Origin of the sequence: Streptomyces sp. NPDC092370 (assembly GCF_044755265.1) — a bacterium.
GTDB lineage: Bacteria > Actinomycetota > Actinomycetes > Streptomycetales > Streptomycetaceae > Streptomyces.
This window is the reverse complement of sequence record NZ_JBIVQO010000002.1, coordinates 950,536-1,063,690: the sequence shown is the minus strand read 5'-3', so window position 1 is coordinate 1,063,690 and position 113,155 is coordinate 950,536. Positions and strand designations below refer to the sequence as shown.

Sequence of the window (113,155 nt, the reverse complement as noted above, 5' to 3'; positions counted from 1 at the left end):
GTCGGCAACGTCCTCGACGTCACCGCCCCGCTCGCCGCGCAGGCGGGTCCCGGACACTGGAACGACCCCGACATGCTGGTCGTCGGCCGCCCCGGCCTGTCACTGACCGAGTCCCGCTCCCACTTCGCCCTGTGGGCACTCATGAGTGCCCCGCTCATGGCCGGCAACGACATCCGCACCATGTCCGCCGACGTGAGCGCCATCCTGCGCAACCCGCGCCTGCTCGCGGTCAACCAGGACTCGCTGGGCGCGGGCGGACGCCGAGTCCGCGACGACGGCGACACCGAGGTGTTCGCCAAGCCCCTGTCCGACGGCTCCGTCGCGGTCGGCCTGTTCAACCGAGGCGGCAACACCGCGACCGTCACCACCACGGCCGCGCAAGTCGGCCTGTCCGGCGGCTCGTTCACCCTCACCGACCTGTGGACCGGCGGCACGTCGACTACCTCCGGGCAGATATCGGCCAGCGTCCCCGCGCACGGTGTCGCCGTGTTCAAGGTGACCGGCGGCAACCCCCTGGCCTCCACCACCGCACGCCTGCGCGGTACCGGCTCCGGCCGCTGCCTGGACGTGGACGGTGCCACCACGGCTGCCGGCTCCAAGACGCTGATCTGGGACTGCCACACGGCCGCCAACCAGCTGTGGACCACCTGGGCCGGCGGCGAGATCCGCGTCTACGGCGACAAGTGCCTGGACGCCTCCAACCAGGGCACCACCAATGGCACGCCGGTCGTCATCTGGCCCTGCAACGGCCAGAACAACCAGAAGTGGACCATCGGCTCCGACGGGTCGATCCGCAACGTCCACGCCGGGCTGTGCCTCGACGTCAACGGGGCCGGGACCGCCAACGGGACCCCGGTCATCCTGTGGACCTGCAACGGCCAGAACAACCAGAAGTGGACCAGGCTCCCGTAACAGGCAGACGTCCGGCCGGAAGAGCGCACTCCCACGACAGCGGACCAAGCTGCGGGACTGCCCCCTCCTGCACCGGGAGCGGGACTTCGAGCGCGCACGGCAGACCGTAGACCGTGGAGGAATCGGGCCTCTCCACGGTCTGCGCTGCGCCCCGGAAAGAGAACGGCCCTTACGGGGGCAAACAGGGCGCGTCAATACATCCGGATGGGGGCTGAGCATCCTGCCCGTGCATTGCGTGCCCAAGGGGAGGGCGCGCGGGGTGTCCGATACGGAGCAGCGCGAGCCTGACTTCTCGACGGCGGGAAGACGCTCCGGATATCTGTGTGAAAAGTGTTGACGGAGAGGGGTGCGGAACTTACTTTCTGGCCGAAGCCACGAACGACGTTCGATATGTCGACCATGATGTGAAGAGGCGTCCGCCGCACCACCAGTACCAGCACCAGAGGGAGTACTCCGTGAGACCTGCGCTCACCCGTCGAACGGTCCTCGGCATGATCGCCGGCTCGGCCGCCGCCACCGTCACCGGCGTCTCGACCGGTACCGCCCACGCCGCCGTCCCCACCTCCCCCGGTGTGACGTACACGAACAGCATCGCCGAGCAGCGGGCCGACCCGCACATCTTCAAACACACCGACGGTCTCTACTACTTCACCGCCACCGTCCCGGCGTACGACCGCATCGTGCTCCGCCGCGCCACCACGATCCAAGGGCTCACGTCTGCCGCCGAGACGACCATCTGGACGAAGCACTCCACCGGTGAGATGGGCGCCCACATCTGGGCTCCGGAGATCCACTTCATCGACGGCAAGTGGTACATCTACTTCGCTGCCGGTGCCGCCAACGACATCTGGCGGATCCGGCCCTATGTCCTGGAGTGCACGGCCGCGAACCCGATCACCGGCACCTGGACGGAGAAGGGCCGTATCGCCCTGCCGCTGGACACTTTCTCCCTGGACGCGACGACCTTCGTCGTCAACGGCACCCGCTACCTCGCCTGGGCGCAGAACGACCCGGCCGTCGGCCGCGGCACCAACATCTACGTGGCGCGGATGTCCAGCCCGTGGACCATCACCGGCACGCCGGTCATGATCAGCCGGCCGACCGCCTCGTGGGAGACCGCCGGAGGGGAGACGGTCAACGAGGGCCCGGCCGTGATCCAGCGGGGCGGCAAGGTCTTCATGACCTTCTCGGCCAGTGCCACCGACGCCAACTACTGCATGGGCATGCTGACCGCGTCCGCCTCGGCCGACCTGCTCAGCGCCTCGTCGTGGACCAAGAGCGCCGGCCCGGTCTTCGCCAGCTTCGCCGCCACCAGCCAGTACGGTCCCGGGCACAACCAGTTCACGGTGTCCGAGGACGGCAAGTCGGACATCCTCGTCTACCACGACCGCAGTTACAAGGACATCAGCGGTTCCCCGCTCAACGACCCCAACCGCCGCACCCGCGTGCAGAAGATCTACTGGAAGGCCGACGGCACGCCCGACTTCGGCATCCCGGTCGCCGACGGCGTCACCCCGGTCCGGCTCTCCTCCTACAACTTCCCCGACCGGTTCATCCGGCACTGGGAGTACCGAGCGAAGATCGAGGCGAACGTCGCGCCGCTGGCCGACTCGCAGTTCCGTGTGGTCACCGGTCTCGCCGGCAGCGGCACCGTCTCCTTGGAGTCGGCGAACTTCCCCGGCTACTTCCTGCGTCACAAGAACTCCGAGGCGTGGGTGGAAAAGAACGACGGGACGGCGCAGTTCGCGTCCGATGCCTCCTACACCGCCCGTGCCGGCCTCGCGGACTCCGCCGGAGTCTCGTACGAGTCGTACAACCTCCCGGGCCGCTACATCCGCCACTACAACTACCTGCTGTACGTCCAGGCTCTCAGTACGGCGACCGACCGGGCCGACGCCACCTTCTACACCCAGTGAGCAGGCAGCGCCCGCCCGTCACTTCCGCTCTGTCGTCCGGAGGGGGAAAGGCTCGACCGAGCGCAGGCGCTCCCTCAGCCACTGCTCGGTGTCGCTCACGTTCAGCAGTGCGGCGGCCTGGCTGAGGGCGGCATCCCGGGCGGACAGCGCGTTGGAGATCGCCTCATGCTCGGCCAGGGTGAGGCCGGCGGCCTTGTCGTCGACCAGACCGCGCCAGATGCGGGCGCGCAGAGTGCGGCCGAAGAGCCCTTTCAGGAGAGTGAGGAGGGATCTCGTTGCCCGTGGCCGAGACGACGGCGCGGTGGAAGGCGGCCTCATGGGCGTTGAGCCGGTCCACGTCGTCGCGGGCCGCACGCATGGCGTCCAGGTGCCGTTTCACTTCGGCGAGCTGACGTCGGAGATCCGGGTGGCGCACATCGCGCAGGGTCGTCGCCAGTGCGTTCGCCTCGGGCAGCAGGCCGACCACCTCGGTGAGCGCGTCCTCCACCTCGTCGTCCCCGACGCGTGTCTGCCCCGGGTGCGTCCCCGCCAGGCCGAGGGCGCCCACCACGCCGTCAGCGTGCCGGGGGAGCCGTAGGTCGGCCTGGCGGGCCGCCTCCGCGCCGCCCCGGACGGCCCACGGGCTGGGGCGGTAGTCGGGGTCGTAGGAGACGGTGGCGCCACGGCGGGGGGGGGGGGGCGCGCCCCCCCCCCCCCCCCCCCCCCCCCCCCCCCCCCCCCCCCCCCCCGGGGGGGGGCGGGGGGGGCGGGGGGGTGGCGCGGGGGTGTGGGGGGTGGGGGGGGGGGGGGGGGGGGGGGGGGGGGGGGGGGGGGGGGCGGGGGGGGGGGCGGGCCGCCCCCCCCCCCCCCCCCCGCCGTCCACCGTGGCGCGAGCCCGGATCAGTGTGCGGGGCGCTATGGGCCGGATGGTGACCACGTGCGGGTTGTGTGCGGAGCGGCCCGGTTCGGCGGAGACCTCGTCCAGGGATCTGGCGTAGCGGTCGGGCTCTCGCAGGCTGGCGGAGGAGAATCTGACGAGTGCCGCGTCGACGGCTCGGCACAGCGCCGGGAACCGGCTGCCCAGGGGCGTGTCGACCGGGACGAGGGCACTGCCGGCGATATGGGCCACCGCCTCGCGGGCGAGGTGGTTTGCCGATGGGGCATCACGGTGTTGAACACGCAGGTGCCGATGCGGAAGTGCTCGGCGAGCGTGCGCGCGTATGCGGCTTGCAGGGCGGCGGCCGCGGATGTCCGGTACTGCTTCGCCAGGCGCGGGCCTCGGTGCCGACGGCCGGGTCACGGAACGGCAGGTCGGTGGTGGGCGGCTCGGGGGATGGGGCGGCGGTACTCCTGAGAAGTCCCTTGCGGGAGGTCGACGGAGAAGGCGTGGGAAGCGTGGGCGACTGCGGAGCCGTGCGGCATACGGCTTCCGTCGAGCGCACGGTCAGGGAGTCGAAGCGCTTCGACGTTGCCTCGACGTCGAGTCATGCGTCGATCACAAGTCGCCCAGGCGTGGGGAGCCGCTCCTCCGGCGTCGGCGTCCCTCTCTGAGAGTTCGCCCAGAAGGCCAGTTCACAAGGGGTAAAGTCGCATGAAAGGCGGTGCGTACCCTCTCGCCCGGCTGCGCCGGTTATCGAAAATTGACCTTGGCGGTCCATTGTCACCCCCGGCAACACGGCCGTAGTCTCACCAGAGCGTCGAAGCGCATCGACTCAGGGGCTGCCGCCCTCCGGACACGAGACCGTCCGCCTGGGCGCCGGCACCTGGGACATCTACGAGTACACCTGGAGCAACGTCGGCCACACCCTCAGCTTCCTGGACAGGGGCAAGTCCGGCTGTGGTCCGGCAGCTTCACCCCGTTCTTCAACTACGCCCCGAAAAGGGGCTTCCACCAACGACCACTGCCTCAACAGCGTCATGGGCGGCTGGGAATTCGGGCCGGGCGACTACGGCTCGCTCCTGGGCGCCGCGGGCTTCTGGCGCCGCGCTGCCCTTGACCGTCACCGCGCCGCACACCACCCCGTCGAGTGCGCCGGCGAACACGGCCTGAACCGAGACACCGGCCCCACAGCCCACGAACTGCCGCCCGGGGGCCGCGCGGTCCCGTGCAGCCACCGACCTGGAAAGGACATCATGGAGAACGAACAGCGGAGCTTCTGCTGGGGTCACGACGCCCTGCATCTCGAGTTCGTCCTCGGCGACGACGGCAGCGTCCGCCTGACGCATCTCGGACTGCCCAACGAAGCGGGCAGCGCCCCCGGTGCGTCCCTGCCGCTGGTTGAGGTAACAGCCGCGGGACACGGCCGTGACTGGTCGGCCAGCCGTCTGATCGGGACCGCTCTCGGCGGGCGACTGCGCCACCGGGCCCACCGCGCGGCCCGCGACGGCGACTGGCACACGCTGACCGTGCATCTCCACGACCCGGAAACCGGGTTGGCGGCGGAGGTGAGCTACCGGTCGCCGGACGGCATCCCCGTGCTCCGCAGCGAAGTGATCCTGCGCAACGAAGGACAGACCACACTGCACCTGGAGTCGGTCAGCTCACTCACGGTGGGCTGCCTCACCCCGCAAGACCCGGCGGCCGTCGACGCCGCCGACCTGTTGTGGGCGGACAACGACTGGCTCGCCGAGTGCCGCTGGCAGCGGCAGCCGATGCGCCGGACCACACCCGGCGTCAGCGGACGCGTGCCATACGGGCACGGCAAGGCCGGCTTCGCCCTGAACGGTCAGGGCACCTGGTCCAGTTGCGGACACCTGCCCATGGGCGGACTGACGGACCGGAGTACCGGCCGCAGCTGGGTGTGGCAGATCGAGCACAACGGAGGGGGCTGGCGCTGGGAGTGCCAAGAACACGAACGGGCGGCCTACGCGGCACTGTTCGGGCCCACCGACGCCCACCACGGCTGGCGCCACCCCCTGGAACCCGGCGCCGCTTTCCGCACCGTACCCGCCGCCCTGTCCTTCAGCGCCGACGGCGGCCCCGACGCCGCGTTCGCCGCGCTGACCCGCTACCGCCGCGCCCACCGTCGCCCGCACGCCGACCACCGGCGTCTGCCCGTCATCTTCAACGACTACATGAACTGCCTGATGGGCGACCCCACCACCGACAAACTGCTGCCGCTGATCGACGCGGCGGCCGAGGCCGGCGCCGAGTACTTCGTCATCGACGCGGGCTGGTACGACGGTGACAACGGCGGCTGGTGGACCACCGTCGGTGCCTGGGAACCGGCCGCCTCCCGCTTCCCCGGCGAGAAGGGGATCCACGAGGTACTGGACCGCATCCGGGAGCGCGGCATGGTCCCCGGCCTGTGGCTGGAGCCCGAAGTCGTCGGCGTCGACAGCCCCATGGCCACGTCCCTGCCCGACGAGGCGTTCTTCCGCCGCGACGGCGTCCGCCTCACGGAGACCGGCCGGCACCACCTGGACCTGCGCCACCCGGCCGCCCGCGCCCACCTGGACCGGGTCGTGGACCGCCTGGTCGGCGAATGGGGCGTCGGCTATCTCAAGCTCGACCACAACATCGACCCCGGCTCCGGCACCAGCGCCCACCCCGGCGAGACCCCGGGCGCCGGTCTGCTCGGCCACAACCGGGCGCACCTCGACTGGCTCGACGGCATCCTGGACCGTCATCCGCACCTGGTAGTGGAGAACTGCGCCTCGGGCGGCATGCGTTGGGACCACGCCCTGCTGTCGCGGCTGCAACTGCAGTCCACCAGCGACCAACAGAACCTACAGCTCTACGCGCCCATCGCGGCCTCCGCACCCACCGCCGTCACCCCCGAGCAAGGCGCTGTGTGGGCCTATCCGCAGCCGGAGGACTCCCTCGACGAGGTCGCCTTCACCATGGCCGGCGCCCTCCTCGGCCGCATGCACCTCTCCGGCCACCTGCCGGAACTGGGGCCCGAGGCATACGCCCTGGTCAACGAGGCGGTCGCCGTGTACAAAGCCGTCCGCGCCGACCTGCCGGGGGCCGTGCCGTCCTGGCCGCTCGGCCTTCCCGGCTGGGACGACCCCTGGATCGCCCTGGCCCTGCACACTCCCGCCACCACGTACCTCACTGTCTGGCGCCGACCGGGCGGTCCGGCCACCACCACCCTCCGGCTGCCCGAACAGGCGGGCGGCCCGGCCCGAGCCGAGGTGCTGTACCCCGCCGCAGGTCAGGCCGTTGCCGTCTGGAACCCGGACACCGCCGACCTCACCGTGACCCTGCCCACCGCGCCCTCCGCGGCGCTGCTGCGCATCACCCGCACGGAGCCGGACGCTCCCTGAGCGGCGCCGTCCCTGCTGCCCACCCGACGAAAGGGCGACCAGGGTGCCGCCCGGAACCGGCCCGCCCGCTCCCCATGCGTCAGCTCCTTCGCCGACAACGACAGGACCATCTCGTCCACCCCGCCCGGTCCCGCGGCACAGCGATCTCGACCGGCCCCGACTTTGTGATCACCGTGTTGGAGCGGTGCCCGTTGCGGTAGTTCTCCCGGCCGCCCCGGGCCCGCTCACCGGGCTCGCGCCCCGGGTGATCGGTGAGTTCGCCACTCCAGGGCGGACTCCAGTACCCGTCTGGTCAGCCGCTGCAGCAGGCCGCCCCCGGTGAACTTCACCCCACGGGCCTGGGTCCGGGCCACCAGCTCGGCGACCGGCCGTCATCCACGGCGCTCGTCACACACACAACGGTCTCCCCGGCCTCGGTGTCACTCGGCATGTCAGTCGGCAACTGTCGCTTTTGGTCGGCGAGTTACAGCGCTCACCGTACAGACCACCAGCTGGGCGGAGGCGTCGAGATGCTCTTGTGGATCAAGTGTCCGGGTGAGGCCGACGGCAACTGCGGCGTGGGAGCCGGCTCCTCGGCCGGCCAGTTCCCCCCGGAGGTCACCTGCAAGGTGACCTCCGGCTACTGACCCGGGGCCGCTCGGGCGCGGTTCCGACGCCGGGTCAGGGGCGAGAGGAGCAGACCGCCAACTCCCGGAACTGCGTTGCCCAGAGGGTGATCAGTGCCTACCGCGCCACGAGGTGATCTGAAAAGAGTTCCCGGCTCGCGGCAACCTGTGCGGAACCTGTGACGACAAGGAAGCGGATCCGGCCAGTTCCGGGTCGGGATCCTGCCTTCCCCTGTTGAACAGTTTGCAAGGAGAACGCCTCCCCATGAACAACCCCACGAACGGCGGGCGCCGCGGGCGTCACCGCCGCGGCTGGACCGCGACCGGTCTGCTGCTCGGCGTGCCCGCCGTTCTCGTGCCGTATCTTCTGTTCGCGCAGGAGGACTCGCAGGCCGCGACGGTCGACGGCGATGCCTACTACCGGCTGGTTTCCGTGCGCAGTGGCAAGGTGCTGGATGTCAACAGCTTCTCCACCGCCGACGGCACCCGTATCCAGCAGTGGACCGACCAGAACACCGCCAACCAGCAGTGGAAGCTGAAGCCCAGCGGGGACGGCTACTACGAGCTGGTGAACCGCAACAGCGGCAAAGTGCTGGGTATAGCGGGCAATTCCCCCGCGCAGGGAGCTACGGCCGAGCAGCAGACCAACAGTTCCGCTACCTCGCAGGAGTGGCGGATCAGCAACGTGAGCGGTTCCGACGCCGTCACCTTCACCTCCCGCAGGAGCGGCCTGGTCCTGGACGTCTCCGGGGGTTCCTCGGCCCAGGGGGCGACGGTCGTGCAGTATCCGAGCCGGGGCACCACCAACCAGCAGTGGAAGCTGGTGAAGGTGGGCGCGACCCGGGCGGCCGGGGCCGGCAGCGGGCAGACCACGGCCGCGGCCGGACCGTATGTGTGGAAGAACGCCCAGGTGGTGGGCGGCGGTTACGTCACCGGGCTGGTGTTCAACCCGCGCGAGAAGGGTTTGCTGTACGCGCGTACCGACATGGGCGGCGCCTACCGGTGGGACACCGGGGCCGAGCAGTGGATCCCGCTGACCGACTGGATCGGCGAGAAGGACTGGAACCTGCTGGGCATCGACTCGGTGGCCACCGACCCCGTCGACCCCAAGCGGCTCTACCTCGGGGCGGGCACCTACACCAACGAGTGGGCGGGCAACGGCGCGATCCTGCGCTCCACCGACCGGGGCCGCACCTTCAAACGCACCGATCTGCCCTTCAAGGTGGGCGCCAACGAGGACGGCCGCGGCGCGGGCGAACGGCTCGCGATCAACCCCGCCGACAACGGCACCCTGCTGCTGGGCACCCGCAAGAACGGCCTGTGGCGCAGTGACGACCACGGCGTGACATGGCGGCAGGTCTCCTCGTTCCCCGTCAAGGACGGCGCGAGCAGTGGCGCCGGCGTCTCCTTCGTGACGTACGGCCCGGCCGGCAGCAAGACGATCTACGTCGGCGTCGCCGACAGGTCCACCTCCCTGTACCGGTCCACCGACGGCGGCGGCAGCTGGCAGGCCGTCTCCGGGCAGCCCACCGGCGAGCTGCCGCAGCACGGCGTGCTCTCCGGTGACGGCTCGCTGTACCTGACGTACACCAACAACCTCGGACCCAACGGCGTGACGGCGGGCTCGGTGTGGAAGTACACGCCGGACCGCGGGGCGTGGAAGAACATCTCCCCGTCCAAGGGCGACTACGGGTTCTCCGGTCTGGCCGTCGACCCGCGCAAGCCCTCCACGGTGATGGTCACCACCCTCGGCCGCTGGTGGCCTGAGGACGAGGTCTACCGCAGCACCGACGGCGGCACGACCTGGAAGGCGCTGGCCGACAAGTCGGTGCGCAGCGCCGCCGCCGCTCCCTACGTCGGCACCCACACCGGGCACTGGATGACGGCCCTGGCCATCGATCCCTTCAACTCCGGGCACGTGCTCTACGGCACCGGCAACGGCATCCTGCGAAGCAAGGACGCAGGCGCCTCCGACAGTGGCGGCACCAGCCACTGGAGCATGGGCGCCAGAGGGCTGGAGGAGACAGCGCTGCTGGACGCGATCGCCCCTCCCGGGGGCGCCACCGTCATCACCGCCATGGGCGACCAGGGCGGCTTCCGGCACGATTCCCTGACCAAGGTGCCCTCCGGGCGGCTGAAGAACCCGCTGATGACCAACAGCACCGACATCGACTTCGCCCAGTCCAAGCCCTCGATGATGGTCCGTGTCGGCCGTGGCGGCGCGCAGGACGGCGCCTACTCCACCGACGGCGGCAGCAGCTGGAACGGCTTCAAGGCGGAGCCGGTGGCCAGTGCCCAGGACGGGCATGTCGCGCTCGCGGCGGACGGCTCCACCATCGTCTGGACCCAGGCCGGTCAGGTCCCGTACCGCTCGACCGACAAGGGGGCAAGCTGGTCGAAGGTCAGCGGCCTGGGCAACGGCGCCGTGGTCGTCGCCGACCGCTCCTCCGCCAGGACTTTCTACTCGCTGTCCGGCGGCACGCTCTACGCCAGCACCGACGGCGGCGCGACCTTCACCGCCCGCGCCGGCAACCTGCCCGACGGCCGGCTCAAAGCCGTCCCCGGCATCGCCGGAGACCTGTGGATCGCCGGCAACACCAAGGGTCTCCTGCACTCCACCGACGGCGGCCGCACCTTCACCACGCTCAGGTCGGTGCAGTCCGCCTCCGCCCTCGGCTTCGGCAAGGCCAAGCCGGGCACCAGCTACCAGGCCCTGTACCTGATCGGCACCGTCAAGGACGTCACCGGCGTCTTCCGCTCCACCGACAAGGGCGCCACCTGGCTCCGCGTCAACGACGACGCCCACCAGTGGGGCGCCATCGGCGGCGTCGGCGTCATCACCGGCGACCCCGACACCTACGGCCGCGTCTACGTCGGCACCAACGGGCGCGGCCTCCAGTACGGCGACCCGTCCTGACCCACACACCCGAGCGGGGCCGCGGCCGTCATCGGCCGGCGGCCCCGCCACGGCGGAGGGACGTGGTCCGAGACGCAGTCCAGGAGTGCTTCGCGGCCGTCGACTTCTTCGAACAGCGCGGCCTCGGCTTCATCGTCGCGGTGCCGCGTCGCCTCACCCTGGCAGGGCGTGTCCAGCACCTTGCCCGAGTGCTGTGCCTTCAGCCGGTGGCAGCCGCCGCCCCGGGCCACGAACGGGAGCCGGAGGTTGGCCCCGTCGTGGCGGGCCCACTGATGGACGGCCGTCCCGTCGACGGTGCTCGCGCCGGACACGTCGAGCGCCTTGCCGCTGCGTTATATACATGCCCTTCATTCGTCGCACCATATGGTCGAAGCGCTTCGAATGTCACCGGGCTCCGCAATCTCTTTCTCGAGACGGTCTGCACGAGGGTGAGACAGATAAACGCAGGGAGTTCTGTCGAAGCGTTCACCTGCCTCAAAGATGAAGGCCGTCCTCCACCTTCTCGAAGAAGAACTCGTGCTTCAGGAAGGAGACGTCGTACTCGTGACCGGGCTGCGGGGGCAGCAGCTGGGAGGCCTGGAACAGACGCCACCCGTCCCGCAACGCGCCAAGCCCGGTGGAATAGGGCGGCTCGTCGCTGTCACCGGTCGTCGGACGGGTCCGGCCGGTCCCGTCGTAGCGTGACCAGCCCACGACGGGGGAGTCCAGCGCCGACGTCGCGAGATAGAGGACCAGGACCTGCTGCCTCATGCGTGACTCCTCAGGGCCGGCCGGTTGCTGACGCGCGTGACCCAGTAGTCGACGTCGAACGAGTCGTCTCCGGTCAGGGCCCGCCACAGCAGGACCCGGTTGTAGATCTCCAGTCGGGCCGTGGCCCACTCGTACCAGGGGAAGTGCGTGTTGAGTTCCGCGGTCACCGCAGGGTCGTGCAGGTCGGAGACGTCCCACAGACGTACCTGCGGCACGGTCGGGTTGAGGCGGAGTTTGTACATGTAGCGCCGGCCCGCGGTGTCGTTGCGGCGGCCACTGTGCCAGATGCCGTGATGCACGATGACGACCGTGCCCGCCGGGCAGGTCAGACGGGTCTGCCCCCGGAGGTTCTGGACGCGGCCGACGTCCGTCTCGTTGATCCTGCGCAGATGGCTACCGGGCACACTGAGGGTGCCGCCCATCTCGGCGGTCACCTCGTGCGGGTAGTACATGAGCTGGATGTCGAACGCATCGGGCCGCACGTCGATGATCGCGTCCCCGTGGAGCGGCTGCGCCTGTCCCTCGTGCGGCTCGCGCACATGCACCGCATGGTGGTCGACGGTCGGCTCGGGGCCTACCAGGCTCTCGACAGCGCCCGCGACGACCGGCAGCGCGAGCAGCTCGTGGACGAAGGTGTCCTGCGCGAACGCCCCGCGCAGCGGAGTGCCGTAGGGCACCGCAGGCAGGCCCTCGGTCAAGGCCGCGATGGCCCGTTCATTGATCTCCTGCGGCACCACCCCGTCCAGGCGCAGGAATCCCTGCCCGACGAAGCGCGCCACCTGAACAGATGTCAGGAGTTGCTTGCTGGTTGCCATGCGACGAAGGTAGGTGCCCAGTCCGGCTCGGTCGTGGGCTGAAATCGTCCAGTGCTGGTAATTTTCCGTCCTCGTGAAACACGTAACGCTGCGGCTCGACGAGGCGCCCACCGTGGTTGATGCCGGCATCGGGGTACACGGCGTCTCCACCGCCCACGATGTCTTCCGGCTGCCTGATCTGTGGCAGCTGCACCTCTACCACTACGACGGAGTTCTGTCTCTCGGGCAGTCGGTCCACCCCATACGTCCCGGTCACGTCAGCCTCGTGCCGCCGAACACGGAGGTGCACTTTCACTACCGGGGCAGGTCGGAACACTTCTACGTCCACCTGCGGCTGCACGAGGGCGGAACCACGCGGGTGGTGCCGGTGATGCAGGACGCCGCGGCCGAGAGCACCCACCTGGCCGACCTGCTCCGACGCGCTGTGACGGCCATGCCGATCTCTCCTCCACGAGCCACGGCCGAGGTCTGGACCGCTCTGTGGCGCGTCGCCGAGCTGCCGAAGGGCGAGGGAGCCGGGCGGCGCCACCCCTTCGTGGCCGCAGCCCAGGCCTACGTCGAGGAACACCTGGCAGGTCCGCTGTCCGTACCGGACGTCGCTCGCGCCGTCGGAATCTCCCACACACACCTGACACGCGTGTTCCGTGCGGAAACCGGCCTCACGGTCGTGTCGTACATCCGGCACCGACGCCTTCAGCGCGCCCGTCACCTTCTGCTGTCCTCCACCCTGCCCATCACCGCCGTCGCCGCGGCTGTGGGCATCGCCGACCTCCAGGCCTTCAACAAGGCCTGCCGCCGTGAACTCGGCGCGAGCCCGCGCGACGTACGTGCGGCTGCCGCGGTGGGGCTGGACGGCCGAGGCCCGCACCAGAGCCCCATCGAGACGGCACGTCGGTGCCGCTGACGGGGCCTCATGGCTCGGTGTGACCCAGCAGGTCCGTGTTGAAGCGCTTCACCAGACAACTCGAGTGAATGAGAATTCTCTGCTGAAACAGAGGAATGAAGGCGACCTTACCTTGCTTACCACCAGGCATTGACACCACGCCTAGGACAATGGAACCGTCGAAGCGCTTCACCAGCCGGTCATGTCCCGATCGCGCCGGATTCCAGGAAGGACACCTTCATGTCCCGGAAGTCCAAGAAGAGAAGCGTCACAGATGCACTGGTAGCCCTGCTGATGGCGATCTCGCCGCTGATCGCGGCGCTCGTCCTGACCGGCGCCTCGGCCACCACCGCGTCGGCCGCGTCACTGACCGAGGTGAGCAACTTCGGCAGCAACCCCGGCAACCTGCGGATGTACGTCTACAAGCCCGACAGCGCTCCGGCACGACCGGCGGTGGTGGTGGCGGTGCACTACTGCACCGGCACGGGGCCCACGTTCCACGCCAACACGGAGTTCGCCCGCCTGGCCGACCAGCACGGGTTCATCGTCGTCTACCCGGACGCGAACGTCAGCGGGCAGTGCTTCGACGTCTCCTCGCCCCAGGCGCTCAAGCACGACGGGGGCAGTGACCCCACGAGCATCGCCCAGATGGTCCGGTACACCCTGCAGAACATGAACGCCGACCCCGGCCGGGTCTACGTCACCGGCGCCTCGTCGGGCGCGATGACGACCAATGTCATGCTCGGCTCCTACCCCGACCTGTTCAAGGCCGGTGCGGCGTTCTCGGGCGTGCCGTTCGGCTGCTTCGCCACCACCAACGGCTCCGGCTGGAACACCGACTGCGCCACCGGCAAGATCAGCAAGACCCCGCAGGAGTGGGGCGACCTCGTCCGGAACGCCTACCCGGGGTACACCGGCCCGCGGCCGCGGATGCAGCTGTGGCACGGCACCGAGGACGACGCGCTGTACTACGCGAACTTCGGTGAAGAGATCAAGCAGTGGACCAATGTGCTGGGAGTGAGCCAGACCCCGGTCTTCACCGACTCCCCGCAGTCCAACTGGACCCGCACCCGCTACGGCTCCTCCGGCACGCAGGCACCGGTCGAGGCGAACAGCTTCCAGGGGGTCGGGCACTCCCTGCCCGAAAGCGGCATGGCGGCCCGGGCCATCGCCTTCTTCGGACTCGACGGCGGGAGTGGCGGGACCACCACAGGTCCGGTCCGCGGTTCCGGCAAGTGCCTGGACGTGCCCGGCTTTTCGCAGACCAACGGCACCCAGACGCACATCTGGGACTGTCACGGCGGCACCAACCAGACCTGGACCAGCACGTCGACCAAGCAGCTCACCGTCTACGGCGGCGCGAAGTGCCTCGACGCGACCGGCGCCACGGCCGGCGCCAATGTCGCGATATGGGACTGCAACGGCGGCACCAACCAGCAGTGGAACCGCAACTCCAACGGCACCGTCACCAGCGTCCAGTCAGGCCTGTGCCTGGACGTGACCGGTGGTTCCACCGCCAACGGCGCACTGGTCCAACTGTGGGACTGCAACGGCGGCAGCAACCAGCAGTGGCGCCTCGGCTGACACCCCCGCCCAGGACTGAGAGGGCTGCTGCCCTCCCTTCCCCGCCCGCGCACCGCGTGCAGACGCAGGCGCTTCGACGAACGGGTGCCGCCCCGGACCCGTCGACTACGCGCACGTCCCCGCCGTTCCCTCCCGATGGTTTTCTGAAGGCTGGAGATGTCATGCAATTGTCACGCCGTGGCGTTCTGATCCTGGGCGCAGCCGGCGCGGCCCTCGCCGGAGGCCTTCCCACGGGCTCGGCCCGGGCCGCCGAGGCCGAGACGGCCGACGGAACGGACGCCTCCACGCGCACCGAGCGCCTGTTCCTGTCCGGTGAGGACGCCGACAACCCGGTCGACTGGGACTTCCTGTGCACCAGCGGGCGGCGCAGCGGCAGTTGGGGCAGCATCCCGGTTCCGTCCAACTGGGAGTTCCACGGATACGGCACGTACAACTACGGGTGGAATCTGCGCCCGGAGGAGAAGGGCCGTTACCGACGCACCTTCACGCCGCCCGCCCACTGGCGTGACAGACGCGTCTTCCTCGTCTTCGAGGGGTCGATGACCGAGACCGAGGCGTGGATCAACGGCGAGCCGGCCGGGCCCGTCCACCGCGGCGGCTTCTACCGGTTCCGGCACGAGGTGACCGGAAAGCTGCGTCCGGGGCAGGACAACCTCCTGGAGGTGACCGTCAGCAAGGAGTCCACCGACGACTCCGTCAACCGGGCCGAACGCCTCGGGGACTACTGGAACTTCGGCGGCATCTACCGCCCCGTCCATCTCGAGGCGTTCCCACTCCAGCACATCGAACGCATCGCCGTCGACGCCCGCGCCGACGGCACGCTGCGAATCGACGCCCATCTGTCGGGCACCGGTTCCGCCGACCGTCTCGTCGCCCGGGTCACCGACCTCTCCGGGCGCCCGGTCGGCGCCCCGTTCACCGCGGCCGTCGCTCCCGGCGCCACGACGGTGACCCTCAGGACCACTGTCGACTCCCCCCGGCAGTGGACGGCTGAGACCCCGCACCTCTACCGCGTCGAGGTCGCGCTCCGCTCCGGCGACCGCCGCACCGTCCACCGCGTCGACGAGCGATTCGGCTTCCGCACCGTCGAGGTGCGCCCCGGCGACGGCGTGTACGTCAACGGCGTCAGGATCCTCCTCAAAGGAGCCAACCGGCACACCATCTGGCCCACGTCCGGCCGGGCGACCAGCGCCCGCATCAGCCGCAAGGACATCCTCCTGATGCGGGAGATGAACATGAACGCGGTCCGGATGGCCCACTACCCGCCGGACCCGCACTTCCTCGACCTCGCCGACGAACTCGGGCTGTACGTGCTCGACGAGCTGGCCGGCTGGCAGAAGTCCTACGACGAGGCGGCGGGCAGGCCCCTCGTCGCCTCGATGGTCACCCGTGACGTCAACCACCCGTCGATCCTGTTCTGGTGCAACGGCAACGAGGGCGGCTGGAACACCGCCCTCGACGACGACTACGCCCGCCACGACCCCCAGCAACGCACCGTTCTCCACCCCTGGGCGAACTTCGGCGGCATCAACACCGACCACTACGAGACGTACGCCAGCACACGCCGCATCCTCCAGGAACAGGGCGACGTCTTCATGCCCACCGAGTTCCTCCACGGCCTCTACGACGGCGGCGCCGGCGCGGGGCTCGACGACTACTGGAAGCTGATGGGCCGCGAACGGCTCTCGGCCGGAGGCTTCCTGTGGTCTTTGGTCGACGAGGGCATCGTGCGGGACGACCTCGGCGGCGCCATCGATGTGGCGGGCAACGCCGCGCCCGACGGCATCCTCGGCCCCTTCCGCGAGAAGGAGGCCAGCTTCTACACGATCAGAGACATCTGGTCTCCCGTACAACTCGCCGAGCCGGAGCGGTTCACCTCCGGCCTGCCGGACGACTTCGGCGGACGGATCGGCCTCACCAACCACTACGCCTTCACCAACACCCGCACCTGCCGGTTCACTTGGCGGCTCCTGGACTTCCGCACCCCGGCCCAGCGGCGGGACGGCCACACGGTGCGGGCCCAGGGCACTGCCTCCGCTCCCGACATCGAGCCCGGCGCGCAAGGAACGCTGCGGCTGCCCCTGCCGTCCGGCTGGCGACGCGCCGACGCCATGGCGCTCATCGTCACCGATGCCGACGGCCGCGAGATCCGCCGCTGGACATGGACCATCGCCTCCGCCGCCGACCAGGCCCGACGACTGGTACGGACGGGCCCGGGACCGGCCGTACGCGGCCGGCTCGCGGACGACAGGCTCACCCTCGCGTCCCGCCACACCACGGTCACGCTCGACGCCACGACGGGCATGCTGGCCGGCGTCACCCACCGAGGGACGGACTTCGCGCTGTCCCGCGGCCCGCTGCCCACCACCGGAACGGCCGACCTCACCCGCCTGACACACGGGCCCGGCAGCTACGCCTACACGGTGCGGGCCGAGTACTCCGGCGTACTGCGCCACGTCCGGTGGCGTCTGTACCCCAGCGGCTGGCTGCGGTTGGACTACCGCTACCACCTCACCGGCGAGCACGACCTCTTCGGCGTGGGCTTCGACCATCCCGAATCGCAGGTGACCGGCGTGACATGGCTCGGCCACGGACCCCACAGGGTGTGGAAGAACCGGCTGCGCGGCGTCGCGACGGACGTCTGGACGAAGCAGTACAACGACACCGCGACCGGTGCCGACGGCTGGGTGTACCCGGAGTTCAAGGGCTACCACGCGGACGTCCGCTGGGCGTCCCTGCACACCACCGCCGGACGCATCACCATGGTCTGCGAGGATGAGAACCTCTACCTTCGCCTCTTCACCCCCCGGTTCGGCCCCGACCCCCGCCATACCGCGCCCCCCTCCCCGAAGGGAGACCTGTCGTTCCTCGACGCCATCCCGGCGATCGGCACCAAGTTCGACGCACCGTCCGCGCTCGGCCCCAGCGGCGGCCCCACCACGGCAACGGGAGACTACGGTCGAACCCTGTACTTCTCGTTCTCCCAGTAGCGCCTCCACCCCCTCGCCGACGCCGCCCCATGCGGCCGCCCCCTGCCGACCGGCGCTGCACACGGGCCCTGGCCCGGACTTTTCCGGGACTCGCTGAGGCCGACCTCTCAGGCGCTCGACCGGCTCCACTCGGCGGGACGCGATCCACCTGGCCGTTGTGGTTTCACCTGCCGACAAGCGGTCCCGGCGCCTCACCAACCCACCGCTGGGCGGGCGCTTCTAAGACCTGGTTAGATCGGTCGGGCGAACGGGGGATGAGGACGTGACGGCCGCCCGGGCGTGAGAGAGGGAGACAGGAATGAGCATGGCCGCGAGGACGGACAGGACGTCGAGCGCGCCGCGTCGTATCGCCGACAGCCACGACATGATCCGCGTGCAGGGCGCGCGGGTGAACAACCTCAAGGACGTCAGCGTCCAGATCCCGAAGCGGCGGCTGACGGTGCTGACCGGCGTCTCCGGATCCGGTAAGAGTTCGCTGGTGTTCGACACGATCGCCGCGGAGTCGCAGCGGCTGATCAACGAGACGTACAGCGCCTTCTTACAGACCTTCATGCCGACGCTGGCGCGGCCTGAGGTCGACGTGCTGGAAGGGCTGACCACGGCGATCATCGTCGACCAGGAGCGGTTGGGCGCCAATGTCCGCTCCACCGTCGGCACCGCGACCGACGCCAACGCCGTGCTGCGGATCCTCTTCAGCCGGCTCGGCGAGCCGAGCGCCGGGCCTGCGTTCCACTACAGCTTCAACCAGCCTGCCGGCGCGTGCCCCCGGTGCGAGGGCACGGGCCATGTGACCGACCTCGATCTGACGCAGTTCTACGACGACAGCAAGTCGCTCAACGAGGGCGCGATCACCGTCCCCGGCTACAAGGTGGGCAGCTGGTTCGTGCGGATCTTCGCCGGGTCGGGTTTCGTCGACCCCGACAAGCCGGTCCGCGACTACACCGAGACGGAACTGCACGACTTCCTGCACCGCGAGCCGACCAAGGTGAAGGTCGACGGCATCAACGTCACCTACGAGGGACTGATCCCCAAGGTGCGCAGGTCGGTGCTGGCCAAGGACAAGGACGGGTTGCAGCCGCACGTCCGGGCGTTCGTGGAGCGGGCCGTCACATTCGTCATCTGCCCCGACTGCGACGGGACCCGGCTGGGCGAGGCGGCCCGGGCGTCCAGGATCAAGGGGATCAGCATCGCCGACGCGTGCGCGATGGAGGTCCGGGACCTGACCGCGTGGGTGCGCGGGCTGGACGAACCGTCAGTCGCACCCCTGCTGGCGACACTGCGGCAGACCCTCGACTCGTTCGTCGAGATCGGGCTCGGCTATCTGTCGCTGGAGCGGCCCGCGGGCACACTGTCGGGCGGTGAGGCGCAGCGCGTGAAGATGGTGCGCCATCTCGGTTCCTCGCTCACCGACGTCACCTATGTCTTCGACGAGCCCAGCACGGGTCTGCACCCCCATGACATCCAGCGGATGAACGGCCTGCTGCTGCGGCTGCGGGACAAGGGCAACACCGTGCTCGTGGTGGAGCACAAGCCCGAAGTCGTCGCCATCGCCGACCATGTGATCGACCTGGGACCCGGCGCCGGGACGGCCGGTGGCTCCGTCTGCTTCGAGGGCACCGTCGAAGGGCTGCGGACCAGCGGGACGCTGACCGGCCGTCACTTCGGCGACCGGACGTCGCTGAAGGAGTCGGTGCGCAAGCCGGACGGTGCGCTGGAGATCCGCGGGGCGCGGGCGAACAACCTCCAGGGTGTCGACGTCGACGTCCCGCTCGGGGTGCTGACCGTGGTGACCGGGGTCGCCGGGTCCGGAAAGAGTTCGCTGCTGCACGGGTCGATCCCGGCGGGCGCGGGCGTGGTGTCGGTCGACCAGGCGCCCATCCGCGGCTCGCGGCGCAGCAACCCGGCCACCTACACCGGTCTGCTGGAGCCGATCCGCAAGGCCTTCGCCAAGGCCAACGGCGTCAAGCCCGCCCTGTTCAGCGCCAACTCCGAGGGCGCCTGCCCCACCTGCAACGGCGCCGGGGTGATCTACACCGACCTGGCGATGATGGCCGGAGTCGCCACCACCTGCGAGGAGTGCGGGGGCAGGCGGTTTCAGGCCGCGGTGCTGGAGTACCGGCTCGGCGGGCGGGACATCAGCGAGGTGCTGGCGATGCCAGTCAAAGAAGCGGAGGAGTTCTTCCGCGCCGGTGAGGCGCGCGTCCCCGCCGCCCATGCCATCCTCGGCCGGCTCGCGGACGTCGGGCTCGGCTATCTGACCCTGGGCCAGCCGCTCACCACGCTCTCCGGCGGTGAGCGGCAGCGGCTGAAACTGGCCACGCACATGGCGGACAAGGGCGGGATCTATGTCCTGGACGAGCCGACCACGGGTCTGCACCTCGCCGACGTCGAGCAGTTGCTCGGGCTGCTGGACCGGCTGGTCGACTCCGGCAAGTCGGTCATCGTCATCGAGCACCACCAGGCGGTGATGGCGCACGCGGACTGGATCATCGACCTCGGCCCCGGCGCCGGCCACGACGGCGGCCGTATCGTCTTCGAGGGCACCCCGGCCGACCTCGTCGCCGCCCGCTCCACCCTCACCGGCGAGCACCTGGCCGCCTTCGGCGCCTGATACGGCGGCGCCCCGTGCGTGCCGCCGTCGGCATCAGCGACGGTCCGCCGTGGGGGAGGGGGCGAGGTGTCTGCGCAGGATCTCGCACACGCGGTCCCGCTGGGTGTCCAGGAAGAAGTGGTCGCCGGGCAGTTCGTGGAACGCGAAGTCGTGGCGGGTGAGGCGGGACCAGGCGGCCGCCTCCGAGGGCCGTACGTTCGGGTCGCCGGTACCGGTGAGGGTCACGATCGGGCAGTCGAGGGTGGGCTCGTCGCTCCGTCGGTACGTCTCGATGGCCCGGTAGTCGGCCCGAATCGCGGGCAGCAGGACGCCGAGCAGTTCACGGTCGGCGAGGATGGCCGGATCCGTCGCGCCCAGGCGCTCCAGTTCCGCGGCCAGCAGGTCGTCGGGCAGGGAATGGACTCCGCGGTCGCGGCGGGCCGCGGGAGTGCTCTGGCCGGAGACGAAGAAGGTCCGCAGCCGGTGGCCGCGGGTCTGGAGCCGGAGCGCCACCTCGTAGGCCACGGCGGCTCCCATGCTGTGCCCGAAGAAGGACAGGGGCTGGTACAGGAGCGGACGCACCGCGTCGGCCACACGGTCGGCCAGCTCGCCGACCGTGTCGACGAGCCGCTCCCGGAAGCGTTCTTGTCGGCCCGGGTACTGCACGGCGAGGATGTCGACGTCCGGAGCGAGCGCCGCCGCCAGCGGACGGTAGTAGGCCGCGGTGCCGCCGGCGTGAGGGAAGCACAGGAGTCGCGCGGGCGCGGCAGGCGCGAGACCGAAGCCGCGGATCCAGGAATCGACCGGGAAGAGCACGTGTTCTCCGAGGTGTTTCGGGGCATGGTGGGCATCGCATTTACATGATTGCGGCCGGGGCATTCCGTGTCCCGCCGGCGGGACACTCGACTGAATTTCCGCTCGCCAGGCCGGGGGCGTGCCCGGCCGCGCCTCCCTTGATGCGTCTTTCCGCCCGCCGATATGGTTTCGCGAGCCAATAAGTCGGTGCAGGGCACGTCGGCGAACGCCTGCGCTCATTTCTTGATGGTGCCGTCGGAGGGGAAATCGACGATAATGTCAATCGATGTGTTGGCAGTCGACGTGGGGAAAGCCCTCGACAGCGTCGACGAATGGCTGAATTCCTATATCACCCAGCCCCATGAGCAACTCGGCCGGCCCGGCGCGGTGTGTCCGTTCGTGGCGCCCGCCCGGCGGGTTCACGCCGTCGAGACGGCGGTGCGGCTGGTGGGTCCCGTCGCCAGTCTGTCGTTGATCAAAGAGGTCATCCGCTGCGGTCTGGACGAGTTCGAGCAGTTCGACTGGCGGACGTCGAACCCGACCCTGCGGTCGCTGCTCATCGTGCTGCCGGATCTGCCGCCCGATGCGTTCGTGCTGCTCGACGAGGCGCACGCGCAGGTCAAGACCGAGAGCGTGGAACGCGGCCTGATGATCGGCCAGTTCCATCCGGACTGTGACGAACCAGCGGCCCGCAACCCGGCCTTCAAGGTCAGCCGGTCACCCGTCCCGCTGGTCGCGGTGCGGGCGATGGCGGTGCACGACATCCTGTTCCTCGGTGAGCGGGCGGACTGGTTCGCCGAGTACCACCGCCGCTTCGGCGAGCGGTACCGGTCCCGGCCGCACGGCATCGCCCCCCTGCTGACGACGCTGTACCACAAGGCCCTGACCCTGCACGGACCCGGAGGGACGCCGGATGACCGCCGCGCGACCGGGTGACGGGCAGGACGGCGCGGTGGTGACGGGCTGCCCCTACGGCGGGGCGGCTGACGCGCCCCCGACGGCGTACGCCGAGTACGCGGAGATGGACGCACTCCTCGCGTTGCAGCATCCCCGCACGGCGGCGGCCACGGAGCCCGGCTTCATCATCATGAGCCAGGTCATGGAACTCCTCTTCAAGCTGCTGCACATCGAATTCACGACGGCCCGGGACCGGCTGGCCGACGACGACGTGGACGCCGCGTTGTGGGCGTTGCGCCGGGCCGCTCGGGTGCAGCAGGTGGCCTTGTCGTCGTGGGATTTCTTCAGCGCGATGACGCCCGGGGAATTCGCCGAGTTCCGCGAGGTGCTGGGCACGGCCTCGGGCTTCCAGTCCGCCTCGTACCGGCGGCTGGAATTCCTGCTCGGGAACAAGAATCCGCGCATGGTGCTGCCGCACCGAGACGCATCGAGCCATGAGGCGGTGTCCCGGCAACTGCACGAGCCGAGCCTCTACGACAGCGCGCTGGCCCTGCTGCACCGCCGCGGCCTTCCGGTCGCGGACGCCGTGCTGGCGCGCCCGTACGAGGCGCCGTACGAACCCCACGACAGTGTCGAGCGGGCCTGGCGCGAGGTGTACGAGAACAGCGCCGCCAACCGGCCGTTGTTCCTCCTCGCAGAAGCGCTGACCGATGTCGCCGACTCCTTCGCCCGATGGCGCTACACCCACCTGACGGTGGTCCAGCGCGTACTCGGGGGCAAACCCGGCACGGGCGGCACGGACGGTGTGTCGTGGCTGGAGCGGATCAGTGGGCACCGGTTCTTCCCGGAGCTGTGGTCCGTGCGGTCGCTCCTGTAGGCGGGCTGCCCGCCACATCCTGCTGTCACCCATCGATCACCGACCCCACGAGGGAGCCCATATGGCCAAGGCCGGCCCCGTCGACCACGAAGACCTGACCCGGATCCTCTTCGGCGCCTCCGCCTTCCACCTGCTGCACGCCGGCTGCGAACTCGGCCTGTTCACCCGGCTGTACGAGGAGGGGCCGCTGACCGCGGAGCAGGTGTGCGCCACGCTGAAGCTGGAACCACGGGCGGCGCAGATCCTGCTGCTGGGCACGACCTCGCTCGGTCTGACCGTCCGCCACAATCGCCGCTATCACAACGCCGAGCTGATCGACTCGATGCTCTCCGACGACACCTGGAGCATCATCGAGGACATCGTGCGATTCGAGGACCGGATCGCGATGCCGGCCGCCGCCGACCTGGTGGAGGCGCTGCGGCAGAACACCAACGTCGGCCTGCGCCGCATCCCGGGCGAGGGCGGCGACCTGTACCACCGGCTGGCGTCCCAGCCGGAACTGGAGGCGCTGTTCTACCGCTGCATGCGCTCGTGGTCGCGCCTGTCCAACCCGGTCCTGGTGGACCGGGCCGATCTGAGCGGGGTGTCCCGGGTGCTGGACGTCGGCGGTGGCGACGGGGTGAACGCGATCGCCCTGGCGGAGGCGAACCCGGAGACCTCCTTCACGGTGGTCGACATGCCCGGCGCGCTCGACATCGCGAGCCGGAAAATCGCCGAGCACGGTCTGGACGGCCGTATCTCCGTACGGGCGGGGGACATCTTCGCCGACGAATTCCCGTCGGGGCACGACTGCGTGTTGTTCGCCAACCAGCTCGTCATCTGGTCGCCCGAGCAGAACGCGGCCCTGCTGCGCAAGGCGTTCGACTGCCTGCCGCCGGGCGGGCAGGTGCTCATCTTCAACGCGTTCTCCGACGACACAGAGGACGGGCCGCTGTACGCCGCGCTCGACAACGTCTACTTCGCCACGCTGCCGGCGCCGGACAGCACCCTTTACCACTGGGGGCAGTACGAGGAGTGGCTGCGCGGAGCCGGGTTCCAGCAGGTCGAACGGCTGCCGGGCGAGACGTGGACGCCGCACGGAGTGCTGCGCGCCTGGAAGTAGGGCACACGAGGGCGGGGAGACAGGCGGGCGCCTGCCTCCCCGCCCTGGCGGGTGTCACCCGGGAAGGCTGGCCAGCGCTGCCTCGTCGAGAGCCCGGAGCACCCACTGCTCGAACTTGTCACCGGAGAGTTCGGCAGCCTTGCGCCACCGCTGCACCCGCTCGGCCGGGGCGCTGAGCTTGGGCAGGTAGTCCTTCGGCGGTTCGCCCTTGCCGTCGCTCTGCCGATGGGAGCGGATGTTGCGGCGCAGTTCGTTGCGTGACCAGTTGAACTCGTCAGCCAGGTCGAGCCACTTGTCCTGCTCGCAGGGCGGCAGCGAACTCACCTCGGCGTGGTGCTGGAAGCTCAGCGTCTCACGCCGGCGGCTCAGTTCGAACTTGCGGGCGACCCACGCGTAGTTGCGCAGCGTCTGGTAGTCGAGGCCGCAGGCCTCGATCGCCCGTAGATACCGGTCGGAGAACTCCTCCTGCCCGTACACCAGCCAGTCGCCGAGGCACCAGGACGAGGAGTCGACGATGCGTGAGATCTGTGAACCGGCATGCTGCCAGCGTTCGAATGTGAGGGCGGCGGGGATCTTCAGTCCGACGCGTGTCGTGAGGACGTCCATGCCTTGCTGTCCTCTGTCGGTTCCGTACCTCCGAAGGGGCGCGCTGGTACGCGGGCGGTTTCGCTGAGCGCGGTCCACGGAGTGCTGCATACGAACCTCTCTTCCGGCGTCGGTGATGCCTCTGGGCGTGCAGAGGCCGCATGGTTGAGGTGATTCGGCGACGGGCGCGGCGAAGCGCTGGTGGGCGGATGCCGACCGCGACCGTGCGCTGGAGCGGCCGAGCGCTGAACAGCGGTCGGCGTTTTCGGTGAGTTTTCGCGATGGCAGCTGTAAAGGGGGCGTGGAGAGGTCGAAGCCCGCCCGCTGCGAAACGCGCGCTAAAGCGCGCGATATGTTGGATGGGTCTGATTGCCCGCGATGATCAACATCAAAGGAAACACCCCCGTTGAAATAGCGGCGAGCCGAGAACCCGCGTCGCCGCCCGGCCGGCGCCGCCAACTGGCTTTGCCACGCACATATTATCGGATCAATGCCGACGATGGGGGTGAGCGTAGCAAGAAGTTCCGCTCTCCCGCAGGGGGCGTTGATCGGTTGGCTTGATAGTGATTCACGGTCTTGACCGCGCCGGCAAACGAACGACCGGGACGCGCCGGCGGACGGCGCGTCCCGGTCGGGGAACGGCGGGTCAGGAGGCCTGGGCCTGCGCCTCCGCGAGGCGCTCCTGCGCCTCCGCGAGGTCCTCCGCGGTAGGGGCGTCGTCCTGGGTGAGCTTCAGGCGCCAGTAGCCGGAGAACTCGATCCGGCTCTTCGGCATGCCGCGGTCGTCCACCAGGTGCCGCCGCATCCGGCGCACCAGACCGGCTTCGCCGGCGATCCAGGCGAACCCCTCGCCGTCGGGCAGCGCGGCCTCCCGCAGCGCGTCGGCCAGCGCCTCGCTGTGTCCCGGCTCGGTCGTGCCGCGGTGCAGCCACGTCGTGGTCAGATCGGCCTCGGTACGCAGCGGCTGCTCGTCGGCCGAGTCCTGGACCTCGACGAACGCCAGCGCCCGCTTGCCGGGCGGCAGGCTCTCGACGATCGTCGCCATCCCGGGGACGGCGGCGTCGTCACCGGCCAGCAGCACCCAGTCGGCTTCCGCGAGTGACGCGGACAGCGGCTTGGGGCGCGCGAAGTAGTCGCTGGGCCCGAACACGCCGAGGCAGTCGCCCTCCGCGGCGTCCATCGCCCACCGTGTGGCCGGTCCGGCGTGCCGGTGCAGGACGAAGTCGAACGTGAGGGAGTTCGTCGCCGGGTCGTGCGCGCGGATCGTGTAGCTGCGCATCCACGGCCGCTCGTCCTCCGGGATGGTGCTGAACGCCTGGTACCACGTCGTGAGGTCGGTGGTCTCGGTGACCTCGGGCAGAACCGGCCGGGGCTGGCCGGGGCGGGGAAAGTAGAGCTTGACCTGTTGGTCGGGTTCGGTGAGGGAAAAGCCCCGGACATCGTCGCCGGTGAGAGTGATGCGTGCCATGTGTGGGGTGATCTGCTCTGTCCGGCTGACGTGCAGGAGCCAGATCGGCAAGCTGTTCATGGATTCCTTCGCGCGATAGGGGCGGATGGCGAGGGGGCGTCGCCCGGCCGGTGCCGCCGCCCCGGCCGTGACATCTCCCGCGACCCTCTTGCCGCAATACTTTACGGCATAAGGAGCTTTCGGTGCAGGGCGGCGAGGTGGCACCGGTCACCCCTGGCCATCGGTGTACGCGGCGAGTTTCTCCCCGACCAGCCGGCCGATCGCCTCCAGCGAGGCCTCCCGGTTCAGCAGGGTGCCGTGCTCGCCCGGCAGGGCGTGCCGCTCGATGCGCCCCTCCACGTACGGCGTCCACGCGCGGTGGGTCCGCGACGGCTCCTGCTGGTCGTCGGCGGTCAGCAGCAGCAGGTCGGCGGCCAGACGCTCGGGGCGGTAATCGATGAGCAGCCGGGTGTTGTTGGCGGAGATCTCCATGATCGCCCGCAGCTGCTCCTCCCCGAGGTTCGCCAGCGCACTGCCCCGCCGCCGCAGGATCTCCTTGGTGCGCTCGAACGTCAGCCGTTCCCCCTCGCCCAGTGCGAACGACTCGTCGACCAGCCCCACGAGGTAGGTGAGATGCTCGTGCAGATCCTCCTCGTCCAGTTCGGGGACGTCGTCATGGGTCAGCCCCTTCCAGCCCGGACAGGCGTCCACGACGGCGAGCACCCCTACGCGCTCCCCGCGGCGCCGCAGCTCCACGGCAACCGCGTAGGCCGCCACCCCGCCGAACGACCAACCGAGCAGGTGGTAGGGGCCCGCGGGCTGGACCCGCTGGATCTCGTCGGCGTAGTCGGCCGCCATCGCCTCCAGCGTGTCCGGGCGGGGTCCGGGCTTGCCCAGACCGCGCGCCTGGAGCCCGTAGACCGGCCGCTCCGGGTCGAGATGCTTCAGCAGACCGGCGTAGGACCAGCTGATGCCGCCGCCGGGATGCACACAGAACAGCGCCTCGCGCTCACCCCGCGGGCGCAGCGGCAGCATCACCTCGTAGCCGTCGCCCGTATCGGCGGTCCGAAGGCGTCCGGCCATGCCGGACGGGGTCGGCGTCTCGAACAGTGCGCGCAGTCCCACGTCCACGCCGAAGGCCGCGCGGATCCGGGCCTTGAGCCGGGCCGCCAGCAGCGAGTGGCCGCCCAACTGGAAGAAGTCGTCGTCGACCTGGACCCGGGGCAGGCCGAGCACCTCGGCGAACAGCTCGCACATCAGCTCTTCCTGCGGCAGCCGCGGAGCACGGCCGTCCAGGCCGGAGTCGAGCTCGAGGGCGGGCAGCGCCGACCGGTCCAGCTTGCCGTTGCGGGTCAGCGGCAGCCCGCTGAGCGGCACCACCGCGCTGGGCATCATGTACTCCGGCAGCTGCCGCCGGGCGTGCTCGAGCACACTGCCCACGAGCGCGCCGGCCGCCCGCGCGGTCAGCGGCGCCCGTACCCAGCGGGTCAGCGGCGTGCCGGCGGCCAGCGGGGACCGCGGCCGGTACAGGTCGACCACCGGATACGCGGGATCCGGCTCGGTGAACACCACGTCCAGGCGGCAGGGGTCGGCCGACCAGGTCACGTGCGCGGCGAGGTGGAGCCGGGCGGCCAGCTCGTCCACCGCCGCGAGCGGCGGAGCGTCCTCCGGCACCTCCGGGTCGTGTTCGTGGATCGCCGCCTCGACGGCCGCGTCCTCGGCCAGGCGCTCGTTCGGCACCCCCGTGACCCGCAGCGGCGAGCGCGCTCGGCGGAGCGCCTCGTCCAGCCCTGCCAGTCCGGTCGCGTCGTCCCACCCGACGACGGGCATCTCGCGCGCCGAGGTGAGCGGCGTACCGCCGTCCTTGAAGAGGGTGACGTCGTAGCGGTACCGCGTCAGCTCGTTGGCGAAGGTGCCCCGCTTCACCTCGACCCGGGCACCCGCGAGGCCTTCGACGTGCTCGCCCAGAACGGTGAACAGCTCGGGTGCGACCAGCAGTTCCTTCTCCATCACCAAGGCGCGCTCGACGGCCTGCCGCAAACTCGCGCGGTCGTGCCGGTCGTGCACCTTGCGGGCCAGCGCCGCGGAGGTGAGCATGCGGTGCAGACGCAGATCGCGTACGTCGCCGAGGAACAGGGCACCACCCGGAGCCAGCAGCCGCATGGCCGACTCGATCACCCGCAGCAGATACTCGGCGCTCGGGAAGTACTGCACGATCGAGTTGAGCACCACGGTGTCGAAGTGACCCTCCGGCAGATCCCCGGTCTCGTGGGCGGCCAGGACCCGCAGCCGCACCCGCTCGCGCAGCTGCGGATCGCACGCCACGTGAGCGCGCAGCGTCTCGACGACCGCCGGGGAGAAGTCCGTGGCCCAGTACTCCTGGGCGTCCCGGGCGAGCCGCGACAGCAGCAGACCCGTACCGGCGCCGATCTCCAGCACCCGGCGCGGCCGCAGCCGTCGGACGCGGGCCACCGTCTCGCGACGCCACTCGCGCATCTCCTCCAGGGGGATGGGCGCGGAGTCGTAGCTGCTGTTCCAGCCGGAGAAGTCCTCGCCGAACGCGGCCGTCGGCGCGGCGTACAAGGACTCGTAAATTCCCTGCCAGGCCTGCACCTGGTCCTGCTCGGCCGTCTCGTCGTGCCCCGCGGCCTCCGGGTCGGCGACCACGTACGCCACCAGGCGCGGATCACCAGGCCGGTCCTCGCGGACCAGCACCGCCGCCTGCCCCACGGCCGGGTGGCGCAGCAGCACGCTCTCCACCTCTCCCGGCTCGATACGGAAGCCGCGCAGCTTGACCTGGTCGTCGCCGCGCCCGACGTAGTCCAGGGCGCCGTCCGCCGTCCACCGCACCAGGTCCCCGGTCCGGTACATGCGCGTGCCCGGCTTGCCGAACGGGTCGGCGACGAAACGCTGCGCGGTCAGACCGGCCCGGCCCGGATACCCCCGGGCGAGTCCGGTACCGGCGATGTACAGCTCGCCGACCACCCCGGGCGGGGCCGGGCGCAGGTCCGGATCCAGCACGTACAGCCGGGTGTTGGCCATCGGGCGCCCGATCGGCACCGACGTGGCGTCGGCGGGCAGCACGTCGACCGGCCAGCTCGCGGCGAAGGTGGTCGTCTCGGTCGGCCCGTACCCGTTGACGACGAGCAGGCCGGGGCAGGCCGCCAGCACGGTGCGCACCGCCTGCGGTGACACCGCCTCACCGCCCGTCCACACCTGCCGGACCGCGGACAGGCACGCGGGCATGCTCTCGGCGACCAGCGTGAACAGCGAACTGGTCAGCCACAGGCCGGTGACCCGCTGCCGCACGATCGTGTCGGCGAGCGCGTGCAGGTCGAGATCCCCGTCCGGGCCGATCACCACGGTGCCACCGGTGAGCAGTGGCACCCACAGCTCGTACGTCGACGCGTCGAACGCAGGTGACGAGTGCAGCAGCACCCGCCGCTGGGCGTCGGTGCGCCAGCGCGGGTCGGCCGCCAGCTCGGCCACGTTGCGGTGGGTGACCCCGATGCCCTTGGGACTGCCTGTGGAGCCGGAGGTGTACATGATGTACGCCAGATCGTCCGGACCCGGCCGCTCGGCCGGGGCGGGGCCGCACGTGCCCTTCCCCGAGAGGAGGCCGTCACCGAGGTCGGTGCCGACGAGGACGACCGTGGTGCCCTCCGGGAGCGACTCCGGCGCCGGTGCCCGGTCGGTGATCAGCACCCGGGCCCCCGTCTCGGCCAGTACCGTCCGCGTCCGGGCCGCCGGGTAGCGCGGGTCCAGCGGCACGTAGGCGGCGCCCGCCTTGAGGATGCCGAGGACCGCGGCGACCATGCCGGGGGAGCGCGGCATGAGCAGCGCCACCGTGCCCGCCCGGCGCACACCGCGGCGCGCCAGCACCGCCGCGACGTGCTCGGCGGCGTCGCGCAGTGCCCGGTAGCCGATCTCGCGGTCGCCGTGCACCAGGGCCGGCGCGTCGGGACGCTCGGCCACCTGGGCGTCGAACAGCTCCGGCAGACCGGCCTCGACCGCGGGCCGGTCGGTGTCGTTGTGCCGCTCCAGCAGCAGGCTCTCCCGCGCGGTGAGCAGGTCGGCCGAACCGATCGGCCGGTGCGGCGCCGTGACCAAGGACGTCAGCAGCCGCACCCAGCGGTCGAACAGGTCGGTGACCGTGCCGGCGTCGTACAGGTCGCTCGCGTACTCGACCACACCGGTGATGCCCTGCGCGCCGCCCGTGTCGTCGAGGTGTTCCGACAGGCTGAAGAACAGGTCGAACTTGGCCGAGCCGGTGCGCCCCGGCTCGATGTCGACGCGCAGCCCGGGCAGCTGGAAGGAGCCGGCCGGCGCGTTCTGGAGCGCCAGCATCGTCTGGAACAGCGGATGCCGGCCGAGCGAACGCGGCGGGTTCAGCTTCTCCACCAGGTACTCGAACGGCACGTCCTGATGGGCGTACGCGCCCAGCGCGGTATCGCGCACCCGGGCGATCAGCTGGCGGAAGCTGGGCCTCCCAGAGGTGTCGGTGCGCAGTACCAGCGTGTTGACGAAGAAGCCCACCAGGTCGTCGAGTTCCTGGTCGGTGCGGCCGGCGATCGGACTGCCGACGGGGATGTCCGTGCTGCCGCTCAGCCGGGACAGCAGCGCCGCCAGCCCCGCCTGGAGCACCATGAACACCGTCGCGCCGGACTCCCGGGCCAGCTCCGCGATCCGCCGGTGCAGCTCCGCGTCGATGCCGACCCTGACGTAGTCGCCCCGGTAGGAGGCCACCGCCGGTCGCGGGCGGTCGGTGGGCAGCCGCAGTTCCTCCGGCAGGTCGCGCAGCCGCCGCACCCAGTAGTCGAGCTGCGTGGCGAAGAGGCTGTCCGCGTTGCCCTGGTCGCCCAGCAGGTCGTTCTGCCACAGCGTGTAGTCGGCGTACTGCACCGGCAGCGCCGCCCAGGACGGGGCCTCGCCCCGGCACCGCGCCTCGTACGCCCGGGCCAGGTCGCGGGCCAGCGGGCTCAGCGACCAGCCGTCACCGGCGATGTGGTGCACCACCAGCAGCAGCACGTGCTCCTCGGCGGACAGCCCGAACAGACGTACCCGCAGCGGCGGTTCGGCGGCCAGGTGGAAGCCCTGGCGGGCGGCGGCGTCCAGCCGCGCGGACAGGCCCTCCTGGTCCGTGGCCACCACATCCACCGCCGGGATCGCCTCCGCGGGATCCAGCACCCGCTGCCACGGCACCCCGCCGCTCTCCGGGAAGACCGTGCGCAGGCTCTCGTGGCGCGTCACCACGTCGGCGAGGGCCGCCCGCAGCGCCTCCTGGTCCAAGGACCCGGTCAGGCGCAGCGCGAGCGGGATGTTGTACGTCGGGCTGGGCCCCTCCAGCTTGTGGATGAACCACAGCCTGCGCTGGGCGAACGACAACGGCAGCCGCTCGGGCCGGTCCCGGCGCGCGAGCCGCAGCCGGCTCGGCGCGGCGCTGTCGAGTCGCGCGGCCACCGCCGCCGGGGTGGCGTCCTCGAACAGCGCCCGCAGGGCCAGCTCGACGCCGAACGTGGCGCGGATCGCGGCGATCAGCCGGGTGGCGAGCAGCGAGTGCCCGCCCAGCTCGAAGAAGCTGTCGTCGGCACCGACCCGGGGCAGGCCCAGGACCTGTGCGAACAGATCGCACACGATCTGCTCCTGCGGGGTGCGCGGTTCGCGTCCGGTGCCGCCCGCGGTCAGCATCGGCGCGGGCAGCGCGGCCCGGTTCAGCTTGCCGTTGGCGGTCAGCGGCAGTGCGCTGAGGGGCACGAAGGCGCTGGGCACCATGGAGGCCGGCAGGGTCCGCTCCACGTGCCGGCGCAGCCGCGCCATCAGCGTGCCGCTGGTCCGCGGCACCATCGGGTCGCTGGTGAGGGCCGACAGCCCGGTGCGTGGACCGGACGCGGACGCCGACGGGCAGGTGCCGGTGAGCGGGGCGTCCCCGCGGGCCAGCACGAAGTCGACCAGGCCGGGATCCGGCGACCAGGCCGCCGCCGTGCGGTAGCCCAGCTCCGCACCCAGCCGGTGCAGGTCCGCCAGGTCCACGGTGGGCGCGGGCACCACCTGGCTGTCCCCGGTCCGGACAGCCTCGGCCAATGCCAGTTCGGCCGCGACCCGGTCGTTCGGGACACCGGTCAGCCGCAGCCGCTCCGGGCGCCGCTCGGCCAGATGCGCGCGGACCGCCGCCAGGTCGCCGAGGTCTTCCCAGGGCTCCGCGGGGGCGTCCCGGACGTCGGTCGTGCGCGCGCCCCGGTGGTGCAACGTCACGTCGTAGCGGTAGCGGCTCAGCTCGTTGTCGTAGGCACCCTCCTTCAGTGACACGCCCACCGCGCCGATGTCCGGAAGGCGCTCGGCGAGCGCGGTGAAGAAGTCCGGGTCGACGAGGAGTTCCTTCTCCGTCATCAGGTCGTGCTCGATCTCCCGGCGCAGCGCGGCGAGGTCCGGCGGCCCGGACATCCGGTGCGCGTGGACACCGGCCTTCAGCGCCCGCAGCAGCCGCACGTTGCGCACGTCGCCGACGAACAGCGTGCCGCCGGGCGCCAGCAGGCGGGTCGCGGCGGCGAGGACCTCGGTCAGGTAGTCGGCGCTGGGGAAGTACTGGACGACGGAGTTCAGCACGATCGTGTCGAAGTGCCCGGCGGGCAGCCCGCTCGGATCGTGCGCCGCCTGCACCCGCAGCGTGACCCGCTCGCTCAGCGCCGCGTCGGCCGCCACGTGCCGGCCCAGCTCCCCGATGACGTGCTCGGAGAAGTCAGTGCCCCAGTACTCCGCGCAGTGCGGCGCGACCCGGGACAGCAGCAGGCCCGTGCCCACACCGAGCTCCAGGACGCGGCGAGGCCGCAGGTCCAGGATCCGCCGCACCGTGTGCGCCCGCCACTCCCGCATCTCGGGCAGCGGGATGGGCTCGCCGGTGTAACTGCTGTTCCAGCTGGCGAAGTCCTCGCCGAACGGCGCCTTCGCGGCCCCCGCGTACACCGAGTCGTACAGCAGCCGCCAGTCCTCCAGCTGGTGCCGCTCCGCGCCTTCTTCCGGCGCGTCCGGCGTGGCACCGGGCACGACGTACGCCACCAGCCGCCGGTCGCCGGGCCGGTCCTCGCGCACGGTGACGGCGGCCTGCCGCACCCCGGGCTGCCCGTCGAGGACGCGTTCGATCTCGCCGAGCTCGATCCGGAAGCCGCGCAGCTTGACCTGGTCGTCGGCGCGGCCGGCGAACTCCAGCTGCCCGTCGCCGGTCCAGCGGGCCAGGTCCCCGGTGCGGTACATCCGCTCACCGGGCGCCCCGTGCCGGCAGGCCACGAAACGGGAGGCCGTCAGGCCCGCCCGGCGCAGATAGCCCTGGGCCAGTCCGGTCCCGGCGAGATACAGGTCCCCGACGACACCGGGCGGTACCGGTCGCAGACGCGCGTCGAGCACATACGCCCGGGTGTTGCCGATCGGCGTGCCGATCAGCGGGGGCCGCGTCCCCGGCTCCCGGCTTGCGGTCGACCAGATCGTCGTCTCGGTCGGCCCGTACAGGTTCAGCACCTCGCCCAGCCCGGCCAGGTCCGCCGCCAGCCGCTCGGGCAGCGCCTCGCCGCCGGTCAGCACCCGCAGCCCGCGCAGCGGCGCCGGGTCGTGCGCCACCAGCGTCCGCCACAGGGAGGGGGTCGCCTGCATGACGGTGACCCCTTGCGTGGACACCCACTCCAGCAGTGCCGACGGCTGCCGCACCACGTCCCGGGGAGCCAGGACGACCCGGGCGCCCCGCAGCAGCGGCAGCCAGATCTCCAGGGCGGCGATGTCGAACGAGATCGTGGTGACGGCCAGCAGCCGGTCCTGCGGGGTGAGCGGTACCAATCGCCCCATCGCGTGCAGGAAGTTCGTCAGCGCCTCGTGTGGTACGACCACGCCCTTGGGGGTGCCGGTCGACCCCGAGGTGTAGAGGACGTACGCCGACTGCCGCGGCGCGATCCGGATCGGCGGTGGGGTGTCCGGGCGGGCCGACAGGGCCTCCACCGTCCCCGGGTCGTCCAGCGTGATCCGCGCCAGGTCCTCGACGTCGGGCACCAGCTTGCCGGTGGCCTGGGTGGTCAGCAGCACCGCGGGCCGGGCGTCGCGCAGCATGAAGTCCAGCCGGGACGCCGGGTACTCGGTGTCGAGCGGCAGATAGGCCGCGCCGGTCCGCAGGACCGCCAGCAGCGCGACGGGCAGCACCTCCGTGCGCGGCAGCGCCAGGGCGACCACCGTGCCCGGCCCGCCGCCGTGCGCCAGGATCTCCCCGGCCAGCCGGTTCGCCCGCTCGTCCAGCTCGCGGTACGTCAGCGTGGCGCCGTCGGCCACCACGGCGACGGCGTCGGGCGTCGCCGCCGCCCGCTCTGTCAGCAGCGTCGGCAGCGGCTGCGGCGCGACCGGCACCGCGGTGTCGTTCCACGCGCGCAAGACCTGCTCGCGCTCGGCGGCCGTCAGCACGTCGACGTCCGCGATCGGCCGGTCCGGGGCGTCGGCGACGGCGGCCAGCAGCCGCTGCCAGCGGGTGAACAGGGCGCGGACCGTGGCCGGTTCGTACAGGTCGCCGGAGTACTCCACCGCGCCTTCGATGCCGTCCGGCGCCCCGTCGTCCCTCGTGCGTTCCACCAGGCTGAAGAACAGGTCGAACTTGGCGGTGCCGGTGCGCGCCTGGGAGACCGTGACCTCCACACCGGGCAGCTCGAACCGGCCCTCCGGCGCGTTCTGCAACGCCAGCATCACCTGGAACAGCGGGTGATGGGCCAGCGAGCGGGCCGGATTGAGCACCTCCACCAGATACTCGAACGGCACGTCCTGATGGGCGTAGGCGTTCAGCGCCGTGTCCCGCACCCGCCGCAGCAGCTGGGTGAACGTCGGGTTGCCGGAGGTGTCGGTGCGCAGCACCAGGGTGTTGACGAAGAACCCGATCAGATCGTCCATGGCCTGGTCGGTGCGCCCGGCGATCGGGCTGCCGATCGGGATGTCCGTGCCGCAGCCCATACGCGTCATCAGCGCGGCCAGACCGGCCTGGAGCACCATGAACACCGTGGTGCCGTTGCGCCGGGCCAGCCCGGCGAGGGCGCGGTGCAGGTCCGCGTCCAGCCCCACCTCGACATAGTCGCCGGCGTACGAGGCGGCCGCCGGACGCGGCCGGTCGCCCGGCAGTGTCACCTGCTCGGGCAGGCCCTCCAGCGTGGCCCGCCAGTAGGCGACCTGCCGGGCGAGCAGGCTGTCGTCGTTGTCGTGCTCGCCGAGCAGGTCGTTCTGCCACAGCGTGTAGTCGGCGTACTGGACGGGCAGCGGCGGCCAGGCGGGTTCGGTCCCCTCGGCGCGCGCGGCGTAGGCGCGGGTGAGGTCGGCCGCCAGCGGACTCAGCGACCAGCCGTCGCCGGCGATGTGGTGCAGGACCAGCAGCAGGACGTGCTCGTCGGGCGCGAGCGCGAACAGCTCCGCCCGCACCGGGCATTCGGAGTCCAGCAGGAACGCGTGCCGGGCCGCCGCGGTGAGCAGGTCCGGCAGGGTCTGCGCGGTGGCCGGGGTGACGGGCAGCGGCGGGACGGCCCGCTCGGGGGCGAGGACGCGCTGGGTGGGGACGCCGCCGGTCTGCGGGAAGACGGTGCGCAGGCTCTCGTGGCGGGCGACGACGTCACCGAGAGCGGCTCGGAGCGCGGCGTGGTCGAGAGCGCCGGTGAAGCGCAGCGCGAGCGGGATGTTGTACGTCGCGCTCGGCCCCTCCAACTGGTGCAGGAACCACAGCCGCCGCTGGGCGAACGACAGCGGCAGCACCTCCGGGCGCGCCCGCCGGGTCAGCGTCGGGCGGGCCGGGCCGCTGTCGTCCAGCCGCCGCGCCAGCGCGGCCGGGGTGCGAGCCTCGAAGACGGCGCGCACCCCGGTCTCGGCGCCGAAGGTGGCGCGGATCCGGGCGGCGAGCCGGGTGGCGAGCAGGGAGTGGCCGCCCAGGTCGAAGAAGTCGTCGTCGGCACCGACCCGGGGCAGGCCCAGGATGTGCGCGAACAGATCGCACAGGATCTGCTCCTGCGGGGTGTGCGGGTCCCGGCCGGTGCCGCCCCGGGTGAGGTCGGGTGCGGGCAGGGCGGCGCGGTCGAGCTTGCCGTTGGGGGTGAGGGGGAGGGCGGGGAGGGGTACGACGGCCGCGGGGACCATGTAGTCGGGCAGCCGGTCCCGCAGGAAGCCGCGCAGGACGTGCGGGTCTGGCGCGCGGTCCGCGACGGGCACCACGTACGCAACCAGCTGCTGATCGCCGGGCTGGTCCCGGCGCACCAGGACGGTGGCCTGCGCCACCTCTGCGTGCTCGGTCAGCGCCGCCTCGATCTCGCCGGGCTCGATGCGGAAGCCGCGGACCTTGAGCTGGTCGTCGGCGCGGCCCAGGAATTCCACCTGCCCGTCCGGCGTCCAGCGGGCGAGGTCGCCGGTGCGGTACATGCGGTCGCCGGGCCGGCCATAGGGGTCGGCGACGAACCGCTGGGCCGTCAGCGCGGGCCGGTCGAGGTAGCCGCGGGCCAGGCCGACCGTGTTGGTGTACAGCTCGCCGGTCGCGCCGGGCGGCACTGGGCGCAGGGCGTCGTCCAGGAGGTAGACGCGCACGTTGTCGATGGGCCGGCCCAGGGGCGCGACGGCGGGCCATTCGGCCGGGTCGGCGGGCAGGGTGTGGGCGGTCAGGACCTGGGCCTCGGTGGGCCCGTAGTGGTTGTGCAGGTGGCGCGGAGTGTGCTCGTGGAAGGCACGCAGCTGCCGGCTCAGCGTGAGCGCCTCACCGGCCTGGGCGATCTGCCCCAGTGACGGGATGCGCAGGCCCGCCTCGGTGGCGGCCTCGGCGAGGGACTCGAGGACGGTGCTGGGGGCGAAGATCTCGTCCACCCGGTGCTCGGTGAGCCAGGCGGCGAAGCGCCGCGGATCGCGGCGGGTGTCCTCGTCGGGCACCACCAGCGTCTTGCCGAACAGCAGCGCGGAGAGCACCTCCTGCACGGACACGTCGAAGCTGATCGCGGTGAACTGCGCGGTGCGGGTGCCGGGGCCGCCGCCGAGCTGGTCGTGGTGCCAGCGCAGCATGTTCGCCACGCCCAGCCCGGTCATCTGCACCGCCTTCGGCCGGCCCGTCGACCCCGAGGTGTAGATGACGTACGCCGGGCTCGCGAGCGTCAGCGGCCGCGGCCGCTCGGCGGGGGAGGGGTCGGTGTCCGGGCAGTCGCCGATCCGGGCGGCGGTGCGCGGATCGTCCACGACCAGCAGGGGAGTGGAGCCGTCGTCCGGTATCGCGGCCCGGGTCCCGACGCCGGTGAGCAGGACGGCCGGGCGGGCGTCCGCGAGCATGTACCGGATGCGCGCGGCCGGATGGTCCGGGTCGAGCGGCAGGTGCGCGGCGCCGGCCTTGACGACGGCCAGCAGGGCGACGATGTGTGCGGACGAGCGGGGCAGGGCGAGCGCGACGATGCTCTCCGGTCCGACCCCGCGCCGGATCAGGGCGTGCGCGAGCCGGTTGGCGCGCCGGTTCAGGTCCGCGTACGACAGGGTCTCGTCGCCGAAGCGGACGGCGGGCGCGTCCGGTGTGGCGGCGACCTGGACCTGGAACCAGTCCGGCAGCAGCGGCAGTTCCCCCTCGCGCCGGGTGGCGTTCCAGGTATCCAGCAGCAGACGGCGCTCCTCGGGGCTGGTCACGTCGACCCGCCCGGTGAGCGTGCCGGGGTCCTCGGCCACGGCGGTGAGGACCAGGAGCAGCCGGTCCAGCAGAGCCTGCGCGGTCGCCCGGTCGAAGAGGTCGTCGCGGTAGTCCAGCCGCAGGTACAACCGCCGGCCCGGGGCGGCGACGAGGGTCAGCGGAAAGTGGGTGGCGTCCCGGCCCCGCTCCAGGGCCGGAGCCACCCGCACCTCGGTGCCCAGACCGGTGGCGACGTCCTGTGCGGGCCCGTCCCACGGGTAGTTCTCGAACACCATCATCGTGTCGAACAGCTCCGGCACACCCGCCGCCCGCTGGATGTCCGACAACCCCAGATGGTGGTGCGAGGTCAGTGCGGACTGGCCGCGCTGCACCTCGCCGATCAGCTCCGACAGCGACTGCTCCGGCGCGACCCGCACCCGCACGGGGACGATGTTGATGAACAGGCCCACCATCGACTCGACGCCGGGCAACTGCGGGGTACGGCCGGAGACGATGGCGCCGAACACCACGTCCCGGTGCCCGGTCGTACGGCTCAGCACCAGCCCCCACGCGGCCTGGAGCAGGGTGTTCACCGTCACCCCGAGTCCCTGCGCCCGCGCTCGCAGCGCCGCGGTCAGCTCCTCCGGCGCCTCGGTCACCACCCGCTCGGGCAACCGGGGAACGCGCGCCGGATCGGCCGGGGCCAGCCGGGTGGCCTGGTCCACCCCGGCCAGCTCCCGCCGCCACGCCTCCTCGGCAGCCGCCCGGTCCTGCCGGCCCAGCCAGGCCAGATAGTCCCGGAACGGCGTCACCCTCGGCAGGGCGCCGGCGTCCCCGTCACCGGCGTACAGGGTGAACAGCTCCCGCACCACGATCGGCGTCGACCAGCCGTCCAGCAGGATGTGATGGCTGGTCAGCATCAGGCAGTGCCGCTCCGCCTCGAGCCGGAGCAGCGTGAACCGCAGCAGCGGGGGCCGCGCCAGGTCGAAGCGGCGCCGGTGGTCCTCCCGGCCCAGCCGGTCCAGCTCCTCACGCGCCTCCGCCTCCGGCAGCCCGCTCAGGTCCACCTCGGTCCACGGCACGGTCACCTCGGCCGGGATCACCTGTACCGGCTGACCGTCCGTCACCTGCGGAAAGGCCGCGCGCAGATTGGGATGCCGGGCCACCAGCGCCTGCGCCGCGGCGCGCAGCCGCCTCGGGTCCAGCGGACCCGTGAGGTCGAAGACCTGCTGCACCATGTACACATCGGGGCCGTCCACGTCGTACAGGGAGTGGAAGAGCATGCCCTCCTGCATGGGTGTCAGCGGGAGGATGTCGACCAGATTGCCGCGGGTCATTACCGAGTCCTCCACATGTCCTCGAGCTGTTCGACATCGTGCTGAGCGAGTCCGACGAGCGGGAAGTCGGACGGGGTGAAGCCGCCGCCCCCCGGTTCGGAGCCGTTGCGTGCCAGGCCGCGCAGGGCCTGGAACCAGTACTCCGCGACCGTCCGTGCGTCCGTCTCGGGCCACATCCCGGACGCCCACCGCCACGTGGCCGTCAGGCGCGGCCCGTCCGGGTGGTCGCGCACCGCCGCGTCGACCTCCAGGCCGTGCGCCAGGGGGAGGGCGGCGTCGCTGCCGCCGACCAGCCCGATCTCTTCCGCCACCCGCCAGTCGGGGTGCTCCCGGACGATGGCGGTGCCGGGCGCCGGAAACCGGCCCACGTAGTTGAAGCCGACCTGCGGGACGGCTGCCGTGGCCAGCTCGGCCGCGGTGCCGGGATTCAGGTAGCGCAGCAGGCCGAAGCCCCGGCCGTGCGCGGGGACGGCGCGCATCTGCTCCTTGACCCGTTTGACCGCGGCCGCGGTGCCGGGCGCACCGGCGGTCACGTCCTCCCACGCGTGCGCGCCGGGGTCCAGCCGGACCGGGTACAGGCTGGTGAACCAGCCCACCGTTCGGGAGAGATCGATCCCGCTGCCGTCCTCGTCGCGGCCGTGCCCCTCCACGTCGATCAGGACGGCGCTGCCCTCGTCCCGACCCCGCTCGCGGCGGAAGTGGCCGAGCGCCAGGGACAGTGCGGCCAGCAGCACGTCCTGGACCCCGGCGTGGAACGCGGCCGGCACGCTGGTGAGCAGGGGTTCGGTGACGTCGGGCGGCAGGGTGGTGGTGAACTGGGCGGCGGTGCCGGTGAGGTCCCGTGCCGGGTCCAGTGCGCGTGCGGTCAGCAGGGGGTCCGGCTCGCGCACGATCCGGGCCCACCACGCCAGTTCGCCGACCGTCTCGGGCTGCCGGGCCCGGGCGTGCAGGCTCCGCGACCAGGTGCGCACGGAGGCACCGACCGGGGGCGGCGGGGTCCCGTCCAGCGCGGCCAGCAGGTCGGGCACCAGGACGCGCCAGGAGACCCCGTCGACCGCGAGGTGGTGGATCACCATCAGCAGCCTGCTCTCCCGGCCGGGCCCGGCGTCCAGCCAGACGAACTGGGCCATCCGTCCCTCCTGGGGGGAGAGCCGGTCCGTCGCGGCCTCGGCCTCCCGCTCGACGGCCGCCCGCAGGACGTCCGCGGACCGCTCCGGCCCGCCGCCCGCGTGGCCGGCCCCGGCGGACGGCAGCTCCGCCACATGGACCAGATCGGCCGGGTCGACGGCGTCCGCGGGGCGGATGTCCAGGGCCCAGCGGTCCCCGTCCGGCTCCCGCGTCAGGCGGGCGCGCAGGGCGGCGTGACGGTCGGTCAGGGCGGCCACGGCGGCGGTGAGCCGGTCCCCGTCCAAACGGTGGGGTGCCCGCAGCAACAGGGACTGGGAGAACCGGTCGATCGGGCCGCCGCGGTCCTGGAGCCAGCACATGATCGGGCTGGGCGGGACGAGTCCGTCGCCGGATCCGGAGTCCTCGGCCGGCGTCGACGCCGTCACGTCGCCGACGGCCTCCGCCAGACGGGCGGCCGTACGGTGCTCGAAGACGTCCCGTACGCCGGCGTCCAGGCCGGCGGCGCGGGCCTGGGAGACCAGCCGGATCGAGAGGATGCTGTCGCCGCCGAGGACGAAGAAGTCGTCGTCGGCACCGACCGGGTCCCGGCCGAGCACCTGGGAGAACAGCTCACACAGCAGCTTCTCCCGGGGCGTGCGGGGCTCCCGGTGGTCCGTCACGGGCAGGGCCGGTTCCGGCAGGGCGGCCCGGTCGACCTTGCCGTTGGGGGTCAGGGGGAGTGCGGGCAGTGGGACGAAGGCGGCGGGGACCATGTAGTCGGGCAGCCGCTCGGCGGCGTACGCCCGCAGCGCGGCGGGGTCGGCCGTCGTACCCAGATAGGCGACCAGCCGCGCACCGCCGGTGTGGTCCGGGCGGGCGAGCACGGCGGCGCGCACAACGTCCGGATGCCCGGTGAGCACCGCCTCGACCTCGCCCGGCTCGATCCGGAACCCGCGGATCTTGACCTGGTCGTCCGAGCGCCCCGCGAACTCCAGCACCCCCGCGCCGCTCCAGCGCACCAGGTCGCCGGTGCGGTACATGCGGGCGCCGGGCGGGCCGAACGGGTCGGCGACGAACCGCTGGGCGGTCAGCGCCGGCTGCCCGAGGTAGCCGCGGGCCGGCCCCGAACCGGCGATGTACAGCTCGCCGACGACGCCCTCGGGCACCGGGTGCAGACCGGCGTCCAGGACGTAGGTCCGGGTCCCGGCCAGCGGCCGGCCGATCGGCACGGCCGGGGCGTCGGGCACGAGGTCGCGCACGGCGTGGCTGGTGGCGAAGGTGGTGGTCTCCGTGGGGCCGTAGCCGTTGACCACCACCGTCCCGGGGCAGGCGGCCAGCACCCGGCCGACCGCGGCCGGGGACAACGCCTCGCCGCCGGCCCACACCTGCCGGACAGCGGTGAAGCAGCCCGGGTCGTGCTCGGCCATCACGTCGAACAGCGCGGCGGTCAGCCACAGACCGGTGACCCCCGACTCCGTGATCAGCCCGGCCAGCGTGGGCACGTCCAGGTCGCCGGGCGGCGCCACCACCACCTGGCCACCGCGCAGCAGCGGCACCCACAGTTCGTAGGTGGACGCGTCGAACGCCAGCGGCGAGTGGAGCAGCACCCGGTCGTGCGCGCCGTCCGACCAGCAGGGATCCGAGGCGAGCGCGGCGACGTTCGCGTGGGTGACGGTGATCCCCTTGGGCCGGCCCGTCGAACCGGAGGTGTACATGACGTAAGCGGCGTCGGCGGGTGACGCCGGGAGGCGGAGGTCCGCCGCCGGCTCGGCGGCCGTGGCCGGATCGTCGAGCTCGAAGCGGGGGACGCCGTCGAGCGGGGGCGCGCCTCGCGTGGTGAGCAGCAGGGCGGGCCGGGTGTCGCGCAGGATCAGCTCGGTCCGCGCCGCGGGCTGCCGGGGGTCGAGGGGCACGTAGGTGCCGCCCGCCTTCAGTACCGCCAGGATCGCCACGACCGCGTCGACGGACCGCTCCAGGCGCAGGAGGACCGCGTCGCCCCGCCGGACACCGCGGGCCCGCAGCGCGCGGGCGAGCCGGTTGGCCCGGGCGTTCACATCGGAGCGGGTCAGCCGGGTGTCCCCGGCGACCAGCGCCACCGCGTCCGGATCGGCCGCGGCACGCGCCTCGAACAGCGCGGGCAAGGGGAGGTCCGGGGCCGGCTGGTCGGGGCCGGTGCCGTGGCGGAGGATGCGCTCCCGCTGCGCCGGGGTGAGCAGATCGATACCGGCGACGGGGGCGCCGGGGTCGGTGACCGCGGCGTCGAGCAGCCGCACCCAGCGGTCCCACAGCGTCAGCACCGACTCCGGGTCGAACAGGTCGTCGGCGTACTCGACGAGCCCGTGGATCCCGGCGGGCCGCCCGTCGCCGTCGTACTCCTCGCTGAGGCTGAGGAACAGGTCGAACTTGGCGGTGCCGGTGCGGCCCAGCTCCGAGCGCACCTGGAGGCCGGGCAGGTCGAAGGAGGCGTCCGCGGCGTTCTGGAGGGCCAGCACGACCTGGAAGAGCGGATGGTGGGCCAGGGAGCGCGACGGGCTGAGAACGTCGACCAGATGCTCGAACGGCACGTCCTGGTGGGCGTGGGCGGCCAGCGCCGTCTCCCGCACCCTGGCCACCAGCTCGGTGAACGACGGAGTGCCCGAGGTGTCGGTGCGGATCACTTGGGTGTTGACGAAGAGGCCCACCAGGTCGTCGAGCGCCTGGTCGGTGCGCCCGGCGATCGGTGTGCCGACGGGGATGTCGGTGCCGGCGCCGAGCCGGGTCAGCAGGGCCGCGAGGCCCGCCATGAGCACCATGAACAGACTGGCGTTCGCGGCCCGTGCCGTCTCCAGCAGCCGCCGGTGCAGGTCCGCGTCGATCTCGGCGGCGAGGTAATCCCCGCGGTGCGAGGCGACGGCGGGCCGCGGTCGGTCGGTGGGCAGGTCCAGGCACTCCGGCAGTCCCGCCAACTGCCGTCGCCAATAGTCGACCTGAGCGGCGAACACGCTGTCGGCGTCCTCCGGGTCGCCGAGCAGGTCGCGCTGCCACAGGGTGTAGTCGGCGTACTGCGCCGGCAGGTCGGGCAGCTCGGGCCGCTCCCCCCGGCTGCGGGCGCCGTAGGCGGTCGCCAGGTCGCGGGAGAGCGGGCCGATCGACCAACCGTCCGCGGCGATGTGGTGCAGGACGAGCAGCAGGACGTGCTCGTCGGCCGAGAGACTGACCAGCTCGGCCCGCAGCGGCGGCTCGGCGGCTAGGTCGAACCGGCGCCGGGCCGCCTCGGCCATCCGGCCGGACAGCTCCGCCGGGTCGCTGTCCCGCGTGGTGAACGGCGTCTTCACGCCCGGCAGCACGACCTGGTACGGGACGCCGTCCCGCTCGCGGATCACGGTGCGCAGGCTCTCGTGCCGGGCCACGACGTCATCGAGGGCGGCGCGCAGCGCGGCCCGGTCCACCGGGCCGGACAGCCGCAGCACGAACGGGGTGTTGTAGGTGGCGTCCGGCCCGTCCAGCCGGTGCAGGAACCACAGCCGCTGCTGCGCGAACGACAGCGGCAGCACCTGCGGACGGTCCCGCCGGGTCAGCGCCGGGCGGGCCGGTGCCGCGTCGTCCAGCAGCCGGGCCAGCGCGGCCGGTGTCGCCGCCTCGAACAGGGAGCGCAGGCTCAGCTCGACGCCGTACGCCGTGCGCAGCCGCGCGGTCAGCCGGGTCGCCAGGACCGAGTGACCGCCGAGGTCGAAGAAGTTGTCGTCCGCCCCGACCCGGTCCACGCCGAGGACCTCGGCGAACAGATCACACACGGCCTGCTCGCGCGGCGTCCGGGCGGGCTGGTGCGGGCCGCGCGCCGACGCCCGGTCCGGGGCGGGCAGCGCGGCCCGGTCCAGCTTGCCATTGGGGGTGAGGGGGAGCCGGCCGAGCAGGACCACCGCGGCCGGCACCATGTGCTCCGGCAACCGGTCACGGGCGAACGCGCGCAGCTCCTGCGGCCGCACCACGGCTCCGGCGGCGGGCACCACGTAGGCGACCAGCCGGTCGTCGTCGAGTCGGCCCCGCCGGACCAGGACGGCGACCTGGGCGACGCCCTCGTGCTCGGCGAGGGCCGCCTCGATCTCACCGGGTTCGATGCGGAACCCGCGGACCTTCACCTGGTCGTCGGACCGGCCCAGATACTCCAGCAGCCCGTCGGCGGTCCAGCGGGCCACGTCCCCGGTGCGGTACATCCGCGTGCCGGGCGGCCCGTAGGGGTCGGCGACGAACCGCTGCGCGGTCAGCTCCGGACGGCCCAGATAGCCGCGGGCCAGTCCGGCCCCGGCGACATGGAGTTCGCCGGGGACGCCGGGCGGCACGGGGCGCAGCCCCGGGTCCAGGACGTAGGTGCGCAGGTCGCTCAGGCCCGTGCCGATCACGCTCGTCTCGGCGGCGGCCACCTGGCCGCGGTCCAGGTCGAGCCGGGTGACGTGGACGGTGGTCTCGGTGATGCCGTACATGTTGACCAGGGCCGGCGCGGTGTCCGGGTGGCGCTCGTACCAGGGGCGCAGCCGGTCCGGGCGCAGCGCCTCACCACCGAAGACGACCGTGCGCAGCGCGAGGCGGTCGCCGTGCGCGGGCTCCTCACGGTCGGCCTGCATCAGCTGGTAGAAGGCGGACGGCGTCTGGTTGAGCACCGTCACGCCCTCGTCGGCCAGCAGCCGCAGCAAGCGCGCGGGGGTACGGCTCACGTCGTACGGCACGACGACCAGGCGGCCCCCGTGCAGCAGCGCACCCCAGATCTCCCAGGTGGAGAAGTCGAACGCCGCGGAGTGGAACAGGGTCCACACGTCCCGCTCGTCGAAGGCGAACCGCTCCCGGGTGGCGTCGAACAGGCGGACCACGTTGTGGTGGGTGACGAGGACGCCCTTGGGCCGGCCGGTGGAGCCGGAGGTGTAGATGACGTAGGCGGGATGGTCCGGCGTCAGCGGGCGGGTCCGGTCGCCGTCGGCGGGGTCGGTCGCCGGCTGCGCGTCGAGCAGACGGGCGGTGGCGCCCTCGTCCATGACGAGCGCGGGCGCGCCGGACGGCAGCGACGGCGCGGTGTCCCGGTCGGTGACCACCAGCACCGGGGCGGCGTCCGTCAGCATGAACTCCAGCCGGGAGCGCGGATAGGCCGGGTCCAGCGGCAGATAGGCCGCGCCCGTCTTGGTGACGGCGAGCAGGGCGACGATCAGTTCGACGCCCCGGGGCAGCGCGACCGCGACGATCTTCTCCGGCCCGGCGCCGTGGGCGATCAGCAGGCGCGCGAGCCGGTTGGCCCGGGTGTTCAGCTGCGCGTAGGACAGCCGGATGCCGCCGAGGGAGACGGCGGGCGCGTCCGGGGAGGCCTGGGCCCGCGCCTGGAACAGCCCCGGCAGGGTGGCGCGGCGCGCGGGGGCCACGGCGGCCGGGGCCGGCAGGAGCCGGCGGCGTTCCGCCGCGGTCAGCAGGTCGATCCGGCCGATCGGGGAGTCCGGGTCGGCCTCGGTGACCGCGTTCAGCAGGGCCACGAACCGGTTCTGATGGTCTGTCAGCGTCTGCCGGTCGCAGACCTCGGGGTGGGCGGTGAGGTCGATCTGGAGGCCGGATCCGTCCCGCCGGTCCCACACGGCGATCGCCAGGTCGCCGACCAGGCCGGAGGAGAGGTTGTGCACGGTCGCGGGGTGTTCGCCGAACCGCAGGTCGTAGTCGAACGACATGACGTTGACCAGCGGCGCGTACCGGGCGGCGGCCGTGTCCCGCAGCGCGATGTCCCGGTGCAGGTCCTCACCCCGGTACCGCTGGTGGGCCACCACGTCACGGACCCGGTCGCTCACCTCACGCAGCAGCCCGGCGACGCTCAGCTCCGGCCGTACCGGCACCCGCAGCGGCAGAACGTTGGAGGTCATGCCCGGGGTCTGGCGCACCACGACGTCCGTGCGCGCCGCTACGGGCAGGCCGACCACCACGTCGTCGGCGCCCGTCATCCGGTGCACGTACGCCGCGGCCGCCGTGATCGCCAACTGCGACCAGGGCACCCGGGCCCGGCGGGTGATCTCGCGGATGCGCTCCAGACGGTCCTGGCCGAGTCGGGTGGTGCTGCGCAGCAGTTCCGCCGGCGTGGTCCGTGACGGCACCACGAGCCGGGGCGTCGGCGGCCGGTCGGCGAACAGGCCGGTCCAGAACGCCCGGTCCCGGGCGAACTGTTCGGAGGAGCGGTAGGCGGTGTCGCTGTGGACCAGCCGGCGCAGGGACCCGAACGGCGACGCCTCGCACGGCCGTCCCTCGGCGAGCGCGGTGTACACCGCCGCCACCCGCCGGGCGATGAGCTGGGCGCCGAACGCGTCCATGACGATGTGGTGGTAACTGTGGTACCAGATGTGGCAGTCGTCCCCGAGGCCGATCAGCGCGTGCCGGAACAGCGGCCCGCGGGCGAGGTCCATCGGCCTGCGGAGGTCCCGCTCCATCCACGCGGTCGCCGCCGCGGACGGGTCCGGCCGGTCGCCGACGTCCACGTACGGCAGCGGCCAGTCGGCCACCTGCCGTACGGACTGCCGGGCGTCGTCGCCGGACTCGGCGAACCGGACGTGCAGCGCGTCGGCTTCACCGACCGTCTGCCGCAGCGCCCGTTCGAACAGCGCGGTGTCGAGCGGGCCGTCGATCCGCACGTACTCCCCGACCCGGTAGACGCTGTTCGCCGATTCCAGGCGCTGTTCCGCGAACCAGATCTCACGCTGTGCGGCCGACAGGGGCAGAATCGCACCCTCGGGCTCACGACCAGACAATCTTCAGCCTCCGGTTGCGTAGCGCCGCCTGATTTCAATATGTCGGCGGGAAGAATGCAAGCGGTTGTTGTGCGAGCCGGTTTCCCGTTGTCCGGGCACCGCCCGAACCTAACACGGCGGTTCGCGGAGTCAATGTCGTGAGCAGGCCCGCGGGCAGCGTCGGTTGTCCCGCCGGCGGGACAGTGAATTTCCGTCTGGTGCACCCATAATCACCCTGTTGACTTCCCGATTCTTCCAGCCGGTGAGGGAGAGGCATGGCAATCGCGTCCTGGTGGGGTGAATCATTGCTGGACGCCGGTGCGGACCGGCAGCCCTGGGCAATTTCACGCACTGCGGAATCCAGATCCGAACTGCGTTCCGCGGTGGCCGAACTCAGTCGTGCCTTCCGCGAACAGGGAATAGGTGAGAACAGTACCGTTCTGCTCCGGATGAGGCCGAGTCTCAGCTATGTGCGGGTGCTGCTCGCCCTGTGGAGCCGGGGCGCGCAGGTCCTCCTGGTCGACTTCCGGGCGACACCCGCCGAGTACGAGCCACTGGCCGAACTGCTCCGGCCCCAGTACGTGATCGACTCCGACGGGCATCCGGGACCGGCGACCGGATTCGAGGAGGAGGTCGCCTTCCGCGTCGGCACCAGGCCGTCCGGGCGCCCCGCCGCGTCCGACGCCTGCCTCGTCCAGTTCAGCTCCGGCTCGACCGGCCGGCCCAAGGTGATCGGCCGCACCCCCGCGTCGCTCCTCGCCGAACTCGACCGTCACGCCGCCCTGCCGGAACTGCCCGGCGCCGGCGACCGCCTGGTGCTGCTCAACTCCCTCGTGCACACGATGGGCCTGGTCACCGGCGTGCTGCACGCCCTGCGGCAGGGCGCGACGGTGGTGCTGCCGCCCCTGCCGACGCCGGCCGAGGTGCTGCGGACCGCCCGGGAGACCGGGGCGATGGCGATCTACGGGGTGCCGGCTCACTTCGAACTGCTGACCAAGACACCGCAGGTGCCCCCGCTGCCCGCGCTGCGGCTGGCCGTCACCGGCGGCGAACGGCTGCCCGTCGAGGTGTACGAGGAGTTCCACCGCAGGTACGGGGTCCGGGTGAGCCAGGTGTACGGCGTGACCGAGACCGGCCTGCTCGCGGCCGGGCTGCACGGGCCGCGGCCGCCGGTGCTGGGCAGCGCGGTGCCCGGGGTCGAGACGAAGATCGTCGATCAGGAGCTGTACGTACGCCTGGACCGGTCGCCGTATCCGCTCGACGACCAGCCGGACCGCTACGTCGACGGGTGGCTGCGCACCTTCGACCGTTTCGCCGCGGATGACGTCACCGGCGAGCTGAGCATCCTCGGCCGGCTGGACTCGCTCGTCACCATCGGCGGCCTCAAGGTCGACCTCGTCGAGGTGGAGACCGTGCTGCGGGCGCACCCCGCGGTCGCCGAGGCGGTGGTCCTCCACCACGAGGTGATCGAGGCGTACGTCGGGGGTGAGCCGGCACCGGAGGCGGGCGAGTTGATCGCCTGGTGCCGGGAACGGCTGAGCGCCGTGAAGGTCCCCAAGCGGTTCTTCGTCGCCCGCGCCCTGCCCCGCAACAAGACCGGAAAGCTCGTCCGTGACCGGAACGCGATCCGCGCCGGCCTGTGACCCCACCCGGAGGGAAAACGTCAGTGATCAGCAAGGATGAGATCAGGGAGATCCTCTCCCAGAGCCGCTCGTTGGCGCTGTCCGCCGATGTCGGCGACGACGCGGAGTTCGTCATGGACTCCTTCACCATGGTCACCCTCCAGGCCTCTCTGGAGGACCGGTACGGCATCCGTCTCGACCCCCGGTTCGAAGAGCTCCAGACGCTGAACTCGGTCAACGACATCCACGCGTACCTGCTCGACCGCTTCCCCGGACAGGTGGCCGGCTGAGGCGGCCGGCCGCGCCCCTCTTCCCTCCTCCCCGGTCCCGGCGCGGCGCCGGTGCCGGGGAGGGGTGCGTGCTAACGTTTTACGCTGTAATGAGATAGCGGAAGGAGGGGGAGTGGCATGAGTGCGGACACGGCGGCAGAGCCCGCCATCGAGGTCATCGACCTGCGCATGAGCTACGGATCCACGAGCGTCCTGCACGGGGTGACCTTCCGGGTCGCCAGGGGTGAGGTCGTCGCACTGCTCGGCCCCAACGGCGCCGGGAAGACGACGACGATCGAGATCCTCGAGGGCTTCCGGATGCGCTCCGCCGGCGAGGTGCGGGTGCTCGGCATCGATCCGGCGCACGGCGACGAAAGCTGGCGGGCCCGCCTCGGTGTGGTCCTCCAGTCCTGGCGGGACCACGCCAAGTGGCCCGTCCGCGAGTTCCTGGCGCACTATGGCTCCCTGTACGCGCCCTACTCCACCGAGCGGATCACCCGCCCGCGTGACGTGGACGAACTCCTGGAGGCCGTCGGGCTCACCGAGCAGGCCGGCCGGCGCGTCGGACAGCTCTCCGGCGGCCAGCGGCGGCGGCTGGACGTGGCGATCGGCATCGTCGGCCGCCCCGAGGTGCTCTTCCTCGACGAGCCGACCGTGGGCTTCGACCCGGAGGCCCGCCAGGAGTTCCACGCGCTGGTGCGCCGGCTCGCCGAGGTCGAGGACACCACGATCCTGCTGACCACCCACGATCTGGACGAGGCCGAGAGGCTGGCCGACCGCATCGTGATCCTGGCCAGGGGGCGGATCGTGGCCGATGCCACCCCCGAGGAACTGGCCCGGCAGGTGGAGACCGGCGCCGAGGTGCGCTGGATCCGCGACGGCGAACGGTTCACCACCTCGACCCGGACCCCGACCCGGTTCGTGCGTGAGCTGTTCGCCGCGCACGGCGCCGACGTCGACAAGCTCGAGGTCCGCCGGGCCACCCTGGAGGACACCTACCTGGCCATGGTGCACGCCGCCGAGTCCGGCCGGGACGGCGCCGGGCTCCCGGAGCTGGGCGCACCCCGGGCGGCCGTCGAGCGGGTGGCGGAGGTGTCGTCATGAGCGTGAGCGCGACCGCGACCGCCGTCCGCAGCGGCCTGGCGGCGGGCCGGATCGAGACCCGCCAGTCGCTCTCCAGCGTCCAGGACGTCCTCGGCATGCTGTTCATCCCGGTCGTCCTGCTCGTTGTCGCCCTGCTGCGGCGCGGCTCCGACATCGGCGGCACCGGCTTCTCGCTCGGTTCCACCACCTTGGCCGGCCTGCTGGGTCTGACGCTCGCCTTCAACGGCTTCCAGGCCGTGGCCTTCAACCTGCTGATGGAACGGGAGGACGGCACGCTGCTGCGGGCGAAGGCCGCCCCGAACGGCATGGTCGCCTATCTGATCGGCAAGATCATCCACTCGGCGGTGTCGACCCTGATCACCACCGCCCTGTTGCTGGTGCCCGGCGTCCTCCTCTTCGACGGGGTGCGCCTGGACAGCGTCGGCGCCTGGTTCACGCTGGCCTGGGTGCTCGTGCTCGGGATGCTCGCGACGATGCCGATCGGCGCCGTCCTGGGGTCGGTGCTCACCAGCCCGCGCAACATCGGCGTCGTCATGTTCCCGCTGCTGGCGCTCTTCGGCGTCTCGGGCATTTTCTTCCCGGTCACCGAGGCGCCGGAATGGCTCCAGTGGATCGCCCAGGTATTCCCCGTCTACTGGCTCGGTCTCGGAATGCGTTCCGCCTTGCTGCCGGACGAGTTCGCCGCCGTGGAGATCGGCGATTCCTGGCGATATGTCGAAACATTCTGCGCACTCGGTGCGTGGTCCGTCCTCGGTCTTTTGCTGGCACCCGTGGTACTGCGGCGAATGGCGCGCAAGGAATCCGGCTCGGCCGTCGAAGAGCGCCGGAAAGCGGCCATGCAGTGAAAGCCGTCGCGGGGCCGTCACGCGTTTTCGCGGCCCCGCACGAAGGACAGCCGTCGAGTGGCCGTGCGGTAAGGTAATGACCGTCCAGTCCGGCACCAGTCAAGGGGATGTGGTGGTGGTATTCGCCGGCCAGGGGGATTTCCGTCGTTCCTTGGCCCTGCTGTGGCGCACCCCCGGTGAGGCGGCCCCCCGGAGCGGTCCGGGACCCCGGCCCGGGCTGACCGTGGACGCGATCGTGGACGCCGGGATCGCCATCGCCGACGCCTCTGGGATCTCCGCGGTCTCCATGCGCGAGGTGGGCAAGCGTGTCGGGCGGACCGGAATGGCGCTGTACACCTACGTGCCCAGCAAGGACGAGCTGGTCGACCTCATGTACGATCGCGCCCTCGCCGAACTGCCCACCGGCTACGACCTCACGGACGGCTGGCGCGCGGCGCTCTCGGCCTGGACGCACGACTACTGGGCGTTCTGCCTGCGCCACCCCTGGACCCTCCAGGTCTCCCAGGCGCGTCCCGTGCTCGGGCCGAACGAGAACGCCATGCTGGAGAGCGTCCTGCGCATTCTCTTCGCGACCGGGCTCAGCGCGCAGGTGCTGCGGCGGGTCGTCGGCACACTGATCAACCACGTCCGGGGCGCCGCGCAGACGGTGGTCGACTCCCGGCAGGCCGCCGCCGCGACGGGCGTGTCCGACGAGGACTGGTGGGCCGCCCGCTCCGCGGCCTTCGAGGAGGTCGTGCCCGACTTCGCCGAGCGTTTCCCGACGGTCGTCCGGCTCGCCGAGGAGGCCGCCACGGCTCCGCCCGAACCGGAACTGCCGTATCTGGAACGGGAGGCGACCGAGACCTTCGACGCCGGACTGGCGGTGCTGCTGGACGGGATCGAGGCCATCGTCCGCCGCAGCGCGCAGGACGTGCCGGACGCCCGGGGCGCGCGGGCGGCGGAGGGCGCACAGGGCCCGCCGTCCGGATCGCGCCGGTGCAGCGGGCCCTGACACGGGGTGCCCCGGTTCCTTCCAGGGGTCAGCCGGACGTCTTCGCCAGTCCGGCCTCGGCCAGGATGGAGGTCGTGTGGTACCACGGGTTGCCGGCGGACTCGGAGATCAGATCGCGGGACTTGGTGTCGTAGAGGCGGCCCAGCTGCAGCGCCGTGTGCTGGACGAACTCCAGCGCGGTGAAGTACTTGCGCATGAACGTCGGCTGGTCGAGCGCGAACTCGGTCACCGTGATGTTCCGGTTCTGCGGGATGTCGCGGGTGAGCAGACGGACGAGGTTGTCCATCTTCTGTCGCGTGTAGGCGTCGTCGTCGCTGTCCCGGAACAGCAGGACGCTGTGCGGGCGGTCCGGGTCGGAGAGCGTGGCGACCTCGCTGTGGCAGAACTCGTGGAAGAAGTTCCGGGTCGCCGGTGCCATCGCCATCTCGTTGAAGTGCATCTTGGCCAGCTTCAGCAGGCTCATGTACCACTTCGGCGACGCCAGCATGATGATGTTCGCGTCCTTCGAGCGCAGCGCGGTCGCGCGGGCCAGCTCCTCCAGCTCCGGTGTGAAGTCCGTGGCCAGATGGCCCGCCAGCGCGGCGACCTCCGCGCGGTGGTCCTCCTTGATCAGCCCCAGCCGCGGGAACATGTCGAGCAGGATCGCGAAGTACTGGCCGACGTGGAAGAGCGGGTACTCCCGGTCCGGCTCGCTCAGTTCCCATCGGGCCACCGACACCCCGGCCTGCCGGCCCAGCTCGGCCAGCCTGCCGCCGGAGGTCAGCAGCAGCGTGCGGTGGTAGCGACCCGCGAGCTGGTGGAAGACCCGGACCGGCTCCTCGGAGTGGCCGCTGTAGGAGCTGATGACGAACAGTGTCCCCTCGTCGTCGACCACCGACCGCGGGACGAGGTAGGGGAAGTCGTAGTCGTTGAAGACAAGGACCTCCACTCCCGCACCTGAGGCGTTGAGGAACGCCCCGATCACATCGGAGACGATGGCGGAGCAGCCCATCCCGGAGAAGACGATGCGGTGGAACTGCCCGCTCTCGATGCGCTCGCGCAGTTCGGGAGTGACCTCGGCGAGGGAGTACTCGCCGGACTTGAGGAAGTCGGAGCGATACCTGATCTTGAGGAAATCGGCATACCGGTCGAGGCGTGCGAACATGAAAAGGCTCTTCTCTCTCGGACAGGGCGGTGACCGCTACCACATGAACTGGCCACCGTCGACGATGAGTTTCTGGCCGGTGATGTAGCGGGCCCCGTCGCCGACCAGGAACTGAAGGGCGTCCGCCATCTCCTCGGGCGAGCCGATCCGCCCCTGCGGAATCTCGGCGAGCAGCTCGGCGCGCGCCGTCGGATCGGCGACCCGGTACCGGGTGCGCATCTCCTCGGTGTCGATCATTCCGGGAATCAGGCAGTTGACCCGGACGGCCGGGGCCAGCTCCAGCGCGAGGCACTTGGTCAGATGCAGCAGTCCCGCCTTGCTCGCGCAGTAGTTGACGCCGTTCAGCCGAGGCCGGATCGCGGTCGTCGCCCCGACGTTGACGACGCTGGCGCCGCCCTCCAGACCGAGCATGGCCGGGGCGAATGCCTTGGTCAGATAGAACGGCCCGGACAGGTTGGCGTCCAGCACCTGCCGCCAGTCGTCGTCCGCCATCTCCAGGAACGGCCCGTCGATGTTGCGGCCGGCGTTGTTGACCAGCACCTGGGGCGCGCCGTGCGCGGAGAGCACCCGCTCGGCGAAGGCGGTCACCGCCTCCGGGTCGGCGACGTCCAGCCGGACCGTCTCGACCCGGTCGCCGAGTTCCTCGCTCAACACGTCCGCGGCGGCCTTGTCGGCGCGGTACACCGCGACGACGTGATACCCGAGCCGGGCCAGCCGCCGGCTGAGCGCGACCCCGATCCCCTTGGTTCCTCCGGTGACGACAGCGGTGCGGTTCGGCATGGTCCTCTCACGTGTCCTCGGCGCGTCGGCGGACAGTCGGGCATACGGACGCCCCGCCCCGGTTCATCCGAGGACGACCGGCAGTTCGCGGAAGCGGGTCCACAGCGGCATCGGCTCCAGGGCCAGTTCGTCACGGCCGACGGCGAGCGATAGGCCGGGGTGCCGCTCGAACAGCACCTGGAGCGCCACCCGGGCCTCCATCCGGGCCAGGTTGGCGCCGAGACAGAAGTGCACACCGTGGCCGAAACCGAGGTGCGGGTTGGGGGAGCGGGTGACGTCGAAGCGCTCCGGCTCCTCGAACACCTCCGGGTCCCGGTTGGCAGCCGCGAGCAACGGCAGCACCGAAGCCCCCGCGGGCACGGTCTGCCCGTGCCATTCGATGTCCTCGACCGCGGTGGCCGGCCGGGTTCCGGTGATCGGCGGCAGATAGCGCGCCACCTCGTCGACCGCCGACCGCCACAGCGCCTCGTCGTCCGGCGCCGCACGCAGCAGGTCCAGCTGGTCCGGGTGGTCCAGGAGGGCGGCCACAGCGTTCGTGATCAGGTTGTACGTCGTCTCGTAGCCCGCCGTCACCAGGCTGAACACCATGGCCACCAGCTCGGTGTCGTCCAGCCGGTCACCCGCCTCCTCGGCCTCGATCAGGCCGGTGACGAGGTCGTCCGCGGGCTCGGCCCGCTTGCGGGCGACCAGGTCGCGGGTGACGTCGACGAGGTCGCGCACGTGCGCCTCCCAGTCCTCCCGGGAGCCGCTGAACCCGCTCATCAGCGCCGTGACGCCCTGCTGGAAGCGGACGCGGTCCTGCTCGCCGACGCCGACGAGGTCGGCGATGACGGTGTAGGTCACGGGGAGCGCGAAGTCCTGCCGCAGGTCGATCGGGCCGCTGTCGCCGCCGAGCGCGTCCAGGCGGCGTTCGGCGAGCACCCGGACCTGCTCGCCGAGATGGTCGATGCGCTTCGGTGTGAAGGGAGCGGCCACCAGGGAGCGCAGCCTGCGGTGCTCGTCCTTGTCCTTCATGTCCAGGGTGGAGCTGACCAGGCGGATGTGCTCGGGGATCTCGACGCCCGGCGGAGGCCCGTACGGGGAGCGCAGCAGGCGGGGGTCGGTGAGCATCGCCTTGCAGTCCGCGTAGCGGGAGACCACCCAGACGTCCTGGGCGAACGCGCCGAAGTCCAGCCGGACCTGCCCCAGCGGGGAGTTCTCCCTCAGCCAGGTGTAGTGGGCGGGCGGATCGGCGGCGAACTCCGCGCCCCCCATGACGATCGGCAGGGTGACGGAGCTTGGGGTGACGGTCATGCGGGTGCCCTCCTCCAGGCAGGGGTGCGCGGCACAGGCCGGCTGGAGGCGCACCCGCGAGGGGCACTCCTTCAGTCGGCCGGGGGTGCGGGGGTCCGACTCAGCCCAGGAACTCGGCGATCGGTGTGCCGCGCAGCGACTCACGCAGGATCTTGTTGTGGCCGGTGTCGTCCTCACCGCTGACGAGGACCGCGCCCCACTTGTCGAGCGGGATGCTCCCGCCGTACTCCTCGACCCGGTCGGTGTCCGGGTAGACCCGCACGCTGGTCGGGACGTAGCGGGTGGCGAAGCCCATCCGGTGGCTCTTCGCCGTGATGTTGGGCAGCGACGCGTGCATCAGGGTGGACCAGAAGATCACGCACTGGCCGCGCCGCATCACCAGGTCGAAGGCGTCCTCCTCGGTCGGCTTCCAGTCCGGGTCGATCTGGAGCTCGCGGTAGTCGTAACCGAAGAAGCCGCGCGGAACGCCGTCCTTGACCTTGGAGTTGATCTGCGAGGTGTCGTAGGTCATCCGCTTGGTCTCGTCGTAGTTCATCCGGTGGTGCGAGCCGGGGATGACCTGGAGACAGCCGTTGTCCCGGGTGGCGTCGGTGAACGCCGTCCACACGGTGAGGGTGCCCTTGCCGAACTCGGTGTCGGTCTCGCCGGGCCACAGGATCTGTGGTTTGCCGCTGGCGTTGGCGAAAGTGTCCGCCTGATGCCAGTCGGTGCCCTCGTCGCCCGGGTACTTCGGGAAGAACTCCGTGCGCCAGCACAGGACGTTGGGCCCCAGGATGGACGCGACCCGTTCAGTGATCTTCCGGTTGCACACGTGCTGCATGAGCAGGTCGACGTCGAGGTGACGGTCGTAGTTCGCGATGTTGGTCGCGCCCGACATCGCCTCGTCGACCGGGTAGGCGGCGTGCGAGCGGTCCATGACCTCACGACGGGCCCGGCGCCACAGCGCGTCCATCTCCTCCGGGGTGTAAATCGTCAGCGGCCCGATATAACCGTTCTCCCGGAAGAAGTCGAGCTCGGTATCCGAGAGCTGCCACTGCTGGGTGTCAAGTGTCATGCTGGATTCTCTCCGGGTGCGTCCTCGAATTTCTGGCGGACGAATGCGGGACGCGTCGGTCAAAACCGTGGGGGAGGGTGCAGGAGTTTCGACGTCCCGGGTGTGCTCGGTGTTTCGGTGTGATCGGAACCTAGCCGAGCGATCGAGTCATTGTCGACGCGTCGGCCGACCGGCAAGAGCGTCGTGGTGTCCCGCCGGCGGGACACCGCAGTCCGCCTCGGGCACCCCGTATGACCTGCCTGTCGGCGTCCGATGCGGTCGGCCGCCGCCCATTCCTGTGCGCGATCGCCGGGCTTGTACCGGGCCCGATGCGCCGTTACGTTCGGCCGGAGCGAATTCGCTGTACCGATTGTTCATTCCCCGGCCCGCCCGTACCGGCTTTACGCGCCGGCTGATTCGGTTCCCGGGTGGTTCCGCGCTTCCAGTAGGAAATCTCGGAGGTCGTCGATCTTGTTGAACGCCGACACAATGCTGCCCCTGCTGGCAGCGCAGCGTGAGATCTGGTTCGCCGAACAGCGGCTGAGCGACGGCAATTCGGTGTATCAGGTCGGCGAGTACGTCGATGTGCAGGGCGAGTTCGACACGGAGATCTTCGAGCGCGCGTTGCGGTCGGTCGTCGCCGGCCTGGACACCGTGCACAGCCGCTTCCACCAGGACCGCGGCCGGGTGGCGCAGAGCATCGACCCGGACCGGCCGTGGGAGCTGCGCGCCGTCGACCTGTCCGGTGCCGACGATCCGCAGGCCGAGGCCGACGCGTGGATGCGCCGGGAGCTGTCCCGGCCGACCGATCTGACGGACGGTCCGCTGTTCCGTTTCGCGGTGCTCCGCCTCAGCCCCGAGCGGCATTTGTGGTACCAGAACTACCACCACATCGCCATGGACGCCTACGGCTCCTCCCTGGTCTCCCGCCGGGTCGCCGAGGTCTACACGGCGCTCACCGAGGGGCGCGACCCCGGCCCCAACCCGTTCGGCTCGCTGCGCGAACTCGCCGACGAGGACGCCGCGTACCGCTGCGCGCCGGACTTCCGGCAGGACCGGGACTTCTGGCTCGGGCAGCTGGGCGGCCGGCCGGCGCCCTCCCCGCTCGTCAGCCGGTCCCGGGGGGCGGCCGCCACGTTCCGCAGCGTGACGCGATGGCTGCCCGAGGAGCGGTTCGACGCCGTGCGCGGGACCGCCCGCAGCGTCCGGGTGCCCTGGCCGGTGGTCGTCACGGCCGCCGTGGCGCTGCACGTCCAGCGGCGGACCGGGGACGAGAACGTCCTCCTCGCCTTCCCGCTCTCCGCCCGCGCGAGCCAGCTCGCCCGGCAGACCCCGGCGAACCTCGCCAACGTCCTGCCGCTGCCACTCACCGTCCGCCCGGACATGACCGTCACCGCCCTGCTGGAGCACGTGGCCGAGCAGATGGCCGCGGCCGTGGCACACCAGCGCTACCGGGGCGTGGACCTCCAGCGGGACCTCGGGATGGCTCATGCCACGTCCCTGCTGCCGGTCGTCAACGTCATATCGCACCCCTACGACCTGCGGTTCGGCGCGGCACGCGGCACGATGCGCAACCTGTCCTCAGGTCTGGTGGGCAACCTGCTGTTCATGCTCTGGGACCGCCAGGACGGGCAGGGTCTCCAGGTCGACGTCAACGGCCGTGATGACCTGGGACTGGCCGACCACCGCGACGCGTTCACCGCTACGCTGGAGGCGCTCACCGCCACGGACACCTCACAGCCGGTGAGTTGCGTCGGTGGCCCGACTCCGGCGCCCGCCGACCCGGCTCCCCCGACCGCGGCGGTCACCGCCGTCCCCGGTGCTGCCACCCTCCCCGAGCTGTTCGCCGCGCAGGCCGCCGCCACCCCGGACGCCCCCGCGCTCACGGCGGACGGCACCACCTGGTCGTACCGGGAACTCGACGAGCGGTCGAACCGGCTGGCCCGCGCCCTCATCGCCCGCGGCATCGGCCCGGAGGACGTCGTCGCCGTCGCGCTGTCCCGCTCCGCGGACCTTGTCCTCGCCCTGCTCGGCGTGCTCAAGTCCGGCGCGGCCTATGTCGCCGTCGACCCCGACTACCCGCCCGCCCGTATCGCGTACATGCTCCAGGACGCGGCGCCCGAGCTGCTGGTCACCTCCTCGGCGGCCCGGATCACCACCGACCGGGACCACCTGCTCATCGACGCCCCGGAGTTCCGCGCCGACGTCGACGGCCGCGACCCTCGGCCGGTGACCGCGGACGAACGGGTCCGGCCGCTGCGGCCCGGCTGCCGCGCCTACCTGACCTACACCTCCGGGTCCACGGGCCGCCCCAAGGGCGTGATCACCTCCCACGAGAACGTCGTCCGCCTCTTCACCACCACCCGCGAGCCGCTCGGCTACGGCCCCGGCGACGTGTGGACGCTCTTCCACTCGGCCGCCTTCGACTTCTCCGTGTGGGAGATCTGGGGCGCCCTGCTGCACGGCGGCCGGCTGGTCGTCGTCCCCTTCGAGGTGAGCCGCTCGCCGCAGCGGTTCCTGCGGCTGCTCGCCGACGAGCGGGTGACCGTCCTCAGCCAGACGCCGTCGGCGTTCTACCAGCTCATGACCGCCGACCAGGAACTGCCCGAGGTGAGCCGACGACTGCGGCTGCGCACCGTGGTCTTCGGCGGCGAGGCGCTCCAGCCCGCCCGCCTCGCCGACTGGCGCCGCCGCCACGGCGGCACCGGAGCGGCGCTGGTGAACATGTACGGCATCACCGAGACCACGGTCCACGTCACCCACGTCGAGCTGGGCCCCGAGCAGGGCCCGGACAGCGTGATCGGCGTCCCGCTCGCCGACCTGACGGTCCGGCTCCTCGACGAACGGCTGCGGCCGGTGCCGGTCGGCGCGATCGGCGAGATGTACGTCTCCGGGCCCGGCCTGGCCCGTGGCTACCTCGGCCGCCCGGGCTTCACCGCGCAGCGGTTCGTCGCCGACCCACACGGGCGGCCCGGCGAGCGCATGTACCGCACCGGCGACCTGGCCCGCCGTGACCCGGCCGGCCGGCTCACCTTCGTCGGGCGCTCGGACGACCAACTGAAGGTCCGCGGCTTCCGGATCGAGCCCGGCGAGATCGAGGCCGCGCTCGCCGAGTGCCCCGGCGTGGCGCTCGCCGCGGTCGCCCTGACCGAGGAGCGGGAGGACGACCGGCGCCTGGTCGCCTTCGTCGTCGCCGACGACGGAGCCGACCCCGCGCCCGAGGAGATCAAGGAGGCGGTCCGCGCCCGGCTGCCCGAGTACATGGTGCCCGGCCGGATCGTCCGCACCGACGCGCTGCCGCTCACCGCCAACGGCAAGCTCGACCGTGCCGCCCTGACCACCGCCACGCATCCCGCGCACGCCCCGGCCGGCGGCGGGCTCTCCTCCCGGCTCGACATCATGTGCGCGCTCTTCGCGCTCGTGCTCGACGAACCCGAGGTCGGCCCCGACGACGACTTCTTCGACCTCGGCGGCCACTCCGTGCTCGCCACCACACTGATCACCCGCATCCGGTCGACGTTCTCCGTCGAGGTGGACCTGCGCGTCCTGTTCGACGACCCCACCCCGCGCGCGGTCACCGCCGCCCTGGACGACGCCGGACTGGCCCGCCCGCCCCTGGTGCGGCAGGAGCGGACCACCGAGCTGGAGGCCTCCTACGCGCAGCGCCGGATGTGGTTCCTCCAGCAGATGGACGGCCCCGGCGGCGCCTACAACATCCCCTCGGTGCTGCGCATCGACGGCCCCCTGGACGTCGCCGCCCTCCGCGCCGCCCTCGGGGACGTCCTAGCCCGACACGAGAGCCTGCGCACCGTCCTGCCGTACGTCGACGGCCGTCTCCTCCAGCAGGTGCTGCCGCCCACCGCGCCCGCCCTGGCCGCAATGTCCGTCACCGAGGCCGAACTCGACGAACGCCTCGCCGCGGGCGCCCGCCGCCCCTTCGACCTCGCCGTCGAACCGCCGCTGCGCGCCGAGCTGTTCAGCACCGGAGCCGACGCACACGTCCTGCTGCTCGTCCTGCACCACTGCGCCTGCGACGCGCTGTCGATGCGGCTGATCGCCCGCGATCTCGACCGCGCCTACGCCGCCCGCGCCGCCGGCCGCGCCGCCCGGCTCGATCCGGCACCGGTGCGCTACAGCGACTACACGCTCTGGCAGAACGAACTGCTCGCCGCGGACGGCACCGGCGGCGGCCTGCTGGAGACGCAGGTGGCGTACTGGCGCGAACAGTTGGCCGGACTGCCCGAGCAGATCGAGCTGCCCACGGACCGGCCGCGGCCCGCCGTCGCCTCCTACACCGGCGACCACATCAGCGTCCGCCTCGACGCCGAACTGCACCGTCGCCTCGTCGACCTGGGCCGGGCCTCGGGAGCCAGCCTGTTCATGGTGCTGCACGCCGGCCTCGCGGCTCTGCTGTCCCGCCTCGGCGCCGGTGACGACATCGCCGTCGGCAGCCCGGTCGCGGGCCGGCTCGACCAGGCGCTGGACGACGTGGTCGGCGCCTTCGTGAACACCCTCGTGCTGCGCACCGACGTGTCCGGCCGCCCGGCCTTCACCGATCTGCTCCAGCGGGTCCGCGAGACGGCCCTGGCCGCCTACGCCCACCAGGACGTGCCCTTCGAGTACCTCACGGACGCCCTCGCGCCCGAGCGGTCGCTGGCCCGCCACCCCCTGTTCCAGGTGATGCTGGGTCTCCAGGACACCGCTCCCGCCGGTGAGTTCACCCTGCCCGGCCTCACCGTCTCCACCGAGCTGGGCCGCACCGGGACCGCCAAGTTCGACCTCTTCCTCAGCCTGGTCGAACGGCGCACGGCCGACGGCGACCCGGCCGGCCTCGACGGCTACGTCGAGTACGCCTCCGATCTGTTCGAACCGGAGACCGTGCGTACCCTGTTCGACCGGTTCGCGCGGCTGCTCGCCGGGGTCGCCGCCGACCCCGGCCGCCCCGTCGACCGGATCGACCTGCTCACGGCCGACGAGCGCGCCCGTCTGCTGACCGCGGGGGCCCCCGGCGCGGCGGACCTGCCCGAGGCGACCGTCACCGGCCTCTTCGCCCGGCAGACCGCCGCCACCCCGGCCGCGATCGCGGTCTCGGCGGACGGCCGCGACCTCACCTACGCCGACCTCGACGCGCGCGCCGAGCGGTGGGCCCGCGCCCTGGCCGGGCACGGCGTCCGCGCCGGGGACACGGTCGCCGTGGCGCTGCCGCGCTCACCGGAGTTCGTGGTCGCGCTGCTCGCCGTACTGAAGGCCGGCGCCGCCTACGTACCGATCGACCCCCGCTATCCGGCCGCCCAGGTCGCGTCGATGCTCGGCGAGACCCGGCCGAAGGCCGTGCTCACCTCCCGCGACACCGACGTCCGCCACCTGCCGGACACCGCGGCGCCCCGCCTGCTGCCGGACGACCTGGACGCGGCACCGGAACCAGCGGGACGGGACGCGGCCCCGCCGCACCCGCTCTCCGCCGCCTACGTCATGTACACCTCTGGCTCCACGGGGCAGCCCAAGGGCATCGTGGTGACCCACCGCGACATCGCCACCCTGGCCACCGACCCGCGCTTCGGCGACGGAGTCTGCGCCGGCGTCCTCGTGCACTCGCCCGCCGCCTTCGACGCATCGACGTTCGAGATCTGGGCCCCGCTGCTCAGGGGCGGCCGGCTGATCCTCGCCCCCGCGGACGCACTGGGCGCCGAGGAGTACGCGGACCTGATCGTCCGTCACCGGCCGAGCGCGCTGTGGCTCACCGCCGCGCTGTTCGCCGTCGTCGCCGAGTACCGGCCCGAGTGCTTCGCGGGTGTCCGCCAGGTGTGGGCGGGCGGCGAGGAGATCGCGCCGTCGATGGTGCGGCGGGTGCTGGCCGCCTGCCCGGACACGGTCGTGGTCAACGGCTACGGCCCGACGGAGACCACCACCTTCGCCACCAGCCATGCCGTACGCGACCTCGCACCCGAGGCCCGCAACGTGCCCATCGGCCGCCCGCTCGCCGGCATGCGCGCCTACGTCCTGGACGCCGGTCTGCAACCGCTGCCCCCGGGCGCCACGGGCGAGCTGTACCTGGCCGGCGCCGGGGTCGCCCGCGGCTACCTCGGCCGGCCCGCGCAGACCGCGGAGCGGTTCGTCGCCGACCCGTACGGTCCGGCCGGGGAGCGCATGTACCGCACCGGCGACCTCGCCCGCTGGACCCCGGACGGCGTCCTCGAGTACCGGGGGCGCACCGACCGGCAGGTCAAGCTCCGCGGCTTCCGCGTCGAACCCGGCCACGTCGAGGCGGTCCTGCGGGAGCACCCCGCCGTCGCCCAAGCCGTGGCCGAGGTCCGCCGCGAGGGCGACGGGGAGCCCCGGCTGGTCGCCTACGTCGTACCGGCGGACGGCGGACGGCCCACCCGTGACGCGCTGCGCGCCTTCGCCGGGCGCCACGTGCCGCAGTACCTGGTGCCGCACGAGATCGTCGTCCTCGACGCCCTGCCGGTGACCGCGCACGGCAAGCTGGACCGCGCGGCCCTGCCCGCGACCGACGGACGGCCGGGCGGACGCACCCCCGCCGGCCAGGCCGAGCACCTGCTGTGCACGCTCATGGCCCGGGTGCTCGGGCGCGACACGGTCGGTGCCGACGACGACTTCTTCGGTCTCGGCGGTGACAGCATCTGCGCGATCCGGCTGGTGAGCGCCGCCCGTGCCGAAGGGCTCGCGTTCACCGTGCGGGACGTGTTCGCGCACCGGACCGCGGCGGAGCTGAGCCGGAGCGCCGGCGCACCGGACGCCACCGCGGACGGCGAGGCCGACGACACCGGCACCGGCCCGGTCCCGGCCACCCCCATCGTCCACTGGCTGCGCGAACGCGGCGCCCCGGTGCATCGCTTCGCCCAGTCCCTGCTGCTGTCCTGCCCGCCCGGCCTCTCCGAGGACGCGCTGCGGGCCGCCGTCCGCGCGGTGACCGACACCCACGACGCGCTCCGCCTGAAGCTGGTCGACCAGGACGGCTCCTGGACCCTGGAGGTCCAGCCGCCCGGACGGACTCCCGACGCCGGCCTCGTGCGCCGCGTCGACGCCACCGGCCTGAGCGAGGACACCCTCGCCGACCGGGCCCGCGCCGAGGTGTCGGCCGCGGCCGACCGGCTCGACCCGTACGCCGGGCGGATCGCGCGGCTCGTCTGGTTCGACCGCGGGCCCGAGACGCCCGGCCGGCTCCTCCTCGTCGTCCACCACCTGGCCGTCGACGGGGTCTCCTGGCGCATCCTCACCGACGACCTGATCCAGGCGTACAGCCGGACGGCCGCCGGTCGCACGCCGGACCTGTCGCCGGTCGGCACCTCGCTGCGCCACTGGGCGCGGCGCCTCACCGCGCAGGCCACCCAGCCCGACCGGCTCGCCGAACTGCCCCGCTGGATGGACGTCCTCGACGCCCCCGACCCGCTGCTGACGCCGAAGCCGGCCGACCCCCGGCTCGACCTCGCCGCCGACACCGTCGACACCGTCGACACGCTCCCGGAGGACGTCGTCGGCCCCCTGCTGACGACCGTCCCGGCCGCCTTCCACTGCGGCGTCGAGGACGTGCTGCTGACGGCGCTCGGACTGGCCGTGGCCGCCTGGCGCCGCGACCGGGGGGACGACACGGCCGACGGCGTGCTCGTCGACGTCGAGGGCCACGGCCGAGAGGACGTGGTCCCGGGCGCCGACGTGTCGCGGACGCTCGGCTGGTTCACCACCCTGCACCCGGTCAGGATCGACCCCGGTCGGATCGCCTGGGCCGACGTGACCTCGGGCGCTCCGCGCCTGGGCGACGCGGTCAAGCGGGTCAAGGAGCAGGCGTGCGCGGCGCCGGACGGCGGCATCGGATTCGGGCTGCTGCGCCACCTCGCCCCCGGCTGCCGCGAGGTGCTCGCCCGCCTCGGCACCCCGCAGATCGGGTTCAACTACCTCGGGCGGTTCGCGGCCCCGGGCGCCCCGCTGGGCGGTGAACCGGGCTGGGGCATGGCCCCCGAGGCGGTCATGGTGACGACCACCGACCCCGCCCTGCCCGTCGCACACGGCCTCGAAGTGCACGCCGTCGTGCACGACGCGGCCACCGGGCCCCGGCTGACCGTCACCTGGACCGGAGCGCGGCGGCTGTGGTCCGACGCCGACCTCACCGACCTCGGCGAGCGGTGGACGGCGGCCCTCGAAGGCATCGTCCGGCATGCCCTCTCCCCGGACGCGGGCGGCCACAGCCCGTCCGACTTCCCGCTGGCCGACCTGACCCAGAACGACATCGACGACGTCGAAGCCGCGTGGTGACCATGGTGAAGCCGTCCCGCCTGGAAGACATTCTGCCGCTCAGCCCGATGCAGGAAGGGCTGCTGTTCCAGACCGAGTACGACCGGTCCGGACCGGACGTGTACGCCGTGCAGCACACGATCGACGTCGAGGGCCCCCTCGACGCCTCGCTGCTGCGCGGTTGCGCCGGGGCCCTGGTCGACCGGCACGCCGTCCTGCGCACCGGCTTCCGCCGGGCCCGTTCGGGCCGCTCGCTCCAGGTCGTGGCGCGTACCGTGCCGCTGCCGTGGACCGAGTCCGACCTCGGCGGCCTGCCGGCCGCGCGGGCGGAGGCGGAGGGCGAGCGTCTGGCGGCGGCGGACTTCGCCGAGCGGTTCGACCTGTCGAAGCCGCCGCTGATCCGCTTCCGCCTGCTGCGATACGGCCCCGCGCGCCACCGCCTCGTCGTGACCAGCCACCACATCGTCCTCGACGGCTGGTCCACCCCGGTTCTGCTGCGCGAGTTGTTCACGCTGTACGGCGGCGGCGGTGACCCGCGCACCCTGCCGCCCGTGACGCCGTACAAGGAGTACCTCGACTGGCTGGGACGCCAGGACCGGCGGGCCGCCGAGCGGGCGTGGCGGGCGGCGCTCGCCGGGATCGACACGGCGACCCGGATCTCCGCGGCCGACCCCCGCTCCCCGCTGCTCCCGGACCGCATCGTCCAGCCCGCCGACGCCCGGCTCACCGCGGCCCTCAAGGACACCGCCCGCGGCCTCGGCGTCACCCTCAACACCGTCGTGCAGGCCGCCTGGGGCCTGGTGCTGGCCCGGGCGACCGGCCGTCAGGACGTCGTCTTCGGTGCGATCGCCTCCGGCCGGCCCCCGCATCTGCCCGGGGTCGAGTCGATGGTCGGTCTGTTCATCGCGATGCTCCCCGTGCGGGTGCGGTGGGCGCCGGCCGAGTCGCTGCGCGACCTGCTGACCCGGTTGCAGGCCGAGCAGTCCGCGCTCGCCGACCACCACCACATCGGACTGACCGGCATCCAGCGCGAGGCACCGGTCGCCGACCTCTTCGACACGGCCGTGGTGTTCGAGAACTACCCCTTCGCCGACCGGGCCACCGACGCAGGGGACGTCCGGTTCCGGCTGGTCCTCGGCGCGAGCCGCGACGCCACCCACTACCCGCTCACCCTGCTCGCCGCCCCGGGCGAACGGCTGTACCTGCGTCTCGACCACCGCCCCGACGCGGTCGGCCGGGCGGCCGCGCAGACCTTGATGGACCGGCTGCACCAGGTGCTGCGTACCCTCGCCGACCACCCCGAGCGCCCGGTCCGCGCTGTCGACGGGCTGCTGGGCTCCGAGCGACAGCGCGTCCTGGACCGGTGGAACGCGCCGGGTGAGGCGGAGGAGGGTGCGTCGGACGGCACCGGCGAGCCGGAGGGCCTCGCGAACCACCTCCCCGAGCTGTTCGAACGGCAGGCCGCCGCCCACCCGGACGCCGTCGCGGTGACCGGCGACGGGCAACAGCTCAGCTACGCGGGGCTGAACGCCTCGGCCAACCGTCTGGCCCGCGAACTCGTCGCCCACGGCGTCGGCCCGGAGACCGTCGTCGCGCTCGTCATGCCCCGCTCGCCGGAGCTGGTGACCGCGGTGCTGGCCGTGCTCAAGGCGGGCGCCGCCTACCTTCCTGTCGACCCCGAACTCCCGCCCGCGCGCAGGGAGTTCCTCCTGAGTGACGCCGTTCCACACCTGGTGCTCACCCACACGCGCCTCGCCGGCGACCTGCCCACGGGACTGCCACAGCTCCTCCTCGACGCCCCGGACACCCGCGCACGCGTCGCCGCCCGGGCGCCCGGCGACCTGTCCACCGCCGATCGCACCGCCCCGCTGACCGCGGACCACCCGGTCTACGTCATGTACACCTCGGGCTCCACGGGCACGCCGAAGGCCGTCGTCATGCCCGGGACGCCCCTGATGAACCTGATGCGCTGGCATCACCGCCGTATCGGGGGAGGAGTGGGCACCCGGGTCGCGCAGTTCACCGCGATCGGCTTCGACGTGTCCGCTCAGGAGATCCTGTCGGCGCTGCTCGCCGGGAAGACGCTGGTGGTGCCGGACGACGAGACGCGGCGGGACGCCGCGCGCCTGGCCGCCTGGCTCGACGTCATGGAGATCACCGAGCTGTACGCGCCGAACCTCGTCCTCGACGCGGTCGCCCAAGCCGCCCTGGAGCAGCGCCTGGACCTGCCGTGGCTGCGCCATGTGGCCCAGGCCGGTGAGGCGCTGACCCCGTCGGCCGCGCTGCGCGCGTTCTTCGCCCGCGTCCCCGGCCGCCGCCTGCACAACCACTACGGGCCCACCGAGACCCACGTCGTCACCGGTACGACGCTGCCCGCCGAGCCCGCCGACTGGCCGACGGCACCCCTGCTCGGCCGCCCGGTCGCGCACACACGGTGCTACGTCCTCACCGCCGACCTGCGGCCGGCCCCGCCCGGCGTACCGGGCGAGCTGTACCTCGGCGGCGCGGCCCCGGCCCGCGGATACCTGCGCCGGCCGGGGATGACGGCCGGGCGGTTCGTCGCCGACCCGTTCGGCGAGCCCGGCGCGCGCATGTACCGCACGGGTGACCTCGCCCGGTGGACGGGGCAGGGCGAGCTGGAGTACCTGGGCCGCGCGGACCACCAGGTCAAGATCCGCGGATTCCGAGTCGAACCGGGTGAGATCGAGGCGGTCCTCGCCCGCCATCCCGGCGTCGGCGGCGTGGCCGTCGTACCCCGCACGGACGGTGGCCACCAGCGCCTCGTCGGCTACGTCGTACCGGCCCCCGGAGCCACCGTGCCGGTGGAGGAGCTGCGCCGCCTCGCGCAGGACCAGCTCCCGGAGTTCATGGTGCCGTCGGCGTTCGTGCTGCTGGACGCGCTGCCGCTGACCCCGAACGGCAAGCTCGACCGCGCCGCCCTGCCCGCACCCGAACGGACCGCCGCCCTGGCGCGGTCCGGACGCACACCGCAGGAGCAGATCGTCTGCGAGCTGTTCGCCCAGGTTCTTGCACTGCCCCGGGTCGGCGTGAGCGAGAGCTTCTTCGACCTCGGCGGGCACTCGCTGACCGCCACCCGGCTGGCCGCCCGCCTGCGCCACACCTTCGGTGTCGAACTGGGCCTGCGCGACCTGTTCGAGTCGTCCACCCCCGAGGCGGTCGCCGCCCTGCTCGGCACGGCGGGCCCGGCCCGGCCCGCCCTGGCGCGCCGCCCGCGCCCCGAGGCGCTGCCGCTGTCCTACGCTCAGCGCCGACTGTGGTTCCTGCACAAGATGGAGGGACCCAGCCCCACCTACAACATCCCGATGCAGCTGCGGCTGACCGGGGACCTCGACCAGGCGGCCCTGGAGCAGGCGCTCGGCGACCTGGTGACCCGGCACGAGAGCCTGCGGACCGTGTTCCCGGAGGCGGGGGGCGTCCCCTGCCAGCGGATCCTGCCGCCGCACGAGGCGGCACCCCGGCTGGTCACGACAGCCGTCGGCGACGACGAACTGCCCGAGGCGCTGCGCCGCGGCGCCCGTTGCGCCATCGACCTGATGACCGAACCGCCGCTGCGGGCCCACCTGTTCCGCACCGGACCGCGTGACCACGTGCTCCAGCTGGTGGTCCACCACATCGCCGGGGACGGCTGGTCGCTCGCCCCGGTCGCCACCGACCTGGCCCGCGCCTACGCCGCCCGTACCGCCGGTGCGGCGCCCGACTGGGACGAACTGCCGGTCCAGTACGCCGACTACACGCTGTGGCAGAACGAGATCCTCGGCGAGCAGCACGACCCCGGCAGCCTCCTCGCCCAGCAGGTCTCCCACTGGTCCGGCCGGCTGTCCGGGCTGCCCGACGAGCTGGCGCTGCCCACCGACCGGCCGCGCCCCGAGGTGGCCTCCTACCGGGGCGACTACCTGACGGTGGAGTGGGACGCCGACCTGCACCGCGCGCTGGACGCCCTGGCCCGGCGCTGCGGCGCCACCCTCTTCATGGTGCTCCAGGCGGGCCTGGCGGCCCTGCTCTCCCGGCTCGGCGCGGGCCACGACATCCCGATCGGCAGCCCGATCGCCGGCCGTGCCGACCAGGCGCTCGACGACCTGGCGGGCTTCTTCGTCAACACCCTGGTGCTGCGCACCGACACCTCCGGCGAGCCGACCTTCGAGGAACTGGTCCGCCGGGTCCGCGACACCGCCCTGGACGCCTACGCCCACCAGGACGTGCCGTTCGAATATCTGGTGGAGGTGCTGAACCCGCCCCGCTCCCTGGGCCGCCACCCCCTGTTTCAGGTGATGTTCGCCCTCCAGAACGCGCCCGAGGCCCGCTTCCGGCTGCCCGGTCTGGAGGTCGAGGTGTCGTCCGGCCGGACCGGCACCGCCAAGTTCGACCTGTTCTTCAGCATGGCCGAGCACCGGGACGCCACCGGCGCGCCGTCCGGCATCGAGGGCGCCGTCGAGTACGCCACCGACCTGTACGACCCGGACACCGTGCGCGGCCTGTTCCGCCGGTGGACCCGGCTCCTCACCCAGGTCACCGCCGACCCCTCGCAGCGGCTCGGCCAGATCGACGTGCTCGACGCGACCGAGCGGCGCACGCTGCTCCACGACCGCAACGCGACCCGAGCCGAGGGCGAACAACCGCTCTACACCGAGCTGTTCGACCGGCAGGCCGAACGGACGCCGCACGCCGTGGCGGTCATCGCCGATGACGCGGAACTGACCTACGGCGCGCTGCGGGAGCGGTCGAGCCGGCTGGCCCGGGTGCTCGCCCGGCACGGCGCCGGGCCGGGCCGGCTGGTCGCCGTCGCGCTGCCACGCTCGGCCGACCTGGTCGTCGCGCTGCTGGCGATCGCCAGGACCGGCGCCGCCCACGTCCCCCTCGACCCGGCCCACCCGGCCGCGCGGATCGGGCTGATCCTGCGGGAGGCGCGCCCCGCGCTGGTCGTGGGTACCAAGGCGACCCTGGCGGATCTGCCCGACGAGGGCGGGGCATCGCTGGCCCTCGACGACCCCCGGGTGCGGGCCGCCGTCGCCGAGGGACCCGACGAGGCCCCAGACGTACGGCCCGGACCCCGGGACGCGGCGTACGTCATCTTCACCTCCGGGTCCACCGGCCGCCCCAAGGGCGTCGTCGTGGAGCACGGCGCGCTGACCAACCTCCTGCTCGGCATGCGCGACCTCGTGCCGACGGGCCCCGAGGACGCGCTGCTCGCGGTGACGACGATCGCCTTCGACATCGCCGCTCTGGAGATCTTCCTGCCGCTGACCGGCGGGGCACGCGTGGTGCTCGCGGCCGAGGAGACGGCCGCCCGGCCCGCCGCCCTCGTCGAACTGATCCGGCGGACCGGGGTGACCGTCGTCCAGGCGACCCCGTCCTGGTGGCAGATGGTCGCCGCGCACGACCTCGACGCGCTGCGCGGACTGCGCATGCTCGTCGGCGGCGAGGCGCTGCCGGCGCCGCTCGCCGCCCGCCTGCGTGAGACCGGCCGCGAGGTGCTCAACGTCTACGGCCCGACCGAGACGACGATCTGGTCCACCGCCGCCGCCCTGTCCGGCCGTACCGACACGGTCATCGGCCGCCCGATCCGCAACACCCGCGTCTATGTGCTGGACGCGTCACTGCGCCCGGTGCCCCCCGGCACGCTCGGCGAGCTGTACCTCGCCGGCGATGGACTGGCCCGCGGCTATCTCGGCAGGCCGTCCCTGACCGCCGGACGCTTCACCGCGGACCCCCACGGCCCCGCCGGAACCCGCATGTACCGCACCGGCGACCTGGTCCGCTGGACCGCCGACGGCCACCTGGAGTTCGCGGGCCGGGTCGACCACCAGGTCAAGCTCCGCGGCTTCCGCATCGAACTGGGCGAGGTGGAGTCGGTACTCGCCGCCCACCCGGAGGTCGCCCAGGCGGCGGCCGTCGTCCGCGAGGACCGGCCGGGTGACCGGCGCCTGGTGGCCTACGTCGTGCCGGACGCCGGCGGCGCCTCGCCGGACACCGGCCGTGACCGGGAGCACGACCAGCTCGACGCCTGGCGGGATCTCTACGACACGGTCTACGCCGCCTCCGCCCCGGTGCCCTTCGGCGAGGACTTCGCCAGCTGGAACAGCAGTTACGACGGCCGTCCCCTGCCGCTCGACGAGATGCGCGAGTGGCGCGACCGCACGGTGGAACGCATCCGCGAACTGCGGCCCCGGCGCGTACTGGAGATCGGCGTCGGCACCGGCCTGCTGCTGTCCCGGCTCGCCGCCGACTGCGAGACATACTGGGGCACGGACATCTCCCCGTCGGTGATCGAGACCCTGCGCGGCCAGGTGGCCGCCGACCCGGAACTCGCCGAGCGGGTCCGTCTGCTGGTGCGCCCGGCGCACGACATCGAGCACCTCCCCGAGGAGCACTTCGACGTCGTCGTCCTCAACTCGGTGATCCAGTACTTCCCGCACGCCGACTACCTCGAGCGGGTGATCGGGGGCGCGCTGCGGCTGCTCGCACCGGGCGGCGCCGTCTTCCTCGGCGACGTACGCGACCTGCGCCTGCAACGCACCTTCGTCACCGGTGTGCAGGCCGCCCGCGGGCGCACCGGCGACAACCCCGACGAACTGCGCCGGGCCGTCGAGCACGGTGTGATCCTGGAGAAGGAACTCCTGGTCGACCCCGGCTTCTTCACCGTGCTCCAGCACCGGATGCCCGCACTGACCGCGCACACCGTCCAGGTCAAGCGGGGCCGGGCGCACAACGAGATGACGCGCTATCGGTACGACGTCGTCCTGCGCAAGCAGGGCGCCCCGGCCCACCGGATCACGGAGACCGCACAGCGGCCCTGGCCCGCCGACGGCACGGCCGGGCTGGCCGCGCTGCTCACCGGCGAACACCCCGCGGCCGTGCGCGTCACCGGCATCCCGAACGGACGTATCGCCGCCGAGGCGGCCCTCGCGCAGGCAGTGCGGGACGGCACCCGGCCGCACGCCGCAGCGACCGGTGACGGAGTCGAACCGGAGGACCTGTACGACCTGGCGGCCGCCCACGGCTACCGGGTGTGGGTCACCTGGTCGGCATCCGACCCGAACGCCCTGGAGGCCGTCTTCGCCGATCCCGCGGCCGTCCCGGCCGCGCACCCGGCCGCCGGGCCGCCGGCCGGTCTGTACCGGCCAGCCGTCTCCCCGTCCTCCCAGGCCGGCCTGTCGTCGTTCACCAACAACCCGCTGACCGCACGCGACACCGCCGCCCTCATCGCCCGGCTGCGCGAGCACCTGCGCGAACGGCTCCCCGACTACATGGTGCCTTCGGCGTTCGTCCCGCTGAACGCCCTGCCGCTGACCCCCAACCGCAAGCTGGACCGCACGGCGCTGCCCGCGCCGGACGTCGTCGTCAGCGGTTCCTCGCGCGAGGCGCGCACCCCGCAGGAGCACATCGTGTGCGACCTGTTCGCCCAGGTGCTCGGTCTCGCGCGGGTCGGAGTGCACGACGGGTTCTTCGACCTCGGCGGCCACTCGCTGCTCGCCACCCAGCTCATCGCCCGGCTGCGCGCCATGTTCGGCGTCGAACTGCCGCTGCGGGTGCTGTTCGAGGCCTCCACCCCGGCCGGGGTGGCCGCCCGGCTCGACGAGGGCGGCGCGGCCCGCCCGGCCCTCGAACGCCGGCCACGCCCGGAGGTGCTGCCGCTGTCGTACGCCCAGCGCCGCCTGTGGTTCCTCCACCAGATGGAAGGCCTGGGCGGGATGTACAACATCCCCCTCGGTCTCAGGCTGACCGGCACGCTGGACCGCCAGGCTCTTCAGACCGCGCTGACCGACGTCGTCGCCCGCCACGAGAGCCTGCGCACGGTCTTCCCTGACGACGGGGGAGTGCCCCGTCAGATGATCCTCGCCCCCGAGTCGGCGAAGCTGGTCCTGCACGAGCGGGCGGTTACCGATCGGGAACTGCCGACCGCGCTGGAGGGGGCCGCGCGCTACCCGTTCGACCTCGCGACGGAGCCCCCGGTGCGCGCCGACCTGTTCCGGCTGGCCCCCGACGAGCACGTCCTGCTCCTGGTGGTGCATCACATCGCCGGGGACGGCTGGTCTCTCGGCCCGCTCGCCGCAGACCTGGGCCGCGCCTACGCCGCCCGTACCGCCGGGGCGGAACCCGACTGGGCGCAACTGCCGGTCCAGTACGCCGACTACACGCTGTGGCAGAACGAGCTGCTCGGCGACCACGACGACGCCGACAGCCTGCTCGCCCGCCAGCTCGCCTACTGGACACGCCAGCTGACCGGTGCCCCGGCGGCGCTGGAGCTGCCCACGGACCGCCCCCGGCCTCCGGTGGCCTCCTACCGGGGTGACTACGTCACCGTACGGATCCCGGCCGCGCTCCACGAGCGGCTGGCCGACCTCGCCCGGCAGACCGGCGCGACCCTGTTCATGGTGCTCCAGGCGGGCCTGTCCGCCCTGCTGCACCGGCTCGGCGCGGGCACCGACATCGTCACCGGCAGTCCGATCGCCGGACGCACCGACCAGACCCTGGACGAGCTGATCGGCTTCTTCGTCAACACGCTGGTGCTGCGCACCGACCTGTCCGACGACCCCACCTTCGAGGAACTGGTGGCCCGGGTCCGGGAGACCGCGCTGGCCGCCTACGCGCACCAGGACGTGCCGTTCGAGTACCTGGTGGAGAAGCTGAACCCGCCGCGCTCGCTGGGCCGGCACCCGTTCTTCGGCGTGATGTTCGCCCTCCAGAACGCCTCCGAGGGAGCCTTCCAGCTCCCCGGCCTGACCGTGGAGATCGCCCACGGACGCACCGGCACCGCCAAGTTCGACCTGTTCTTCAGCCTCGCCGAGCAACGCGGTGCGCAGGGCGCGGCCGACGGGATCTCCGGTGTCGTCGAATTCGCCGACGACCTCTACGACGCCGCGACCGTACGCGCCCTCTTCGCCCGCTGGGTGCGGCTGCTGGAGTCGGCGGTGGCCGGGCCGAGCAGGCGGGTCAGCGGGCTGGACCTGCTGGCCGCGCACGAACGGCACGAGATGCTCGCCGTCGCGTCCGGACCGGCCCTGCCCACCCGCTCGGCCGGACTCCCCGGACTCTTCGCCGCCCAGGCCGCGGCCACCCCGGACGCCGTCGCGGTGTCCGACGACGACACCGCCCTCACCTACGCCGAACTCGACGCCTGGTCCGCGCGACTGGCCGCGGTGCTGGCCGAACGGGGCGTCACCCGGGGCAGCGCGGTCGCCCTGCTCATGCAGCGCTCGCCCGCCCTGGTCGCCGCCATCCTCGCGGTGCTGCGCGCGGGGGCGGCCTACGTCCCGCTCGACTCCCGCTACCCCGCCTCCCGCCAGCGTCTCGTCCTGGCGGAGACCGGCAGCGTGCTGCTCCTGACGGACCCTGCCTCCGCGGCGGGCCTGGACGACTTCGGGACCCCGCTGCTCGTGCTCGACGCGCGGCCGGACCACCGCACGCCGCCCGCACCGCCCGTGGTGGAGACGGACGGCGACGACGCGGCGTACGTCATGTACACCTCCGGATCGACGGGCCGCCCGAAGGGCGTGGTCGTCACCCACCGCAACATCGCCGACTTCGTCGCCGACCCCTGCTGGCACGGTGGCGCCCAGCGCCGGGTGCTGCTGCACTCACCGCTCGCCTTCGACCTGTCGACGTACGAACTGTGGGTGCCGCTGCTCACCGGTGGCCGCATCGAGCTGGCGCCGCCCGGCGAACTCGACGCCCACACCCTCGCCGACGTCGTCACGCGGCGGCGGATCACCTCGCTGTGGCTGACCAGTTCCCTGTTCAACCTGATGGCCGACCTGGAGCCGGGCTGCTTCGCCGGCGTCGAGCAGGTGTGGGCCGGCGGTGAACCGGTGTCCGTCGCCTCAGTGCGGCGCCTGCTGGAGGCCCATCCGCGGCTGCTGGTGGTCGACGGCTACGGCCCCACCGAGGCGACCACCTTCGCCAGCTACCATCCCGTGCCCGCCGCCGACGCCGCCGCACTCGGCACGTCGGTGCCGATCGGACGGCCGATGGCGAACATGGGCACCTATGTGCTCGACGCCGCGCTGCGGCCCGTCCCGCCGGGCGTGGTCGGTGAGCTGTACCTGGCCGGGACCGGCGTCGCCCGCGGCTACCTGGAGCGCCCCGCGCTGACCGCCGAACGGTTCGTCGCCTGCCCCTTCGGGCCGCCCGGGCTGCGCATGTACCGCACCGGCGACCTCGCCCGCTGGACCCCCGACCACGTCCTGGAGTACGCCGGCCGCGTCGACCAGCAGGTCAAGCTCCGCGGCTTCCGCATCGAGCCCGGCGAGGTCGAGGCCGTCCTGCTCGACCACCCCGGCGTCACGCAGGCCGCGGCGGTGCTGCGCCGCGACCTCGCCGAAGAGGCGCAGCTGGTCGCCTACGTCGTACCCGGCACCGCCGAACGTGACCGGCAGGCGGAGACCGAACAGGTCGGCGAGTGGCTTCAGGTCCACGACTCCCTGTACGGATCCGGGCCGGACGAGCGGGACGTGGCCCTCGGTGAGGACTTCACCGGCTGGGTCAGCAGCTATGACGGACAGCCCATCGCCGGCCACGCCATGCGCGAGTGGCGCGAGCGCACCGTCGAACGCATCCGCGAGCTGAACCCCGGCCGGGTCCTGGAGATCGGTGTCGGCACCGGCCTGTTGCTCGCCCGCCTGGCCCCCGACGCCCAGGAGTACGTGGCCACCGACTTCTCGCCGACGGTCGTGGAGGCGCTGCGGCGGCGGGTGGCGGCCGACCCCGCCCTGGCCGGCCGCGTCCACCTGCGGACCCAGGCCGCGCACGAACTCGCCGGCCTGCCCGAGGGGCACTTCGACACGGTCGTCGTCAACTCGGTGGTGCAGTACTTCCCGAACGCCGACTACCTGACCGACGTCCTCGCCACGGCCCTGCGGCTGCTCGCCCCCGGCGGCTCCGTCTTCGTCGGTGACGTGCGCAACCTGCGGCTGCTCGACGCGTTCGCCGCCGGGGTCCAGGCCGCCCGGACGGGCACCCACGACCTGTCCGCGCTGCGCGACGCCGTCACCCAGACCACCCGGCTGGAGAACGAACTCCTCGTCGACCCGGACTACTTCGCGGCCCTGCGGGACCGCCTCCCGGACCTGGGAGCGGTGTCCGTACGCCTCAAGCGCGGTCGGCACGACACCGAACTCACCCGCTTCCGCTACGACGTGGTCCTGCGCAAGCGGGGCGGCCCCTCCGGCCCGGACCTCGCCCCGCAGACCGCGGAGTGGACGGCTGTGGCCGGGCGGTCCGCGGTGGAGGAGCGGCTCGCGTCCACCCGGCCCGCGGCCCTGGTCGTCAAGGACGTGCCCAACCCCCGGGTCGCCGCCGACGTGGCCCTCGCGGGCGCCCTGCGCACCGGCGAGCCGGCCCCCGCCCCCGACGCCGACGCCGACGCCGACGTCGAGGACTGGTACGAGCTGGGGGAGCGGCTGTCGTACCGGGTCGCCGTCACCTGGTCGGACACCGCCCGCGAGCGGGTCGACGTGGTCTTCGCCGACGCCGCCGCCCTGCCCGACGCCCCGGATCCGCTGCCGGCCGTGCTCGGTTGCGCACCGCCCGCGCCCGGTGCACCGGAGCCGGCGGCGCGCTTCACCAACGACCCGACCGCGGCCCGCGGCGACGCCGCCCTGGTGACGTCGCTGCGCGCGTTCGCACAGGAGCGGCTGCCCGCCTTCATGGTCCCGTCGATGTTCGTCCCCCTGGAGGCGCTGCCGCTGACCCCGAACGGGAAGCTCGACCGGGCCGCCCTGCCCCGGCACGACCCGCGCATCGGCGCCTCGGCCCGCGCCCCGCGCACCCCGCACGAGCAGGTGGTGTGCGAACTCTTCGCCGAACTCCTCGGCGTCCCCTCCGTCGGGCTCGACGACAACTTCTTCGACCTCGGCGGGCACTCCCTGCTCGCCACCCGGCTCATCGCCCGGATCAAGTCGGCGTTCGGCGTGGACGTCGGCCTGCGCACCCTGTTCGAGTCGCCGACCCCGGCCGGGATCGCCGCCCGGATGGACATGGACGACGCCGACAGCGGCTACGACGTCATCCTGCCGCTGCGCGCCACCGGCAACGAACCGCCGCTGTTCTGCGTGCACCCCGGTGGCGGCATCGGCTGGTCGTACATGGGCCTGATCCGCCATCTCGATCCGGATGTCCCCGTCTACGCGGTGCAGGCCCGGGGCCTGGCCCGGCCGGAGGACGAACTCCCGGCCGATATGGCGGAGATGGCCGCCGACTACGCGGACCACCTGGAGGCCACCTTCCCCGAGGGGCCGTACCGCCTCCTGGGCTGGTCGTTCGGCGGACTCGCGGCGCACGCCCTCGCCACCGAGCTGCAAGGGCGCGGGCGGACGGTGCAGTCGCTGACCGTCGTCGACGTCCACCCCGGCTGGCTGGGCCTGACCCACGACGACGTGCCACCGCTGGACGACCGGAACATGCGCCCCCACCTGGAGTACCTGATGCGGCTCGTCGGTCTCGACCCCGACCTGTTCGACGCGGAGGTGTTCGTCTTCGACGAGGTCATGAAACTGCTGCGCGAGCGCGGCAGCGCCCTGGGAGCCCTGGACGAGGAACGGTTGCGCGCGATCACGGCGATCTCCGCCAACAACAACCACCTGATGATCGACTACCGGCCCGCGGTGTTCGACGGGGACATCCTGCTCCTCGCCGCCACCGACCAGCAGAAACCCGAGGCCACCGCCGCCGCCTGGCGTCCGTACCTCACCGGAGAGGTCCGCACCCACGTCGTCCCCGGCGACCACGGGACCCTGCTGTCGCGCCCCGGCTCGCTCACCCGGGTCGGCGCCCTCCTCTCCGCGGCCCTGCGCGGAACGGGCGTCTCATGATCGCGCCCGCACCCCTGACCGGGGCCCGGCTGGACCGCGCGTACTCGCCGAGCCACCTGGTGCCGAGCCTGCGGCACTACCTCGACGAGTACGCCGCCCTCAGCGCGCGGGCCCGCCGCGCCTCCGGCGTCCGCACCGGACTGCGCTACGGCCCGGGATCCGCCGAGAAGCTCGACTTCTGGCCCGCGCGTTCGGCACCCGCTCCGGTCCAGATCTTCGTGCACGGCGGCAACTGGCAGGAACTCACCGAGCGCAGCTCGGCGTTCGCGGCGCTCGCCTTCCGCCGCGCCGGCGCGGCGTTCGCCGCCGTCGGCTACGGGCTCGCCCCGGCCACCCCACTGGACGAGATCGTGGCCGCCGTGCGCCGGTGTGTCCGCTGGATCCACGAGAACGCCGACGACCTCGGCGTCGACCCGCGCCGCATACACCTCAGCGGCACCTCTGCCGGCGCCCACCTCGCCGCGATGGCCCTCGTCCCGGCCGGACCGGGCGAGCCCGCGGCGGTCGGGCTGCTCGCCGGTGCCACCCTGCTCAGCGGGATCTACGACCTCGAACCGGTCAGCCGCTCCTACGTCAACGAGGCGCTGCGGCTGGACACCGACGCGGTCCGCCGCAACAGCCCGCCCGATCTGCTGCCGGACGAGTTGCCCCCGGTCGTCCTGGCCCGTGGCGGCGTGGAGACCGAGGAGTACGTGCGCCAGCACGACCTGATGGCCGAGGCGCTGCTCCGCCGCGGCGCGCTCGCGGCGAACGTCGTGGAAGCGCATCGCAACCACTTCGACCTGCCGTACGACCTCGCGGACCGAGCGACGCCGCTCGGCCGCGCGGTCCTGGCACAGATGCGGCTCCCCGACGGCCGGGACGACCGCACCGACCCCTGCGCGAAGGTGACCGCATGACGACCGACATCCTCCCCTCGCCGCTCAGCCGCTTCGATGGCACCCGCGAGGAAGCGGAACGGTACGACCAGGCGGACCCGCTCGGCTTCCTGCGCGACCGGTTCGTGCACGCCGAACCCGACCTGCTCTACCTGGACGGCAACTCGCTGGGGAGACTGCCCGCCGACACCCCGGACTTCGTCGCCGACGTGATCCGGGACGGCTGGGGCCGCGGCCTGATCCGCTCCTGGCACGACTGGATCGACTGGAACCGGCGGATCGGCGACCGGCTCGCCGAGCACGTCCTCGGCGCCCGCCCGGGCGAGGTGGTGCTCTCCGACTCGACCACCGTCAACCTGTACAAGCTGGCCTGGGCCGCGCTCGACCACGCCCCCGGCCGGCGCGCCCTCGTGGTGGACGCCGACGACTTCCCCACCAACCGGTACGTCGTCCAGGGCCTGGCCCGCCAGCGCGGCCTCGACCTGCGCCTCGTGCACTCCGACCCGGACCGGGGCCTGGACCCGGAGCGACTGCGGGCCGCACTCGACGACCAGGTGGCGCTGGTCGTCCTGTCGTCCGTGGCCTACCGCAGCGGGGCGCTGGCCGACATGGCCGCGGTCAACGCCCTGGCCCGGGAGGCCGGGGCACTGGTGCTGTGGGACCTCTCGCACGCCGCCGGGGCGGTCCCGGTCCGGCTCACCGAGGACGGCGCGGACCTCGCCGTCGGCTGCACCTACAAGTACCTCAACGGCGGCCCCGGCTCGCCCGCCTTCCTCTATGTGCGCAGCTCGCTCCAGCGGCGGCTGCGGCAACCGATCCAGGGCTGGTTCGGACAGCGTGACCAGTTCGCCATGACGGCCGACTTCGACCCCGTCGAGACGGTCGACCGTTTCCTGACAGGCACGCCGCCGATGCTCTCCACCGCCGCGCTCGTGCCCGCGCTCGCCCTGGTCGAGGAGGCGGGCGTCGAACGGCTGCGGGCCAAGGGGCGGCTGCTCGGCGAACTGGCCGTGGACCTCGCGGCCCGCTGGCTCGCACCGCTCGGTTTCCGTCTGGCATCACCCGAGGACCCGGACCGGCGCGGCTCGCACGTCACCCTGTGGCACCCCGACGCCTGGCGGATCTGCCGCGCCCTCGCCGACGAAGCGGGTGTCGTCTGCGACTACCGGGAACCGGACCGGCTGCGCATCGGACCGTCCCCCGCGTACACCCGTTTCACCGACGTGTGGGACGCCCTGGACCGCACCAGGCACCTGGTGGAGAGCGCCCGGTACACCCGGCTGCCGCGTGCGAAGACACGCATCACCTGACGCCGCATCCGTCCGCCCGCACACGGCATGACGACTGACGACCGCAGATCACCGAACCGCGTCATCGGGAGCGTACGGCTATGAGTACCCATCAGATGACCATGCTCTTCCTCGCCTTGGCCGCGATCTCGCTCCTGGCCTTCGCGGCCGGCGCCCTGGCACGGCGGTTACGGCAGCCTCCCGTCATCGGCGAGGTGCTCCTCGGCGTGCTGCTGGGGCCGACACTGCTGAACGGCACCGTCTCCGACGCTTTGTTCCCCGAGGACATCCGGCCCTTCCTCGCCGCCCTCGCCAACATCGGCGTGGCCCTGTTCATGTTCGCGGTCGGCGCCGAGCTGGACGCGGGCCTGATGCGCGGACGCCGGTTCGTGGCGGGCACCGTCGCCGTCGGCTCCATCATCCTGCCGTTCCTGCTCGGCGCCCTGCTCGCCCTCTACCTGTTCGGCAACCACCCGACCGACGACCGGACGGGATTCGTGCTGTTCATGGGAGCGGCGATGTCCGTGACCGCGTTCCCGGTGCTGGCCCGGATCCTCACCGACCGCGGCATGCAGCGCACCTGGCTGGGAACGGTCGCGCTGGCCTGCGCGGCGATCGACGACGTCCTGGCCTGGACCCTGCTGGCGGTGGTGGTGGCGATGAGCGGGGCGGGCACCGGCTCGCAGTGGCTCCTGCTGCTGTTCGTGCCGTACGTCGTGCTGATGTTCACCGTCGTGCGGCCCGGGCTGCGCCGCCTCCTGGAGCACCGGCGGCTCACCGGGCCCGGCAATCCGGCCGCGATGGTCCTCACCCTCAGCGGCCTGCTGCTGTCGGCCGCCTTCACCGAGTGGATCGGCCTGCACTTCATCTTCGGCGCCTTCGTCTTCGGCGCGGTCATGCCGCGACGCACCACCCGGGGCGAACCGTCGGCTGTCACCGGCCAGGTGCGTGAGCGCATCTCCTCCCTCAACGACTTCCTGCTGCTGCCGATGTTCTTCATCGTCGCGGGCCTGAAGGTGGACCTGTCCGGCATGAACGGCACGGACCTGCTGGAACTCGGCCTCATCCTGGCCGTCGCGGTGGGCGGCAAGTTCGTCGGCGCCTTCGCCGCGGCGCGCGCCACCGGTATGCAGAACCGTCCGGCGACCGCGCTCGCCGTACTGATCAACACGCGGGGCCTGACGGAACTCATCATCCTCACCGTCGGACTGCAACTGGGCGCGCTCGACGGCGAGCTGTACTCCATCATGGTCGTGATGGCCCTCGTCACCACGGCGATGGCCGGTCCCCTGCTCCAGCTGATCTACCCCGTACGCCCGGTGCCCCAGGGCACCGGCCCGGCTGTCCCGCCGGCGGGACGGACCGGTGGGGGACAAGAGACCTTCCTCACCGGCCCGGCGCCGGATAATGTGAATTCCGAGAACGCGCCGATCAGGGAATGATTGGCGCCCTGCGAACGTCATTTCCGTCGCCGCGATATTCCGCGCGAGAAATGCGTGTGTCCGCCGCCCTACTGAGGGAGCAGAGAATGTCCAATCCTTTCGACGACCCCGATGGCACGTTTCTCGTGCTCGTCAACGAAGAAGGCCAGCATTCGCTGTGGCCGGCCTTCGCCGAGGTGCCGGCGGGCTGGAACGTGGCCCTCACGGAGACCGACCGGCAATCGTGCCTGGACTACGTCGAGGAGAACTGGACCGATATGCGCCCGCTCAGCCTCGTACGTCAGATGGGAGAAGCGTGATGGGCGACACCGTGGAGCAGTTCCTGCTGACCGAGGACGACCTCGAGGAGTCGTTCTTCGGCGAGGAGCCCAGCGTCGCGTACGACCCCGTCTTCCTCTCCGGTGACGAGTCCGGCCGGGTCCTCATCGATCTGATCAACACGCTCACGCACGGCTCCCACCCGGAGGCGGTGGACCACGCCGCCGGGCTCTACACCAACGTCGTCGGCTCGGTGGTCTTCCACCACGTCGCGCGGTTCCGCGGTGCCGCCGCCCAGCGGATCCTCCAGGAGTTCGCGGAAGCCCTGCACAAGTGCGACAGCTACCGGATGCAGCTGAACGACGGCATGCAGTTCGACGTGACCAAGGCTGCCGTCGAACCGCTCGAGAACAGTGCCGGCGAGGGCCTCGTCACCCGGTGGGTGACGACCTCCGACGGCTATCGGATCGAGGGCTCCTGGGCGGTTGCCGTCAGCGGCGACATCCTCTCGTTCGTCAACGTGCGCCTTCCCGACCCGGCCGGGATCCACCGGCTGGCCCGCATCGCCCTGGAGCGCGTCGGGGCCGGGACCGCCTCCTCCTGACCGGCGCGCACAGTTCCACCGGCAGCGACCGGGCCTCGGCGCCTCGGTCGCGGACACACGAGGCGGCGGGCCCCGAACCGGGCCCGCCGCCTCGGCGTTTCCGCGCGCTACGTCGGGTAGCCGTACGCCTGGGCCGCCCGCCGGTAGTGCTCCACCCGGAACCGGTCCTCGGTCTCCATCGCCTGCGGGGTGTAGAACTGCCCGAACTTCTCCCGGTACTTCTCGAACCAGTGCCGGTGCTCGGCCAGGAAGAAGATGTCGTGCAGGGCGATCGCGCGGATCGCCAGGACCGGGACCGGCGCCTTGCTCACCGCGAAGTCGGGGTTGCGGGCCGCCGGGACCTCACAGTTCTCGTGGAACTGTCCCACCATGAGGCCCTGCGCGACGAAGTCGTCCTTCACGCGCAGCTGCGCCTCGTCGAGCAGCTTCGTGTCCTCGGAGCGCAGGTCGGGCAGGGCGACGACCATCGCCCGCAGCATGGGGTTGCGGCCCTGCCAGGAGATGAGCCCGTACTCGCGCAGACTGCTGCGCGCGATCTCCTCGATGAGTTCGAGCGTGGGCGACTGACCGACGAACCGCATTCGTATCTCCATCGTCCGGTTCTTGCGCGAAGGCGCCACGAACGGGCAGATGGGGCCGATGCGGCCGATCTCCGGATGGCGGGCCGAAATGTATTCGGTCAGCCACGAGTCGATGGCGGCGAGCGTGGAGTCAATGCTGACGGCACTTTCACCGGAACTCATGAAATGCAGCCTCTCAATCAGCGCCGGCGGGCATGAATTGTCGGCGGCTTGTCCCGCTGGCGGGACAAGCCGGATGGGCCCGGGGTGAGTCACGGACCAGCTTGCCCGATCGAAACTCCCTGCACTAGCGTCGACCGCACGGTGCCGATATCGATGAGACGGCAAAATTCGTGCCCCTGCCCTCCAGAGAATTCAGAGGAGCCGCACACGTGCGCATCAGCATCGATCGAGACGGCTGTATCGGCAGCGGCCAATGCACGCTGACCGCCCCCGCCCTGTTCGCCCAGGACGACATGGGAATCGTCTACGTGCTGCCCGACGGCGCGGAAGGCACGGAGGACCCATCGGTCCGTGAGGCCGAACTGGCCTGCCCCGTGCAGGCCATCACCGTCGCCGAGGACTGACGTCACGAGGAGAAGCCGAAGCGCATGTCCACGTCTCCCCCCGTTCCGCAGAACGAGCTCGACGCCGAACCGCACGCGATGCACCCGGACCTGATGGCCGATCCGTTCGGTGGCTATGGACGCCTGCGGGAGCGGGCGCCCGTCGTGCACGGACGGTACCTCGACGGCACACCGGCCTGGTTCGTCACCCGCCACGACGACGTCCGCGCGCTGCTGCACGACCGCCGCCTGGTGAACACCCCGGCCTCGGTGCCCGGTGCGACGGGCGACGACCCGCGGCTGAAGATGATGGACATGCTCGCCATCCCCGAGGAGCTGCGTCCCTACCTGCTCGGTTCGATGCTCGACACCGACCCGCCCGAGCACACCCGGCTGCGCAAGCGGGTGCTGCGCGAGTTCACGGCCCGCCGGGTCATGGACATGCGGCCCCGGATCGAGGAGATCGCCGGCCGGCTGCTGGACGCCCTGCCGCGGCACGCCGTCGACGGTGCCACCGACCTCCTCGCGCACTACGCCTATCCGCTGTCGATCCAGGTCATCTGCAAGCTGGTGGGCGTCCCGGAGGCGGACAGCGACAAGTGGCAGCAGTGGGGCGAGGACCTGATCGCCATGCGGCCGGAACGCCTTGCCACCTCGTTCCCCGCGATGATCGAACACACCCACCGGCTGATCGAGAAACGCCGTGCCGACCTCGGCGACGACCTGCTCAGCGGACTCATCCGGGGCCAGGACGCGGCGGAGGCCGGCATCAGCGACATCGAGCTGGTCACCTTCGTGGTGACCCTGGTCCTCGCCGGCCACGAGACGACGGCCCACCTCATCAGCAACGGCACTGCCGCCCTGCTCTCCCACCCCGACCAGCTCGCCCACCTGCGCTCCCACCCCGAAGGGATGCCCGGCGCGGTGCACGAGCTGATGCGCTGGTGCGGGCCGGTCCAGACGAGCAGACTGCGCTACGCCGCCGAGGACCTGGAGATCGCCGGCACCCGGATCCCGCGCGGCGACGCCGTGCTCCTGGTCTTCGTCTCGGCCAACTTCGATCCGCGCCGTTACCCCGACCCGGACCGCCTCGACCTGCTCCGGCACCCCTCCGGCCAGGCCGAGAACCACCTCGGCTTCGGTCACGGGATCCACTACTGCCTGGGCGCCTCCCTCGCAAGGCTCGAAGCCGAGATCGCCTTCGGCTCACTGTTCGACCGCTACCCGGACGTCCGCCTCGCCCTGGAACCGGCCGAACTGGAACGGCGCGAGCGCATGCAGCTGCCCGGGCAATGGCGCCTGACCCGGCTGCCGGTGGTTCTCCGGCCCGACCGTCCCTGAGCCCGGCGACGACGTGGGACTTCGGCCACAGTCCCACCGGAGCCGGTCCTCGGCCGAGGAGGGACGCCGGACGGCTTGGGGAAAAGCGGCTTGCGCACCGGACTGCGCGGGGGAGAACTCTCCGGCTGCACCGCCACCGCGTCGACCGCCGGCCATTCGCGCCCGTCGAGCGGCGTGCCGGGGCTGCTCTTTCGACTCGGGCCGCACGTCCGTCACGCGGCTGCCCGCGCGCAGGACGCGAGCTGGGGGGAAACGTCTTCCGTACGGCGAGCACGGTGCGACCGACGAGGGTACGCAGCACCGGCCGCACCCGCAGGAGCAGGTCCTCGTCGGGGTAGCGGGGCAGGTCGTCGTCCACAGGCACCCGCACCGCTTCCCGCTGCCGACCCCCGTCCGAGCCTCCAAAGGCAGCGGACGGCGAGGGCGGCTGTCATCGGTGATCGACGTGCTGATCGAGGACAGCCAGGATGTCGTCGACCGGACCGAAGGTGATCATGCCGGTCGTTCCGCCGGCGACCTCGCCGCGCAGGGAGGAGAGGGCCCCGCGCGCTTGCGCGGCCAGTGAGGTGTCTTGGAGCAGGGTCGCGCTATGCGCGTTGACGGCCCACAGCGAGTCGTACATGTGGTCGGCAGGAGGTGGGGGCAGGGTGCCGGCGGCGTGGCGAGCCGCCGTGAGGTCGCCCCGCGCGAGGTGCACCAGGGGCTGGGCCCAGGGACGGTACGGGCCCCAGTCGAGACCGGGGTCCGTCGGCGCGGGACGTCCGTGACGCAGGCGGAGTGAGAGCAGCGCAAGCGGGAGGAGGCCGGTTTCCACCCCGGGCATGCCGGCGCCGGCGAGGTCGGTGGCCAGGGCGCGGTAGGCGTGAGCGACCTCGACGGGGTCGTTCGATTCTTCTGCCAGCCGCATGGTCCGGAAAGCGGTGGTGAGGACGTGGACGAGCGGGGTCTCGTGGACGACGGCGAGCTGCTCGGCCGCCATGACGTGGCGTTGTGCGGCCTCGCTCCGGCCGCGGGCCGCGCAGACCTGGATCCTGATCAGATGTCCGAGGATCTCGAACATCGGGAGATCGTGCCGCGCGGAGAGGTCGATGAGTTCGTCGGCGATCAGGTCGCGCTCGCCGGTGCGCCCGGGGCGCTGGAAGGACTGCACGAACCGGGCGTTGAGCGCGAGTGCCAGTACGCCCGGGTCGTGGAGGTCACGGGCCAGTCGTTCGGCTTCGGCGGCGGCTTCGGCGGCCCAGTGGTCTCGGGTTCCGCGATGCTCCGTCCCGAGGGTGGCGAGGAGCCGTGCCCGAAGCGCGGGTGGGGCCCCTGGCCCCAGTCGGTGCAGAGTGCGTCGGGTGGTCGCGACCAGGGCCTGGGATCGTCTGGGATCGTCGGCGCGCGTCCAGATGGTGGGGACGTCGTACGCCGCGATCACACGGGCGGTCAGGGCGGCGTCTCCGGTCCGTTCCGCTTCCGCGGCCGCCGCGGCGCGTTGCTCTTGGGCAAGGACCAGGTTGGTGCCGCCTGTGACCGCGGCGGCCCTGGCCACGGTGCTCATCGAGCGGAGCCGGGTGTAGGTCCCCGTCGCTTCCGTGCGCGTGAGCAGGCGTAGCCGGTCCTCGTCCCGGGGCGTGGGCGCGAGGTGCGGAGCGTGCTGAAGGATGTCACGTTCGAGGTGGTCGAGGCTGCCCGCCGACTCCAGTCCGAACTGACTCAGAAGCCTGGTCCGTGCGTCGCGCAGTGAGGCTAGCGACTCGACCTGGCGGCCGGCTTGGTAGAGAGCACGGGACAGCAGTGCCCAGGCGTGCTCGCGCCAAGGGTGTGTGGTCGCGAACGCTTCCAGCTCCGGAACGAGGGGCGCGCCGCGTCCGAGGTCGAGCACCGCCCGGGCGCGCGACTCGACGGCTCGCCGGTGCAATTCGGTCAGGCGGGCGCGCTCCGGCGCCAGCCAGGATGAGGCGCCGAGGTCTGCGTACGGCTCGCCCCGCCACCACGAGAGTGCGTCGCTCAGCGCGTCGGCCACCTGGGTGCCGGGTGCGTCGCCGGCGGCCCGAAGGGTGTCCTCGAATCGGTGCGCGTCGACCTGTGCCCGGGCAATCCGCAGGGCGTAGCCGGTACCGACGGTCTCGATGACCTGCGAGCGGGTTCGCGGGAGACGGTCCGGTTCCAGGGCGCGGCGCAGCTCGGCGACGAAGGTGCGGACCGTCCCGGCCGCTGTCGGCGGGGGGTCCTCCCAGAGATCATCGATCAGGACGGGAAGCGGGACGGCCCGGCCGTCGGCCGCGACCAGCCGTCCCAGCACCTCGCGGCGGCGTCGGCTGCCAATCGCTACAGGGCGGCCCTCGGTATCCGTGACCTCGATCGGCCCGAGCACGCTGACGAGGATCTCCATGCCCTCATTGTCATCCCGCACCCACTTCGGGCTGCCGCTGCTGATCCCCTGCTGATCCGGCTGCCCGATCCTCCTCTCGTTCGCCGTCCACCCGTGAGCGGCAGACGCTCACGGGTTCGAGCACGAGGAGACGTAGATGAGCATCACCATTCCGGGGTTCACGACCAGGCCGATCGGTGTGACCGACGGCATCGAACTGAACGCGGCGGTCGGTGGGGAAGGACCGGCGCTCGTGCTGCTCCACGGCTTTCCCGAGACCCACCTGATGTGGCGGCATGTCGCTCCCGTCCTGGCCGAGCACCACACCGTGATCTGCCCCGATCTTCGCGGCTACGGCGCCAGCAGCAAGCCGGAAGCAGTCGCCGACGACACTTACTCGAAGCGGACGATGGCCGCGGACATCGTCGCCCTGGCCGGCGCACTCGGGTTCGGCCGGTTCGCGCTGGTCGGGCACGACCGTGGCGCGCACGTTGCCTTCCGGACCGGCCTGGACCACCCGAACCGGGTCACCCACCTGGGGATCCTGGACATCGTTCCCACACTGGACACCTGGAAGGTCCTGCACGGAGTCAGCGCGGCGGTGGGCTTCCACCTCTATCTGATGGCCCAGCCGCCCGGCCTGCCGGAGCAGATGATCGCGGGCAGCGCCGACGCGTTCTTCGGCCACTTCCTCGACACCTGGTCCACCGGTTCCGACGCGATCCCGGCGGACGTGCGCGCCGAATACCTTCGTGCGTGCCGGAATGCCGTTGCGTCGATCGTCGCCGACTTTCGCGCCACCGCGACCGTCGACATCGAACATGACCAGGCCGACCACGACGCCGGTAACCGGCTCACCATGCCGGTGACGGTCGTCCAGCAGGACTGGGGCCGGCAATTGGGGTTCGACGCCGCGGCGACCTGGCGGCCGTGGGCCACCGACCTCCGGCACTTCACCACCCGGGCGGGGCACTTCATGGCCGAGGAGGCTCCGGAGGACGTCGCCACGCTGATCCTGAATCTGCTGAAGCGATGAGATGCGGCAGACGGGCGGTGTCGGCCGAGTAGCCGGATGACCCCTGTTCGCGCTCATGCTCCGCTTCCCACGGCACCGTCACCACCAGCGGTGCTCGCCGCGCACCCCTGACCGCGCGTCTTGCCGTGACGGTGCCGTGGGACGCCGGACGGCTCAGCCGAACAGGGCGTTGTCCACGTCGCTCTGCCAGTAGGTGACGTAGTTGGAACTGTTGAAGTACACGCCCCCGTTGGGCAGCTTCAGCGTCTTGCCCTCACCGATCGAGCCGTTCAGCTGCCTGTTGGAGAACGACACGCCCAGGGTCTTGGCGGTGTGGCCCTCGTAGCCGTCGGGCGTGTACGTCCCGATGCCGGCGTACGCGGACTCTCCGGGAGCCAGCGTCACCACGGCCTGAGGCCGGCTGGACTCCAGCCACGGGACGGCGGCCTGGGCCCCGGCGCCGGCGGCCAGGAAGGGCGCGCCGTAGGCGTTGCAGGGCTTGGTGCCGGTGTTGGTGGCCGTGAGCAACAGGTGGTTTATGGGGCGGGGGACATCTTTGACCGTCAGCTTCGTGTTCTCCGTCGTGCAGTCGACGATCGAAGCGGCCTTCTTCGGGGTGGCGGCGGAGGCCGTCTGGCCCGCGGTCTGGACAGCGGCGAGCGAGAGGGCTGCGGCCACGACCATGGACGAGGCGGCCGCGCGGCCGGTGAAGCGGTTGGCGATACGCATGAGAAGACTGCTTTCTGTGATGTTCCGAAAAGTGAACTTCTGGTCCTGGCCGACGGTCGGTCGTGCCGTGGTGCGCCATGCCGGCCGGCGGTGCCGCTGCCCGGCCGGACGCCGGGACGCTGCCGTGCGACGGCCCCGTCCCAAGGCCGACTTCGTGCCAATTCCAGAGGACTCCACAGCGCCGTCGCCGGGTGACCGGGACGGCGTGCTTGGATGATCAAAGCCTGGACCACGCTCCGTCCCATCCGCCATTGCGGACGGGCACTTCGGCACACTGGGATGTGGGAACTGGCTGTGACCTGGGGGAACGTTCCCTTCGTGGGATGCCGAACGAGATGGAGGACTGGTGGGGGCGGCTGAGGAGACAGCTGATTTCGCGGCACTGCTGCGGGAGTTGAAGCAACGTTCCGGGCTGAGCTACGAAGCACTGGCGAAGCGGGCGCACATGAGTACCTCGACCCTGCACCGCTACTGCCGGGGGGAAGGGGTGCCGGCCGACTACGCGTCCCTCTCGCGTTTCGCTCGGGTGTGCAAGGCGACTCCGGAGGAAGTGGTCGAGCTGCACCGGCGTTGGGTCATCGCGGATGCGGCGCGGGAACACGCCCGGCGAACCGCGGCGGCGGTGGCCGCCGTTCAGGATCGTGTGCCCGAACCCGGCTCTGCATCTGCCGCACCCCCCGCGGAGCCTGAGCGTGCGCCGGAAACCGCGGCCGAACCCGCAGCGGGACCGCCGGCCGGCCCCGAGCCGGCTGTCGTGCCCGCGACCGAGCCCGTGCCCGGGGGCCTGTCCGAACCCGGTTCCGAGTTACCACCGCACGCAGGGGCGCGCGCCCGGCGACCGATGTCGCATCGCCTCGGCTTCCGCAAGCGGCCGGCCCTGGTCGCCGCGAGCTCCCTGGCCGTCGTCACCCTGTCGGCGGTGCTCGTCGTGAACCTGGGAGGTGGCGACTTTCCGGACGACCGGCCGTCGGGCGCCTCGCACACCCGGTCCGCCGCGTCCCGGGCGTCGCACGGGCCTGCAGTTGCGTCCCCGTCGTCGTCCCCCTCCGCACGGCCAAGTCGCTCCTCCGCCTCGCAGACGCCGAAAGCGCGGCCGTCGACGTCGGTGAGCGGCGGTGCCACGGTGGCCCCGGACCGGGCCGAGAACACCACCCCGGACCGCGGACCCGCGCCACTGACGGTGAGCGTCCGCGCCCACGCCTGGAAGAGCCCTTGCGACGCTTCCTACCTGGTCGACCGGCCCCCCACCGAGGTTCCGCAGCCGCCGCTGGCGCAGGACGCCCAGGGCTGGGCGGGCGAAGTCGGCGCCGTCCCGGCCGGCGAGCAGCGCGTGGCGTTGACCGTCCAGGGCACCGGGGAGCAGGCCGTGGTCATCGAGTCGCTGTACGTCCGGGTGGTCGACTCCGAAGCGCCGTTGGCCTGGAACGCGTACGACATGGGCGATGGCTGCGGCGGAGGTGTGGCGACAAGGCCGTTCGGGGTGGACCTCGACGCCGCACGGCCCACCGTGGTCCCGAGGAAAGGCCAGCGCGGCTTCCCCTACAGCGTCAGCCGATCCGACCCCGAAGTGCTCTCCATCACCGCTCACACCGGCTCCCGCTACGTGAGGTGGTATCTGGAGCTGCAATGGTCCAGCGGCGGCCGCCAGGGAACGATGCAGATAAGCGACCAGAGCGAGCCCTTCCGTACCAGCGCCATGACCGGCCGCCCGCGCTACGGATACCCGATCGGCGGCACCGCGTGGTTCAAACGGGAGGAATGAACCCTACGGCGGCATGAGCACCCGTGCCGGATGTCGCGACCGAGCAGTCGCGGGAACCGACAGCATCGCCCTGCGGCTTCCCGGGTTCGGTGAGCCGGTGCCGTCGCGATGCGCCCGCCGCACGGAGGACTACCTCGCGTGGCTGGCCGGCACACTGCGGCAACCGCCCGGTCCCGTCGACCTGGTGGGACATGACCGGGGTGCTCTGCTGACCTGCCGGATCGTCACGGCTTACGACGTTTCGCTGCGCGGCTGGATCACCGGCTGCGCGAGCAGCCTCCACCCGGGCCATGTCTGGCACGACGTCGCACGGACCTGGCAGACACCTGGTGAGGGAGAGGCGTTCAACGAGACTCGGCCTGGTTCACCGGTTCCTGACGTGCCCCGGACGTCCCGACCGTGCCGGCCCGAACCCGTCGTCACCGGCCCACGGGATCACCGTCGGCACCGTCGCCGCGGCTGCGCAGTGTCATGTGGCCGCCGTGGTGCAGCGGAGTACCCGGCCGCAGACGGGTCACCTCGCGCCCCGTCTCCGCGTCGACGAGGTGCACCTCGCCGTGGCCGCCCCGGCTGACGGCGATCCAGTCGGAGCCCGGTGAGGCGGCCACCGCCCGGCGCTGGACGCCCTCCCAGGGGGTGCCGCCGCGACGCGGAGCGCCCTCCATGGCCGGCAGGGGAATCCGGCGGACGGCGCCGTCGGTGCCCAGGAGGACCAGTTCGTCGCCGTCGGGGTGGATGCGGGTGAAGGCGGTGTGGCGCCGGGCGAGGGCCAGCCGGAAGACGAGTCCGGGGCCGAGTTCCGTGTGGAGCGTGCGGCCGGTCTCCAGGTCGTGCTGCCAGGCCTGGTTGGTCCATTCCGGCCAGCGCAGCGGGTCCGGGTCGCCGCCGCGCAGCGTGCTCCACAGCGCCCTCCGGCGGGTATCGAGCCGGAGGTACCAGCCGCGGCCGGGCGACTCCCAGGGGATGACGTCCTCGTCGACGAGGACGTCACCCTTCCTCCGGGCCCGGTGAACTCCCTCGCCCGTGGCCGCGAACACGTCTCCCGTGCCGGGGACTTGCGCGTCCCCGTGCCCGTCGTCCGGCAGCGGCAGGACCGCGTGCGGTGTGACCGGGGGACAGCCGGGCGGAGCCGCGAGGAGGCCGGCGAACCGGTGGACGGCCAGCTCCCCGGGCTCTCGGTGCCGGAGCACGACCAGCGGATCGTCGCCGCCCAGCACCGTCACGCCCGGTTCGCCGACGCGGGTGCGCACCCGCGCCATGTCTCCGGTGCCCAGGTCGAGCACGGTCAGCAGGTCCGACCACGGTTCGGCGTTCTCGCCCAGTCCGGTGGTGACGGCCAGGCGGCGACCGGACGGGTCGCAGGCGAGGTGCTCGGCCGGCACGGCGACCGGGACCGCGCGTTCCACGAGCTTCTCGGCGAACGGATCGAGTACCAGCAGCTCCCCTCGACGGTCGTCGACGCAGGCCACCCGCCCGCCCGGCAGCGCCAGGAACCCGGCGTGCTCGGAGAGGTGACGGCCGGTCAGGCTTCCCACGACGGCGCCGTCCGGCACGGTCAGCACATGGACGGATCCGTCCACGTGGTCGGAGACGAGCAGCACGGGTGTGTCAGCGGGCATGGGTCCTCCAGAAACCGGCCTGGTGAAAACGATTATCATGTATCTTCGGTGTGTTCCCGGTATCTGCGAAAGAGCGAGGGCATCGATGCTGCGCGCACCGTCGAGATTCGTCCGTGGTTGGATCACCGCAGCGGTGGTGGGTTCCGTTCTGGCCGGCTGCGGCTCGTCGTCCGGAGAACCCGCGAGTGGCAAGGCCAGGCCGGCGGCGAAGACGGACGTCACCGTCGAACCCATCAAGGCGTCCACGGAGTTGACCGACACCAAGGGCGTCAAGGTCTCTCTGAAGAAGGAACCCGAGCGGATCGTCTGCCTGTTCGCACTCTGCGACGACATCCTGACCGAACTGGGCATCGTCCCGACGGCCACCAACAGCGCGTTGCTCGCCCACCCGGACTTCCTGGGGGAGGAGAAGGCCAAGCAGGTCGACGTCATTCCCGGCGGATTCATCGCCCCGGAGGTGGAGGCGATCCTCTCCCACAAGCCCGACCTCGTGATCGGCCTGGGAGACACGCACGGCAAGCTCGCCCCGGCGCTCAAGGGCGCCACGACGTTCTGGGCCATGCAGCCCGAGTCGTGGGAGGACAGTGTGGGGTACCTGCGTGACCTCGCCGCGCTCACCGGGCGCACCGCCGAGGGCGAGAAGGCCGAGAAGACCTTCCGGACCAAACTCGCCGCAGCCGAGAAGGCTCCCAGCGACAAGACCGCTCTCATCATCTACGGCAGTGACGAGAACTTCGGCGTCGCGACCCCGGAGACCGACGTGGCCGCCGGACTCTTCCCCAAGATCGCCGATTACCCGTGGAAGTCCCGTGGTGTGGAGGGCAGTTACAGCCTCGAAGAGATCCTCGCCCAGGACGTCGATGTGCTGTTCGTCGAGACGCTCGGCTTCGGCGACGCGGACGGCAGGCTGTCGGAGAAGCTGGCCGAGAACCCCCTCTGGGGCAAGATCCCGGCGGTGAAGAACGGCGACGTCCACGAGGTGAACTCGGAAGTGTGGGCCAAGGGCCGCGGCACCCGCTCACTCGGCATCGTCCTCGACGAGGCCACGGCCGCCCTGCGGTGAGGGCGCCCCTGTCGGCACCCGTCACGTCGGGCGGACAACGGGCGCCGCGCGCCGCGCGGAGGGGGCAGCCCCTCCTGGTGGTCGTCCTGCTGGCCGTCTCCTCGGTCTGCGCGCTCAGTCTCGGCACCCCCTACGTCCCACCGCACCGGCTGGTCGCCGCGGTGCTGGACGGGGACACCACGCTCGCCGGGATCGTCGTCACCGAACTCCGCGTGCCCCGCCTGGTGCTGGCGCTCGTCGCCGGAGCCTGTCTGGGTGCGGCCGGGCTGGTGCTCCAGGAGGCGCTGCGCAATCCCCTGGCGGTGCCCGAGATGCTGGGCGTGTCGTCCGGTGCCGCGCTGGGAGTGGCCGCGCCGCTGGTGCTGAGCCTGTCGCTGCCCGCCGCCGTCCAGCCGATGCTGGCCATCGGCGGGGCCGCGCTCGGCGGCGGGCTCACGCTCCTGGCCGCCGGGCTCGGCCGCAGTCCGTCCGCCGTGCTGCTGACCGGCGCCGCGGTGGCAGCCGCGTTGCAGGCCGCGCTGCTCGTCCTGATGGTCATGGCCGACCAGTTGGACCTCCAGCTCATCTACCGTTACCTGCTCGGCTCCCTGTCCGCCCGGACCTGGGACGACGTGGCGGGTCTGTGGCCGTGGCTGCTGGTCGCGGCCCCCGCGCTCGTGCTGTGCGCGCCGGTGCTGTCGGTGATGCGGCTGGGCGACGAGGACGCCGAGGCGCTGGGTGTGCGCGCGCAGCGCGCCCGGCTGGCGGCACTGGCCATCGCGGTGGTGCTGATCGCCCCGGTGACGGCCGTGTGCGGGCCTGTCGCGTGGGTGGGCTTCCTCGCCCCGCACCTGGCCCGGTGGTTCGACCCCGCGGCGGGGGCGGTGCGCCGGCTTCCGTGGTCCGCCGCCTGGGGTGCGGCCGTCGTGACGGTCGCCGATGTCCCGGCCCGGCTGGCGCTGGCGCCCGTGGAGACGCCGGCCGGTGCGTGGACGGCCCTGCTGGGGGTGCCGGCCGGGGTCGCGCTGATGCGGTCGGGCGGTCGCGGCCGGGCGGCCCGGCGCCGGTCTGCCGCCTCGGCCGCGGTGCGCGAGCCGCTGCCCGGACCGAGGAAGGCGGCTTCCGGTGCCGAGGACGACATCCCTCGTGCCGGCACGTCGCACGACGTCGGCGCAGACGCGCCCGGGCACGACGGGTTCGACGACGGCCGCCCGCCCCCTTCCGGGGCGACCAGAACGGAGGACGTACGGTGACCCGGCGATTCACGGCTCTCGCGGCACTGGCCATCGTGTGCGCCGGCGTGGAACTGGTGGCCGGGCGCGGCATGTCCCCGGGCGTGGCCTGGGACGTCCTGAACGGCGGCGGTGACGCGACGGAGCGTCACATCCTGTTCCAACTGCGCCTGCCCAGGCTGCTGGTGGCGCTCGTCGCCGGTGCCTGTCTCGCCGTCGCGGGGCTGGTCCTGCAGTCCGCCCTGCGCAATCCCCTCGCCGGGCCGGAGGTGACGGGCGTGACCCCGGGGGCGGTGCTCGGAGCCGTCACCGCTACCGCCCTGGGTCTCGCCGGGTGGGACTCGCCCCTGGCCGTGGTCCTCGCCGCGTGCGCGGGCGGGTGCGCCGGAGCCGCGCTGCTGTGGCTGCTCGCCGGCCGCGGACACGGTGACCCCGCGCAGACCGCCGTGCACGGGGTGCTGGTGTCGGCGGTGCTCGGCGGACTCACCGCCATGGTGCTCCTCGTGGAGCCGGGCGAACTCGGCAGTGTCGTGCAGTGGTTGGTGGGCACCACGGAGGGCCGGGTGTGGCAGCACTGGCACCTGCTGTGGCCGTGGGCCCTCGTCTGGGGGGTCGCGGCCTGGTTGCTGGCCGGGCCGTTGACCCTGCTGCGTTGCGGGGACGACATCGCCTTGGCGGCCGGCCTCTCGGCCCGCCCGGCCCGGACCCTGGCCCTGCTGTGCGCGGTGGCGCTGACGGCGGGCGCGGTGGCCGCCGTCGGGGCGCTGGGCTTCGTGGGACTGCTCGTTCCGCACCTGGCCGTGGCCGTCTTCGGTGCGGACCTGCGGGTGAGCCTGCCCGGCGCCGCCCTGGTGGGCGCGGTGGTGGTGTGCGGGGCGGACGCGGCGGCGCAGCTGTCCTCGCGGCTGCTGGCGGGGGCGCTGGACTCCGGACGGCTCACGCTGCCGGTCGGGGCGCTCACCGCCTGCCTCGGCGCCGTGTTGCTGCTGGTCGTCGTGCGCCGCACGCCGAGCCGTACGTTCTGACGTCGAATCGAGGACAGAGCATGACCGAGTCCGTGGGGATCCACGTCGAGGGGGTCCACTTCGGCTATCCCGGGCGACCTGTACTGCGGGGCGTCGACCTGACCGTCCGGGCGGGTGAACTGACCGCCCTCATCGGGCTGAACGGGTGCGGTAAGTCGACCCTGCTGCAGCTGGCCGCCGGGCTGCTGCAACCGGACGAAGGGCGCGTTCGCCTCGGAGGGGACGACCTCGCCCGGCTGTCCCGGCGCGCCACGGCCCGGAGGGTGGCCCTGCTGCACCAGTCCGCTCCGGCCGTCCCGGGCATGACGGTGCGTCACCTCGTCCGCCAGGGGCGGTACGCGGCGCGCGGACCGCTGGGCATGCTGCGCGAGGGCGACGACCCCGTCGTGCACCGGGCGCTGCGGGACGTCGGGGTGGAGGAGTGGGCCGACCGTGACGTCGACGCGCTGTCCGGAGGCGAGCGGCAGCGGGTCCGGCTCGCGATGGCGCTCGCCCAGGACACGCGCGTCCTGCTGCTCGACGAGCCGACCACCTACCTGGATCTGCACCACCAGCTCGACGTGCTGCAGACGGTGGTCCGCCTGCGCCGCGAGCGTGGGCTCACCGTGGTGATGGTGCTGCACGACCTGGCCCACGCGGCCCGGTTCGCCGAACGCGTCGTCGCCCTGCGCGACGGCCGTGTGGTGGCCGACGGAGCACCGGGCGAGGTGGTGACCCCGGGTTTGCTGGCGGACGTGCTGAAGGTGGCGGGACGGGTCGGCCGGGACCCCGAGGGAGGCTGGCCGGTGTGTTACCCAGATCACCCCCTCCCAGCTCTAGAATATGAAAATCGAATTCATTAACGTGGCGTCACGGCGCTCGCACGAACGCCGTAACTCCCGGATGTACAAGGAGAGTTCATGGACAACGAGCAGATCTTCACGCCGATCGCCGACCAGGGTCAGCTGGCCCACGCCTCGGCCTCCCACTCCAACGCGCTCGTCGAGAACCCCTTCGACGACAACGAGGAGTAAGCGAGGGTCCAGCCACCCTCGACCGTGGGCCCGCCCGTTGCCTTCCGGGCGGGCCCACGCCCATCCCCACCTCTCGTCAGGAGGATCGCCGTGTCCCGCAGCCGACTCGTCCCCGGTGTCGAGGTCGTCGCCGTGCCCGGGCGAGGGCTCGCCGTCCGGACCCAGGAAGGGGAGTTCTTCAGTGTCAGGACAGGGAGTGCCGACGAGGACGCTCTGCTCTCCCGGCTCACCGGCGGGACAACCGGCCCGGTGGGCGGGGGACTCGACCGTGTGGTGCGGGCGTTCGAGGAGGCAGGCTATCTGGGGGAAGGGCCGCAGGACTCACAGTGGCCCGCCGCTCGCCGGGACATCCGGATCCTCGGCGACCCGGCACTGACCGAACCGCTCGCCGCGCAGCTGGCCGCCCTGGGCGCCCGGCCTCTCACGCCCGAGGCCGTCACCGCCTCGGGCGGAACACCGGTGGGCGTCGAGGGCCTGCTCGACGGAGACCCCTCCGCGGTCGTGTGGTGCCTCGACGGACCCGTGCCGGACGGGCTGTGGGACGCCGCCGACACCCTGCCCGACCGCGGCGTCGCGTGGCTGCGCTGCCACCGCGAGGGCTGGCAGGCGTACGTCGAGCCGGTGGCCGCCGCTCCCGGAGACGTCACCTCGGCACACGTCCGATCCCGTCGGCTCGCCGCCACCCCCGCCCACCGCGAACTGGCCGCGTACTGGAGCGGACCTCGCACCTCCGGCGCGCCGGTCCGGCTCGCCCCGCCCGCCGCCACGCTGCTCGCGGCGCTGCTCGCGGACGATCTCCGCCGGTGGGCCACCGGCGCCTCGCACACGGCCGGCCTCCCGGCCCGTCGCCGGCTCCGCCGCGTGGACCTGCGCACGCTGACGGTCACCGAGCACCCCGTCCTCCCGGTGCCCGACGTGGCACCGATGCCGGAGAAGGACGGATGACGGCGTTCGACGCGACCGTGGAGGAACTCGCCACCGACGTGCTCCTCCCGGCCGGCCACGGTCCCTTCCCGGCCGTCCTGGTGCGCACTCCCTATGACCGGACGCGGCACCGGGCCGAGGCGCGCGGCTGGGCCCGCCGCGGATTCGCCGCCGTCGTCCAGGACGTGCGCGGCCGGTTCGCGTCACCGGGGGAGTGGCACCCCTACGCGAACGAAACCGCCGACGGCGCGGCGGCCGTCCGCTGGATCCGGCGGCAGCCGTGGAGCGACGGCCGGCTGGTGGCCGTCGGCGCCTCCTACGCGGCCCACTGCGCCCTCGTCCTCGCCCTCGACGTGCCCGAGGACGCCCGGCCCGACGCCGTCCTCGCGGCCGTACCCGCCCTCGGCCTGGCGGAGACGGCACGCGAGGCGTCCGGCGTGGAGCGGCTGCTGTCCCGCGCCGGGTGGTGGGCCGCCCACGGTGACCGACCGGACTCGGACGAGAGCGCGCTGGACAAGGCCCTCACGACGGACCCCGGTCTCCTCACCCACCTGCCGCTCACCGGCCTCCCCGAACGGCTGGGCCGCGGGCTGCCCTCCTGGGCGGGCCTGTGGCGGCACCGCGACCGCGGACGCCTGATCACGCGGGCGGCGCACGCCACCGTGCCGTTGCTCGCGGTGGGCGGCCACCACGACCACTTCACCGAGGACACCGTCGCACTGTGGCACGCCTGGGGCGGACCCTCGGCGCGGCTGCTGCTGGGCCCCTGGGGCCACGGCCTCGGTTCCACACCCGGCCCCGACGCCGGCCCTGCCCACCGGGTGAACCTCGGCGAGTTGTACGTGCGCTGGACCCGCCGCGCCCTGGCCGGCGAACCGGCCCCCGGCCGCCATGGCGCACAGGCGCTGGGCGGGTCCGATCTGTGGCTGCCCGCCGGCAGGGAAGGCGAACCGCGCACCCGACGGCCGCGGCTGCTGCGCGGGGCCGCGTTCACCGCCGATCCCGGCCGGCCCGTCCGCTCCGACGACCTGACCGTCCCCACCGACGGCCTGCCCGACCGCTGCCTGATGGTCACCCCGCCGCTCCCGCGTCCGCTCGACGTGGTCGGCCCCGTGAGCGTGCACCTGCGGGCCACGGCCCACACACCGTCCGCCGACTGGGCCGCCCGGCTGGTCGCCCTCACACCGGAAGGGGCCGCCGTAAGACTCGCCGTCGGAATCGTCCGGCGTGAGGAACGGGCGGGCCGCCAGGCCGCGTTCACCGTCGGCCTCGGCCGGATCGCGCGTCGGCTGAGCGCCGGCACCCGGCTGCGCCTGGAGATCGCCGGGCACCATTTCCCGGCCCACGCCCGCAACCCGCACACCGGGGAGGACCCGGTGACGGCCGGTCGGCTGCACGCCTCCCGGCGCGAGATCGATCAGGACAGCGTGGTGCTGAGCCTGCCCGTGCTCCCGTCCCGCCCCACCCCCGTCGACCTCGCGGAGGAGATCCTGAGATGACGACGCTGCCGCTGGAAGCCCTCGTCGACCCCCTGTGCGGCATCGTCCGCAAGGTCGAGCCCGTCGCGCACCCCACGGGCGCCCCGCCCCGCTACACCGCGCTCACGGCCGAGATATCCGACGCCCGCAGACACGGCCTGTGGCCCGCCGACCGGGTCTCCCTCGGCACCACCTTCGGCGACCCCGGCCAAGCCCGTGTCGCCGCGATAGCCGAGGGGGTGGAGCGATACTGCGGCAACCGCGTCCCGCCGCCCGGCCACCCCGAAGCCCCCGTGCGGGCCACCGCCACCGAACTGGCAGACAAGGGCCTGCGGCTCTACGGCCCGGGGGACCTGCCCGCGTACGCCGACTGGCAGTACGCCCGGGAGACGTTCCCCTACCGCCCCCTCACCCCCGACACCCCGGCCCTGTGGACGCGCGGCACCGAACTGCTGCCCGGCGCACGGACGGCGGAGGTCTGGGCCCCCGTCGCGCTCACCCACCTCAACTGGCGCCAGGGCGAACTGCGCGAGCTGCCCCGCACCCACCACCTCAACTACGCCGGGATCGCCACCGGGCAGGGTCTCGACGACGCCGTCGAACGCGGCCTGCTGGAGATCGTCGAACGCGACGCCCTGGAACTGTGGTGGCATCTGGACGGCCCGGCCCGCGGCATCGACCCGGCGAGCGTGCCCGGCCTCGCCGACGACCTCGCCGGTTGCGCGTTCGACGTCCACATCGTCGAGATGTACTCGGAGTTCGCCCCCTGCATGGCCGCGCTCGTGCACGACCCGCGCCTCGGCCTGTACGCAGCCGGGTTCGCCTGCAAGTACGACCCGGCCGAAGCCGCCCGCAAGGCCGTCCTGGAAGCCGTCCACACCTGGGTCTTCACCCAGGGCCTGACCGGCTCCGGCGGCTGGGTGTTCCAGGCCGTGGAGGCCGGGCTGCTCGCCCGCGGGCTGTACCTGGACCACCGGGCCGACGGCCGCTATCTCGACGTGTGCGGCGAGCAGTTCGAGCACGTGAGAGACCTGGGCGCCCATGTGCAGGTGTGGCTGGACGAGAGAATGGCCGCCGAGGCCAGGCGGTTCACCGAGCCGGCGCTCGGGACCGTGTCCCTCGACGAGGTCGAACGCGGCAGCCGGCAGCGGCTGGACAGCACGCTGCACGCGGGCGGCCACCGTGTCATGACCTTCGACCTCACCACGGAGGACGTGGCCGAGACACCCCTGCGCGTCGCCCGCGTGCTCGTCTCCGGGCTGCTGCCCAACGCCCCGGCCGCCTTCGGCTACTTCGGTTGCCCGCGCCTCGCCGAGGCCGCCGTCGCCCGAGGGTGGCGCACGAGCCCGCCGAGCGCGCCGGAGGACTTCACGCTGGCGCCTCCGCCGCACATGTGAGGGCCGCACCCGTGGAAGACCTCCGCGAGGACCGCCCCGTGGACCTCGTCGCCGCCCTCGCCCACGCCCGCTCCCCGGAGCCACCCGGACCCGACACACCCGCCGGGACAGCGGTCCGGGCCTGGCCCGGACCGCCGCGCACCTTCCCGCCGGCCGGCCCGGCCGCCCTCGACCTGGGGGCCCTGCTGCGCCACTCGCTGTCCGCGGCGGACGACTCCGGACGCCTCAGGCCCGTGGCCTCGGCCGGTGCACTGCACCCGGTGGACGCCGAACTGTACGTGGGCGCGGGCTGCTCCCTGCCACCCGGCCGCTACGGCTACGACCCGCTGCGCCACCGCCTCCACCGCCTCGGCCGGCAACCCGAGCACACACCGCCCGGCGTGAGGGCCGAACTCTCCGTCACCGCACGGCGCACGATCTCCCACTACGGCCACCGAGCCTGGCCGCTGCTGCTGCTGGACACCGGGCACGCCGCCGCGGCCCTGTATCTCGCGGCCCGCGCGCTGGGCACGGACGAGCCCGAGGTACGGCTGGACGGTCTCGCCGAGAGCCCACTGGCCGCCGTGCACATCCCGCCGCCCGGCGGGCGAGGCGGTCCGGGACACCAGGAGGGCGGGCGGGGCCGGGCACACCCGGACGGCGGCGCCCGCGCCCTGGACCCGCCGGGGGGCCCGGCCACCCCCGCCGAACTCCTGGCGCGCCGCAGTACCCCACCGCCTCTGCCGGGCGCCCCGTCCCGGGAGGCGTTGCTGGCGATCCCCACCCCTGCCGAACTGCTGGCGCGCCGCAGTGCCCCACCGCCTCTGCCGGGCGCCCCGCCCCCGGACGCGCTGCTGGCGGTCCTCACCACCGCCGAACGGGCGGGCACCGGCGCGCTGCGGGAGGTCCTCACCACCACCGCACGGCCGGGCGGCGGCGACCTGCGCTGGTGCGCCGCGGTGGGCCCGCCACGACCCGCCCTGATGGCTCTGTCCGCCGACGGCACGACCCTGCGGCGGCACGCGGCGGGAGAGGCCCGCCCGACCCTCGCGGCCTGGGCCGCGGGCCAGGCGTGGATCGCGGACGCGGGCGCCGTCCTGTTCGCCCACGGCTGCCCCGCGGACGCCGACGCCGTGCACATCCGCCGCGCCCACCTGCGGGCCGGCTTCGCCGTCCACCTGGCCCATGTCACCGCCCTGCGCCACGGACTGGCGGCTCGGCCCGTCGGCTCGTGGCAGCAGGCGGACCTCGGCGCCGCCCTCGGCACCGCCCCGGGCCGGGACTGGGTCGTCCACGGACTGGCCCTCGGCACCCGCCACGCCGACGAGGAGAACACCACGTGATCGTCCACCCCGAGCTGCGCCGCGCCGCCAGGGGCGCCCGGCGCCCCCTGCTCGCGTCCACCGTCCTGCAGGGCGCCGTCACCCTGACCCACCTGGCACAGGCCGCACTGCTGGCCCTCGCGCTCGCCCACCTGGCCCGTGGTGACACCGGCCCGCTTCCATGGCTGCTGACCGCGGTGCTCGCCGTCGTCGCCGCCCGCGCCGGACTCGCCCTGTGGCAGCGGCGCACCGCCACCCGTGCCGGGGCCCGGGTCAGGGTGGCCCTGCGGGACGAACTCCTCACCCACCTGGGCCGGCTGGGGCCCGCCCACCTGACCACCGCGAGGGCCGGAGCCGTCCGCACCACCCTCGTCGACGGGGTGGAGGGCGTCGACGCCTACGTCTCCCGCTACCTGCCCCAGCTGCTGATCACCCTCACCGTGCCGCCCCTGGTCCTGGCCGTCCTGGCCGTGGTCGAACCGTGGGCACTCCTCGGCCTCGTCCCCGCCCTGCTGCTGGCCCTGGCCGGTCCGCGCGCCTGGGACCGGCTCCTGGCCGCCCGCGGCAAGGAGCACTGGGACACCTACGAAGGGCTCGGCGCCGACTACCTGGAGGCGCTCCAGGGCATGCCCGCCCTGCGTGCCGCCGGCGCCGTCGGGCGCACCCGCGCACGCCTGGAGGAGCGGTCCGCCGCGCTGCACCGGGCGACCGTCGCCAAACTGAGGGTGTCCCTGGTCGACACCGCCATCACCGACCTCGCCATCCAGGGCGGCACCGCCGCGGCCGCGCTCCTGGCGTGCTGGTCGGCCGTCACCGGATCCACCACGGCGACCGGCACCTATCTGGTGCTGCTGCTGGCCTCCGAGTGCTTCCGGCCGGTCCGCGACCTGGCCCGTGAATGGCACGCCGGATACCTGGGCCTGTCGGCCGCGGACGGCCTCGCGGCCCTGCGCACCGCCGAGCCGGCCGTCCCCGACACCGGAAAGGCCCCCGCCCGCTGGACGACCCCGCCCGAAGTGCGCTTCGACGACGTCCGGTTCACCTACGACGGCACACGGGCGCCCGCCCTCGACGGTGTCTCCTTCGGCGCGCAGGCGGGACGGACGACGGCGATCGTCGGCCCTTCCGGCGCGGGCAAGTCCACGCTGCTGGCCCTGCTCCTGCGCCACCACGACCCGCAGGAGGGCAGGATCACGCTCGACGGGCGCCCCACGACCGAGTACACCCTCGGCTCGCTGCGGCAGGGCATCGCCGTCGTGTCGCAGGAGACCTACCTCTTTCACGCCAGCATCGCCGACAACCTGCGCATGGCCCGGCCCGGCGCCACGGACGACGACCTGACCCGGGCCGCACGCGTCGCCGGAGTCCACGACGAGATAACCGCCCTCCCCGACGGCTACGCCACCGTCCTCGGTGAGCGCGGCGCCACCCTCTCCGGCGGCCAGCGCCAGCGTCTCGCCCTGGCGCGCGCGCTCCTCGCGGACGCCCCGGTGCTGGTGCTCGACGAGGCCACGAGCGCGGTCGACGAGCGCCGCGAAGCGGACATCCTCCGGGAACTGATGAACGCCGCGAGCGGCCGGACCGTCCTGGTGGTCGCCCACCGGCTGGCCGCCGTCCGGCACGCCGACCGCATCGTCGTCCTCGACGAAGGACGGGTGGACGCCGTCGGCGAGCACGCCGGTCTGGTCGAGGCCGGCGGCGTCTACGCGCGGCTCGTCGACGCCGGCCGCGCCCACCGAGGAGAACTCGCCGCATGAGCACCGCCACCGCCACCACCGCCCTCTCCGAAGCGGACGCACCCGCGCGCGGCGCACTGCGGGCCCTCCTCCCCGCCCTCGCCGCTCACCGCGCCATGACGGCCCGCACCTGCGCCGCCGCCCTCCTCGAACAGGGCTCCCTCGTCGCGCTGGTCACCCTGGCCGCGCACACCGTGGGCAGCGCCGTCATCGAAGGGCGAGCCCCCTCGGCCGCCACCGTCACCGCGCTCGTCGTCCTGGTTCTCGTCCGTGCCCTGACGACCTGGCGGGAGATGGACCTCTCGCACGACCTGGCCTACCGGGTGCTGGCCGTACTGCGGGTGCGCGTCTTCGACGGACTCGCCCGCAGCGCGCCCGCCCGTATCGCGGCCCGGCGCAGCGGCGACCTCGCCGCCACCGCCATGGCCGACGTGGAGGCGCTGGAATTCTTCTACGCCCACACCACCGCCCAACTGCTGGCGTCGGCGACGATGTTCACCGGCGGCTCCCTGGTCCTCGCCGTGGTGGAACCGTGGCTGCTGGCGGCCGTGCTCCCGGTCGCGGCCCTGCTCGCCGCGGCGCCCTTCGCCGACGCGCGCGGGCGCGCGGCACGCGGCGGCCGCACCCGGACGGCCGCGGCGAGGCTGTCCGCCGACACCGTGGAGACCGTCGACGGGCTGCGCGAACTGCTCGCCTTCGGCCGGCTCGCGGAACGCCGCCGCACGCTGGCGAAGCGGGGACGGCAGCTGGGCGACGCCCAGCGCGCCGAGGCCACCTGGGAGGCGGTCGCCGCATCGGTCCGCGACCTGCTCATCGTGGCCGCCGTCCTCGGCGTGGTCGCCGCGGCGGCGCAGTCCGTGACCTCCGGGCGGCTGCACGGCGCATGGGCCCCGGCGGCGATGGCCCTGGCCCTGTCCGTCCTCGGTCCGGTCGCGGAGTCGGCCCGCGCCCTGAGCCAGGCCGTGGCACTGCGCGCGGCGGCCGCCCGCGTCGGCGCGGCCGTCAAGGCCCCCGCCCTCGCCCCGCCGCCCCCCGCTCCCCGTCCCCTGCCGCCCGGTCCGTTGGGTGTCCGGCTGCACGGCGTGCGGTTCGACTACGGCGGACAGCCCGTGCTGGTCGGCGTCGACCTGACCGTCCCTCCCGGTCTAACACTCGCCCTGGTCGGTGTCTCGGGGGCCGGCAAGTCGACCTGCGCCCACCTGCTGGCCCGGTTCTGGGACCCCTCCCAGGGGGCGGTCCAGCTGGTGTCCGCCCACGGCGACCCCGTGGACATCCGGGACGTGAGCGACCCCGAACTGCGGCGGGCGGTCGTCCTCGTGGGACAGGAGACACCCCTCTTCCACGGCACCCTCGCCGAGAACCTGCGGCTCGCCGCACCCGAAGCGGACGACGACCTGCTCGCCACGGCAGCGCGCCGGTGCGGCGTCGACCGGATCGCCGCGCTGGACACCCTCGTGGGGGAGCGCGGCGCAACGCTCTCGGGAGGACAGCGGGCCCGCATAGCCCTCGCCCGCGCGCTGCTGGTACGCCCGCGTGTCCTCGTCCTCGACGAGTCCACCGCCCACCTGGACAACACCGGTGACGCCCAGCTCGCCGCCGCGCTGCGGGAGGAGGGCCGCACCACGATCGTCATCGCCCACCGGCCGGCCACCATCCGCCGTGCCGACCGCATCGCCGTCCTCGAGAAGGGCCGCATCACGGAAGAGGGAACCTGGGAGGACCTCACCAGCCGCCCCGGCAGCGCGCTCAACCGCGTACTCACCACCCCCTCCTGAGCGCGGGACGCCGCCCAGGCCCGGGCACGGGGGCTTGAGGCGCGTGCGTCCGGAACGACTTCTCCCGGACGAACGTCGCAACGACGGCGGTCGGCGGCACGGGGAGGAGTCCCACGCGCGTGCGCCCTTGCGTCTGAGATCGAGGGTGGATCCGCCGCTCGCCGCGTTGCCGACGGACGGCCTCTCGCCGCACACGCTGGTCGACGCGCTGGGGCCGGGGCTCGGGCGCCCGGCGGCGCGGCCCCGCCACGCCGACCGAAGCGGCGCCCGGCCCGCTGGGGGGCTACCGTCCCCGAGACCCGTAGGGTCCGTCCTTCGGAACCCGTGCCAACTCCACCTGCCTGAAGGTCACTTGAGCAGCGACCTTCTCGTGACGGACGTCCAGCGGGCCATCGTGGACCTCGCCGACGACGGCTCCGGATGACCTGCCGCGCCTGCGCAGGGCCATCGACGGGGCCCGGGCGGCGACATCCCCGTGATCTACGTGGTCATCGCACTGCGACCCGGCATCCCGGAGGTCGGGACGCGCAACAGGGCTCTCACCGCCCTCGCGAGGCCGGCCTCTGCGTCGAGGGCGCCCCGGGCACCGAGATCCACCCCGAGGTCGCGCCCCGGCCGGGTGACGTGGTGGTCACCAAGAGGCGGGCCGGCGCGTTCTCCGGCAGCGATCTCGACGTGGTGCTGCGGGCGCGCGGTATCGACAGCCTCGTGCTCACCGGCATCGCCACCGGTGCCGTGGTGCTGTCCGCCCTGTGCCGGGCGAACGACCTGGACTTCGGGCTTACCGTCCTCTCCTGCCTGGACACCGACCCGGAGGTGCACCGGGTCCTTGTCGAGCGACTGTTCCCGCGGTGGGCGGATGTCGTCACCGTCGACGCGTGGGCCGAGTCGGTGTCCAGCCCGGCCACATGACCGGGGCGGCGTCGCCCTCGGACGGGGACGGCCCGCTCATGCCGCCCGCGTGCCGGGCGCCCGCTGTTCGCCCGAGCCTCGGACGATCAAGCGGGTGGGGACGGTGACGGTCCGTGCCCGGGACCGGTCGCCGTCCAGGCGGGCGAGGGCGGTCGCCGCCGCGGTTCTGCCGATTTCCCCGGGGTCCTGGGCCACGACGGTCAGCGCCGGTTCGAGGGCTTCGGCGAGCGAGACGTCGTCGAAGGCGACGAAGGCGACGTCCTTGCGCTTGCTGCGGGCGAGTTCGGCCACTATGCCCAGCGCCATGATGTTGTTTCCCGCGTACAGGGCCGTGGGGGGATCGGCCAGGTCGAGCAGTCGCGCGGTCGCCGCCTCGGCGCCCTGCTGGTCGTGCGCGCTGACGACGAGTGAGCGGTCGCAGGGAATCTCGGCTTCCTGCAGGGCCGCGCGGTAGCCGGCCAGGCGTTCGCGGCGGGTGTAGAGCTTGGTGGGCAGGTCGCCGATGAAGCCGATGCGCCGGTGTCCGTGGGCGATCAGGTGGGCGACGCCCTCGTGGGAGCCGTCCCGGTTGGAGCTGACGACGCTGTCCGTGGCCAGGCCCGCGCCGGGGCGGTCGATGAAGACCACCGGCAGTCCCGCGGTGCGGTGGGCCTTGAGATGGGAGTGGTCGGCGCCGACGGACGGTACGACCATGAGGATGCTGACGCGGCGGGCGAGGAACTTGTCGGTCAACGAGCGCTCGCGGTCGGGATCGTCCGCGGAGGAGCCCACGAGCAGGGTCAGGCCACGGTCGCGCACCGTGTCCTCGATACTCCTGGCCACGGCCCCGAAGAAGGGGTTGGCCAGGTCGGGGACGACCAGTCCGATCGTGGTGTCGGGTCCTCCCACCCGGATGTTGCGGGCCATGAGGTTCGGCTGGAAGCCGAGCTTGGCGACGGCGGCGAGAACCTGTTCCCTGGTCTGTTCCGAGGCGTATCCGTCCTCGTTGAGAACGCGGGAGACGGTCTTGGCGCTGACGCCCACTTCTCGGGCGACGTCTGCCATGGTCGGGCGGCGGTTCGCTGCCATGGAGGAAACTGTCTCCTGTGCTCGTCGGTCCCGGCCGCGGCCTCGGCCGGTACCCGTGAGTGCGTCAATTGGCCTGGACTCCCGCGGCCTTCGCCGCCGCGGAATCCGCTACGACAGTATCCCCGGCCGCGTCGACGGTGAGCGCGCCGGTCATGATGGCCACGACCTCCGCCATGGAGTAGTCGGTCGGCCTGATCACGGCCGCGCGCCGGCCCAGCCGGTGGACGTGGATCCGGTCGGCGATCTCGAAGACGTGCGGCATGTTGTGGCTGATCAGAACCACCGGCATGCCCTTGTCGCGGACCCGGCGGATGAGGTCGAGGACCTGTCCGGACTCCTTGACGCCGAGGGCGGCGGTGGGCTCGTCCATGACGACGACACTGCGGGCCCAGGCGACGGAGCGGGCGACCGCGACGGCCTGCCGCTGCCCGCCGGAGAGCGTCTCGACCGACTGGGTCAGCGAACGCAGGCCGATCTTCAGGTCGGCCATGTGCTCGGCGGCCTCCTGGCGCATGCGCTTCTTGTCCAGCATGCGCAAGACACTGCCGAGGACACCGGGTCGGCGGAGCTCACGCCCGAGGAACATGTTCGAGGCGATGTCCATGGAGGCGGCCACGGCGAGGTCCTGGTAGACCGTCTCGATGCCGTGGGCGCGGGCACTCTGCGGGCCGGAGAACTGGATCGGTTCGCCGTTGAGGCGGATCTCGCCCTCGTCCGGGACCACCGCACCGGTGAGTGCCTTGATGAGGCTGGTCTTGCCCGCTCCGTTGTCTCCGATGACGGCGAGGACCTCACCGGGCATCAGGTCGAAGTCGGCGCCGTCGATGGCGGTGACATGGCCGTAGCGCTTGACCAGACCGCGGGCCTGAAGGACGGGGGTGGGGGAGGTCATCGGGCCTTCTTCCGGGAGATCTGGTCGACGGTCACCGCGAGGATCACCAGGACGCCGGTGATCAGGGTCTGGTAGATGGAGGCGACGCCCATCAGCTGAAGTCCGTTGCGGAAGACACCGACGATGAGGACGCCGATGAAGGTGCCCAGCACCGAACCGCGTCCGCCGAAGAGGCTGGTGCCGCCGAGGACCACGGCGGTGATGCTGTCGAGGTTGTCGGTCTGCCCCGCCTGGGGGTCGCCGACTCCGGTGCGGGATATGAGCAGCAGGGCGGCGATGCCGTAGAGCAGGCCGGCCGTGGTGTAGACGCCGATGGTCAGGCGGGAGGTGCGGATGCCGTTCAGCCGCGCCGCTTCCTGGCTGTTGCCGAGGGCGTAGACGTGGCGGCCCCAGCCGGTGCTGCTCAGCGCGTAGGCGAGGAGGAGGAACAGGGCGATGGTGACCAGCGAGCCGTAGGTGATGTCGGTGTGGCCGAGCGGGAAGGTCTGCCCGAGGGCCGTCAGCGGGCCGGGCAGGTTGGTGACCGTCTGCTCCTCGGAGTAGATGTGGGTCAGCGCGAACGCCACGTTGAGCATGCCGAGAGTGACGATGAACGGCGGCAGCGGGATCTTCTGCACCAACAGCCCGTTGAGCAGCCCGAATCCGCCGCAGACGCCGATGCCCAAGGCGATGGCGGCGAGCGGGGGCAGCGAGCCCTCGGCGGCCATCTTGGCGATCATGATGCTGCCGAACGCCATCACCGCGCCGCACGACAGGTCGATGCCCGCCGTGAGGATGATCAGGGTCTGGCCGATGGCGAGGGTACCGACGACCATGACCTGCTGCACGATCAGCGAGAAGTTGCCGCCCGTGAGGAACTGCTCGGTCGAGAAGGAGAAGAAGGCACAGGCCAGGAGGAGGGCGGCCAGTGGGCCGGTGGTGGGTGCCGTGAGCAGTCGGCGGGCCGTGGTCGGCGCTTTGAGCCCGGCATACGGCGAGGACGTGCTCGGAGGCGTGGACGTGGCGGTCATGCGAAGTCCTTGTCGGAAGACAGAGTCCTTGTCCGTCCCCGTCCGCCCTCGGGGGAGGAGCCGGAGGAAGCGGAGAAGCCGGAGGACAAGGGAACGAGGGGGCGGCCGTCCCCGCGGTCGGGGAGGAGGGGCCGGCCGCCCCGAGGAAGGGGAGGCGGCGTCGTGGGGTCGTCGGGGGCGGCTCAGCCCCAGCAGTTCTCCAGGCCGTAGCCGGTGTCCTTGGAGGTGACCCCGCCCTGCGCCTTGTCGGTGATCAGCGTGACGCCCGTGTCGGTGTAACCGGACGCCTTCTTGCCGTCCTTGGCGAACGCCACGACGGCCTTGACGCCCTCGGCGGCCATCTTCAGCGGGTACTGCTGCGAGGTCGCGGCGATCTTGCCGTCCTTGACCGCCTGGGTGCCGGTGCAGCCGCCGTCGACGGAGACGATCAGCACGTCCTTCTCCCGGCCCTTGGCCTTGAGCGCGGTGTACGCGCCCAGGGCGGCCGGTTCGTTGATCGTGTAGACGACGTTGATGCCGGGTTCCTTCTGGAGGCAGTTCTCCATGGCGGTCTGGCCCTTGGCCTGGTCGCCGCCGGTGTCCTGGGCGCAGGCGACGTCCTTGTCGGTGGCGCCGAAGCCCTTGAGGAAGCCGTTGTGCCGCTGGACGCCGACGGAGACACCCGGCGCCAGGTCGAGGGCGGCGATCTTGGCGGCCTTGCCCTTCATGGCGGCCTTGGCGTACTCGCCGATCAGCTCGCCCGCCTTGAGGTTGTCGGTGGCGAAGAGGGCGTCGACCGCGCTCTCCGGGTCGGTCGGGGTGTCCAGGGCGATGACCAGAACACCCTTGGCCTTGGCCTTCTCGATCGCGGGCACGATCGCCTTCGAGTCGCTCGGAGTGATCAGGATGCCCTTCACGCCGGCGGCGACCATGTTCTCCAGGGCGGTGACCTGCCCGGCGTTGTCCCCGTCGAACTTGCCTGCGGCTGTGGACAGTTCGGCGCCGTTCTCCTTGGCGGCCTTCTCCGCGCCCTCCTTCATCTTCACGAAGAACGGGTTGGTGTCGGTCTTGGTGATCAGGCCGACCTTGACGCTGCCCGAGCCGGAGCCCGAGGAGCCGGAGGAGCCCGAACCGGAGCCGGATCCGCAGGCCGTCAGGGTGAGGGCCGCGACACCCGCGACGGCGGCTGTTCTGAGGAGGGAGGAGGACAGACGAGTGGTGCGAGGCATGTTCGACTCCTGAGGTGTGGCGAGCGGCAGGGGGCTGTCGTCAGAGCTGGCCGCCCGGGATGTCATCGTTGACTTATGTCATCGTTGACACCGCATGGCGAGGATGATGGACTCCGTCTCCCGGAAACGTCAATGCCCTGCGTTCGTCACAAATCGGCAAACACCTCGCGACCTCCCCGCGGTGATGGCGGCAGACGCCGCGGCCGCCGCCCACCCGTCGCGCCACGACGCGCCCGGTGCGCCCGTACGTCCGTCAGAGAAGAGCAGCCCATGAGCCCGCGCCAGATCACCGTCCTGGGAGAGTGCGTCGCGGACGCGTTCGCCGAACCCGCAAGCACCTCCGGCGAACTCGCCCTGCGGGTGCTGCCCGGCGGTGGGCCTGCGAACACGGCCGTGTCACTGGCGCGGCTCGGCACCCCGGCCCGCTTCCTCGCCCGGCTGTCGGACGACGTCTTCGGCCGCCTGTTCCGTGCCCACCTGGAGACGTCCGGGGTGGACCTGTCGAGCGCCGTGCGGGCCGCGGAACCCAGCACCCTGGCCGTGGCGGAGCTGGACGCCCAGGGGCGGGCCGCGTTCTCCTTCCACGCACAGAACACGGCCGACTGGCAGTGGACGGCACCGGAACTGGCGCGGGTGGACCTCTCCGCGACCGCCTGCGTGCACACCGGTTCCCTGGCCCTGGTGCGGGAGCCCGGAGCGGCGGTGGTGGAGGACTTCCTGGCGGCGGCCGCCCCTCACGCGACCATCAGCATCGACCCCAACGTCCGGCCGCTGCTCGTCCACCCCGATGTCTACCGTGCCCGGCTGGCGCACTGGTGCGGCCTCGCCGATGTGCTGCGGCTGAGCGAGGACGACCTGGAACTGCTGCTGCCGGGCACGCCGCCCGAGGAGGCGTGCGACATCTGGCACGCGGCCGGTGCGCGACTCGTGGTGATCACGCGGGGCGGCGACGGCGCCCTGGCCTCGCTCGCCGGCGACCGGGTGGAGGTGCCTGCCGTGGAGACGAGTGTCGCCGACACCGTCGGGGCGGGGGACTCCTTCACGGCCGGGCTGCTGCACCACCTCGGCGTCCGCGGCCTCCTCGGTGGCCGCCTGGCGGCGACCCGACTCGACGACATCGCGCAAGCCTGCCGATTCGCCACCCGGGTCGCGGCCCTGACCTGCTCGGTCGCCGGCCCCAACCCTCCGTGGCAGAACCAGTTGGAGCAGGTCGCCGCAGTCGATCACGCATGACGGACGGGCGACTCGCGCAGCGGGCGTCACGGCCGAACCGTTGACGCGCCGGCCGCATTGCGTCCATCATCGGGCCACTCGATGTCATCGATGACACAAGTCAACGATGACATCCCTTCTCGGTGCGGTGGACGACAGCACCGGGAGGGCGTCACTCTCTGGCCGGTTCCGCCCCGGGCATCAGGCTCCGCCGTGCGGACGGCCGCAGCACAGGAGACACGATGAGCTCAGGACGTGCATCCCGGCAGGCCCGTGCACGGATGATCGCTGCTGCGGCGACCGTCTGCGCCCTGTCCGCAGCCGCGCCGGCTCCCCAGGCCGTCGCGGCCGGCACCTCGCCGTACTCCGAGACCTACCGGCCCCAGTTCCACTTCACCCCGGAGAAGAACTGGATGAACGACCCCAACGGCCTCGTGTACTACAAGGGCGAGTACCACCTCTTCTACCAGTACAACCCGAACGGCAACTCGTGGGGCGACATGTCCTGGGGGCACGCGGTGAGCAAGGACCTCGTGCACTGGAAGGAGCTGCCGCTCGCCCTGTCGCACGACGACGAGGAGATGGTGTTCTCCGGCAGCGCGGTCGTCGACTGGAACAACACCACCGGGTTCGGCACCAAGAAGAACCCGCCCATGGTGGCGATCTACACCAGCGCCTACAAGGACGGCGGCAAGCAGGCCCAGTCGCTCGCCTACAGCACCGACCGCGGCCGCACCTGGACCAAGTACCAGGGCAATCCGGTCATCGACATCGGCTCCAAGGAATTCCGCGACCCCAAGGTCCAGTGGTACGAGCCGACCAAGAGCTGGCTGATGACGGTGTCGCTGTCCAGCGAGCACAAGGTGCGCTTCTACTCGTCGAAGAACCTCAAGGACTGGGACCTGCTCAGCGAGTTCGGGCCGGCCGGCGCGACGGGCGGCGTGTGGGAGTGCCCCGACCTGTTCCCCCTCGCGGTCGACGGGGACGAGGACAACATCAAGTGGGTCCTCGTCGTCAACATCAACCCCGGCGGTATCGCGGGCGGTTCGGCCGCCCAGTACTTCCTCGGCGACTTCGACGGAAGGAAGTTCACCGCCGAGGACAAGGGCACCTACACCCCGCCCACCGGCACGGTGATGCAGGACTTCGAGAACACCGACTTCGGCGCGTGGACGACCACCGGTACCGCGTTCGGCGCCGGACCGGCGGCCGGGGCGGTGGCCGGACAGGGGACCGTCGACGGTTTCGACGGCAAGGGGCTCGCCAACAGCTTCCACGGCGGTGACGCGACCACCGGCATCCTCACCTCGCCCGAGTTCACCGTCGACAGCCGCTACCTGAACTTCAAGGTCGGCGGCGGACGGCACCCGCACGAGCCCGGGACGCTCCTGGAACAGGGCGACCCGCCCGCGGGAACGCTCCTGGCCGACTTCGAAGGCGGCAGCTACGGCGACTGGACGACGACCGGCCAGGCCTTCGGTTCGGCACCGGCCACCGGAACCCTCCCCGGCCAGCAGGAAGTCTCCGGATTCCGGGGCGGCGGCCTGGTCAACAGCTTCCTGAACGGCGACTCCACCACCGGCACCCTCACCTCGCCGGAATTCACCCTCGACAAGGACTACGTCAACTTCCTCGTCGGCGGCGGCAACCACCCCACCGGCACCGACCACCCCACCGCCGTCGAACTCCTCGTCGACGGCCAGGTGGTGCGCAGCACGACCGGAAAGGACGGCGAGGCGCTCAACTGGGCCTCCTGGGACATCAAGGACCTCGCCGGCAAGAAGGCGCGGATCAGGATCGTCGACGACAACACCGGCGGCTGGGGCCACATCAACGTCGACCACATCATGCTGTCCGACGCCGAGGCGCAGCCCGTGTCCCAGGAGACGTCCGTCAACCTGGTCGTCGACGGCCGGATCGTCCGCAGCGCCACCGGCGCCAACAGCGAAACCCTGGACTGGGCCTCCTTCGACCTGCGTCCCTACGCCGGCAAGAAGGCACGTATCCAGATCGTCGACCTGAACACCGCCGGCTGGGGCCACATCCTGGCCGACCGGTTCACCGCCGCCGACGCCCCCGCCAAGTCGGCCGTACAGCGCGCCGACTGGGCCGACTACGGCAAGGACTACTACGCGGCCGTGTCCTGGGAGAACGCACCGGGCGGCAAGCGCCACATCATCGGCTGGATGAACAACTGGGACTACAGCGGCGCCGTCCCCACCTCACCCTGGCGCGGCGCGCAGAGCATTCCCCGGGAGATGGCACTGCGCACGATCGACGGCCGGATCCGGCTGACCAGCAAGCCGGTGGGCAGCCTGGAGTCCCTCCGGCAGAGCGGGCCGCCGACGGCGTCCGGCGTCACCGTCGAGAGCACCACCCGGCCACTGATCGGCCCCGCGGCCCAGGGCAAGGCACTCGACATCGAGGCGACCTTCTCCCTCAAGGACGCCGAACGCTTCGGCCTGAAGGTGCGCACCGGCGCCGGAGGCGAGGAGACCGTCATCGGCTACGACACCACGACCCAGGAGCTGTACGTCGACCGCACCCGCTCCGGCGCCGTGGACTTCAACAGCACCTTCCCCGGTGTCCAGACCGCGCCGTTGAAGGCCGAGAACGGCAAGGTGAAGCTGCGGATCCTCGTCGAC

At 72.3% G+C, this 113,155-nt stretch carries 62 protein-coding genes and 4 pseudogenes (1 of these 66 cut by a window edge); 44 read left to right on the top strand and 22 right to left on the bottom strand.

Translation table 11 applies throughout. From position 1 onward, the window contains the following. Both ACIQHQ_RS11100 and ACIQHQ_RS11095 read left to right on the top strand, forming a co-directional pair. The coding region (locus ACIQHQ_RS11100; RefSeq protein ID WP_402611573.1) for an RICIN domain-containing protein at positions 1–912 on the top strand (912 nt) is incomplete at its 5' end. A gap of 491 nt (positions 913–1,403) precedes the next feature. After that, complete coding sequence (locus tag ACIQHQ_RS11095) at positions 1,404–2,828, top strand: family 43 glycosylhydrolase (RefSeq protein ID WP_402611650.1); 1,425 nt, start codon at positions 1,404–1,406, stop codon at positions 2,826–2,828. A gap of 163 nt (positions 2,829–2,991) precedes the next feature. On the opposite strand, the gene ACIQHQ_RS11090 is transcribed toward ACIQHQ_RS11095, so the two are convergent. Further along, positions 2,992–3,186: a hypothetical protein gene (locus ACIQHQ_RS11090; RefSeq protein WP_402611648.1), complete on the bottom strand. Its 195-nt coding sequence runs from the start codon at positions 3,184–3,186 to the stop codon at positions 2,992–2,994. On the opposite strand from ACIQHQ_RS11090, the gene ACIQHQ_RS11085 reads away from it, so the two are divergent. Next, entirely contained in the window at positions 3,145–3,405 is a 261-nt protein-coding gene (locus tag ACIQHQ_RS11085; protein ID WP_402611655.1) for a hypothetical protein, read from the top strand. The genes ACIQHQ_RS11090 and ACIQHQ_RS11085 overlap by 42 nt on opposite strands. A 1,535-nt stretch (positions 3,406–4,940) precedes the next feature. Next, positions 4,941–7,076 (top strand): alpha-galactosidase, encoded by a 2,136-nt coding sequence (locus ACIQHQ_RS11080; RefSeq protein WP_402611572.1) that lies wholly within the window; start codon positions 4,941–4,943, stop codon positions 7,074–7,076. 68 nt (positions 7,077–7,144) lie between these two features. Here ACIQHQ_RS11080 and ACIQHQ_RS11075 read toward each other — a convergent pair. Then, positions 7,145–7,432 (bottom strand): annotated as a pseudogene (locus ACIQHQ_RS11075) (transposase); the annotation flags it as partial. A gap of 123 nt (positions 7,433–7,555) precedes the next feature. Here ACIQHQ_RS11075 and ACIQHQ_RS11070 point away from each other — a divergent pair. After that, positions 7,556–7,702: pseudogene (locus ACIQHQ_RS11070) on the top strand (endoglucanase); the annotation flags it as partial. Between the two features lie 244 nt (positions 7,703–7,946). Next, the gene (locus ACIQHQ_RS11065) at positions 7,947–10,598 is read left to right on the top strand and encodes an RICIN domain-containing protein (protein ID WP_402611571.1); all 2,652 of its coding nucleotides are present in this window, start codon (positions 7,947–7,949) and stop codon (positions 10,596–10,598) included. On the opposite strand, the pseudogene ACIQHQ_RS11060 reads toward ACIQHQ_RS11065, so the two are convergent. From ACIQHQ_RS11060 to ACIQHQ_RS11050, 3 genes and pseudogenes are all read right to left on the bottom strand, one after another. Next, a pseudogene (locus ACIQHQ_RS11060) lies at positions 10,550–10,915 on the bottom strand (RICIN domain-containing protein); the annotation flags it as partial. The gene ACIQHQ_RS11065 and the pseudogene ACIQHQ_RS11060 sit on opposite strands and share 49 nt — an antisense overlap. Before the next feature lie 157 nt (positions 10,916–11,072). Continuing rightward, positions 11,073–11,348, bottom strand: a complete 276-nt coding sequence (locus ACIQHQ_RS11055) for a hypothetical protein (RefSeq protein WP_402611570.1) — start codon at positions 11,346–11,348, stop codon at positions 11,073–11,075. Beyond that, on the bottom strand, positions 11,345–12,163 hold the full coding sequence (locus ACIQHQ_RS11050) for a phytanoyl-CoA dioxygenase family protein (protein ID WP_402611568.1): 819 nt from the start codon (positions 12,161–12,163) through the stop codon (positions 11,345–11,347). Before ACIQHQ_RS11050 ends, ACIQHQ_RS11055 begins: the two co-directional genes overlap by 4 nt. 73 nt (positions 12,164–12,236) lie before the next feature. On the opposite strand from ACIQHQ_RS11050, the gene ACIQHQ_RS11045 reads away from it, so the two are divergent. From ACIQHQ_RS11045 to ACIQHQ_RS11030, 4 genes are all read left to right on the top strand, one after another. Then, positions 12,237–13,067, top strand: coding sequence for a helix-turn-helix domain-containing protein (locus tag ACIQHQ_RS11045; RefSeq protein ID WP_402611566.1), 831 nt, complete (start codon positions 12,237–12,239; stop codon positions 13,065–13,067). A 219-nt stretch (positions 13,068–13,286) separates the two neighbouring features. Then, positions 13,287–14,630 carry a PHB depolymerase family esterase gene (locus tag ACIQHQ_RS11040; RefSeq protein ID WP_402611565.1) on the top strand — a complete coding sequence of 448 codons (1,344 nt, stop codon included), beginning with the start codon at positions 13,287–13,289 and terminating at the stop codon, positions 14,628–14,630. Positions 14,631–14,791: 161 nt separating this feature from the next. Then, positions 14,792–17,620: a glycoside hydrolase family 2 TIM barrel-domain containing protein gene (locus ACIQHQ_RS11035; protein ID WP_402611563.1), complete on the top strand. Its 2,829-nt coding sequence runs from the start codon at positions 14,792–14,794 to the stop codon at positions 17,618–17,620. 298 nt (positions 17,621–17,918) lie between these two features. Then, entirely contained in the window at positions 17,919–20,231 is a 2,313-nt protein-coding gene (locus ACIQHQ_RS11030; protein ID WP_402611562.1) for an ATP-binding cassette domain-containing protein, read from the top strand. 33 nt (positions 20,232–20,264) lie between these two features. Here ACIQHQ_RS11030 and ACIQHQ_RS11025 read toward each other — a convergent pair whose 3' ends face one another. Beyond that, complete coding sequence (locus tag ACIQHQ_RS11025; RefSeq protein ID WP_402611560.1) at positions 20,265–21,026, bottom strand: thioesterase II family protein; 762 nt, start codon at positions 21,024–21,026, stop codon at positions 20,265–20,267. Between the two features lie 186 nt (positions 21,027–21,212). Between ACIQHQ_RS11025 and ACIQHQ_RS11020 the strand changes: the two genes are divergently transcribed. From ACIQHQ_RS11020 to ACIQHQ_RS11010, 3 genes are all read left to right on the top strand, one after another. After that, positions 21,213–21,941: a DUF6875 domain-containing protein gene (locus ACIQHQ_RS11020; protein WP_402611559.1), complete on the top strand. Its 729-nt coding sequence runs from the start codon at positions 21,213–21,215 to the stop codon at positions 21,939–21,941. Then, positions 21,919–22,779, top strand: a complete 861-nt coding sequence (locus ACIQHQ_RS11015; RefSeq protein WP_402611558.1) for a tryptophan 2,3-dioxygenase — start codon at positions 21,919–21,921, stop codon at positions 22,777–22,779. The genes ACIQHQ_RS11020 and ACIQHQ_RS11015 overlap by 23 nt, the downstream gene beginning before the upstream one ends. 61 nt (positions 22,780–22,840) lie before the next feature. Continuing rightward, on the top strand, positions 22,841–23,881 hold the full coding sequence (locus ACIQHQ_RS11010) for a methyltransferase (RefSeq protein WP_402611557.1): 1,041 nt from the start codon (positions 22,841–22,843) through the stop codon (positions 23,879–23,881). Positions 23,882–23,935: 54 nt separating this feature from the next. On the opposite strand, the gene ACIQHQ_RS11005 is transcribed toward ACIQHQ_RS11010, so the two are convergent. The 4 genes from ACIQHQ_RS11005 to ACIQHQ_RS10990 all read right to left on the bottom strand — a co-directional run bounded on the left by ACIQHQ_RS11005 (position 23,936) and on the right by ACIQHQ_RS10990 (position 46,729). Then, positions 23,936–24,487 carry an LmbU family transcriptional regulator gene (locus ACIQHQ_RS11005; protein ID WP_402611556.1) on the bottom strand — a complete coding sequence of 184 codons (552 nt, stop codon included), beginning with the start codon at positions 24,485–24,487 and terminating at the stop codon, positions 23,936–23,938. A gap of 625 nt (positions 24,488–25,112) precedes the next feature. Further along, positions 25,113–25,994, bottom strand: coding sequence for a siderophore-interacting protein (locus tag ACIQHQ_RS11000; protein WP_402611555.1), 882 nt, complete (start codon positions 25,992–25,994; stop codon positions 25,113–25,115). A gap of 147 nt (positions 25,995–26,141) precedes the next feature. Then, entirely contained in the window at positions 26,142–38,876 is a 12,735-nt protein-coding gene (locus ACIQHQ_RS10995; RefSeq protein ID WP_402611554.1) for an amino acid adenylation domain-containing protein, read from the bottom strand. Then, entirely contained in the window at positions 38,876–46,729 is a 7,854-nt protein-coding gene (locus ACIQHQ_RS10990; protein ID WP_402611552.1) for an amino acid adenylation domain-containing protein, read from the bottom strand. Before ACIQHQ_RS10990 ends, ACIQHQ_RS10995 begins: the two co-directional genes overlap by 1 nt. A gap of 254 nt (positions 46,730–46,983) precedes the next feature. Here ACIQHQ_RS10990 and ACIQHQ_RS10985 point away from each other — a divergent pair, with 254 nt between their 5' ends. From ACIQHQ_RS10985 to ACIQHQ_RS10965, 5 genes are all read left to right on the top strand, one after another. Continuing rightward, a complete protein-coding gene (locus ACIQHQ_RS10985) occupies positions 46,984–48,351 on the top strand; it encodes a class I adenylate-forming enzyme family protein (RefSeq protein ID WP_402611551.1) in 1,368 nt (455 codons plus the stop codon). A gap of 23 nt (positions 48,352–48,374) precedes the next feature. Continuing rightward, positions 48,375–48,620, top strand: a complete 246-nt coding sequence (locus tag ACIQHQ_RS10980; protein WP_358283444.1) for an acyl carrier protein — start codon at positions 48,375–48,377, stop codon at positions 48,618–48,620. Between the two features lie 117 nt (positions 48,621–48,737). Then, a complete protein-coding gene (locus tag ACIQHQ_RS10975; RefSeq protein ID WP_402611550.1) occupies positions 48,738–49,703 on the top strand; it encodes an ABC transporter ATP-binding protein in 966 nt (321 codons plus the stop codon). After that, positions 49,700–50,548, top strand: coding sequence for an ABC transporter permease (locus ACIQHQ_RS10970; protein ID WP_402611549.1), 849 nt, complete (start codon positions 49,700–49,702; stop codon positions 50,546–50,548). Before ACIQHQ_RS10975 ends, ACIQHQ_RS10970 begins: the two co-directional genes overlap by 4 nt. Before the next feature lie 76 nt (positions 50,549–50,624). Beyond that, positions 50,625–51,539: a TetR/AcrR family transcriptional regulator gene (locus ACIQHQ_RS10965; RefSeq protein ID WP_402611548.1), complete on the top strand. Its 915-nt coding sequence runs from the start codon at positions 50,625–50,627 to the stop codon at positions 51,537–51,539. Between the two features lie 28 nt (positions 51,540–51,567). Here ACIQHQ_RS10965 and ACIQHQ_RS10960 read toward each other — a convergent pair whose 3' ends face one another. The 4 genes from ACIQHQ_RS10960 to ACIQHQ_RS10945 form a co-directional block, all read right to left on the bottom strand. Next, complete coding sequence (locus tag ACIQHQ_RS10960; RefSeq protein WP_402611547.1) at positions 51,568–52,683, bottom strand: SIS domain-containing protein; 1,116 nt, start codon at positions 52,681–52,683, stop codon at positions 51,568–51,570. A gap of 36 nt (positions 52,684–52,719) precedes the next feature. Next, positions 52,720–53,463 (bottom strand): SDR family NAD(P)-dependent oxidoreductase, encoded by a 744-nt coding sequence (locus ACIQHQ_RS10955; protein WP_402611546.1) that lies wholly within the window; start codon positions 53,461–53,463, stop codon positions 52,720–52,722. Positions 53,464–53,526: 63 nt separating this feature from the next. Beyond that, positions 53,527–54,756, bottom strand: coding sequence for a cytochrome P450 (locus ACIQHQ_RS10950; RefSeq protein ID WP_358309923.1), 1,230 nt, complete (start codon positions 54,754–54,756; stop codon positions 53,527–53,529). A gap of 100 nt (positions 54,757–54,856) precedes the next feature. Beyond that, positions 54,857–55,810, bottom strand: coding sequence for a chlorinating enzyme (locus tag ACIQHQ_RS10945; protein ID WP_402611545.1), 954 nt, complete (start codon positions 55,808–55,810; stop codon positions 54,857–54,859). Positions 55,811–56,263: 453 nt separating this feature from the next. Here ACIQHQ_RS10945 and ACIQHQ_RS10940 point away from each other — a divergent pair, with 453 nt between their 5' ends. The 7 genes from ACIQHQ_RS10940 (at position 56,264) to ACIQHQ_RS10910 (ending at position 81,337) form a co-directional block, all read left to right on the top strand. Then, positions 56,264–64,060 (top strand): amino acid adenylation domain-containing protein, encoded by a 7,797-nt coding sequence (locus tag ACIQHQ_RS10940; RefSeq protein WP_402611544.1) that lies wholly within the window; start codon positions 56,264–56,266, stop codon positions 64,058–64,060. Between the two features lie 2 nt (positions 64,061–64,062). After that, complete coding sequence (locus ACIQHQ_RS10935; RefSeq protein WP_402611542.1) at positions 64,063–76,866, top strand: amino acid adenylation domain-containing protein; 12,804 nt, start codon at positions 64,063–64,065, stop codon at positions 76,864–76,866. Continuing rightward, a complete protein-coding gene (locus ACIQHQ_RS10930; protein WP_402611540.1) occupies positions 76,863–77,765 on the top strand; it encodes an alpha/beta hydrolase in 903 nt (300 codons plus the stop codon). The genes ACIQHQ_RS10935 and ACIQHQ_RS10930 overlap by 4 nt, the downstream gene beginning before the upstream one ends. Next, the gene (gene kynU, locus ACIQHQ_RS10925; RefSeq protein WP_402611539.1) at positions 77,762–79,054 is read left to right on the top strand and encodes a kynureninase; all 1,293 of its coding nucleotides are present in this window, start codon (positions 77,762–77,764) and stop codon (positions 79,052–79,054) included. Before ACIQHQ_RS10930 ends, kynU begins: the two co-directional genes overlap by 4 nt. A gap of 80 nt (positions 79,055–79,134) precedes the next feature. Beyond that, positions 79,135–80,475 carry a cation:proton antiporter gene (locus ACIQHQ_RS10920; RefSeq protein ID WP_402611538.1) on the top strand — a complete coding sequence of 447 codons (1,341 nt, stop codon included), beginning with the start codon at positions 79,135–79,137 and terminating at the stop codon, positions 80,473–80,475. Positions 80,476–80,561: 86 nt separating this feature from the next. Then, on the top strand, positions 80,562–80,774 hold the full coding sequence (locus tag ACIQHQ_RS10915; RefSeq protein ID WP_402611537.1) for an MbtH family protein: 213 nt from the start codon (positions 80,562–80,564) through the stop codon (positions 80,772–80,774). After that, complete coding sequence (locus tag ACIQHQ_RS10910; RefSeq protein WP_402611536.1) at positions 80,774–81,337, top strand: hypothetical protein; 564 nt, start codon at positions 80,774–80,776, stop codon at positions 81,335–81,337. The genes ACIQHQ_RS10915 and ACIQHQ_RS10910 overlap by 1 nt, the downstream gene beginning before the upstream one ends. 107 nt (positions 81,338–81,444) lie before the next feature. On the opposite strand, the gene ACIQHQ_RS10905 is transcribed toward ACIQHQ_RS10910, so the two are convergent. Beyond that, entirely contained in the window at positions 81,445–82,080 is a 636-nt protein-coding gene (locus tag ACIQHQ_RS10905) for a DUF6875 domain-containing protein (RefSeq protein ID WP_402611534.1), read from the bottom strand. 209 nt (positions 82,081–82,289) lie between these two features. On the opposite strand from ACIQHQ_RS10905, the gene ACIQHQ_RS10900 reads away from it, so the two are divergent. Further along, positions 82,290–82,484 carry a ferredoxin gene (locus ACIQHQ_RS10900; RefSeq protein ID WP_402611533.1) on the top strand — a complete coding sequence of 65 codons (195 nt, stop codon included), beginning with the start codon at positions 82,290–82,292 and terminating at the stop codon, positions 82,482–82,484. Positions 82,485–82,508: 24 nt separating this feature from the next. Beyond that, positions 82,509–83,804: a cytochrome P450 gene (locus ACIQHQ_RS10895; protein WP_402611532.1), complete on the top strand. Its 1,296-nt coding sequence runs from the start codon at positions 82,509–82,511 to the stop codon at positions 83,802–83,804. A gap of 430 nt (positions 83,805–84,234) precedes the next feature. Here the strand turns inward: ACIQHQ_RS10895 and ACIQHQ_RS10890 are convergent, their stop codons facing one another. Beyond that, positions 84,235–86,181 (bottom strand): BTAD domain-containing putative transcriptional regulator, encoded by a 1,947-nt coding sequence (locus ACIQHQ_RS10890; protein WP_402611531.1) that lies wholly within the window; start codon positions 86,179–86,181, stop codon positions 84,235–84,237. Between the two features lie 136 nt (positions 86,182–86,317). Here ACIQHQ_RS10890 and ACIQHQ_RS10885 point away from each other — a divergent pair, with 136 nt between their 5' ends. Then, positions 86,318–87,196 carry an alpha/beta fold hydrolase gene (locus ACIQHQ_RS10885; RefSeq protein ID WP_402611530.1) on the top strand — a complete coding sequence of 293 codons (879 nt, stop codon included), beginning with the start codon at positions 86,318–86,320 and terminating at the stop codon, positions 87,194–87,196. Positions 87,197–87,349: 153 nt separating this feature from the next. On the opposite strand, the gene ACIQHQ_RS10880 is transcribed toward ACIQHQ_RS10885, so the two are convergent. Further along, positions 87,350–87,904, bottom strand: a complete 555-nt coding sequence (locus ACIQHQ_RS10880; RefSeq protein ID WP_402611529.1) for a DUF4232 domain-containing protein — start codon at positions 87,902–87,904, stop codon at positions 87,350–87,352. Positions 87,905–88,250: 346 nt separating this feature from the next. Here ACIQHQ_RS10880 and ACIQHQ_RS10875 point away from each other — a divergent pair. Together ACIQHQ_RS10875 and ACIQHQ_RS10870 are read left to right on the top strand one after the other, a co-directional pair. Then, positions 88,251–88,454 (top strand): annotated as a pseudogene (locus ACIQHQ_RS10875) (helix-turn-helix domain-containing protein); the annotation flags it as partial. Positions 88,455–88,745: 291 nt separating this feature from the next. Continuing rightward, entirely contained in the window at positions 88,746–89,666 is a 921-nt protein-coding gene (locus ACIQHQ_RS10870) for a hypothetical protein (protein WP_402611653.1), read from the top strand. Between the two features lie 419 nt (positions 89,667–90,085). On the opposite strand, the gene ACIQHQ_RS10865 is transcribed toward ACIQHQ_RS10870, so the two are convergent. Next, positions 90,086–91,285, bottom strand: coding sequence for a hypothetical protein (locus ACIQHQ_RS10865; protein ID WP_402611528.1), 1,200 nt, complete (start codon positions 91,283–91,285; stop codon positions 90,086–90,088). Between the two features lie 85 nt (positions 91,286–91,370). Here ACIQHQ_RS10865 and ACIQHQ_RS10860 point away from each other — a divergent pair, with 85 nt between their 5' ends. From ACIQHQ_RS10860 to ACIQHQ_RS10805, 12 genes are all read left to right on the top strand, one after another. Then, complete coding sequence (locus ACIQHQ_RS10860; protein WP_402611527.1) at positions 91,371–92,348, top strand: ABC transporter substrate-binding protein; 978 nt, start codon at positions 91,371–91,373, stop codon at positions 92,346–92,348. A 77-nt stretch (positions 92,349–92,425) separates the two neighbouring features. Continuing rightward, positions 92,426–93,580, top strand: coding sequence for a FecCD family ABC transporter permease (locus ACIQHQ_RS10855; protein ID WP_402611526.1), 1,155 nt, complete (start codon positions 92,426–92,428; stop codon positions 93,578–93,580). After that, positions 93,577–94,584, top strand: a complete 1,008-nt coding sequence (locus tag ACIQHQ_RS10850; RefSeq protein ID WP_402611525.1) for a FecCD family ABC transporter permease — start codon at positions 93,577–93,579, stop codon at positions 94,582–94,584. The genes ACIQHQ_RS10855 and ACIQHQ_RS10850 overlap by 4 nt, the downstream gene beginning before the upstream one ends. Positions 94,585–94,604: 20 nt before the next feature. Continuing rightward, complete coding sequence (locus ACIQHQ_RS10845; RefSeq protein WP_402611524.1) at positions 94,605–95,426, top strand: ABC transporter ATP-binding protein; 822 nt, start codon at positions 94,605–94,607, stop codon at positions 95,424–95,426. A gap of 57 nt (positions 95,427–95,483) precedes the next feature. Next, a complete protein-coding gene (gene amiA, locus ACIQHQ_RS10840) occupies positions 95,484–95,597 on the top strand; it encodes a streptamidine family RiPP (protein ID WP_240797855.1) in 114 nt (37 codons plus the stop codon). Between the two features lie 90 nt (positions 95,598–95,687). Then, positions 95,688–96,542, top strand: coding sequence for a hypothetical protein (locus tag ACIQHQ_RS10835; protein WP_402611522.1), 855 nt, complete (start codon positions 95,688–95,690; stop codon positions 96,540–96,542). Continuing rightward, complete coding sequence (locus tag ACIQHQ_RS10830) at positions 96,539–98,020, top strand: CocE/NonD family hydrolase (protein WP_402611521.1); 1,482 nt, start codon at positions 96,539–96,541, stop codon at positions 98,018–98,020. The genes ACIQHQ_RS10835 and ACIQHQ_RS10830 overlap by 4 nt, the downstream gene beginning before the upstream one ends. Further along, positions 98,017–99,396 (top strand): YcaO-like family protein, encoded by a 1,380-nt coding sequence (locus tag ACIQHQ_RS10825; protein ID WP_402611520.1) that lies wholly within the window; start codon positions 98,017–98,019, stop codon positions 99,394–99,396. Before ACIQHQ_RS10830 ends, ACIQHQ_RS10825 begins: the two co-directional genes overlap by 4 nt. An 11-nt stretch (positions 99,397–99,407) precedes the next feature. Then, positions 99,408–100,718 (top strand): SagB/ThcOx family dehydrogenase, encoded by a 1,311-nt coding sequence (locus ACIQHQ_RS10820; RefSeq protein WP_402611519.1) that lies wholly within the window; start codon positions 99,408–99,410, stop codon positions 100,716–100,718. Beyond that, the gene (locus tag ACIQHQ_RS10815) at positions 100,715–102,454 is read left to right on the top strand and encodes an ABC transporter ATP-binding protein/permease (protein ID WP_402611518.1); all 1,740 of its coding nucleotides are present in this window, start codon (positions 100,715–100,717) and stop codon (positions 102,452–102,454) included. The genes ACIQHQ_RS10820 and ACIQHQ_RS10815 overlap by 4 nt, the downstream gene beginning before the upstream one ends. Continuing rightward, positions 102,451–104,208 (top strand): ABC transporter ATP-binding protein, encoded by a 1,758-nt coding sequence (locus tag ACIQHQ_RS10810; RefSeq protein WP_402611517.1) that lies wholly within the window; start codon positions 102,451–102,453, stop codon positions 104,206–104,208. Before ACIQHQ_RS10815 ends, ACIQHQ_RS10810 begins: the two co-directional genes overlap by 4 nt. Positions 104,209–104,628: 420 nt before the next feature. Further along, the gene (locus tag ACIQHQ_RS10805; RefSeq protein ID WP_402611515.1) at positions 104,629–105,120 is read left to right on the top strand and encodes a cysteine hydrolase family protein; all 492 of its coding nucleotides are present in this window, start codon (positions 104,629–104,631) and stop codon (positions 105,118–105,120) included. Between the two features lie 36 nt (positions 105,121–105,156). On the opposite strand, the gene ACIQHQ_RS10800 is transcribed toward ACIQHQ_RS10805, so the two are convergent. The 4 genes from ACIQHQ_RS10800 to ACIQHQ_RS10785 all read right to left on the bottom strand — a co-directional run bounded on the left by ACIQHQ_RS10800 (position 105,157) and on the right by ACIQHQ_RS10785 (position 109,298). Beyond that, on the bottom strand, positions 105,157–106,188 hold the full coding sequence (locus ACIQHQ_RS10800; RefSeq protein WP_402611513.1) for a LacI family DNA-binding transcriptional regulator: 1,032 nt from the start codon (positions 106,186–106,188) through the stop codon (positions 105,157–105,159). Between the two features lie 64 nt (positions 106,189–106,252). Next, positions 106,253–107,080 carry an ATP-binding cassette domain-containing protein gene (locus ACIQHQ_RS10795; protein WP_402611511.1) on the bottom strand — a complete coding sequence of 276 codons (828 nt, stop codon included), beginning with the start codon at positions 107,078–107,080 and terminating at the stop codon, positions 106,253–106,255. Further along, positions 107,077–108,090, bottom strand: a complete 1,014-nt coding sequence (locus ACIQHQ_RS10790; protein ID WP_402611509.1) for an ABC transporter permease — start codon at positions 108,088–108,090, stop codon at positions 107,077–107,079. Before ACIQHQ_RS10790 ends, ACIQHQ_RS10795 begins: the two co-directional genes overlap by 4 nt. 182 nt (positions 108,091–108,272) lie before the next feature. Then, positions 108,273–109,298 (bottom strand): sugar ABC transporter substrate-binding protein, encoded by a 1,026-nt coding sequence (locus ACIQHQ_RS10785; RefSeq protein ID WP_402611507.1) that lies wholly within the window; start codon positions 109,296–109,298, stop codon positions 108,273–108,275. A gap of 270 nt (positions 109,299–109,568) precedes the next feature. Between ACIQHQ_RS10785 and ACIQHQ_RS10780 the strand changes: the two genes are divergently transcribed. Both ACIQHQ_RS10780 and ACIQHQ_RS10775 read left to right on the top strand, forming a co-directional pair. After that, positions 109,569–110,531: a carbohydrate kinase gene (locus ACIQHQ_RS10780; RefSeq protein ID WP_402611505.1), complete on the top strand. Its 963-nt coding sequence runs from the start codon at positions 109,569–109,571 to the stop codon at positions 110,529–110,531. A gap of 221 nt (positions 110,532–110,752) precedes the next feature. Next, positions 110,753–113,155, top strand: partial view of a GH32 C-terminal domain-containing protein gene (locus ACIQHQ_RS10775; RefSeq protein ID WP_402611503.1) — the 5' portion only. Its footprint extends 159 nt past the window's final position; only the first 2,403 of its 2,562 coding nucleotides appear in the window; it begins with the start codon at positions 110,753–110,755; its stop codon lies beyond the right edge, outside the window.

What these genes read in the sequence shown, in the direction of transcription:
- ACIQHQ_RS11095 (WP_402611650.1), top strand. Translation starts at nt 1,404, where the DNA reads ATGATCGCCGGCTCGGCCGCCGCCACCGTCACCGGCGTCTCGACCGGT.
- ACIQHQ_RS11085 (WP_402611655.1), top strand. Translation starts at nt 3,145, where the DNA reads ATGGGCGTTGAGCCGGTCCACGTCGTCGCGGGCCGCACGCATGGCGTC.
- ACIQHQ_RS11090 (WP_402611648.1), bottom strand. Translation starts at nt 3,186, where the DNA reads ATGCGTGCGGCCCGCGACGACGTGGACCGGCTCAACGCCCATGAGGCC.
- ACIQHQ_RS11080 (WP_402611572.1), top strand. Translation starts at nt 4,941, where the DNA reads ATGGAGAACGAACAGCGGAGCTTCTGCTGGGGTCACGACGCCCTGCAT.
- ACIQHQ_RS11065 (WP_402611571.1), top strand. Translation starts at nt 7,947, where the DNA reads ATGAACAACCCCACGAACGGCGGGCGCCGCGGGCGTCACCGCCGCGGC.
- ACIQHQ_RS11055 (WP_402611570.1), bottom strand. Translation starts at nt 11,348, where the DNA reads ATGAGGCAGCAGGTCCTGGTCCTCTATCTCGCGACGTCGGCGCTGGAC.
- ACIQHQ_RS11050 (WP_402611568.1), bottom strand. Translation starts at nt 12,163, where the DNA reads ATGGCAACCAGCAAGCAACTCCTGACATCTGTTCAGGTGGCGCGCTTC.
- ACIQHQ_RS11040 (WP_402611565.1), top strand. Translation starts at nt 13,287, where the DNA reads ATGTCCCGGAAGTCCAAGAAGAGAAGCGTCACAGATGCACTGGTAGCC.
- ACIQHQ_RS11035 (WP_402611563.1), top strand. Translation starts at nt 14,792, where the DNA reads ATGCAATTGTCACGCCGTGGCGTTCTGATCCTGGGCGCAGCCGGCGCG.
- ACIQHQ_RS11030 (WP_402611562.1), top strand. Translation starts at nt 17,919, where the DNA reads ATGAGCATGGCCGCGAGGACGGACAGGACGTCGAGCGCGCCGCGTCGT.
- ACIQHQ_RS11015 (WP_402611558.1), top strand. Translation starts at nt 21,919, where the DNA reads ATGACCGCCGCGCGACCGGGTGACGGGCAGGACGGCGCGGTGGTGACG.
- ACIQHQ_RS11010 (WP_402611557.1), top strand. Translation starts at nt 22,841, where the DNA reads ATGGCCAAGGCCGGCCCCGTCGACCACGAAGACCTGACCCGGATCCTC.
- ACIQHQ_RS11005 (WP_402611556.1), bottom strand. Translation starts at nt 24,487, where the DNA reads ATGGACGTCCTCACGACACGCGTCGGACTGAAGATCCCCGCCGCCCTC.
- ACIQHQ_RS11000 (WP_402611555.1), bottom strand. Translation starts at nt 25,994, where the DNA reads ATGAACAGCTTGCCGATCTGGCTCCTGCACGTCAGCCGGACAGAGCAG.
- ACIQHQ_RS10995 (WP_402611554.1), bottom strand. Translation starts at nt 38,876, where the DNA reads ATGACCCGCGGCAATCTGGTCGACATCCTCCCGCTGACACCCATGCAG.
- ACIQHQ_RS10985 (WP_402611551.1), top strand. Translation starts at nt 46,984, where the DNA reads ATGGCAATCGCGTCCTGGTGGGGTGAATCATTGCTGGACGCCGGTGCG.
- ACIQHQ_RS10975 (WP_402611550.1), top strand. Translation starts at nt 48,738, where the DNA reads ATGAGTGCGGACACGGCGGCAGAGCCCGCCATCGAGGTCATCGACCTG.
- ACIQHQ_RS10970 (WP_402611549.1), top strand. Translation starts at nt 49,700, where the DNA reads ATGAGCGTGAGCGCGACCGCGACCGCCGTCCGCAGCGGCCTGGCGGCG.
- ACIQHQ_RS10965 (WP_402611548.1), top strand. Translation starts at nt 50,625, where the DNA reads ATGACCGTCCAGTCCGGCACCAGTCAAGGGGATGTGGTGGTGGTATTC.
- ACIQHQ_RS10960 (WP_402611547.1), bottom strand. Translation starts at nt 52,683, where the DNA reads ATGTTCGCACGCCTCGACCGGTATGCCGATTTCCTCAAGATCAGGTAT.
- ACIQHQ_RS10955 (WP_402611546.1), bottom strand. Translation starts at nt 53,463, where the DNA reads ATGCCGAACCGCACCGCTGTCGTCACCGGAGGAACCAAGGGGATCGGG.
- ACIQHQ_RS10950 (WP_358309923.1), bottom strand. Translation starts at nt 54,756, where the DNA reads ATGACCGTCACCCCAAGCTCCGTCACCCTGCCGATCGTCATGGGGGGC.
- ACIQHQ_RS10945 (WP_402611545.1), bottom strand. Translation starts at nt 55,810, where the DNA reads ATGACACTTGACACCCAGCAGTGGCAGCTCTCGGATACCGAGCTCGAC.
- ACIQHQ_RS10935 (WP_402611542.1), top strand. Translation starts at nt 64,063, where the DNA reads ATGGTGAAGCCGTCCCGCCTGGAAGACATTCTGCCGCTCAGCCCGATG.
- ACIQHQ_RS10930 (WP_402611540.1), top strand. Translation starts at nt 76,863, where the DNA reads ATGATCGCGCCCGCACCCCTGACCGGGGCCCGGCTGGACCGCGCGTAC.
- kynU (WP_402611539.1), top strand. Translation starts at nt 77,762, where the DNA reads ATGACGACCGACATCCTCCCCTCGCCGCTCAGCCGCTTCGATGGCACC.
- ACIQHQ_RS10920 (WP_402611538.1), top strand. Translation starts at nt 79,135, where the DNA reads ATGAGTACCCATCAGATGACCATGCTCTTCCTCGCCTTGGCCGCGATC.
- ACIQHQ_RS10915 (WP_402611537.1), top strand. Translation starts at nt 80,562, where the DNA reads ATGTCCAATCCTTTCGACGACCCCGATGGCACGTTTCTCGTGCTCGTC.
- ACIQHQ_RS10910 (WP_402611536.1), top strand. Translation starts at nt 80,774, where the DNA reads ATGGGCGACACCGTGGAGCAGTTCCTGCTGACCGAGGACGACCTCGAG.
- ACIQHQ_RS10905 (WP_402611534.1), bottom strand. Translation starts at nt 82,080, where the DNA reads ATGAGTTCCGGTGAAAGTGCCGTCAGCATTGACTCCACGCTCGCCGCC.
- ACIQHQ_RS10895 (WP_402611532.1), top strand. Translation starts at nt 82,509, where the DNA reads ATGTCCACGTCTCCCCCCGTTCCGCAGAACGAGCTCGACGCCGAACCG.
- ACIQHQ_RS10890 (WP_402611531.1), bottom strand. Translation starts at nt 86,181, where the DNA reads ATGGAGATCCTCGTCAGCGTGCTCGGGCCGATCGAGGTCACGGATACC.
- ACIQHQ_RS10885 (WP_402611530.1), top strand. Translation starts at nt 86,318, where the DNA reads ATGAGCATCACCATTCCGGGGTTCACGACCAGGCCGATCGGTGTGACC.
- ACIQHQ_RS10880 (WP_402611529.1), bottom strand. Translation starts at nt 87,904, where the DNA reads ATGCGTATCGCCAACCGCTTCACCGGCCGCGCGGCCGCCTCGTCCATG.
- ACIQHQ_RS10870 (WP_402611653.1), top strand. Translation starts at nt 88,746, where the DNA reads ATGTCGCATCGCCTCGGCTTCCGCAAGCGGCCGGCCCTGGTCGCCGCG.
- ACIQHQ_RS10865 (WP_402611528.1), bottom strand. Translation starts at nt 91,285, where the DNA reads ATGCCCGCTGACACACCCGTGCTGCTCGTCTCCGACCACGTGGACGGA.
- ACIQHQ_RS10860 (WP_402611527.1), top strand. Translation starts at nt 91,371, where the DNA reads ATGCTGCGCGCACCGTCGAGATTCGTCCGTGGTTGGATCACCGCAGCG.
- ACIQHQ_RS10845 (WP_402611524.1), top strand. Translation starts at nt 94,605, where the DNA reads ATGACCGAGTCCGTGGGGATCCACGTCGAGGGGGTCCACTTCGGCTAT.
- amiA (WP_240797855.1), top strand. Translation starts at nt 95,484, where the DNA reads ATGGACAACGAGCAGATCTTCACGCCGATCGCCGACCAGGGTCAGCTG.
- ACIQHQ_RS10830 (WP_402611521.1), top strand. Translation starts at nt 96,539, where the DNA reads ATGACGGCGTTCGACGCGACCGTGGAGGAACTCGCCACCGACGTGCTC.
- ACIQHQ_RS10825 (WP_402611520.1), top strand. Translation starts at nt 98,017, where the DNA reads ATGACGACGCTGCCGCTGGAAGCCCTCGTCGACCCCCTGTGCGGCATC.
- ACIQHQ_RS10810 (WP_402611517.1), top strand. Translation starts at nt 102,451, where the DNA reads ATGAGCACCGCCACCGCCACCACCGCCCTCTCCGAAGCGGACGCACCC.
- ACIQHQ_RS10805 (WP_402611515.1), top strand. Translation starts at nt 104,629, where the DNA reads ATGACCTGCCGCGCCTGCGCAGGGCCATCGACGGGGCCCGGGCGGCGA.
- ACIQHQ_RS10800 (WP_402611513.1), bottom strand. Translation starts at nt 106,188, where the DNA reads ATGGCAGCGAACCGCCGCCCGACCATGGCAGACGTCGCCCGAGAAGTG.
- ACIQHQ_RS10795 (WP_402611511.1), bottom strand. Translation starts at nt 107,080, where the DNA reads ATGACCTCCCCCACCCCCGTCCTTCAGGCCCGCGGTCTGGTCAAGCGC.
- ACIQHQ_RS10790 (WP_402611509.1), bottom strand. Translation starts at nt 108,090, where the DNA reads ATGACCGCCACGTCCACGCCTCCGAGCACGTCCTCGCCGTATGCCGGG.
- ACIQHQ_RS10785 (WP_402611507.1), bottom strand. Translation starts at nt 109,298, where the DNA reads ATGCCTCGCACCACTCGTCTGTCCTCCTCCCTCCTCAGAACAGCCGCC.
- ACIQHQ_RS10780 (WP_402611505.1), top strand. Translation starts at nt 109,569, where the DNA reads ATGAGCCCGCGCCAGATCACCGTCCTGGGAGAGTGCGTCGCGGACGCG.